This is a genomic window from Salinimicrobium xinjiangense DSM 19287, assembly GCF_000423585.1.
Classification (GTDB): Bacteria; Bacteroidota; Bacteroidia; order Flavobacteriales; family Flavobacteriaceae; genus Salinimicrobium; species Salinimicrobium xinjiangense.
On record NZ_AUIG01000002.1, the window covers coordinates 115,343 to 230,685 of the forward strand.

General features: G+C 41.7%; 110 protein-coding genes and 1 tRNA gene (2 of these 111 running past the window's edge). 46 read left to right on the top strand and 65 right to left on the bottom strand.

Annotated features, from left to right (window positions below; translation table 11 throughout):
- The 14 genes from hemF to G564_RS0102760 form a co-directional block, all read left to right on the top strand.
- On the top strand, positions 1 to 487 hold the 3' portion of the coding sequence (gene hemF, locus G564_RS0102690; RefSeq protein ID WP_029036300.1) for an oxygen-dependent coproporphyrinogen oxidase. Its footprint begins 416 nt before the window's first position; only the last 487 of its 903 coding nucleotides appear in the window; its start codon lies off the left edge, out of view; the stop codon is at positions 485 to 487.
- A 122-nt stretch (positions 488 to 609) separates the two neighbouring features.
- The gene (hemB, locus tag G564_RS0102695) at positions 610 to 1,575 is read left to right on the top strand and encodes a porphobilinogen synthase (RefSeq protein WP_029036301.1); all 966 of its coding nucleotides are present in this window, start codon (positions 610 to 612) and stop codon (positions 1,573 to 1,575) included.
- Between the two features lie 26 nt (positions 1,576 to 1,601).
- On the top strand, positions 1,602 to 1,952 hold the full coding sequence (locus G564_RS0102700; protein ID WP_029036302.1) for a hypothetical protein: 351 nt from the start codon (positions 1,602 to 1,604) through the stop codon (positions 1,950 to 1,952).
- Positions 1,953 to 2,017: 65 nt separating this feature from the next.
- A complete protein-coding gene (locus tag G564_RS0102705; protein ID WP_029036303.1) occupies positions 2,018 to 2,494 on the top strand; it encodes a hypothetical protein in 477 nt (158 codons plus the stop codon).
- Positions 2,495 to 2,822: 328 nt separating this feature from the next.
- Positions 2,823 to 3,530 carry an SDR family oxidoreductase gene (locus tag G564_RS0102715; protein WP_029036304.1) on the top strand — a complete coding sequence of 236 codons (708 nt, stop codon included), beginning with the start codon at positions 2,823 to 2,825 and terminating at the stop codon, positions 3,528 to 3,530.
- A gap of 19 nt (positions 3,531 to 3,549) precedes the next feature.
- Positions 3,550 to 4,668 carry an NAD-dependent epimerase/dehydratase family protein gene (locus G564_RS0102720; RefSeq protein ID WP_029036305.1) on the top strand — a complete coding sequence of 373 codons (1,119 nt, stop codon included), beginning with the start codon at positions 3,550 to 3,552 and terminating at the stop codon, positions 4,666 to 4,668.
- A gap of 10 nt (positions 4,669 to 4,678) precedes the next feature.
- Positions 4,679 to 6,709 (top strand): GDP-mannose 4,6-dehydratase, encoded by a 2,031-nt coding sequence (locus G564_RS18400; RefSeq protein WP_211224607.1) that lies wholly within the window; start codon positions 4,679 to 4,681, stop codon positions 6,707 to 6,709.
- Positions 6,706 to 7,716 carry an MDR/zinc-dependent alcohol dehydrogenase-like family protein gene (locus tag G564_RS0102730; RefSeq protein ID WP_211224608.1) on the top strand — a complete coding sequence of 337 codons (1,011 nt, stop codon included), beginning with the start codon at positions 6,706 to 6,708 and terminating at the stop codon, positions 7,714 to 7,716. The genes G564_RS18400 and G564_RS0102730 overlap by 4 nt, the downstream gene beginning before the upstream one ends.
- A 1-nt stretch (position 7,717) precedes the next feature.
- The gene (locus tag G564_RS0102735) at positions 7,718 to 8,731 is read left to right on the top strand and encodes a Gfo/Idh/MocA family protein (RefSeq protein ID WP_037373367.1); all 1,014 of its coding nucleotides are present in this window, start codon (positions 7,718 to 7,720) and stop codon (positions 8,729 to 8,731) included.
- Entirely contained in the window at positions 8,721 to 9,827 is a 1,107-nt protein-coding gene (locus tag G564_RS18405; RefSeq protein WP_051205269.1) for a glycosyltransferase family 4 protein, read from the top strand. The genes G564_RS0102735 and G564_RS18405 overlap by 11 nt, the downstream gene beginning before the upstream one ends.
- The gene (locus G564_RS0102745) at positions 9,824 to 10,960 is read left to right on the top strand and encodes a CgeB family protein (RefSeq protein WP_029036308.1); all 1,137 of its coding nucleotides are present in this window, start codon (positions 9,824 to 9,826) and stop codon (positions 10,958 to 10,960) included. Before G564_RS18405 ends, G564_RS0102745 begins: the two co-directional genes overlap by 4 nt.
- Entirely contained in the window at positions 10,957 to 12,060 is a 1,104-nt protein-coding gene (locus G564_RS18410; protein ID WP_037373369.1) for a CgeB family protein, read from the top strand. The genes G564_RS0102745 and G564_RS18410 overlap by 4 nt, the downstream gene beginning before the upstream one ends.
- 12 nt (positions 12,061 to 12,072) lie before the next feature.
- Positions 12,073 to 13,149 carry a CgeB family protein gene (locus G564_RS0102755; RefSeq protein WP_029036309.1) on the top strand — a complete coding sequence of 359 codons (1,077 nt, stop codon included), beginning with the start codon at positions 12,073 to 12,075 and terminating at the stop codon, positions 13,147 to 13,149.
- Positions 13,150 to 13,151: 2 nt separating this feature from the next.
- Positions 13,152 to 13,949 carry a TIGR04290 family methyltransferase gene (locus G564_RS0102760; RefSeq protein WP_029036310.1) on the top strand — a complete coding sequence of 266 codons (798 nt, stop codon included), beginning with the start codon at positions 13,152 to 13,154 and terminating at the stop codon, positions 13,947 to 13,949.
- 111 nt (positions 13,950 to 14,060) lie between these two features.
- Here G564_RS0102760 and G564_RS0102765 read toward each other — a convergent pair whose 3' ends face one another.
- Complete coding sequence (locus tag G564_RS0102765; RefSeq protein WP_029036311.1) at positions 14,061 to 16,226, bottom strand: S9 family peptidase; 2,166 nt, start codon at positions 16,224 to 16,226, stop codon at positions 14,061 to 14,063.
- Between the two features lie 170 nt (positions 16,227 to 16,396).
- On the opposite strand from G564_RS0102765, the gene G564_RS0102770 reads away from it, so the two are divergent.
- The 6 genes from G564_RS0102770 (at position 16,397) to G564_RS0102795 (ending at position 21,289) form a co-directional block, all read left to right on the top strand.
- Positions 16,397 to 17,377, top strand: a complete 981-nt coding sequence (locus G564_RS0102770) for a lipoate--protein ligase (protein ID WP_029036312.1) — start codon at positions 16,397 to 16,399, stop codon at positions 17,375 to 17,377.
- 25 nt (positions 17,378 to 17,402) lie between these two features.
- Positions 17,403 to 18,488 (top strand): CNNM domain-containing protein, encoded by a 1,086-nt coding sequence (locus tag G564_RS0102775; RefSeq protein ID WP_029036313.1) that lies wholly within the window; start codon positions 17,403 to 17,405, stop codon positions 18,486 to 18,488.
- Positions 18,478 to 18,954, top strand: coding sequence for a methylated-DNA--[protein]-cysteine S-methyltransferase (locus G564_RS0102780; protein ID WP_029036314.1), 477 nt, complete (start codon positions 18,478 to 18,480; stop codon positions 18,952 to 18,954). The genes G564_RS0102775 and G564_RS0102780 overlap by 11 nt, the downstream gene beginning before the upstream one ends.
- Complete coding sequence (locus tag G564_RS18415; protein WP_051205270.1) at positions 18,954 to 20,138, top strand: serine hydrolase domain-containing protein; 1,185 nt, start codon at positions 18,954 to 18,956, stop codon at positions 20,136 to 20,138. The genes G564_RS0102780 and G564_RS18415 overlap by 1 nt, the downstream gene beginning before the upstream one ends.
- Entirely contained in the window at positions 20,092 to 20,805 is a 714-nt protein-coding gene (locus G564_RS0102790) for a 3'-5' exonuclease (RefSeq protein ID WP_029036315.1), read from the top strand. Before G564_RS18415 ends, G564_RS0102790 begins: the two co-directional genes overlap by 47 nt.
- 121 nt (positions 20,806 to 20,926) lie before the next feature.
- On the top strand, positions 20,927 to 21,289 hold the full coding sequence (locus tag G564_RS0102795) for a DUF6616 family protein (protein ID WP_029036316.1): 363 nt from the start codon (positions 20,927 to 20,929) through the stop codon (positions 21,287 to 21,289).
- A gap of 128 nt (positions 21,290 to 21,417) precedes the next feature.
- Here G564_RS0102795 and G564_RS0102800 read toward each other — a convergent pair whose 3' ends face one another.
- From G564_RS0102800 to trhO, 6 genes are all read right to left on the bottom strand, one after another.
- A complete protein-coding gene (locus tag G564_RS0102800) occupies positions 21,418 to 22,071 on the bottom strand; it encodes a CoA transferase subunit B (protein WP_029036317.1) in 654 nt (217 codons plus the stop codon).
- Positions 22,072 to 22,115: 44 nt separating this feature from the next.
- A complete protein-coding gene (locus G564_RS0102805) occupies positions 22,116 to 22,823 on the bottom strand; it encodes a CoA transferase subunit A (protein ID WP_029036318.1) in 708 nt (235 codons plus the stop codon).
- A gap of 96 nt (positions 22,824 to 22,919) precedes the next feature.
- The gene (locus G564_RS0102810; protein ID WP_029036319.1) at positions 22,920 to 25,250 is read right to left on the bottom strand and encodes a penicillin-binding protein 1A; all 2,331 of its coding nucleotides are present in this window, start codon (positions 25,248 to 25,250) and stop codon (positions 22,920 to 22,922) included.
- A 3-nt stretch (positions 25,251 to 25,253) separates the two neighbouring features.
- A complete protein-coding gene (locus tag G564_RS0102815) occupies positions 25,254 to 25,748 on the bottom strand; it encodes a gliding motility lipoprotein GldH (protein WP_029036320.1) in 495 nt (164 codons plus the stop codon).
- Positions 25,741 to 26,898 carry a PSP1 domain-containing protein gene (locus G564_RS0102820; protein WP_029036321.1) on the bottom strand — a complete coding sequence of 386 codons (1,158 nt, stop codon included), beginning with the start codon at positions 26,896 to 26,898 and terminating at the stop codon, positions 25,741 to 25,743. Before G564_RS0102820 ends, G564_RS0102815 begins: the two co-directional genes overlap by 8 nt.
- 117 nt (positions 26,899 to 27,015) lie before the next feature.
- Positions 27,016 to 28,047, bottom strand: coding sequence for an oxygen-dependent tRNA uridine(34) hydroxylase TrhO (trhO, locus tag G564_RS0102825; RefSeq protein ID WP_029036322.1), 1,032 nt, complete (start codon positions 28,045 to 28,047; stop codon positions 27,016 to 27,018).
- Positions 28,048 to 28,414: 367 nt separating this feature from the next.
- Here trhO and recA point away from each other — a divergent pair, with 367 nt between their 5' ends.
- The 3 genes from recA (at position 28,415) to G564_RS0102845 (ending at position 31,678) form a co-directional block, all read left to right on the top strand.
- Positions 28,415 to 29,428 carry a recombinase RecA gene (gene recA / locus G564_RS0102830; protein ID WP_029036323.1) on the top strand — a complete coding sequence of 338 codons (1,014 nt, stop codon included), beginning with the start codon at positions 28,415 to 28,417 and terminating at the stop codon, positions 29,426 to 29,428.
- Positions 29,429 to 29,846: 418 nt separating this feature from the next.
- On the top strand, positions 29,847 to 30,389 hold the full coding sequence (locus tag G564_RS0102840) for an RNA polymerase sigma factor (protein WP_037373373.1): 543 nt from the start codon (positions 29,847 to 29,849) through the stop codon (positions 30,387 to 30,389).
- Complete coding sequence (locus tag G564_RS0102845) at positions 30,389 to 31,678, top strand: hypothetical protein (protein ID WP_029036326.1); 1,290 nt, start codon at positions 30,389 to 30,391, stop codon at positions 31,676 to 31,678. Before G564_RS0102840 ends, G564_RS0102845 begins: the two co-directional genes overlap by 1 nt.
- Here the strand turns inward: G564_RS0102845 and G564_RS0102850 are convergent.
- Positions 31,662 to 32,417, bottom strand: a complete 756-nt coding sequence (locus G564_RS0102850; protein WP_029036327.1) for a lysophospholipid acyltransferase family protein — start codon at positions 32,415 to 32,417, stop codon at positions 31,662 to 31,664. The genes G564_RS0102845 and G564_RS0102850 overlap by 17 nt on opposite strands.
- A gap of 75 nt (positions 32,418 to 32,492) precedes the next feature.
- On the opposite strand from G564_RS0102850, the gene trpS reads away from it, so the two are divergent.
- Positions 32,493 to 33,461, top strand: coding sequence for a tryptophan--tRNA ligase (gene trpS, locus G564_RS0102855; protein WP_029036328.1), 969 nt, complete (start codon positions 32,493 to 32,495; stop codon positions 33,459 to 33,461).
- Here trpS and dprA read toward each other — a convergent pair.
- The gene (gene dprA / locus G564_RS0102860) at positions 33,458 to 34,558 is read right to left on the bottom strand and encodes a DNA-processing protein DprA (protein WP_029036329.1); all 1,101 of its coding nucleotides are present in this window, start codon (positions 34,556 to 34,558) and stop codon (positions 33,458 to 33,460) included. The two genes, trpS and dprA, sit on opposite strands and share 4 nt — an antisense overlap.
- Before the next feature lie 95 nt (positions 34,559 to 34,653).
- On the opposite strand from dprA, the gene G564_RS0102865 reads away from it, so the two are divergent.
- On the top strand, positions 34,654 to 35,586 hold the full coding sequence (locus G564_RS0102865; protein WP_029036330.1) for an HU domain-containing protein: 933 nt from the start codon (positions 34,654 to 34,656) through the stop codon (positions 35,584 to 35,586).
- Positions 35,587 to 35,743: 157 nt separating this feature from the next.
- The gene (locus tag G564_RS0102870) at positions 35,744 to 36,259 is read left to right on the top strand and encodes an acyl-CoA thioesterase (RefSeq protein ID WP_029036331.1); all 516 of its coding nucleotides are present in this window, start codon (positions 35,744 to 35,746) and stop codon (positions 36,257 to 36,259) included.
- A gap of 163 nt (positions 36,260 to 36,422) precedes the next feature.
- Here the strand turns inward: G564_RS0102870 and G564_RS0102875 are convergent, their stop codons facing one another.
- From G564_RS0102875 to G564_RS0102970, 20 genes are all read right to left on the bottom strand, one after another.
- Positions 36,423 to 37,646, bottom strand: a complete 1,224-nt coding sequence (locus G564_RS0102875; RefSeq protein ID WP_037373376.1) for a murein hydrolase activator EnvC family protein — start codon at positions 37,644 to 37,646, stop codon at positions 36,423 to 36,425.
- Complete coding sequence (locus G564_RS0102880; RefSeq protein WP_029036333.1) at positions 37,643 to 38,425, bottom strand: DUF4292 domain-containing protein; 783 nt, start codon at positions 38,423 to 38,425, stop codon at positions 37,643 to 37,645. Before G564_RS0102880 ends, G564_RS0102875 begins: the two co-directional genes overlap by 4 nt.
- A gap of 9 nt (positions 38,426 to 38,434) precedes the next feature.
- Positions 38,435 to 39,799, bottom strand: a complete 1,365-nt coding sequence (locus G564_RS0102885) for a tetratricopeptide repeat protein (RefSeq protein WP_029036334.1) — start codon at positions 39,797 to 39,799, stop codon at positions 38,435 to 38,437.
- Between the two features lie 19 nt (positions 39,800 to 39,818).
- On the bottom strand, positions 39,819 to 40,829 hold the full coding sequence (locus tag G564_RS0102890; protein ID WP_029036335.1) for a sugar phosphate nucleotidyltransferase: 1,011 nt from the start codon (positions 40,827 to 40,829) through the stop codon (positions 39,819 to 39,821).
- Positions 40,830 to 40,990: 161 nt separating this feature from the next.
- Positions 40,991 to 41,422 carry a dUTP diphosphatase gene (dut, locus tag G564_RS0102895; RefSeq protein WP_029036336.1) on the bottom strand — a complete coding sequence of 144 codons (432 nt, stop codon included), beginning with the start codon at positions 41,420 to 41,422 and terminating at the stop codon, positions 40,991 to 40,993.
- A 31-nt stretch (positions 41,423 to 41,453) separates the two neighbouring features.
- Complete coding sequence (locus G564_RS0102900) at positions 41,454 to 42,908, bottom strand: oligosaccharide flippase family protein (RefSeq protein WP_029036337.1); 1,455 nt, start codon at positions 42,906 to 42,908, stop codon at positions 41,454 to 41,456.
- Between the two features lie 35 nt (positions 42,909 to 42,943).
- Positions 42,944 to 43,456 carry a hypothetical protein gene (locus G564_RS0102905; RefSeq protein ID WP_029036338.1) on the bottom strand — a complete coding sequence of 171 codons (513 nt, stop codon included), beginning with the start codon at positions 43,454 to 43,456 and terminating at the stop codon, positions 42,944 to 42,946.
- Between the two features lie 238 nt (positions 43,457 to 43,694).
- The gene (atpG, locus tag G564_RS0102910) at positions 43,695 to 44,555 is read right to left on the bottom strand and encodes an ATP synthase F1 subunit gamma (protein ID WP_029036339.1); all 861 of its coding nucleotides are present in this window, start codon (positions 44,553 to 44,555) and stop codon (positions 43,695 to 43,697) included.
- A 30-nt stretch (positions 44,556 to 44,585) separates the two neighbouring features.
- The gene (locus tag G564_RS0102915) at positions 44,586 to 44,924 is read right to left on the bottom strand and encodes a four helix bundle protein (protein ID WP_029036340.1); all 339 of its coding nucleotides are present in this window, start codon (positions 44,922 to 44,924) and stop codon (positions 44,586 to 44,588) included.
- Positions 44,925 to 44,956: 32 nt separating this feature from the next.
- Complete coding sequence (atpA, locus tag G564_RS0102920) at positions 44,957 to 46,537, bottom strand: F0F1 ATP synthase subunit alpha (RefSeq protein ID WP_029036341.1); 1,581 nt, start codon at positions 46,535 to 46,537, stop codon at positions 44,957 to 44,959.
- Positions 46,538 to 46,581: 44 nt separating this feature from the next.
- Positions 46,582 to 47,136, bottom strand: coding sequence for an ATP synthase F1 subunit delta (gene atpH / locus G564_RS0102925; RefSeq protein ID WP_029036342.1), 555 nt, complete (start codon positions 47,134 to 47,136; stop codon positions 46,582 to 46,584).
- Between the two features lie 4 nt (positions 47,137 to 47,140).
- A complete protein-coding gene (locus tag G564_RS0102930; RefSeq protein ID WP_029036343.1) occupies positions 47,141 to 47,641 on the bottom strand; it encodes a F0F1 ATP synthase subunit B in 501 nt (166 codons plus the stop codon).
- A gap of 89 nt (positions 47,642 to 47,730) precedes the next feature.
- The gene (gene atpE, locus G564_RS0102935; protein WP_029036344.1) at positions 47,731 to 47,928 is read right to left on the bottom strand and encodes an ATP synthase F0 subunit C; all 198 of its coding nucleotides are present in this window, start codon (positions 47,926 to 47,928) and stop codon (positions 47,731 to 47,733) included.
- A 47-nt stretch (positions 47,929 to 47,975) separates the two neighbouring features.
- Complete coding sequence (atpB, locus tag G564_RS0102940) at positions 47,976 to 49,088, bottom strand: F0F1 ATP synthase subunit A (protein WP_029036345.1); 1,113 nt, start codon at positions 49,086 to 49,088, stop codon at positions 47,976 to 47,978.
- A 106-nt stretch (positions 49,089 to 49,194) separates the two neighbouring features.
- Positions 49,195 to 49,599, bottom strand: a complete 405-nt coding sequence (locus tag G564_RS19770) for a hypothetical protein (RefSeq protein ID WP_051205271.1) — start codon at positions 49,597 to 49,599, stop codon at positions 49,195 to 49,197.
- A complete protein-coding gene (locus G564_RS0102950; RefSeq protein ID WP_029036346.1) occupies positions 49,596 to 49,829 on the bottom strand; it encodes an AtpZ/AtpI family protein in 234 nt (77 codons plus the stop codon). Before G564_RS0102950 ends, G564_RS19770 begins: the two co-directional genes overlap by 4 nt.
- Complete coding sequence (locus G564_RS0102955; protein ID WP_029036347.1) at positions 49,786 to 50,205, bottom strand: bactofilin family protein; 420 nt, start codon at positions 50,203 to 50,205, stop codon at positions 49,786 to 49,788. Before G564_RS0102955 ends, G564_RS0102950 begins: the two co-directional genes overlap by 44 nt.
- 3 nt (positions 50,206 to 50,208) lie before the next feature.
- Positions 50,209 to 52,734, bottom strand: a complete 2,526-nt coding sequence (gene porW / locus G564_RS0102960; protein ID WP_037373379.1) for a type IX secretion system periplasmic lipoprotein PorW/SprE — start codon at positions 52,732 to 52,734, stop codon at positions 50,209 to 50,211.
- Between the two features lie 142 nt (positions 52,735 to 52,876).
- On the bottom strand, positions 52,877 to 53,626 hold the full coding sequence (locus G564_RS0102965; protein ID WP_029036349.1) for an ABC transporter ATP-binding protein: 750 nt from the start codon (positions 53,624 to 53,626) through the stop codon (positions 52,877 to 52,879).
- A gap of 1 nt (position 53,627) precedes the next feature.
- Positions 53,628 to 55,112, bottom strand: coding sequence for a DUF5687 family protein (locus G564_RS0102970; protein WP_029036350.1), 1,485 nt, complete (start codon positions 55,110 to 55,112; stop codon positions 53,628 to 53,630).
- 93 nt (positions 55,113 to 55,205) lie between these two features.
- Here G564_RS0102970 and G564_RS0102975 point away from each other — a divergent pair, with 93 nt between their 5' ends.
- Positions 55,206 to 56,258 (top strand): ferredoxin--NADP reductase, encoded by a 1,053-nt coding sequence (locus tag G564_RS0102975; protein WP_029036351.1) that lies wholly within the window; start codon positions 55,206 to 55,208, stop codon positions 56,256 to 56,258.
- A 269-nt stretch (positions 56,259 to 56,527) separates the two neighbouring features.
- On the opposite strand, the gene G564_RS0102980 is transcribed toward G564_RS0102975, so the two are convergent.
- The 3 genes from G564_RS0102980 to G564_RS0102990 form a co-directional block, all read right to left on the bottom strand.
- Positions 56,528 to 57,565, bottom strand: coding sequence for a glycosyltransferase family 9 protein (locus tag G564_RS0102980; protein WP_029036352.1), 1,038 nt, complete (start codon positions 57,563 to 57,565; stop codon positions 56,528 to 56,530).
- 10 nt (positions 57,566 to 57,575) lie between these two features.
- A complete protein-coding gene (locus tag G564_RS0102985; protein WP_029036353.1) occupies positions 57,576 to 58,187 on the bottom strand; it encodes a DUF4254 domain-containing protein in 612 nt (203 codons plus the stop codon).
- A gap of 88 nt (positions 58,188 to 58,275) precedes the next feature.
- The gene (locus tag G564_RS0102990) at positions 58,276 to 59,199 is read right to left on the bottom strand and encodes a DUF6427 family protein (protein WP_029036354.1); all 924 of its coding nucleotides are present in this window, start codon (positions 59,197 to 59,199) and stop codon (positions 58,276 to 58,278) included.
- A 40-nt stretch (positions 59,200 to 59,239) separates the two neighbouring features.
- Here G564_RS0102990 and G564_RS0102995 point away from each other — a divergent pair, with 40 nt between their 5' ends.
- Positions 59,240 to 59,470 (top strand): DUF6341 family protein, encoded by a 231-nt coding sequence (locus G564_RS0102995; RefSeq protein ID WP_029036355.1) that lies wholly within the window; start codon positions 59,240 to 59,242, stop codon positions 59,468 to 59,470.
- Here the strand turns inward: G564_RS0102995 and purD are convergent.
- Entirely contained in the window at positions 59,467 to 60,738 is a 1,272-nt protein-coding gene (gene purD / locus G564_RS0103000) for a phosphoribosylamine--glycine ligase (protein ID WP_029036356.1), read from the bottom strand. The two genes, G564_RS0102995 and purD, sit on opposite strands and share 4 nt — an antisense overlap.
- An 88-nt stretch (positions 60,739 to 60,826) precedes the next feature.
- Here purD and G564_RS0103005 point away from each other — a divergent pair, with 88 nt between their 5' ends.
- Entirely contained in the window at positions 60,827 to 62,134 is a 1,308-nt protein-coding gene (locus G564_RS0103005) for a phenylacetate--CoA ligase family protein (RefSeq protein ID WP_029036357.1), read from the top strand.
- On the opposite strand, the gene G564_RS0103010 is transcribed toward G564_RS0103005, so the two are convergent.
- A complete protein-coding gene (locus G564_RS0103010) occupies positions 62,123 to 62,902 on the bottom strand; it encodes a glycosyltransferase family 2 protein (protein WP_029036358.1) in 780 nt (259 codons plus the stop codon). The two genes, G564_RS0103005 and G564_RS0103010, sit on opposite strands and share 12 nt — an antisense overlap.
- A 44-nt stretch (positions 62,903 to 62,946) precedes the next feature.
- Entirely contained in the window at positions 62,947 to 63,945 is a 999-nt protein-coding gene (locus tag G564_RS0103015; RefSeq protein WP_029036359.1) for a UDP-glucuronic acid decarboxylase family protein, read from the bottom strand.
- Positions 63,946 to 64,122: 177 nt separating this feature from the next.
- Here G564_RS0103015 and G564_RS0103020 point away from each other — a divergent pair, with 177 nt between their 5' ends.
- Positions 64,123 to 64,782 (top strand): SRPBCC family protein, encoded by a 660-nt coding sequence (locus G564_RS0103020; RefSeq protein WP_029036360.1) that lies wholly within the window; start codon positions 64,123 to 64,125, stop codon positions 64,780 to 64,782.
- Here G564_RS0103020 and rfbD read toward each other — a convergent pair.
- Genes rfbD through G564_RS0103055 form a run of 7 tightly spaced genes read right to left on the bottom strand, consistent with a single transcriptional unit; the run spans position 64,779 to position 72,151 of the window.
- Complete coding sequence (gene rfbD, locus G564_RS0103025; RefSeq protein WP_029036361.1) at positions 64,779 to 65,612, bottom strand: dTDP-4-dehydrorhamnose reductase; 834 nt, start codon at positions 65,610 to 65,612, stop codon at positions 64,779 to 64,781. The genes G564_RS0103020 and rfbD overlap by 4 nt on opposite strands.
- Positions 65,609 to 66,154: a dTDP-4-dehydrorhamnose 3,5-epimerase gene (rfbC, locus tag G564_RS0103030; RefSeq protein ID WP_029036362.1), complete on the bottom strand. Its 546-nt coding sequence runs from the start codon at positions 66,152 to 66,154 to the stop codon at positions 65,609 to 65,611. The genes rfbD and rfbC overlap by 4 nt, the downstream gene beginning before the upstream one ends.
- Before the next feature lie 4 nt (positions 66,155 to 66,158).
- On the bottom strand, positions 66,159 to 67,016 hold the full coding sequence (rfbA, locus tag G564_RS0103035; protein ID WP_029036363.1) for a glucose-1-phosphate thymidylyltransferase RfbA: 858 nt from the start codon (positions 67,014 to 67,016) through the stop codon (positions 66,159 to 66,161).
- On the bottom strand, positions 67,013 to 68,032 hold the full coding sequence (rfbB, locus tag G564_RS0103040; protein WP_029036364.1) for a dTDP-glucose 4,6-dehydratase: 1,020 nt from the start codon (positions 68,030 to 68,032) through the stop codon (positions 67,013 to 67,015). The genes rfbA and rfbB overlap by 4 nt, the downstream gene beginning before the upstream one ends.
- Positions 68,022 to 69,770 carry a DUF6909 family protein gene (locus G564_RS18430; RefSeq protein WP_051205273.1) on the bottom strand — a complete coding sequence of 583 codons (1,749 nt, stop codon included), beginning with the start codon at positions 69,768 to 69,770 and terminating at the stop codon, positions 68,022 to 68,024. Before G564_RS18430 ends, rfbB begins: the two co-directional genes overlap by 11 nt.
- Before the next feature lie 3 nt (positions 69,771 to 69,773).
- Positions 69,774 to 71,276: a GH3 auxin-responsive promoter family protein gene (locus G564_RS0103050; RefSeq protein ID WP_037373380.1), complete on the bottom strand. Its 1,503-nt coding sequence runs from the start codon at positions 71,274 to 71,276 to the stop codon at positions 69,774 to 69,776.
- A 5-nt stretch (positions 71,277 to 71,281) separates the two neighbouring features.
- Positions 71,282 to 72,151, bottom strand: a complete 870-nt coding sequence (locus G564_RS0103055; RefSeq protein WP_029036366.1) for a M23 family metallopeptidase — start codon at positions 72,149 to 72,151, stop codon at positions 71,282 to 71,284.
- 112 nt (positions 72,152 to 72,263) lie between these two features.
- Here G564_RS0103055 and tatA point away from each other — a divergent pair, with 112 nt between their 5' ends.
- Positions 72,264 to 72,461 (top strand): twin-arginine translocase TatA/TatE family subunit, encoded by a 198-nt coding sequence (gene tatA, locus G564_RS0103060; protein ID WP_037373381.1) that lies wholly within the window; start codon positions 72,264 to 72,266, stop codon positions 72,459 to 72,461.
- Between the two features lie 61 nt (positions 72,462 to 72,522).
- Here tatA and G564_RS0103065 read toward each other — a convergent pair whose 3' ends face one another.
- The 3 genes from G564_RS0103065 to G564_RS0103075 are packed head-to-tail and all read right to left on the bottom strand — an operon-like array spanning position 72,523 to position 76,329.
- Positions 72,523 to 73,497 carry a DUF4837 family protein gene (locus G564_RS0103065; protein ID WP_029036368.1) on the bottom strand — a complete coding sequence of 325 codons (975 nt, stop codon included), beginning with the start codon at positions 73,495 to 73,497 and terminating at the stop codon, positions 72,523 to 72,525.
- A gap of 21 nt (positions 73,498 to 73,518) precedes the next feature.
- Complete coding sequence (locus G564_RS0103070) at positions 73,519 to 75,090, bottom strand: lytic transglycosylase domain-containing protein (RefSeq protein WP_029036369.1); 1,572 nt, start codon at positions 75,088 to 75,090, stop codon at positions 73,519 to 73,521.
- Between the two features lie 57 nt (positions 75,091 to 75,147).
- Positions 75,148 to 76,329, bottom strand: coding sequence for a phosphoglycerate kinase (locus G564_RS0103075; protein ID WP_029036370.1), 1,182 nt, complete (start codon positions 76,327 to 76,329; stop codon positions 75,148 to 75,150).
- Positions 76,330 to 76,399: 70 nt separating this feature from the next.
- On the opposite strand from G564_RS0103075, the gene G564_RS0103080 reads away from it, so the two are divergent.
- Together G564_RS0103080 and G564_RS0103085 are read left to right on the top strand one after the other, a co-directional pair.
- Positions 76,400 to 77,548, top strand: a complete 1,149-nt coding sequence (locus G564_RS0103080; protein ID WP_029036371.1) for a DNA polymerase III subunit — start codon at positions 76,400 to 76,402, stop codon at positions 77,546 to 77,548.
- 3 nt (positions 77,549 to 77,551) lie between these two features.
- On the top strand, positions 77,552 to 77,953 hold the full coding sequence (locus tag G564_RS0103085; RefSeq protein ID WP_316928839.1) for a DoxX family protein: 402 nt from the start codon (positions 77,552 to 77,554) through the stop codon (positions 77,951 to 77,953).
- 47 nt (positions 77,954 to 78,000) lie between these two features.
- Here the strand turns inward: G564_RS0103085 and G564_RS0103090 are convergent, their stop codons facing one another.
- The 5 genes from G564_RS0103090 to G564_RS0103110 all read right to left on the bottom strand — a co-directional run bounded on the left by G564_RS0103090 (position 78,001) and on the right by G564_RS0103110 (position 85,225).
- Positions 78,001 to 78,531 carry an OmpH family outer membrane protein gene (locus tag G564_RS0103090; RefSeq protein WP_029036373.1) on the bottom strand — a complete coding sequence of 177 codons (531 nt, stop codon included), beginning with the start codon at positions 78,529 to 78,531 and terminating at the stop codon, positions 78,001 to 78,003.
- A gap of 227 nt (positions 78,532 to 78,758) precedes the next feature.
- Positions 78,759 to 79,616 (bottom strand): class I SAM-dependent methyltransferase, encoded by an 858-nt coding sequence (locus G564_RS0103095; protein ID WP_051205274.1) that lies wholly within the window; start codon positions 79,614 to 79,616, stop codon positions 78,759 to 78,761.
- Positions 79,617 to 79,657: 41 nt separating this feature from the next.
- Positions 79,658 to 81,529 carry a tRNA uridine-5-carboxymethylaminomethyl(34) synthesis enzyme MnmG gene (gene mnmG, locus G564_RS0103100; protein WP_029036375.1) on the bottom strand — a complete coding sequence of 624 codons (1,872 nt, stop codon included), beginning with the start codon at positions 81,527 to 81,529 and terminating at the stop codon, positions 79,658 to 79,660.
- Between the two features lie 11 nt (positions 81,530 to 81,540).
- Positions 81,541 to 81,960 (bottom strand): rRNA maturation RNase YbeY, encoded by a 420-nt coding sequence (gene ybeY / locus G564_RS0103105; RefSeq protein ID WP_029036376.1) that lies wholly within the window; start codon positions 81,958 to 81,960, stop codon positions 81,541 to 81,543.
- Complete coding sequence (locus tag G564_RS0103110) at positions 81,953 to 85,225, bottom strand: hypothetical protein (RefSeq protein WP_029036377.1); 3,273 nt, start codon at positions 85,223 to 85,225, stop codon at positions 81,953 to 81,955. The genes ybeY and G564_RS0103110 overlap by 8 nt, the downstream gene beginning before the upstream one ends.
- A 127-nt stretch (positions 85,226 to 85,352) precedes the next feature.
- Here G564_RS0103110 and gltX point away from each other — a divergent pair, with 127 nt between their 5' ends.
- The gene (gene gltX, locus G564_RS0103115; RefSeq protein ID WP_037373382.1) at positions 85,353 to 86,876 is read left to right on the top strand and encodes a glutamate--tRNA ligase; all 1,524 of its coding nucleotides are present in this window, start codon (positions 85,353 to 85,355) and stop codon (positions 86,874 to 86,876) included.
- A gap of 70 nt (positions 86,877 to 86,946) precedes the next feature.
- Here the strand turns inward: gltX and G564_RS19775 are convergent, their stop codons facing one another.
- Positions 86,947 to 87,627: a hypothetical protein gene (locus G564_RS19775; RefSeq protein WP_051205276.1), complete on the bottom strand. Its 681-nt coding sequence runs from the start codon at positions 87,625 to 87,627 to the stop codon at positions 86,947 to 86,949.
- A gap of 77 nt (positions 87,628 to 87,704) precedes the next feature.
- On the opposite strand from G564_RS19775, the gene G564_RS18440 reads away from it, so the two are divergent.
- Positions 87,705 to 88,724, top strand: coding sequence for an SPFH domain-containing protein (locus G564_RS18440; protein ID WP_037373383.1), 1,020 nt, complete (start codon positions 87,705 to 87,707; stop codon positions 88,722 to 88,724).
- Here G564_RS18440 and G564_RS0103130 read toward each other — a convergent pair whose 3' ends face one another.
- The 4 genes from G564_RS0103130 to G564_RS0103145 form a co-directional block, all read right to left on the bottom strand.
- Positions 88,725 to 88,952: a DUF6327 family protein gene (locus G564_RS0103130; RefSeq protein WP_029036379.1), complete on the bottom strand. Its 228-nt coding sequence runs from the start codon at positions 88,950 to 88,952 to the stop codon at positions 88,725 to 88,727. It lies immediately after the preceding gene.
- A complete protein-coding gene (locus tag G564_RS18445) occupies positions 88,939 to 89,385 on the bottom strand; it encodes a phage holin family protein (RefSeq protein ID WP_051205277.1) in 447 nt (148 codons plus the stop codon). The genes G564_RS0103130 and G564_RS18445 overlap by 14 nt, the downstream gene beginning before the upstream one ends.
- Before the next feature lie 5 nt (positions 89,386 to 89,390).
- A complete protein-coding gene (locus G564_RS18450) occupies positions 89,391 to 89,828 on the bottom strand; it encodes a YtxH domain-containing protein (protein ID WP_051205278.1) in 438 nt (145 codons plus the stop codon).
- Between the two features lie 125 nt (positions 89,829 to 89,953).
- The gene (locus G564_RS0103145) at positions 89,954 to 91,636 is read right to left on the bottom strand and encodes a glutamine--tRNA ligase/YqeY domain fusion protein (RefSeq protein ID WP_029036380.1); all 1,683 of its coding nucleotides are present in this window, start codon (positions 91,634 to 91,636) and stop codon (positions 89,954 to 89,956) included.
- Positions 91,637 to 91,736: 100 nt separating this feature from the next.
- On the opposite strand from G564_RS0103145, the gene folB reads away from it, so the two are divergent.
- Together folB and G564_RS0103155 are read left to right on the top strand one after the other, a co-directional pair.
- Positions 91,737 to 92,093, top strand: a complete 357-nt coding sequence (folB, locus tag G564_RS0103150) for a dihydroneopterin aldolase (RefSeq protein WP_029036381.1) — start codon at positions 91,737 to 91,739, stop codon at positions 92,091 to 92,093.
- Positions 92,094 to 92,175: 82 nt separating this feature from the next.
- Positions 92,176 to 92,249: transfer RNA gene (locus G564_RS0103155), tRNA-Cys, on the top strand.
- A gap of 270 nt (positions 92,250 to 92,519) precedes the next feature.
- Here the strand turns inward: G564_RS0103155 and G564_RS0103160 are convergent.
- From G564_RS0103160 to rnr, 3 genes are read right to left on the bottom strand one after another with little or no spacing between them, the layout of a single operon-like run.
- Entirely contained in the window at positions 92,520 to 93,227 is a 708-nt protein-coding gene (locus G564_RS0103160) for a LysE family translocator (RefSeq protein WP_029036382.1), read from the bottom strand.
- Between the two features lie 40 nt (positions 93,228 to 93,267).
- Complete coding sequence (locus G564_RS0103165) at positions 93,268 to 93,942, bottom strand: head GIN domain-containing protein (RefSeq protein WP_029036383.1); 675 nt, start codon at positions 93,940 to 93,942, stop codon at positions 93,268 to 93,270.
- On the bottom strand, positions 93,932 to 96,136 hold the full coding sequence (gene rnr / locus G564_RS0103170) for a ribonuclease R (protein WP_029036384.1): 2,205 nt from the start codon (positions 96,134 to 96,136) through the stop codon (positions 93,932 to 93,934). The genes G564_RS0103165 and rnr overlap by 11 nt, the downstream gene beginning before the upstream one ends.
- Positions 96,137 to 96,328: 192 nt before the next feature.
- On the opposite strand from rnr, the gene G564_RS20770 reads away from it, so the two are divergent.
- The 4 genes from G564_RS20770 (at position 96,329) to G564_RS0103195 (ending at position 98,147) form a co-directional block, all read left to right on the top strand.
- Complete coding sequence (locus G564_RS20770) at positions 96,329 to 96,463, top strand: hypothetical protein (protein WP_262504831.1); 135 nt, start codon at positions 96,329 to 96,331, stop codon at positions 96,461 to 96,463.
- A gap of 42 nt (positions 96,464 to 96,505) precedes the next feature.
- On the top strand, positions 96,506 to 96,751 hold the full coding sequence (locus G564_RS0103180) for a hypothetical protein (protein ID WP_029036385.1): 246 nt from the start codon (positions 96,506 to 96,508) through the stop codon (positions 96,749 to 96,751).
- 522 nt (positions 96,752 to 97,273) lie between these two features.
- The gene (rpiB, locus tag G564_RS0103190; protein ID WP_029036386.1) at positions 97,274 to 97,705 is read left to right on the top strand and encodes a ribose 5-phosphate isomerase B; all 432 of its coding nucleotides are present in this window, start codon (positions 97,274 to 97,276) and stop codon (positions 97,703 to 97,705) included.
- 1 nt (position 97,706) lies between these two features.
- The gene (locus G564_RS0103195) at positions 97,707 to 98,147 is read left to right on the top strand and encodes a GNAT family N-acetyltransferase (RefSeq protein ID WP_029036387.1); all 441 of its coding nucleotides are present in this window, start codon (positions 97,707 to 97,709) and stop codon (positions 98,145 to 98,147) included.
- Here the strand turns inward: G564_RS0103195 and G564_RS0103200 are convergent.
- From G564_RS0103200 to G564_RS18455, 6 genes are all read right to left on the bottom strand, one after another.
- A complete protein-coding gene (locus G564_RS0103200; RefSeq protein ID WP_029036388.1) occupies positions 98,144 to 99,778 on the bottom strand; it encodes a S41 family peptidase in 1,635 nt (544 codons plus the stop codon). The genes G564_RS0103195 and G564_RS0103200 overlap by 4 nt on opposite strands.
- The gene (locus G564_RS0103205) at positions 99,759 to 100,157 is read right to left on the bottom strand and encodes a ribonuclease P protein component (RefSeq protein WP_029036389.1); all 399 of its coding nucleotides are present in this window, start codon (positions 100,155 to 100,157) and stop codon (positions 99,759 to 99,761) included. Before G564_RS0103205 ends, G564_RS0103200 begins: the two co-directional genes overlap by 20 nt.
- Positions 100,158 to 100,315: 158 nt before the next feature.
- Positions 100,316 to 102,151, bottom strand: a complete 1,836-nt coding sequence (locus G564_RS0103210; protein ID WP_029036390.1) for a M1 family metallopeptidase — start codon at positions 102,149 to 102,151, stop codon at positions 100,316 to 100,318.
- Between the two features lie 5 nt (positions 102,152 to 102,156).
- The gene (locus tag G564_RS0103215; RefSeq protein ID WP_029036391.1) at positions 102,157 to 103,836 is read right to left on the bottom strand and encodes a S8 family peptidase; all 1,680 of its coding nucleotides are present in this window, start codon (positions 103,834 to 103,836) and stop codon (positions 102,157 to 102,159) included.
- 6 nt (positions 103,837 to 103,842) lie between these two features.
- On the bottom strand, positions 103,843 to 104,703 hold the full coding sequence (locus G564_RS0103220; protein WP_029036392.1) for an MBL fold metallo-hydrolase: 861 nt from the start codon (positions 104,701 to 104,703) through the stop codon (positions 103,843 to 103,845).
- Positions 104,704 to 104,736: 33 nt separating this feature from the next.
- Complete coding sequence (locus tag G564_RS18455) at positions 104,737 to 106,521, bottom strand: cation:proton antiporter (protein WP_169578107.1); 1,785 nt, start codon at positions 106,519 to 106,521, stop codon at positions 104,737 to 104,739.
- A 214-nt stretch (positions 106,522 to 106,735) separates the two neighbouring features.
- Here G564_RS18455 and G564_RS0103230 point away from each other — a divergent pair, with 214 nt between their 5' ends.
- Complete coding sequence (locus tag G564_RS0103230) at positions 106,736 to 108,763, top strand: cation:proton antiporter (RefSeq protein WP_029036393.1); 2,028 nt, start codon at positions 106,736 to 106,738, stop codon at positions 108,761 to 108,763.
- A 93-nt stretch (positions 108,764 to 108,856) separates the two neighbouring features.
- Positions 108,857 to 110,758, top strand: coding sequence for a cation:proton antiporter (locus G564_RS0103235; RefSeq protein WP_029036394.1), 1,902 nt, complete (start codon positions 108,857 to 108,859; stop codon positions 110,756 to 110,758).
- 88 nt (positions 110,759 to 110,846) lie between these two features.
- Here the strand turns inward: G564_RS0103235 and lepA are convergent, their stop codons facing one another.
- A complete protein-coding gene (lepA, locus tag G564_RS0103240; protein WP_029036395.1) occupies positions 110,847 to 112,643 on the bottom strand; it encodes a translation elongation factor 4 in 1,797 nt (598 codons plus the stop codon).
- A gap of 294 nt (positions 112,644 to 112,937) precedes the next feature.
- Between lepA and G564_RS18460 the strand changes: the two genes are divergently transcribed.
- The 3 genes in view from G564_RS18460 to G564_RS0103255 are tightly spaced (at most 8 nt apart) and all read left to right on the top strand, a layout consistent with a single transcriptional unit that may run on beyond the window.
- Positions 112,938 to 113,798: an ROK family protein gene (locus G564_RS18460; protein ID WP_037373384.1), complete on the top strand. Its 861-nt coding sequence runs from the start codon at positions 112,938 to 112,940 to the stop codon at positions 113,796 to 113,798.
- Between the two features lie 8 nt (positions 113,799 to 113,806).
- A complete protein-coding gene (locus G564_RS0103250; RefSeq protein WP_029036396.1) occupies positions 113,807 to 115,075 on the top strand; it encodes a sugar MFS transporter in 1,269 nt (422 codons plus the stop codon).
- Positions 115,072 to 115,343, top strand: the 5' end (the start) of a protein-coding gene (locus G564_RS0103255) for a creatininase family protein (RefSeq protein WP_029036397.1). 496 nt of this gene lie beyond the right edge of the window; only the first 272 of its 768 coding nucleotides appear in the window; it begins with the start codon at positions 115,072 to 115,074; its stop codon lies off the right edge, out of view. The genes G564_RS0103250 and G564_RS0103255 overlap by 4 nt, the downstream gene beginning before the upstream one ends.

Consider the following 115,343-nt stretch of genomic DNA (forward strand, 5'->3'; position numbering starts at 1 on the left):
ACATTTCCACAAGATCTGCAAACAAGCCTGTGACAGACATGATCCTGATTTTTACCCGGATTTCAAGAAAAAATGCGACGAATATTTTCACAACTCCCACCGCAATGAAGCCCGGGGAATCGGCGGATTGTTCTTTGATTATCTAAAGCCTTCCGAAGAAAGGGATGAAGAGCAGTGGTATGATTTCGTTACAGATGTAGGCGACAGCTTTTTGGAAGCCTATTTACCCATTGTAGAAAAAAGAAAAGATCTGCCATACAATGAGCAGCAACGCAGTTGGCAGGAAATAAGGCGCGGCCGTTATGTTGAATTTAATCTCGTGCACGACAAAGGCACCTTATTTGGATTAAAGACCAATGGGAGGATCGAAAGCATTCTCATAAGCCTCCCTCCACACGTGCAGTGGGTATACGACCACCACCCCGAACCCGGTAGTGAGGAGGAGAAGTTGGTGAGGGTTTTGGAACAGCCGAGAGAATGGGTGTAAATTAGTGATCAGTGGTCAGTGATCAGTGATCAGTGATCAGAGCATAGTGACATAACCTTGAACGGTGAATTTTAAATCTCGAACCAAAAAAATCTTGAATTTTGAACCTTGAATTTTGAATTATGTTAATACGAAACCGAAGACTTAGAACTACAGAAGCCATAAGAAGCCTGGTGAGGGAAACCAGCATTACTCCCAACGATTTCATTGTACCAATGTTTGTGGTGGAGGGGCAGAATGTAAAGGAGGAAATCACTTCCATGCCCAATTATTACAGGTACAGCCTGGATCTTTTAAAGACGGAGGTAAAAGAACTCTGGGACCTGGGGCTGAGATCTGTCTTACTCTTTGTCAAGGTTCCGGATAATCTAAAAGACAATAAAGGAACTGAAGCTGTCAACTCCGACGGACTCATGCAACGGGCGGTAAAGACAGTAAAAGATGCAGTGCCTGAAATGCTGGTGATGACCGATGTTGCCCTTGACCCCTACTCCTCTTACGGTCACGACGGGATCGTTGAAAACGGGCAGATTGTAAACGACGCTACTAAAGAAGTACTGGCAAGAATGTCGCTTTCTCATGTGCAGGCGGGAGCCGATTTTGTAGCGCCAAGTGATATGATGGACGGCAGGATTAAAGCGATTAGGGAGCTGTTGGAGCAGGAAAGATTTCATAATTCCGGCATCATGAGCTACAGCGCCAAATACGCTTCAGCTTTTTATGGGCCTTTTAGAGACGCTTTAGATTCGGCACCCGGATTTGGAGACAAGAAAACTTATCAGATGGATCCGGCGAACCGGGAGGAAGCGGTCAAAGAGACGCTGCAGGATATCGAAGAAGGGGCAGATATCGTGATGGTCAAACCGGGACTTTGCTATCTTGACATAGTTCGTGACATCAGGAATGTGGTGAATGTTCCGGTGGCGGTTTACCAGGTGAGCGGGGAATATTCCATGCTAAAAGCGGCAGCCGAAAAAGGCTGGTTGAATCATGATGCGGTAATGCTGGAACAGCTTACGGCCATTAAAAGAGCCGGTGCACATATGATCGCGAGTTATTTTGCGAAAGACGCTGTTAAACTGCTATAAGCGGTCCACTTTTTGATTACTTTTATTTGCAGCAGCAGCAGATGAAAAACTTCGGAAAATACCTGATCCTGATTCTTGCCTTTTTCAGTATTGGCAAGGCTTCCGCCTATAGTTTTTCTTCTTCTGAAGTAAAGGAAGAACTGCCTTTATCTTCTGAAGATCTTCGGGCTGCAAACATTTCTCTTTTTGCTTTCAGAGAAAATCCTTTCCAGGAGATCTCAGACTTTTCAAACAAGACATTTTTCCCGATCTCTTCGGTCGTACCTGTAAAATTTGTGTCAGTTGCCACTCCTTCTGAAGCGGCAAATCTCGTTTATACCCGGGATCTTAGGAAAAACATCTCTCAACAGCTATTTCCGAAGCATTTTTTCTTGTGAAGCTTTGAATCTGCAGGTTTCTGCACGTTTAGACAATTAAAATTCACAATTAAAAATCATTAGAAATGGATACAGCATCAACCCTTATGGGTTTGGGATTGCTCATATTATTTGTAGCTCCCGTAGGTTACCTGGTTTACACTCAATCTCTCCAGGAGAAAAAAAGAGCAAAGAAAATGGCATTTTTGGCACATCAGCAAGGCTATAGCCTGGATGAAACCAAAAATATCAATGGCCTTTCCCTGGGACTGGATAAAACAGCTAAAAAGTTCTTCCTATTACGCACCGGAAGTGGGGCAAAACTACAGGTCATCGACCTTGAAGAGGTTTCTAAAATCGATCTCACAAAAACTGATGAAGACGGAATTTCTACTTCCCTCATGGATGAAGTAAGGGAAATCGCCCTTCAGATGAGAAATGCAGATGGAACAGTAAAGAAAAAAATTGTTTTTTACGCCGAGGAAGAAGATCCGGTTACTCAGAAAACAGAACGATTGGATAATGCCATAAAGTGGCAAAAGATCCTTCAGAAGTATTCTTAGTCATAAACTTTTCTTAACGTTATTTTCAACAGACAGGAGCTAAAACTCCTGTTTTGTTTTTTAGGTGCTTCATCATCCCCTATAGCTGCTGAATTTATTAAGAATTATCTCACTCCCGGTCGGCTGCTGATCCTCTTGACAAAGCCAGTCCCCACCAGGGGTTTAAGAATGTTTTAGGCTTGCTTTAATACAATTTCACAGCCTCCTCATGTACCTTTGAAAATGAAGCGGCAGGTTGACTTTGCCGTTTTTTCCGCAGGTTTTTACCCCCCTACGATTATACCTGCCGAACAAATGTCTGGAAAGACCTTAAAAATTTTCAACTGTAATGAATAAAAGCACTTATTCCAAAATCGCAATTGTCACCGGCGGAAGCAGCGGAATAGGGAAAGCAATAGCCGAAAAATTAAACAGCCAAGGAATTAAAGTAATTGTTGCAGATAAAGCAGATGGCGAAAAATTAGCCGGGGACATTGAAATGAGAAAGTGTGATGTGACCAGCGGCGAGGAGATAGACGAACTTTATTCCTGGGTTACAAAGAATTTTGGACATCCGGAATATCTCATCCTCAATGCAGGACAGGGAATTCAGGAGAAACTTACAGAAGGGGATCCGGAAAAATGGAAAAAAGTGCTGGACATAAATATCATGGGTGCATTGAGATGCATCAGGGCCTTTACTCCGCACATGATTGAAAATAAAAGAGGAAACGTAGTTTTCATTTCATCTGTTTCAGCAAACCAGCCACACCCTTATGGCGGAATTTATGCCGCTTCAAAGACGGCGCTTGAAGTCATTGCTGAAACATTAAGACTGGAAACAATTCCGTACATCAATGTAACTGTCGTAAGTCCCGGAATAGTGGATACCGCATTTTATAAGCACCAGATCTCCGGTGACAATTCCGTAGAAAAAATGGGGATGGGCGCTATAACTTCCGAAGAGATTGCAGAAGATGTGTGGTATGCTTTAAACAAGAAAAAAGGAACAAGTATAAATAAAATCATAACAAGACCAACATTACAGGATTTCTAACCAACCAAAATGTAGATCGATGCAGAAAAAAGTCTTAATAACCGGAGGGGCCGGGTTTATAGGGTCCCATCTCGCAGATGAACTTTTAAATAAAGGATATAAAGTCCGTGCTCTTGATAACCTTTCAGAGCAGGTACATGGAGAAAATGCTACCCGTCCCGAATATCTTCATCAGGATGTTGAACTTCAAATAGGAGACGTAAGGGATAAGGCAGCAGTGGAAAAGGCTCTTGAAGGTGTTGACGCTGTGATACATCTTGCCGCCATGGTTGGTGTTGGACAAAGTATGTATCAAATCAAAGACTACACAGATGTAAATAACGTGGGTACTGCAGTGCTCATGGAAGCTTTAATGGATAAGCCTGTTGAAAAACTGGTAACCGCATCGAGTATGAGCATCTATGGAGAAGGTCTTTACCTGGATGAAAAGGGAGAAAAGAGAATGGATTGTGAAAGAAAACTTTCCGATCTCAAAAAGGGTCAATGGGAGATGTATGACAGCAATGGAAAAGAGCTGGAGCCTGTCCCTACACCTGAATCTAAAAATCCGAATCTTTCTTCGGTATATGCACTTTCTAAATATGATCAGGAAAGATTAAGTCTTATCACCGGAAAGGCTTATAATTTTCCGGCAACTGCATTGAGGTTCTTTAATGTTTACGGAACCCGTCAGGCACTCTCCAATCCCTACACCGGAGTGCTTGCCATATTTGCCTCAAGGCTGCTGAATAATAATCCGCCTATGATCTTCGAGGACGGAAAACAGAAACGGGATTTTATTCATGTCAAAGATGTGGCCCGTGCTATTCGCTTAGCCATGGAAAAACCTGAAGCCGATGGGGAAGTATTCAACGTGGGTAGCGGAAACAAATACACCATACTGGAGATAGCCGATAAACTTGCAGGAGTGATGGGCAAGGATAATTTAAAGGCAGAAGTCACCGGAAAATACCGTGTTGGAGATATAAGACATTGTTTTGCCGACACTACAAAAACAGAAAAGCTACTCGGATTTAAACCTGAAGTTAAATTCGAAGATGGCTTGTATGAACTGGCAGAATGGCTTAAGACACAGATTGCTACCGATAATGTGAGTAAAGCCAGCAGTGAACTTTCATCCAGAGGTCTAACCGTATAAAAGAACAGCTATGAACGAAATGAAAAAGATAAACGAATCGTCACCGGCTCTTGGAATTCTTGAATGGTTTAGGCCCGGCGAATACGAACAGGTTAAGCAGGCAATAGAGGATTTTAAAAGGCTTGGGATCAAACACCTTCGTACCGGGATCTCCTGGGCAGACTGGTACGTAGAAGGAACTCCCGAATGGTATGACTGGTTGTTTGCAGAACTGGATCCACATGTGGAAATACTACCCTGTTTCCTTTACACACCACCTTCTATCGGAGAAATGGCCAAAACCTCTGCCCCTCCAAAAGACCTGAAAGCATATGCCGATTTCATTGATGAAATGATCACCCGTTACGGACAATATTTCGACTGGATTGAGCTGTGGAATGAACCCAACAATAAAGTCGAGTACGATTTCACACTGGATTATTCCTGGAATAAATTTTCTACAATGATAGGAATGGCCGCACATTGGGCTCAAAAAAGGGGGAAAAAGACCCTGCTTGGGGGGATGAGTCCCATAGATCCCAACTGGCTGCAAATGATGGCTGAACAAAAAGTGCTGGATTACATAGACGCAGTAGGAATTCACGGTTTTCCTCATGTATTTGACCAACAATGGAAAGGTTGGGAAGTCAATATTAAGAGCGTACGGGAAATCCTGGAGAAAAATGGATATAAGCAGGAAATATGGATATCGGAAGTCGGTTTCTCCACCTGGCAAAATGATGAAGTTAAACAATACCAGGAATTTAAAAATGTACTCAATGCCAATGCTGCCCGTATCTACTGGTATTCCCTTAAAGATCTTGATCCAAAGAATTCCACCGTAGGAGGCTTTCACCTCGATGAGCGGGAATATCATTTCGGACTGAAGAAGACCGATGGCACGAAAAAATTGCTTTATAAGCTGCTGGAAAAAGACGGTGTTGAGAAGATCCACCAGCAGCATTATATCAATAAGCAGTATAAAATCGATGAGAAGGAAAAATACACGCTCATCACCGGCGGCGCCGGATTCATTGGTACTAACCTCGCATCCCGTTTTCTTTCGGAAGGAAAACGCGTGATGATCTACGACAGTCTTTTTCGCGACGGAGTGGAAGAGAATCTTCAGTGGCTGCAAAAAGAGTACGGTGATAAGCTGCTCATACAGATCTCTGATATCAACGAGACCAGAATCCTGCAGCAATGCGTGAACAATGCTTCGGAAGTTTTCCATTTGTGTGCCCAGGTTGCTGTTACTTCTTCGGTAACGAACCCGATTCATGATTTTAACGTGAACCTCAGCGGAACTTTTCATCTTTTGGAGGCTATCCGGAAGAGTAAACATCAGCCGCCTTTGATCTTCACCTCGACCAACAAAGTCTACGGAAATCTTCAGGATGTAAAAATGGAAGAGACTGAAACCAGGTATTATCCCGCAGATGCGAAGATGAAGAAATACGGGATTAATGAAAAGATCCCGCTGGACTTCCACAGTCCCTACGGCTGTTCTAAAGGAGCGGCAGACCAGTACATACTTGATTATTCAAGAACCTACGGACTAAAAACAGTTGTCTTTAGAATGAGCTGTATTTACGGTCCACATCAGTTTGGTACCGAAGATCAGGGTTGGGTTGCCCATTTCCTTATCAGTGCTCTGGAAGACAAGCCGGTAACCATCTACGGAAACGGAAAACAGGTAAGAGACATTCTCTTTGTAGAAGATCTTATAGACGCTTTTATGCTGGCGCACAAAAATATGGATAAGCTTGCCGGTGAAGTATTCAACATAGGTGGAGGAACAGAAAACACCGTGAGTCTGCTGGAAATTCTGAACATCATAAGAGAAAAGGCCGGAAAAGAAATGGACATTAGTTTCGAAGACTGGCGCACCGGGGATCAGTTCTATTATGTCTCCAATACCGACAAATTCAAGGAAGCCACGGGATGGAAGCCAAAATATAATATTGAAGAAGGAGTTGAAAACCTGCTGAGATGGCTTTGCGAAAACCGAAGCATTGAACTTCCCGAAAATCTAACTCCGAAAAAACAGATCGCCATATGAGATCAGCCGAAACGATGCAGGAGAAATCTCCTGTTTCAGAAGAAACTACTGTAAGAAGAGCAGCAGTACTAGAAGCCCCTCAAAAAGTTAGCATAAAAGAGTTCGAACTTCCTGAACCCGGAGAAGGTGAAGTGCGTATAAAATTGGAAGGCAGCGGAGTTTGTGCCTCAAATATTCCGGTGTGGGAAGGACGTGACTGGTTCGATTATCCCGTTACTCCGGGAGAACCGGGGCATGAAGGCTGGGGAACTATAGATGCCGTTGGCGCCGGAGTGAAAGATCTAAAAGAAGGAGATCGCGTTACGGCATTAACTTATAAGGCTTACGCCACTCACGATATTGCAAAAGAAGATACTGTAGTGAAATTACCAGAAAGTCTCTCCGGAAAAGCTTTTCCGGGAGAACCTTTGGGATGTGCGATGAACATTTTCAATCGCAGTGATATCCAAAAAGGCCAAAAAGTAGCCATAGTTGGCAGCGGATTTTTAGGATCCCTGCTGGTACAACTGGTAAAGTCAGCCGGGGCCGAGGTCATCGCTGTTTCCAGAAGACAATTTTCCCTCGACACTGCTAAAGAAGCAGGCGCAGATCACCTGGTTCAAATGGATGATCATTACAAGATCATTGAAGAAGTAAAAGAATTGACAGGCGGGAACTTCTGCGAAAGGGTGATAGAATGTACAGGAAAAGAATGGCCATTGAATTTGTCAATAGAACTAACAGGAACGAGAGGAAAATTGATCGTCGCAGGCTTCCATCAGGACGGCATGCGCAGCCTCAATGTACAGATGTTGAATTGGAGAGGAATTGACATGATAAGTGCCCATGAAAGGGATCCACAGCAGTACATAAAAGGTATAAAAACAGCTATAGATGCAGTGGAGCAGGGAAAAATGGACCCTTTCCCCCTATTTACCCATAAATTTAGCCTTGAAGAAATGGGGCAAGCCTATGAACATCTCACGGAACGACCCGACGGATTCATTAAAGCATTAATTATTAATTAAAATGATCGCAACTCAACCCACAAATAAAGAATTATCCCTGGGCTTCCTGGGCGTAGGCTGGATAGGTCGTAATCGCATGGAGGCCATCCTCGATCATACCAATGCTAAAGTCACGGCAATCGCAGAACCAAATTCCGAAAATTCTGATGCCGCTTTAAAGAGCGCCAAAAATGCCATTTTAAAGACCTCTGCGGAAGAACTTTTTTCTGAAGAAGATCTTGACGGAATTGTCATCGCAACCCCTAGTGCCATGCATGCCGAACAAAGTATGCAGGCCCTGAAAAGCGGAAAAGCAGTGTTCTGCCAGAAACCTTTAGGCCGCACTGCCGAAGAAGTGAAACAGGTTGTGGAAGCTTCCCGGGAAGCAGATAAATTACTCGCTGTCGACCTCTCCTATCGCTACACTAAGGCATTTAAAGCTGTCTACGATACCATCCAAAAAGGGGAAATTGGGGATGTGTTTGCCGTGGACCTTAAATTCCATAACGCCTACGGGCCCGATAAGGAATGGTTCTACGACATCAAACGCTCCGGCGGAGGTTGTGTAATGGATTTGGGAATCCACCTGGTTGATCTGGCGCTATGGAGCCTGGATTTCCCCGAAATTTCAGACGTACGGAGTCAGCTTTACCACAAAGGCCAGAAATTAACCTCTTTTGAGGAACACGTAGAGGATTTTGCGAGTGTTTCTATAACTTCAGAAAAGGAGCAGGTGATCAACTTAGAGTGTTCGTGGCATGTTTCCGCAGGAAAAGACGCTATCATAGAAGCTACTTTCTACGGTACAAAAGGAGGGGCATCTTTTAGGAATATCAACGGCTCTTTCTACGATTTCAATGCAGAAAAATATCAAGGTACCCAGACAGAAACCCTTGTCACTCCTCCGGATGAGTGGAGCGGACGCGCCGGCGTGGTTTGGGTGGAAAATATGATCAAAAACAACCGGTTCGACGAAAAATCGGCCACAGAATTCATAAAAACAGCAAAAGTAATTGACCGCATCTATGGAAGATAAGAAGATGAAAGTTTTGATGACTACCGATACGGTAGGCGGAGTTTGGGTATATTCCCTGGAGCTCTGCAGGGCGCTGGAGCAGTATGACGTACAGGTGCATTTAGTAGCAATGGGAGGCTGGCCTTCCCCTGCCCAACAGGTGGAAGCCGAAAAGATCCCGAATGTTACATTTTACAAGAGCGATTATAAGCTGGAGTGGATGAAAGATCCCTGGGAAGATGTGGAGCAATCCCGTAAATGGATAAACTGCATTTACACTACGGTGCAGCCAGATGTGGTGCACCTCAACAACTACGCGCATGTAGAGGAAGAATGGACCGCTCCGGTGGTCACTGTTTTTCATTCCTGCGTGCAAACCTGGTGGCAGGCCGTGAAAGGAAAAGCCGCCCCAGAGGAGTGGGATCAATATACAAGAATTGTGAAGGAATCGCTGCAGGCCTCAGATATTGTAGTGGGACCCACGCAGGCAATCCTTGACAAAGCTGCAAAAGCCCATCATTTCACTTCGGAAATAAAAGTGATCCACAACGGCAGAAGTATCAAAACTTCGGAAGCAAAGCCGAAAGAAGAATTTATCCTGTGTATGGGCAGGATGTGGGACGAAGCAAAGAACTTTCCTCTGCTGTCTAACATAGCTGAAAGGCTTCCATGGCCTGTTTACGTGGCAGGCGAATCTGTTAATCCGGACACCGGAAAGGAGTGCAGTCTCAAAAATGTGAAATTCCTGGGAAGATTATCTCCGGCAGAAGTACAGGACTGGATGCAGCGGGCGAGCATTTTCGTGAGCCCCACCCGTTATGAGCCTTTCGGACTCGCCATTTTAGAGGCCGCAGCAAACGGCTGTGCCCTGGTGCTGAGTGATCTGGAAACGCTTCAGGAATTATGGCAGGATGTTGCCCTATTCTTCAATCCCGAAGATGAAGCTGAAGCTGAAAAAACAGTGACCAGACTAATTGAAAATCCTGAATTCCTTAAGGAGCTTTCAGAAAAGGCCAGAGAAAGAGCCGGAAAATTTTCCGCAGAAAAAATGGGAGCCGCATATCACCGGCTGTACCATGAAATAATGGAAAAAGAACAAAAATTGATGAGTATATGAAAATAGTGATGTTTTACCATTCCCTTTATTCGGACTGGAACCACGGGAATGCGCATTTTTTACGGGGGATCGTCAAGGAACTTCAAAAACGGGGACATGACGTGGATGTCTATGAACCCGAAGGTGGCTGGAGCCTTCAGAATCTGCTGAAGGATCACGGGGCCGAGCGGCTGGATGAATTCCGGCAGTATTATCCTTCGCTGAATCCGCAGTTCTACAACCCCGAGAAAAAACTGAACTATCAAAGTATACTTGGAAAAGCCGACCTGGTGATCGTTCACGAATGGAACGACCCTAAACTCATGGCTGAAATAGGAAAGCAAAAAGAAAGGTTTGGCTATAAATTAATATTTCACGATACCCATCACCGGGCTGTTTCTGCCGAAGAAGAAATGGCAAAATTCGACCTTTCGAACTTTGATGGCGCCCTTGTATTTGGGGAGGTGATCAAAAAGATCTATCAGGAGAAAAACTGGGTGAAGAATGTGTGGACCTGGCATGAAGCGGCAGATGCCGAATTTTTCAGTCCGAACCGCGATGAAGAAAAGGAAGGTGACCTGGTGTGGATTGGCAACTGGGGTGACGGAGAAAGAAAAGAAGAACTGTTTGAATTTTTGATCAATCCCGTGAAGGAGCTAGGCATAAAGGCGAAGGTTTACGGCGTTCGTTATCCCGAAAAAGCACAAAAAGCACTTGCCGATGCCGGAATTGAATACGGCGGATGGTTACCAAACTATAAAGTGCCTGAAGTATTTGCGAAATATAAAGTTACAGTACATGTGCCGCGACGGCCTTATGTTCAAATGTTGCCGGGGATCCCTACTATCCGGCCCTTTGAAGCCTTATCCTGCGGCATCCCATTGATCTGTTCCCCCTGGAATGATGCAGAAAAATTGTTCTCTCCGGGAGAAGATTATCTCATCGCCAAAGATGGAAATGACATGGGGTATAAAATTGCCGAAGTGCTCAAGAGTGCACAACTTGCGCAAAGCCTTTCCAAAAATGGACGAAAGACCATTCTGGAAAAACATACCTGCGCACACAGAGTAGACGAACTGGAGAGCATTCTTAGGGAACTGGGGCTGGAAGAAGAAAAACTTTTCCCAATCCAACCTAAAACTATGGAAGCATGAAAAAGAACCTGAAAATCGCCTTTTTTGGATCCAGTATAGTTTCGGCTTACTGGAATGGTGCTGCCACCTACTACCGCGGAATTGTAAAGGCGCTCTATAAAATGGGGCACGAAGTAACCTTTTACGAACCTGATATTTACGAACGTCAAAAACACCGGGACATAGAAGATCCCGAATGGTGCACGGTTAAAGTGTATCCTGAAGATCAGGTGACATTGAGAGCACTTCTTAGAGAAGCTTCGGAAGCCGATGTGATCATCAAAGCCAGTGGTGTGGGTGCTTTCGACGAGTTCCTTGAAGATGCCGTGGTACAGCTGAAGAAAGATGACAACCTCATCATTTTCTGGGATGTTGACGCGCCGGCTACTCTTGACAGGATTGAAAATCATCCTTCAGATCCTTTTAATGCCCTTGTTCCAAAGTATGACTTCATACTCACCTATGGCGGCGGTCAACCCGTTATAGATGCCTACGAGCGTAACGGGGCAAAAAGATGTATCCCGATCTATAATGCCTTAGATACAGACACTCATTTTCCTGTTGAACCTCAGGAAAAATTTGAAGGCACTCTGGCCTTTTTGGGAAACCGCCTGCCCGATCGTGAAAAGCGGGTGGAAGAGTTCTTCATCAAGCCTGCAGAAAACCTTCCGGATGAGAAATTCATCCTTGGCGGCAGCGGCTGGGGAGATAAACCGATGCCGGAGAATATTGAATACGTAGGTCACGTCTACACCAAAGACCATAACGCCTTTAACTGCACGCCTAAGGCGGTTTTGAACATAAGTCGTGACAGTATGGCCAAATACGGCTTCTCCCCTGCTACAAGGGTCTTTGAAGCCGCCGGTGCGGGTGCCTGTTTGATCACCGACTACTGGAAAGGCATAGAAACCTTCTTCGAACCGGGTAAAGAGATCCTGGTAGCCAAAGACGGAAAGGAAGTTCAGGAAATTCTAACCGATCTGACTCCTGAAAAAGCTAAAGAAATAGGCGATGCTGCTTATAAAAAGGTACTTGCAGAACACACTTACAACCACAGGGCAGAGCTGCTGGAATCGGTCATTTCCGAAAAACTTGAAACTGAAGATAAACCCATTGAATAAAAACAGTAGCTCATGAAATTTGTGATCATAGGACTTTCGGTAACATCCTCCTGGGGGAACGGCCACGCAACCACCTACAGAGCACTTCTTAAAGAACTCAAGGCGCTTGGTCATGACATCCTGTTCCTGGAGAAAGATGTGCCCTGGTATTCTCCGCACCGTGATATACCTGCACCCGATTTCTGCACACTGGGTCTTTACAAGACCAATGAGGAACTCAAAGCAGATTATGCAAAACAGGTAGCCGAAGCAGATGTGGTAATTGTCGGCTCTTATGTGCAGCAAGGAGTGGAAGTAGGCAATTGGGCAATTGAAACTGCCACAGGCGTCACTGCCTTTTACGACATTGATACTCCGGTCACTTTGGCAAAACTGGAGCGGGAAGATTACGAATATCTTGACCCTGATATCATCTCAAAATATGACCTGTATCTATCATTTTCGGGAGGTCCCATTTTAAAGAATCTCGAGGAACATTATGGTTCTCCTATGGCCAGAGCTCTCTATTGCTCTGTTGATCCCGACCTCTATTTTCCTGAAGACCGGGAAAAGCAATGGAAGCTGGGATATCTGGGAACTTACAGCGATGACCGCCAACCTACGGTAGAAGAATTGCTGAATAAACCCGCAGCTCAATTCCCTTCCGAAAAATTTGTAGTTGCAGGTCCGCAGTATCCCGAAAACTACAACTGGTCAAAGAACGTGGAGCGTATCAATCACCTTCCTCCCGCAGAACACAGAAATTTTTATAACTCCCAGGAGTTCACATTAAATGTTACCCGACAGGACATGATCAAAGCCGGTTATTCTCCAAGTGTTCGGCTTTTTGAGGCCGCCGCCTGCGGCGTGCCGATCATTTCAGATTACTGGGATGGAATCCACAGCATTTTTGAACAGAGAACAGAGATCTTAATTGCCAGAAGCAGTAATGAAGTAGAAGAATATTTCAGAAATATCCCGGAAGAAGAAAGAAGGCAGATCGGGCAAAATGCACGGCAAAAAGTCCTGAAATCTCACACGGCGAAAGCAAGAGCAAAGGAATTAGTGAATTACGTAAAAGAAGTGCGTCAGCCTTCAGAAAAAATATAGATATGTCCACCAAATCAGAAATCAAACAACTCGCTCCCTGGTTTCACAATATCCATCTCCCCGACGGAAGCAGCACAGCACCCGATCATTTTTTGGGCGATTTCCCAAAATTCAAATGGGATAAAATAAAAAATTCAATTCCGGAGGATCTGGAAGGCTGGAAAGTCCTTGACATTGGCTGCAATGCCGGATTCTATTCTATAGAATTAGCGAAGCGAGGAGCAGAGGTACTTGCTATTGATCTTGATGAGCATTATCTGACGCAGGCCCAATGGACAGCTCAACAGTTTGGACTTGACGACAAGATAAGATTCCAGCAAATGCAGGTATATGACCTGGCACACATTGAGGAAGAATTCGATCTCGTTTGGTTCATGGGAGTATTTTATCACCTGCGATATCCTATGCTCGCAATGGACATAGTGTCTCAAAAAGTAAAAAAATTGATGGTCTTTCAAACTCTTTCTCTTCCGGGGCAGGATGAGATGAGCATCCCGGAAGATGTGGAATTCCACAAGCGCGAGATCATGCAGGAAACCGCCTGGCCAAAAATGGCATTTATCGAAAACAAACTGGCGGGAGATCCAACCAACTGGTGGGCACCAAACCACCAGGGAATTCTTTCTATGCTTCGCAGCTGCGGACTCAAAGTAACCGCAATGCCCGAAGATGAAACATACGTCGCCGAAAAAGATCCGGAGCTTTATACCAGCGTCAACACCTGGAATTATTCAGAATATCTCGCCGCAGTAGGAAAAGACTGGAAAGAAGAGGTTGACAAAAAAACCCGCAAAGGTTAGAGACGCGATTTATCGCGTGTCAGGCGCAATTCGATATAATAATAGAGGCGCGATTAATCGCGCCTCTATTATTAACAAAACCTACAAGGTTTTGAAAATCTCGCAGGTCGATTATTCTCTCACAGGTTCAATAGCAAAATTTTCAGGTGGTGTAGCCCTTAACAGGTGTTGAACAAAATAATCCCAGCGGCGACGCATCATATAATAGGAATCTTCTCCAAATCCATGGCGGGCGTTGGGAAAAATGATCAGGTCAAAATCTTTATTAGCTTTAATCAAGGCGTCAACTACTAAGTACGTGTTATAAGGCGGTACATTATCATCTAGTCCGCCGTGGGCGAGCAGGAGCTTTCCTTTCAGATTTTCTGCATACAACTGGTTAGCCTGCTTGTCGTAGTTATCCACTCCTTCCGGTCCCATGGTCATCAAACCTATATATCTTTCTCCCCAGTCATCTTCATAATTGCGGTTGTCATGATTTCCCGATTCTGCAATCCCGACTGAATAGAATTCTCCATGCCTGAACATAGCCGCAGCTGCTGCAAATCCGCCTCCTGAGTGTCCCCAGATCCCCACCTTTTCAGCGTCGATGTAAGGATATTTATCGGCCAGCTGGCGAATGCCTGCTTTTTGATCCTCTAATGTATTACCCGAAATATCTCCGTAACAAGCATCGTGAAATGCTTTTGAGCGGCCGGGATTACAGGAGCCGTCGATAAGAATTACAATGAATCCAAGCTCGGCTAAAGCCTGATGATCTCTTCGTGCCGCCGAGAAATTACGGCTCCCTACACTTCCTCCCTGTGGGCCGGGATAAACATAGTTCACCACCGGGTAATTCTTGTTCTCATCCAAACGTGTCGGCGTAAACATGAGACCTTTAAGATCCCATTGACCATCTGCCGATTTCACTGTAATTGATTCCGGCGCCTTCCAGCCGGTGGCTTTAAGTCTTGAAATATCTGCCTTCTCTAAAATGGCAATTTTTCTCCCATTATTATTTCGAAGAACGGCCACCGGCGGAGTGGTGGGAGTAGAATAACTGTCCACGAAATATTGATGATCTGGCGAAAAATAGATATTGTGGTTAGCATTTTCAGGAGTAAGAACCTTTAAATTCTTTCCACTGAAATCTGCTTTGTATAAATGTGAAAAATAGGGGTCTCTACTTCTTTCCATTCCGTTGGCTTGAAAGTATAAGACTCTGTTCTTTTCATCCACATGAACAAGTTCGGTGACCACAAAATCTCCTTGTGTTATCTGATGCTTCAGTTTACCTGAGTTCAGATCATACAAGTACAAATGGCCCCAGCCATCTCTCTCGGAATACCAAATGATCTCATTACTCTTTGGTAAATACCTCCAGTTGATACTTCCCTGCCCCGATTCATACTGAGTTTCAACAACTTCTTCAAATACTTCTCTCACTTCTCCTGTTTTTGCATCAGCAATTCGAAGCTTTGCCTCCTTATGATCTCTTGAAGTTGAAACAAAAGCGAGCTTTGTGGCATCTTCATTCCAGTAATTATCGTCAAATGCTCCGCTACAGGAAATGTCATCGCATAAAGTTCCGCGACGGGGATCGGCTTCTACCTGCAATTCGATGATTTTTGGCTCATCTACCTCTACGATCACCCGATGGATCTGGATCACTTTTTCATCTTCGGGCAGTGGATATTTCCATTTTTGCAATTTTGGGGCTCCTACTTTCGTTTCCACCAAATACATATCGCTTATATGCCTCTGATCCTGTTTGAAAGTAGCCAATTTTTTGGAATCGGGAGACCAGAGGACGATCGGCCGATCGCTCTTTCTCCAGCCTGCGTTATCTGTGGCGTAGCCAAAATTTTCCTCTCCATCTGTGGTGAGTTGTATTTCTTCCCCTGTTTCCAAATTCCGCAGCCAGAGGTTCCAGTCTTTGATGTACACCACCTTCTTTCTATCGGGAGAAAGTATTTCGTTGCGGGAGACATCCGGAGATTTTTTTTGCTGACTTTTCTTTGGAAGTATTTCAGCCAAAGAAGAGCCTGTCCTTTTCTGACCGGTTCCAGGGTATACTAAAACATATTCTGTCCCGCCGGGAGTATTTATCCGATACCAAAATTGCCCGTCTTCAAGCCATGTGGGGCGAATATTAGCCCTATCTACCAGGCCGTTGGTATTGAAACTTAAGAAATTAGTGGCGCGTTCATAATCTTCAGCAGTGATTTGCTCCTGAGCCTGTGCTGAAGAACAAATGAAGAGAAGTAGCAAAACGGGAAATGTTATTCTTTTCATGAAGTGGGGAATTAAGTTTACTTCAGTTAAAATAATAAAGTTGACAAGATACATCAAAGATCTGTTTCCTAAGAAAATCAAATAATTTTGCTCGAAAAGATCAATTATTAATGCTCTTTTGGGAACTTTCCGTGTCTGCTTTCTTATTTTTGAAAGAATAAACCGATATCATGCTGTGCATCAAACATCATTCGACAGACGCCTATTTCAATATTGCAACAGATGAGTATATCTTCAAACATTTAAAAGAAGATTGTTTTATGCTGTGGCGCAATGACAATGCGATCATTGTAGGAAAACACCAGAATACACTGGCTGAGATCAACCACGAATATGTGAAGGAACGTGGGATTAAAGTGGTGCGCAGGCTTTCGGGTGGCGGGGCGGTTTACCACGACCTGGGCAACCTTAATTTTTCCTTTACCCGCACCGGGGACAGCTACGAGATGATCGACTTTGAACGGTACACCAAACCCATTATTGAAGTTCTGAAACAGCTAGGTGTCAATGCGAAATTCGAGGGCCGGAATGATCTGACCATTGATGGAAAGAAATTTTCTGGTAATGCTGAGCATGTTTTTAAAAACAAAATACTGCATCACGGCACATTACTTTTCTCTTCAGAAATGAAGGATATTAGCGGCGCTTTAAAGATCAATCCGCTTAAGTATAAAGACCGGGGAGTGAAATCTGTTCCCAACAGGGTTACGAACATAAGTGATCATCTTCCGGAGAAAATCACCCTCGATGAATTCACAGATAAGATCATGGATTATATCACCTCTACTTTCCCCGATGCCCGCAAATATGAATTCACAGAGGAAGATCTTGCGGCCATTCAGAAGATCCGGGATGAAAAATACAGCACCTGGGAATGGAATTTCGGATATTCTCCAGATTATGATTTTACACAAGGGGCCCGCACTCCGGGGGGAACTGTCGAGATGAACATGAATGTTTCCAATGGCGTAATTCAGGAGGTAAAGATCACAGGAGACTTTTTCCATATTAGAGACATAGCGCCCATTGAAGAAGCACTGGAAAATACCAAACATGAAGAAAAAGAGATCAGAAAGATTTTAAGCCGGTTCAATTTAAATGAATATTTTAACAAGATCACAGAAGACGACCTGATAGCTATTATGTTCTAAAGCTTATACAACCTAAAAATTATAAATGGAATTACTCATTTTATACGCCGTACTGGCAATTTTTTTCTCCTTCATGTGCTCCATTCTGGAGGCGGCTTTTCTCAGTTTCACCCCATCCTTTTTGAAGATCAAACTAAGGGAAGGAAAAAGCTACGCCCACACTCTTACCAGATTTAAACAGGATGTGGACAAGCCCCTAATAGCAATTCTTACCATCAATACAATTGCTCACACTGTGGGCGCGATCCTTGTAGGTGTACAGGCAGAAAAAGTTTACGGAGACGGTGGAAATGCGGTGGGAATAGTATCGGCAATAATGACTCTGGCCATTTTAATTGTTTCTGAAATCATTCCAAAGACCATTGGCGCCACCTACTGGAAAAATCTGGGAAATTTCACTGCTAAATCCCTTAAAGCCTTTGTTATTCCGCTGAAGTATACCGGAATTCTTTACCTCATGATGCTCACCACTAAACTAATAGGAAAATCGGCTCACGTGAGCTCGATGAGCAGGGAAGAATTCATTGCTATAACCGATGTTGCTGAAGAAGAAGGAGTTTTTGAAGAACAGGAGACGACGGTGATCAAGAACATGCTGATCTTCAAAAGGGTAAAGGCGAAGGACGTAATGACACCATTTTCTGTCGCCGTGACCGAAGATGAAAATACCACCATTGAAAAATTCCACAGTGAACATCGCAATCTTAAGTTTTCCCGCATTCCGGTATATAACAAGCGGCAGAATAATATCACCGGATTTGTTTTAAAAGATGACATCCTCGAGGAAATGCTTGACGAGAAAGGTAAAGAACCATTGAGCGTTTTAAAAAGAGATATTCCCATTACCTCTGAAGATACTCCCATTCCAAAATTATTTGACCGGTTCATACAGGAAAGAACCCACCTCGCTATGGTTGTAGATGATTACGGGAATACCATTGGCCTGGTCACTATGGAAGACATTATTGAAACTCTAATGGGGCTGGAGATCATGGATGAAAGTGACAATGTAGAGGACATGCAGGTGCTGGCGCGTCAAAACTGGGAGAAAAGAGCAAAAAAATTAGGACTTTTAAAGCAGGATCAGGACGGAGAAAAAAATGAAGAGTAAAGCTTTCCTAAAAACACCTCTTGGATATGCCCTTTTAGAAGGGGATGCTGCCGGAATTTCCAGGTTTATTCTTACTGATGAAGATAATTTGCCGAACACTACTCCTGCCCCCGAATTTACAGAAGCCGTAAGTCAGCTAGAGGAATACTTTGTGGGACAGCGAAAGGAATTCGACCTGCAGCTGAATCCGCAGGGAACAGAATTTCAAAAGAGGGTATGGCAGGCGCTACAGGACATCCCATATGGGAAAACCACATCTTACATGGAGCTGTCAAAACAATTAGGTGATCCACTGGCTATTCGTGCCGTAGCCGCGGCAAACGGAAAAAATCCGCTTTGGATCCTTATCCCCTGCCATAGAGTAATTGGCAGCGACGGATCCTTAACCGGATATGCCGGCGGACTCTGGAGGAAAAAATGGTTGCTGGAGCACGAACAGCAGGAAAAACAACAAAGCCTGTTCTAATGAGAGGTCTCAAAAAAGCCATTTTAGGCATGCTTCTTTTTCTGGCTTTCGCGGTGATGCTGATCTATCTGTTCAATTTTGATTATATTTTTAAAGGAATCAGAACCACCTATTTGCAGGGTTACACCACGGCTCACATTGATGATCATGTGAATTTCGCCAACCGCAAAATTGAAGCAGGAAACCATCAAGCCTGGCCAAATCACTCGGAGTTTAACCAGTACGAACTAACACCGGCCCTGCAGGAAAAAAATGAAAAGGCCGGGACTATTGCTTTCCTCATCATCAAAAATGACAGTATCTGGTATGAGTCCTATGATGAAGATTACGGACCCGATTCGCATACAAATTCGTTTTCCATGGCCAAAAGCATTACTGCAGCACTACTGGGAAAAGCCATTTTTGACGGGTATGTAAAAAGTCTGGATCAACCGGTGGCCGATTTCTTTCCGCAGTTTGATAAGCGACTTACCTTGAGGCATCTGGTTTCCATGTCTTCGGGATTGGACTGGAATGAAAATTATTATAATCCCTTCGGCATGACCGCCAGAGCTTATTTGGGTGAAAATATTCGCGACCTCGTGCTGGATCTTAAGGTTGTGGAAACACCGGGAGAGGAATTTGAGTATCTCAGCGGGAATACGCAATTACTGGGAATGGTGCTGGAAAAAGCTACAAGAATGAAACTTTCAGATTACCTGAGCCAAAGCTTCTGGAAACCTTTGGGAATGGAAAATGATGCGTTGTGGCAGCTGGATAGCGAGGAAAGCGGTATGGAGAAAGTCTATTGCTGCATCGCCTCCAATGCCCGCGATTTTGCCCGTTTTGGTAAACTTTACAACAACTATGGAAAATGGACCGGAAAACAGGTGCTGGATTCGGCTTATATAGCAGAATCCATTCGGCCGCAGTTCGAAGATTATCCGCATTACGGCCTCGGAATCTGGCTTCAGGAATTTATGGGGCAGGAAGTATTTTACTTCCGAGGAATTCTGGGGCAGTATGTAATTGTGCTTCCGCAGAAAGATGTAATTATAGTTCGGCTTGGAAAGGAAGGAGGCAAAGTTCCCGATGATAAGGAACACCCGAATGATTTTTATTTCTATCTTGAGGAGGTGTTAAAAATGCTTCCGCAGGATGATAAAAAAGATTGCCTTAAAGAATCTGCTGTTTCTCGATATTGAAACAGTTCCGGAAAATGCTGAATTCAGCGAACTATCAGAAGAGAAACAAAAGCTTTGGGAGGCTAAATCCCAATATCAGCGAAAGGAAGATTTCACCGCCGCAGAATTTTATGATCGCGCGGGAATCTGGGCAGAATTTGGTAAGATCGTCTGCATCTCTGTAGGCCATTTTGCTTATCAGGGTGAAAAAAGAAGCTTTAGAACCACCTCGTTCCATGGGGAGGAAAGTAAGCTGCTGCTGGAATTCAGGAATTTACTTGACACGCATTTTGGAAGACCTCAGCACCTGCTTTGCGCTCATAACGGGAAGGAATTTGATTTTCCATACATCGCCAGGCGCATGCTCATCCACAGCATTGAATTGCCTAATAAACTTAATCTTTTTGGTAAAAAGCCCTGGGAAGTACCTCATCTTGACACCCTGGAGCTTTGGAAATTTGGTGACTACAAACACTATACTTCTTTAAAACTTCTTTGTAACGTCCTGGGAATACCTTCTCCTAAAGAAGATATTGACGGCAGTGAAGTTCGCAATGTTTTCTATAATGAGGATGACCTGGATCGTATTGTCCGGTATTGTGAGAGAGATGTGGTTGCCATTGCACAGGTAATTCTCCGGCTTCGGCAGGAGCCTCTTTTGGAAGAAGATGAGATGCTTTCTGTTTAGTTTTCCTTAAGGAATTGTTATTTATCCTGCTGCTTTTCAAAGTTTTAGTATCTTTAAGAAAGAGTTTCAAAAATGTCATTTTTGAAGCCGCTTATTTATTGTTTAATCTAAACGACCAGGTATGTATTTGTATGTAGAACAGTGGAATGTAACTAAAGCTTGGATGGATCTTTCAAAAGAAGATCGGCGGGCTTATATGAACAAAGTTAATGATGCTATTACACAAATGAGTCGTGACGGACTTGAAAATGTGGGATGGGCAATGAACGATGAACACACTCCATACAGAAGTGATTACAGGTATATGGCGGTTTGGAAATTACCGAATCTTGAAGCGGTTGAAAGCCTGGAAAAAGGAATTGAAGAAGCAGGTTGGCATAAATATTTTTCACAGGTGAATTCCCGCGGAAAGATATTACCACTACATGAAGCCATCGACTTCCTGGTAAATCTTGAGAAGCATTCGACTTCTATTTTGGAATAATTTTACTGAACCGCTGAAAGGGGTAGGTTTTATCCACCCCTTTCGGCGGCTTAGGGCCCCGAAAGCGGGTTCCTGTGGAATCAACCGCTTTCAGGGTTAAGAACCGCTGAAAGGTTAACTCCTGGTTCTTATATCGCCATCTCTGGAATTTCTCCTTCTACGATTAGGGTTCCTTCTGTTGCTTCTTTGATCTCTTCCACGCTTACTCCCGGAGCTCTTTCCAGTAATTTGAAACCTTTATCGGTTACTTCCAGTACCGCAAGGTTGGTTACAATTTTTGTCACGCAACCTACTCCTGTTAAAGGTAGAGAACATTTTTTAAGCAGCTTTGATTCCCCTTCGCGGTTGGTGTGCATCATGGCTACAATAATATTTTCTGCGCTGGCTACAAGGTCCATGGCGCCTCCCATTCCCTTTACCATCTTTCCGGGAATTTTCCAGTTGGCGATGTCGCCGTTCTCGGCTACTTCCATAGCTCCCAAAATGGTCAGATCTACATGCTGCCCCCTTATCATTCCAAAGCTCATAGCCGAATCGAAATAACTGGCTCCCGGTAAAGCTGTGATGGTCTGTTTTCCGGCGTTTATAAGATCGGGGTCTTCCTCTCCTTCAAAAGGAAATGGTCCCATTCCGAGAATTCCGTTTTCACTCTGGAATTCAACTTCTATATCGTCGCGGACAAAATTTGCCACCAGAGTCGGTATCCCTATTCCTAGGTTGACATAGTAGCCATCCTTTACTTCCTGTGCGATTCGTTTTGCGATTCCGTTTTTATCTAACATTTTAATGATTTGAAGATTTAGCCCCCAAAAACCCAAAGGGGGCTTTACAGAGTTTCCTTTTGTCTTACTGTTCGTTGCTCTATTCTTTTCTCGTAGTTCTTCCCTTGAAAAATCCTTTGAACAAAGATGCCGGGAATGTGGATCTGGTTCGGGTCGAGTTCACCCGGTTCTACCAGTTCCTCCACTTCGGCTACCGTAATTGTTGCAGCACCACACATCACCGGATTAAAATTTCTTGCTGTGCCTTTAAAAATGAGATTTCCGGCTTTGTCTCCTTTCCAGGCTTTGACGAAAGCAAAATCGGCTTTGTAGGCTTCTTCAAGCACATACATCTTACCGTTGAACTCGCGGGTTTCTTTTCCCATTGCCACCTCAGTACCGTAACCTGCCGGGGTGTAAATGGCAGGGAAGCCCTGTTGAGCTGCCTGGCATTTAGCTGCAAGTGTACCCTGAGGAGTTAGTTCGACCTCAAGTTCACCACTTAGCATTTGCCGCTCAAATTCGGCATTCTCTCCTACGTAGGAGGAAACCATTTTATCGATCTGTTTCTTTTGTAGAAGTAAGCCTAGTCCGAAATCATCTACTCCGGCGTTATTTGAGATGCAGGTAAGATTTTTAAGATTGAGGCGCACAAGCTCAGAAATAGCATTTTCGGGAATTCCGCTTAATCCGAAGCCGCCGAGCATAAAGGTCATGCCATCATGAGCCCCTTCAAGTGCTTCAGAAACATTCCGTACAGTTTTATTGATCATTGTTGATGGTTTTATTCCGAAAAATACAAAAAAATAAAGGCCTTTTGCAATGCAAAAGGCCTTCTAATATTAATTTCGGAATTAAACCGGAAGATATTAAAAATCCAATTCGTCGGGCAGACTGTCCTCATCGTCTATTCCACTCCTGCCATAGGTGCTGCAATCGGTTTGAATAGTAACGACTTCAGGCTTTGGAAAAGCGCCTTTAGCAACATTCAACTGCGAATCTGCATACACTTTTTTCATGTATATCCCCCAAATAGGTAGTGCCATAGTAGCTCCCTGTCCATAGGTGATACCGGGAAAATGAACCGCACGGTCTTCGGCGCCTACCCATACTCCCGTGGTAAGATTAGGCACCATCCCAATAAACCAGCCGTCACTTTGGTTCTGAGTAGTTCCTGTTTTTCCGGCGATGGGAATTTCATTCCGATCAAAATCATAAGGGTATCCTGTTACGGCACGCTTATAATGATCGGCATTTACTGCCCAGTTTCCGCGCAAGCGTTGTCCGGATCCATACTGCGTTACCCCTTCAAGTAGATTTACCGTCACGTATGCAGCTTCTTTGCTAAGCACATCCCGGGTTTCGGGCACATGCTGATAAAGAATAGTTCCATTCTTGTCTTCTATCCTGGTCACAATTACCGGTTTCACATAAACCCCTTCATTGACAAAAGTACTATAGGCGGAAACCATTTCAAATACACTAAGATCTGCCGTACCCAAAGCAATTGAAGGTACTTCAGGTATGTTCCTAGTGTCTACTCCAAGTTTATCAATAAGATCTATTACGGGTTTAGGTCCTGTACGATCAATAAGGCGCGCAGTAACTGTATTGACAGATTCTGCCAGTCCTCTTTTAAGACTGATCATTCCTGAATATTCCCCGTCACTGTTCTTGGGAGTCCAGTCATTTTGGTTTCCGTGTTTACCCGCTTCAATTGTATGAAGGCTTCTGGGAAGCGTATCACATGGTGAAAGATGCAACTGGTCTATAGCTGTTGCATACACAAATGGTTTAAAAGTAGAACCTACCTGCCTCTTTGCCTGTTTAACATGGTCGTATTTGAAGTGTTTAAAATTTGTCCCTCCTACCCAGGCTTTTACTTCTCCCGTTTGAGGAGTCATAGACATCATTCCTGCCTGTAAAAAGGATTTATAATATACTATCGAGTCCCTTGGGGTCATTATGGTGTCCTTGTTCCCCTGCCAGGTAAAAACCTGCATCCGGGTCTTGGTATTAAAGGATTCTGCAATCTCCTCATTGGAAAGTCCCTTTTCCTTTAAAATTCTCCAGCGATCACTACGGCGCATAGCATCATTTATTAGCTTAGTGCGTTCTTCAAGAGAAATATCCCTGAAAGGAGCCGTTTTATTATTTCTATTTTGCCTGTCGAATTCCTTTTGAATATGAGACAAATGCATTTCTACCGCCTCCTCGGCGTACTTTTGCATACGGCTGTCGATACTGGTGTAGATCTTTAATCCGTCGCGGTAAATGTTGTATTTATCACCGTCTGGTTTAGGATTCTTTTCAATCCAGTCCTTCATGAATCCCTGAAGATAAACTCTGAAATATGTTGCAATTCCCTCATCATGGCCCTGTGGAGTGAAAGTGATTTCCATTGGTATTTGCTGAAGAGAATCTTTTTCTTCTTCAGTTATATAATCATTCTTAGCCATTTGCCCCAGAACAGTATTTCTTCTCTGCTCTACCAACTCCGGTCGCCGCACGGGATTATAATATGCTGAATTCACTAGCATTCCCACCAGCACAGCAGATTCTTCAGGTTTGAGATCTTTAGGTTCTTTATCGAAATAAATTTTTGCGGCAGATCGTATACCTACCGCCTGGTAAATGAAATCATACTTGTTAAAGTACATGGTTATGATCTCCTCCTTAGTGTACTGCCGTTCAAGTCTTGTGGCGATGATCCACTCTTTGAATTTTTGCATTACCCTTCCAACAAAACTCTGTGAAACATCCTGTGTGAAAAGTTGTTTTGCAAGCTGTTGAGAGATGGTACTTGCACCTCCTCTTTCTCCCAGGTACACAGCGGCACGTATGGTGCCCCGGGCGTCAATTCCCGAATGTTCGTAGAAACGTTCATCCTCGGTAGCTACAAGAGCGTCTACAAGATGTTGAGGCAGATCCTCATACTTTACCGGAGTACGGTTTTCATTGTAATATTTTCCTAGGGTCTCACCATCTGAAGAAAAGATCTCTGTCGCCAGGTTGGTTTCAGGATTTTCCAATTCTTCAAAGGTAGGCATGGTTCCAAAAACGCCCCAACTTGCCAATAAAAAAAGGAGAACAATTGCCGATATTCCTATTGCAAATATGGTCCAGAACCAGGACTTATAGCGGCTATATTCTTTTCTTTTAGCCGCTTCTTTATTTGCTTTTCCAGATGTTTTTGCCATCTACTATTCTTGTTGTTTAATGTCTTCTATTCTAAAACCTACTTCGGTGATACCATCAAGGTTTTCAATGCCTTTGATACTGTCCCGCTTTCTCATAGCCTGTTGAATGGTAACAGTATATTCCCCTGCTTCGGTAAATCTGATATTTTCCTTATACCAGAGCTTGCTTTCCTTTACATCACCAAAGCCCGTGCCAAGCCATTCTCCGGAAGGCGCAGCCATCTCATACTGAAGGGTATCGCTAATCACTTTGCCGTGAGGAAAGTTGAGTTCTGTGATCAAATAAAGGTTACTGAAGTTATAATCTGAATTGTTCCTTAAGTTGATAAACAAATTATAATTGTTAACCGTATCTGGTGCTTCAAAATTAAATTTCACCAGTGAATCCCTGTGCCATTCTCCGGGGACTGATTTATAATCATCAAAAACCCGGGTTTCGTCACATGATGCAAAAAATAAAAGTCCCAAAAAGAGGAATAAAACAGCTCCTTTAGTCATTCTTTTGAGGTCTTTTCTTTTTGCGTTTGTTCTTGCGTTTCTTCTTGCCTGTGGTTCCCTGTTTATCAAAACGGGTAAGACTATCCTGTCCAACCACATCCTGGTAATCTTTCTTTGTTTCCTGCTGTAATTCTACGGCATATTCTTCAAGACTGTTAACGGGCTCCTTCTTAGAGTTCGCTGTAATGATCTTGTTAGCCTGCTCCACCGTCAAGGTATGCCAGTTGCTCCAGTCGCCTTCATATGCGTACCACAATAATCCCTTGAAAATGTCGATTTTCTGGCAGACTGCTGTACCTTTTTTAGTATGTAATTTGACTTCTGACTTCGGAAAATCCTTCAGAGCGTCGAGGTAAGTGTCCAGTTCATAATTAAGACAGCATTTTAATTTTCCGCACTGTCCTGCAAGCTTCTGAGGATTCAGGGAAAGCTGCTGATATCTTGCTGCGGAAGTATTCACGCTTCTAAAGTCGGTCAACCAGGTTGAACAGCATAATTCCCTTCCGCAGGAACCAATTCCTCCAAGACGGGAGGCTTCCTGCCTGAAGCCAATTTGCCGCATTTCAATGCGCGTGTTGAATTCTCTGGCGAATTCTTTGATAAGCTGGCGAAAATCAACTCTTTCTTCTGCAGTATAGTAGAAAGTTGCTTTTGAAGCATCACCCTGAAATTCAATATCACTAATCTTCATTTGAAGATTTAGCCTTATTGCAATCTCCCTGGCACGTACTTTCATTTTTTCCTCACGGTCACGAGCTTCCTGCCAGATATCAATATCACGCTGGGTAGCTTTCCGGTAGATCTTGAGTACTTCAGCACTATCCTGGCGCACCTTTTTCTTTTTCATTTGAACGCGCACCAGTTCTCCCGCAAGAGAAATCACCCCAACATCATGGCCGGGAGCAGCTTCTGTGGCTACAACATCTCCTATACTAAGACTAAGATTTTCTGTGTTTTTGAAAAATTGTTTCCGCCCGTTCTTAAAACGAACCTCTACTATATTGAATGGCTCCATTCCCTGAGGAAGCTCCATATTTGATAACCAGTCGAAAACGGTGAGTTTGTTACAACCGTCGGTCCCACAGGTTCCGTTATTCTTACATCCTTTTGGCTGACCGTCCTTGCCGGTAGCACAACTACTACATCCCATATTTTATATATTGAAATTCTGGGAACAGAAAATCCTGCTCCCGAATTGTGTCTTAATTAAAAACTATTGAGGTAAATATACCATTATTTATGGAACGCACTCTTGAGAAACTAATTGTCAGTTTTTGTATTTAAGTACTTCAGATCTTCCTTTTTTAAAGATCTTATTGCTATTGCCTTTACCTTTTCGCAATGCTTTTTGCTCTTCGTATGGCAGCGCTGCAATGTCCTTACATTCGGCTGAACAACATGTATTCATTTTTTCTGAACATTCCTCACACTGAATAAACAACAGGTGACAGGCTTCATTTGCACAGTTCACATGAGTGTCGCAAGGTTTGCCGCACTGGTGGCAGTTCGAGACAATATCCTCACTTATGCGCTCTCCCCTTCTATGGTCAAAAACAAAATTTTTCCCCAGAAATTTATTTTCCAGTTTCAGGTTTTGCACCTGTCGGGCATACTCAATGATCCCTCCTTCCAGTTGATATACTCTCTTAAAGCCTTTGTGTTTGTAATAGGCGCTGGCTTTTTCACAGCGAATTCCCCCGGTGCAGTACATCACAAGATTCTTGTCCTCTTTGTGATCTTTTATGTCTTCTTCAATAATGTCAAGACTGTCTCTAAAGGTGTCTACATCTGGAGTCATCGCTCCCTGGAAATGGCCAATCTCGCTCTCGTAATGATTCCTCATGTCCACCAGGATCGTATTTGGATCATCAATAAGCTCATTAAAGGTCTTTGCATCAACATGTACACCTTTATTGGTCACATCAAAAGTCTCATCGTTAAGACCGTCGGCAAGAATTTTATCCCTAACCTTAATCTTTAGCTTCAGGAAAGATTTAATATCGTGTTCTATGGCGATGTTAAGGCGTACGTTCTCCAGAAAATAGATTCCGTCGAGGAATTCTTTGAACTTTCCGAAGTTTTTGGCAGGAACAGAGAGTTGAGCATTAATACCTTCGTGAGCTACATAGATCCTCCCCAGGACTTCCATTTGGTCCCAGGCAATAAAGAGATGATTTCGGAAAAGTTCCGGATTTCCAATTTTGGCATATTGATAGAAAGAGAGCGTTAACCGGTCTTCCCCGGCCTCCTCAAGTAATGCTTCCCTTTCTTTAGCGCTTAATTTATTGTACAGTTGCATGCTATACTAATCATTTAAGGTTAAAGAATTTTGCGCAAAGATAAGGGATTAAATGAAAAAATGCCCGGATGTGATATCGGGGCATTTTTTTTCGAACGGCTAATTCGTTATTAATACTTTTAATTCTTCAACTAAAAATAAGAATAACCTTAGCCGCCGTCCATTCGGCAGTTGCAGTTTAGGTTAACCACTGCAGAACTGCCGGAAATATTTAAAATAATAGTTCTTTTTAAAAACTTCATAAAAGTTTATAGTTGGTTTACCTAATAGATGCGCAAAAGCATGAAAGGTTGCGTATTAATTTTATGCACAATTAAAAACTTATAGTATTTTAGCAGCACTATCATATAAAAAGAAGCCGAATTAAATGAGCAACGAGAAAGAAAGAGAAGCAAAATTAAAAGCCCTGAAACTCACCCTTGACAAAATGGATAAAACCTACGGAAAGGGGACCGTAATGAAGATGAGTGACCAGAGTGTTCTGGATGTGGATGTGATCCCGAGTGGATCTTTAGGTCTTGATCTGGCACTTGGAGTTGGAGGATATCCACGGGGAAGAGTGATTGAAATATACGGGCCCGAATCTTCAGGAAAAACCACTTTAACACTTCACGCTATAGCCGAAGCTCAAAAAGCAGGAGGAATTGCTGCATTTATTGATGCAGAACATGCGTTTGACCGTTTTTACGCCGAAAAACTTGGTATTGATCTGGAAAACCTAATTATATCCCAGCCGGACAATGGAGAGCAGGCACTGGAAATAACAGACAACCTTATTCGTTCGGGAGCTATTGATATTATCGTAATCGATTCTGTTGCTGCTTTGACTCCAAAATCTGAGATTGAGGGTGAAATGGGGGATTCAAAAATGGGATTACACGCCCGGCTTATGTCTCAGGCACTGCGAAAGTTAACAGCTTCTATAAGCAAAACTCATTGTACCGTCATCTTCATTAATCAGTTGAGAGAGAAGATTGGGGTGATGTTCGGTAATCCTGAAACCACAACCGGTGGTAACGCGCTTAAGTTCTATGCTTCTATTAGACTGGACATTCGTCGTTCTACACAAATTAAGGACAGCAACAGTGAAGTGCAGGGGAATAAGACCAGAGTTAAAGTTGTAAAGAACAAGGTTGCTCCTCCTTTTAAGACTGCCGAATTTGATATCATGTATGGGGAAGGAGTTTCTAAAATAGGTGAGATCATTGATATAGGCGTGGATTACGAGATCATCAAGAAAAGTGGGTCGTGGTTTAGTTATGAAGACACAAAACTAGGACAGGGTCGTGATGCAGTGAAGATGCTGCTCAAGGATAATCCAGATCTTATGGAAGAGCTCGAAACAAAAATTGTGGCCGCAATGAAGGTCGCAAAAGCATAAAATTTTATTAAAATCCCGGAAATCTCCGGGATTTTTTCTTTTTGGGCGCAACCAATCACCACTTTCTGCATCTCTTAATTAAAGACCCCAACTACCAATGCAGTTATGGAAGAACGATGCCTGTTTTTTATATCCACAACCTACTGTGGCAGCAGCATTGGAAAAAGGGAAAATTTAAAGGCTAATTCCCCCGGAAGTTCGCGATCCTCTCATGGATCCCGAACTTCCTTTTTTTTTAAAGCCTTTACATTTCCCACTCAAAAAATGAATAATTTGCTGCAGCAGGAAATGCTTTTTGTTGCAGAACCAACTGAAATTCCTATATTTAGAATTCCGAAATGCCTTATCTGGCATGAGGATAGCAACAAAAAGGTGGTTTTCCTACCTCCATTTTTTAACAGCACTTAAATATTGGATATTGAGCATCAAACAACTCATACAAAAATGTAAAAAGCACGATATTAAAGCTCAGGAAGAGCTTTACAGGATGTTTGCGCACAAGTTATTTCCTGTATGTCTAAAATATTCTTCAACCTATCAACAGGCAGAAGACAACCTGCAGGACGCATTTTTAATGATTTTCAAAAGTATGCCTCAATATAAAAACAAAGGATCCTTTGAAGGCTGGATGAAAAGAATTGTCATTAATACAGCCCTTCAAAAGTACCGGAAACAAACTGTTTTTGAAATCATTAGAGAAGACCATTATAAAGAGCCGGAAATTGAGATTGACGAAGATGACGTATCTGTTGACTATCTACTGGGAATCATACAGCAACTGCCAGATCGCTACCGGCAGGTGTTCAATCTATATGTACTCGACGGGTTTTCTCACAGGGAAATTGCCGAGATCATGAATATTACTACCGGTACTTCCAAATCAAATCTTGCCAGGGCAAGAGTAATTTTAAAAGAAAAAATAGAGTCGGGTCTATATAAAAAAACTGCCAGGTCTGTATAATGAAAGAGAAGAAGTACATAGACAGGCTCTATCAGGAGAAGTTTCGGGAATTTGAAGCGGCTCCGAGAGATGCTGTATGGAAATCTATTGCAGAAAAGCTTCAGCAGGAAGAACAACGAAGACCGGTTATAGCTCCGCTATGGCCAAGACTTGCCGGAGTTGCTGCTATCCTGGCATTTCTGCTACTCATTGGAGAATGGATCCTGCCGGTGCAAAGAGGCACTTCTATAGTAAACCAGGATTCCGAAAGAACCACTACCCCACCTTCTGTTTCTCCTGCTAATACAAGATTGACGATAGTTCCGTCGGAAGTAGGGCAGAAATCAGAAATATCCATTAGTCTCAGTACAAATTCTATTTCGCAAATATCTGAAGAAGAAAGAACACCTGTTAAGATCGCTTCTCTCGAAACAGGTGTCAAAAATGTCATTTTTGATACCCCTTCTCCCATAGCAGGTACAAACCTTCAAAAGGAAGCAACCTCCACGACGCCTGAAGCCGGTAAGAAATCATTACTCGATGTAATAGCAGAAAACGAAGAAGTTGAAATTGCAGCCACTTCTCCCAAAACCAAATTTGAAGTTTCTACTCATGCAGCTCCCATTTACTATGGGAATTTGGGGAGAGGGAACTTTCTCGACCAAAGATTTAACAACAACAGCAGCGAAGGAGAGATCACTTATTCCTACGGAATTAATCTTGCTTATAATTTGAGTGATAAGATCAAGATACGTTCGGGTGTGAACAAGGTCAATATGAGTTATAACACCGGAGGCGTAGCATACCAGGCAGTAGCCGGGGTTTCCGGGGCTGCTCCCCTAAAGAATGTGTCTCTTGAATCTGGGACCACCGTTACAAATGGCGCCGGAGATAAAATGTCAGGAAGGCAACCTACAGGAGGAACCCTTCGGAATCCTGCCGGCTTCCTCACTCGCGGCAACCTGAACCAGAAAATGGGTTTTATAGAGGTGCCTCTGGAGCTGGAATACAACCTGTTTGCTCATAAGTTTGAGCTCAACCTTATTGGAGGTGCCAGTACGCTATTCCTCGATGAGAATCAGGTCTCACTGGAATCTACCGGTATCTCTGCCGAAGGAAGGGCAAACAATATCAACAGCGTAAGCTTTAGTACTAATATAGGTTTTGGACTTGATTATAATCTTTCCAATAAGTTTAAACTGAATCTGGAGCCAATGCTGAAATATCAGCTCAATACCTTCGATTCCTCAACCGAAAATGCGAAGCCGTATTACATTGGTGTTTATTCCGGTTTTAGCTATAAATTTTAGCTGAAGATTTCTCCTGAAGTTCCTGAAGAATTACTTCCCGTGTAGTTTCACGCAGTTCCTTTTTATTCTCCTGTGTCATCCCCGTTGTGGGAATGAACTCTTTGATCTTAACCCTCATCTTTCCGGGACTCCCTTTGGTGAAGATATATGGAAATCGTTTTTTGTTGTCATAAAATACGATAGGAACAATAGGGATCTGGTGATCAATGGCCAGACGAAAAGCTCCGTCTTTAAATGAGTCAAGAATCAGAGAAGTGTCCTCTGGCACGCCACCTTCAGGAAATATGCAGATGCTTGTACCATTGTTCAGTCTCCGCTGGGCACTTTCGAAAACTTCTTTCCGGCTGCGTTGATTTCCGCGGTCAACCAGTATACAGGTGCGTTTATAGAAGTATCCAAAAAGGGGAATTTTCACCAGTTCTTTTTTTCCGACGAAAACAAAGGGATTATTAACCACCGCCAGCATGAGCATGATGTCTGTCATAGAGCTGTGGTTAGCCACCAGCATATAACTTTCACCCTTTACCAGCTTCTGTTCTCTCCTAATCATTGGATAAAACCCCATGCCTGCCAGTATAAACATGGCCCACCAACGGGCAATCATGAAAAACTGCGGATAAAACTTTGTGCGGGAGGTAAACAATAATAAAAACGGGAAAAATACCAGAATGGGAATGGCCATTAAAATATAGAACCATATTCTCCACAAGACAACCAGGAAAGACCTAAGTATGCGCATATCGCCCAAAAGTAGTGAATTGAATTGAAGGTCTTCTGTAAAAAAGATACCTTTGTGCAAAAATACAGCAAGCTAATGTCCAGAATACTTACGGGAGTACAAAGCACCGGCACTCCGCATCTTGGGAATATTTTAGGAGCTATAATTCCGGCTATTGAAATGGCCAATGATCCTGAAAATGATTCCTTTTTATTTATAGCAAATTTACACACCCTAACCCAGATCAAGGATCCAAAAATACTAAGGGAAAACACCTTATCTACTGCAGCCACCTGGCTCGCCTTTGGTCTTGATATCAATAAAACCGTTTTTTACCGGCAAAGTGACATTCCACAAGTCACCGAATTGACCTGGTACCTCAACTGCTTTTTCCCGTACCAGAGACTTACTCTCGCACATTCTTTTAAGGACAAAGCCGACAGGTTAGAGGATGTGAACGCCGGACTTTTTGACTACCCGATCCTTATGGCTGCAGATATTCTGCTCTATGATGCAGAGATCGTACCGGTCGGGAAAGACCAGCTGCAGCATTTGGAAATGACACGTGATGTGGCATCCCGGTTCCATGCGAAGATGGGAGAAACCTTTGTTATGCCCGATGCTAAAGTATCTGAAGAAACCATGTATGTCCCCGGAACAGACGGAGAAAAAATGAGTAAGTCAAAGGGAAATATCGTCAACCTGTTTTTGCCGGACAAGCAGCTTCGGAAGCAGATCATGGCAATTCAAACAGACAGCACTCCTCTGGAAGATCCAAAAGACCCTGATACAGACAATGTTTTCAACATTTATAAACTAGTAGCGACTAAGGAGCAGACAGCAGAGATGCGCCAGAAATATGAAGCAGGAGGTTTTGGTTATGGCCATGCGAAACAGGCGCTTTATGAGCTGTTGATTACCAGGTTTGAAAAAGAAAGGGCACAGTACACTTTTTATATGGAAAACCCGGAAAAAGTTGAAGAAGCTCTTGCTTTTGGCGCAGAAAAAGCAAGAAAAGTGGCAAATAATGTACTTTCCAAAGTTCGTAAAAAATTAGGCTATTAAACAGCCTCAAAAAGTTTCCCAGGTAAAGGCCGCACAACACCCTTAAGCTCCATATTGAGTAAGAGGGTGGCGGCTTTGAATGTGGGTATACTGCAGTTGAGGGCAATAAGATCCAGTTGTTCCTTTCCTTTATCTTTTAGATAAGCGTACAACATTTCCTCTTCCTCTTCCAGTTCAATAAAAAGCTGTTTTTGAACCGGTTTCACTTCATTTGCAGGCTTCCAGTTCAGCATATAAATTAAATCGGCAGCAGAAGTGAGTACATGTGCCTGCTGGGATTTAATTAGCATATTACAGCCCCTGCTTTGAGAATCTGAAGGTCTTCCCGGCACTGCAAACACTTCCCGATTATAGGAATTAGCAATATCTGCAGTAACTAAAGATCCTCCTTTTTCGGCACTTTCTATTACTACCGTTGCTTCACTGAGACCTGCAATGATCCTGTTTCTTTTTAGAAAGTTATTGCGGTCAAAAACATCGGTGCTCCAGAAGTCGGTGAGGAAACCGCCGTTGTTTTCCACATCCTGCACATACTTTTGATGAACCCCGGGATAAATCTGGTTTAAACCGTGAGCGAGACAACCCACTGTTTGCAGACCATTTTTAATGGCGGCTCGCTGTGCTGTAATATCCACTCCGTAAGCGAATCCCGAAACCACGACAACATCCAACAATGCAAGATCCTCTACGAACTTTTCGCAAAAAGCAATTCCGTGCGTAGTGACATTTCGCGTACCTACTATGCTGAGGATCTTCTTGTTAACAAGATCCAGGTTTCCACGTTTGAAAAGCAGGATTGGCCCGTCCGGGCAATGCCTTAACTTTTCAGGATAATCAGCATCTAAATAGTAGAAGGTTTGAATATCATTTTGCCAAATAAATTCCAATTCCTGTTCGGCAGCTTTCAGGTTTTCAGAAGAAAATAGTTCATTGAGCTTATAGTTTCCAATCCCGTCAATCTTAAGAAGTGCAGATTTTTTTTCTTTAAAAACAGCCTCAGCAGAACCTGCATGACGTATTAGTTTTTTCGCCGAAGCATCCCCCAGATTAGGCACATGCTGAAGCGCCAAAACATACTGTAAATCAGATTCTTTCATCCTCAAAATAAAGCGGGAAAATTAGAATAAAAATTTGTTAATAAAATATGCTGATGCTGTTTTTTCCGAAAATAAAATATTTTACATTTGTTCATATGGCAGTAGCAACTTACATCCACGATCTTCTTTACAGGTATGAATGTGTCGTCCTTCCGGGATTTGGAGCTTTCATTACTCAACAACATTCAGCCCGCATTCATGAAACCACAAATGAATTTTATCCACCTAAAAAGTCGGTTTCTTTTAACCGGCAACTGGTGAAAAATGACGGTTTACTCGCGAATTATATCGCAGAGGTTGAAAAGGTAAGTTATGAGTCGGCAGTTGAAAAGATTGAGCAGTTTGTGCAGGATCTGGGGATTGTACTGGAGGAGAACAAGCTGATCAATTTTGAAAATATAGGTTCCTTCACCCTGACTGAAGACGATAAACTGCAATTTGAACCTGCCGCACAGACCAATTATTTAAAAGAAGCTTTCGGTTTAAGCCCATTCGCCTCTACTGTTATCAACAGGGAAGTATACAAAAAGCAAGCAGTGGAGCTTGAAGAAAAAGCTCCTGTTGCCTTTACTCCGGAGAGAAGATCCGGAGGTCGCTGGCTTAAATATGCTGCCGTTGGATTACTGGCCATCGGTTTAAGTGGTGCAGCGGGGATCAACATCTACAGCGTTCAGGTAAATGAACACAACCTGGCAGAACAGCAAAAAGCAGTGTCTAAGCTTGAAAGTCAGATCCAGCAGGCAACATTTGTAATTGACAATCCTCTTCCTGCAGTGACTCTTACAGTCTCAAAACAAACCGGAAATTACCACATTGTGGCCGGAGCCTTCAGAGAAGAAGAGAATGCTGCCAAGGCAGTTGAGGAATTAAAAGCAGAAGGATTTAAAGCCCGCCAGATTGGCGCTAACCGTTTTGGACTACATCAGGTGCTCTACAGCAGTCATGAATCGCGTAGAGACGCAATCAATGAGCTCTATCGTGTGAAAAGAATCAATCCAGGAGCCTGGTTGTTAGTTGAGGAACTGTAGGTTAAGAAATTCCAAGCACCAAATTCCAAATTCCAATCACTTTTCTGATCACTGATCACTGAACACTGATCACTAAACTGCCTACTGTCAACTTTTTTTAATAACCTCTTAAGCTTTTTTACAGCTAAGCAGCTTACCTTTGCCGAAAATTTAAAAGATGCAAGCCAGAACAGCCGAAGAATCCAAAACCGTAATGACAGATCTTGTTCTCCCAAGTGAGACCAATCCTTTAAATAACCTTTTTGGAGGGGAATTATTAGCGCGGATGGATCGTGCGGCCAGTATCGCAGCAAGGCGCCACAGCCGCAGGATCGTGGTTACGGCTTCGGTGAATCACGTGGCTTTTAATAAGGCGGTGCCATTGGGAAGTGTTGTAACTGTTGAAGCTAAGGTTTCAAGAGCTTTCAAATCTTCAATGGAGATCTATATAGATGTGTGGGTAGAAGACCGCGAAAGCGGGCAACGTTCTAAGGCCAATGAAGCTATTTATACTTTTGTGGCAGTAGACGAAACCGGAACTCCTGTGAGCATTCCGCCGCTGCAACCCGAGACTGAACTTGAGAAGCAGCGCTACGACGCGGCGCTTCGTCGTAAGCAATTAAGTCTTGTGCTTGCCGGAAAAATGAAACCGGCTGATGCTACAGAACTAAAGGCTTTGTTTGTGGATTCGTAGTTATTCTATAACTTAAGGTAAGGGAGATAGCTTTACAGGCGGCATGTTAATGCCGCTCCTACGGAGCCTGAAGTTCGAGTCTTCTTAAAATAAAAGTTCCGGGATTACTAAAAAGTCTTGGCTCTAAAATCCTGGCTCTAGAAGCAAAGCGATCTTTATTTTTTTACATCTGGTAGATCCACTGCTCTGGATTGAGCTTGGTGGAGTTTTGATAAAGGAGGAAGTGAAGGGTAGTTTTCCCTGTACTGCTGCTTGTAGCCACTTCTCCCAATTCCTGGCCAATACTTACCTGATCTCCTTTTCTCACATAGATCTTATCCAGGTTATTATAAATGGAAATGTAATCTCCATGTCTTACCATCACAGCCTTATTCGCTCCCTTAACAGCCTGGACCTCACTCACAACCCCACCAAATATGGCTTTGGCTTTACCGTTCGGTTCCGTATCTATTCTAACTCCATTACTGTTAATGGTTATTGACTTAACCACCGGGTGAGGCTGGTTTCCAAAACGCATGGAAACGGTTCCCGACCTAACCGGCCACGGCAATTTCCCCTTGTTGCTGGCAAAATTAGCCGCCAATGCTTTTGCCTCGGGAGTCAGTTTGAATATTTCCCGGGAAGTTGAACCTTCTTCTTTATTATTTGCTGCAATAGCTTCGGCAATTATCCTTTCAATTTCCTTGTCAATGGCATTGATCTCCTGTTGCTTCTGGCGGAGTTGAGAAGCAAACTGCCCCTCTTTTTTTCTTACTTCAGCAATTAAGCCTGCCTGGGCTTTTCTGTTCTTCTCCAGCTCGGCTCTTGTTTTCCTATTTTCAGCAATAAGTTGATCCTTGGCTTTTTTCTGCTCAGCAAGACTGTTATTCAGTTTTTGTAATTCTTCGGTGCGGATTTTAATTTCTTCTCCCTGCTGGTGCCTGTAATTGGCATATTGCTTCATGTACTGCAAGCGCTTGTAGGCTTGCAGAAAGTTTTCGGAAGATAAAAGGAACATTACTCTGCTCTGTTGGGATTTACTTTTATATGACCTGGCGATCATCTTGCTGTAGTCTTCTTTTAACTGCTCCAATTCCTTGCGCAGTTCTCCAATTTTATTCTGATTATTGTTTATTTCGCGCGTAAGAAGATTTGCCTGTTGATTGGTCACCCGAATCAGGTTCTCTGTTGACCTTATTTGTTGTTGCAGGTCTTCTACTTCGGTAAGTATAGATTTCTCCTTTTTGAGGTTTGAGGTGCGCAGAGAATTGATCCTGGAAATTTCCTGTTGTAATTCCAACCTGCGTTGCTCAAGCTCTTCTCTCTTATCTGCTTGAGAAAAAGCCTGCAGGGATATCAACATTATAACTGCAACAAGGCAGTACTTAAACAAAATTCGTGTGCTCATTCAATGATAATTTCTTCGTAGCCCGAAGGTATTGAAAAAGGAAATGAAACCGGAACATTAAATTCCACGTTTCTAAAAGTCATATCTATACGGGTATTTTCAGGCCCGTCATTGGCAACTATCTGTATTTGTCCGGGAAATAATTGTCCGCTGATCTTTTGATATTCGGGATAAGTAACGGTCACGCTTCTGTTATCCCGCGGCTGACCCAATTGTTGCGCCAGAGCTTTGAAATTCCCTGCATCCAGCAGAAACATCTTTTTCAAAAGAGCTTCTTGCTCTGGTTCCAGTTGATATCCGCGGGTGGATTCTGTCAATCTGTATCTTTCATCCCTGAGGTCATAAATGGTTTGTCCCAATAGAAGATTCTGCATCTTTTCATAGTCAAGGGGAGTTCCCAGGAGATCACTTAAGAGTCTGAAATCCCCATCAAAATAGGTACGGGTGATCTTTTCGTAGAATTGAACGGAATTCGGCGTGATCATGACCTTGGCCAGCGGTATTCCCAGTAATTGTCCGCTCATCCAGATAGTCTCATCCTTTTTCATCCGGAAAACCACGGTAACACTTTGGCTGCGATCTTCAGTTTGATAATTAAGATTAAGTCTTCCCTGTAAGGTATTGAAATCCACCTCATTTGCATAGTGACTGGCCACAACGGCTGCTACTGCGGCATCTTCGGGGGCAGTGGTTCCCATTTTAGCTTTTCGGGCGCTACCGCAAGAAGTTAAAAACACAATTGAAAGTATGATCAGGGGGAAAAAATGTTTGTAGGTCATTCAGCAATTTTATTGTTTATTATTTTCTGCTTTCTTCAGTGCTTCCGAAGCCTTTTGAGGTTCGCTTAATCCTTTATAGCTTTCTGCCAGTTGGCGGTAAAATTTTCGTTCCAGTTCAGGATCTTCGATCAAATAATCAAGTCCCATGAGCAAATTATCTTCAGCTTTTTTAAACTCCCCGGATGAATTCTGCGCTGTACCCAGCATTAAAAACAACCAGGATTGCGCCGGAAAAATTTCCAGTGCTCTTTCGCTTAGCACCTTGACCTGCTCATAATTCCCGGCTTCAGCTTCCAGGGTGATCACCTCCCGGAAAAGGCCAAAATCATTTTTCTCATTTTTAAGGGCCGTGTTGAAATAATCAAGTGCTACCTCCGGATTTCCCTTTTCCAAGAAAAAGGTACCAAGTTGTTTGTAGACCTTTTGATTATTCTCCTTTTCAGAGAACACCTTTACCAGTCTTATCAAATCTTCTTCCAAAGAAGGATTTTCTGTCACATAAATTAGAAAATCGTTCAACGCCTGATACTTTGTGACTTCATCGATCTGATCACTTCCTAAAAGCACATCCATGGAATTCACAGCTTCCGCAGAATCATCTTTAGTCATATAGAACTTGTAAAGAGCAAGATGTACCAGTTCTGAATCGGGATTTATTTCCAGTAATTGCTGCGCAGTTTCAAAAGCCTTATCAACCTGTCCGCTTTCGCTGTAGACAAAAATGAGGTTCAGGTAATCTTTCTCATCCTGCGGATTCTCACCAATATTCTCCTTCAAATCGCTTATTTGCGCCTCCACATTATTGGTGCGGGCATAGACCTGCCTGCGCAGACTTTCGCGATATGTACTGGAGCCTTTGGTTTTGTCCAGGGAATCCAGGAGACTAAGTGCTGCCTCAAATTGCTCGTTTTGTATATATAGATTTACGAGATCTTCAGAAAATGCTGTATTTATTTTTGCCAGCTCCTTTACTACCGGCAACGCCCGATCGAATTCTTTATTCTGATAATAGGTAGTGTATAACTCTTCCAGCATTGCGGCATTCCCGGGGGCTGCTTTTCTTCCTCGTTCAAGGTAAGCCGCCGCTTCGGCGTACTTTTGAAGCGCGTTGTAATTCTTTCCCAGTTCCAGGTAAACTACAGGTTCTTCGGAATTAAATGCGAGAGCCTGTACCAAAGCATCTATCGCCCGGTCGTAGTTCTCAATTGCCTTTTGCTTTAGTGCCTCAAAAAACTTCTCTTGAAAAGCATCTGTCACATTTCCCAGGCTGTCGCCCGCCATTTCCACCACAGGTTTCTCGGGCACCTGCGCGCTCGCCGGATTCCCGGCAAACAGTAGTGTCAAAAAAGGGACTATGTAAAGAGTTTTTTTCATTCGTCTTTTGCAACAAAGGTTATTCCAGTACAGAATAGTCTCCTATGCTAATTTCAGTAAATTTCCCGTTAAACCTGGCGAAGTTCCCTATCATGGCATTATTCAATTCTGCATTCCTTACTTCGGCAAAGGTTTGGATAAGGCTGTTCTTTACTGTTGAGTCACTTATTTTAGTTCCGTTTCCTACGGAAACATTGGGACCTATTTTAGCATTTTTCAGCACTACATTTTCCCCGATAAAACAGGGCTCAATAATCTCTGAATTTTCCATTTCCACATTTGAGGCCACCAGATCTTCTCCATCTTCCTGCAGGAAATTCAGCATTCTCGTGTTGGTTTCAACCGTCACCTGTTTGTTTCCGCAATCCATCCATTCATCGACCTTTCCGGGAACAAATCTGGCACCCTTAGACTTCATCGCCTGTATCCCGTCATTGATCTGGTACTCACCTCCGCGGATGATGTTCTTGTCAAGTACTTCCTGTAGTTCATTCTTAAGAACAGCTACATCTCTGAAATAGTAGATCCCAATTACTGCAAGATCTGAAACGAAGTCCTGAGGCTTTTCTACAAGATCAACTATTTCCCGCTTCTCATTTAACTGCACTACGCCATATGCTGAAGGGTTTTCCACCTGTTTTACCCATATTACGGCATCGGCTTCTTTATCTAACGTAAAATCGGCCTTAAAAAGTGTATCTGCATAAGCAATTACCGCAGGACCTTCAAGGGAATCCTTTGCACACATAATGGCATGACCGGTGCCAAGAGGTTTATCCTGGTAATATATGGTTCCTTTTGCACCCAGGGTTTTGGCGATTTCCTTTAGATCGGTTTCCACCTTTTCTCCAAAATCCTCACCAATAATAAAAGCGATCTCATCGATCTTTTCATCGAGCACTTTGGCAATGTCTTCTACCAGCCTGTGCACTATAGGTTTACCTGCTATTGGGATTAAAGGTTTTGGAACTGTTAATGTATGTGGGCGAAGCCGCGAACCGCGACCCGCCATGGGAACTATGATCTTCATTTTGTTAGTATTGAGTATTTAGTAGTGAGTATTGAGATGCTCACCTATTTGTTTTTAGTTTGTGGTTTGTTGTTTATTCTCTCCCCCGGCGCCTCTCCGAAGGAAAGGGAAGATTTTCGCTTGTGAAAAATACTGATCACTGCTCACCGAGCACTGAACACTTAAACACCAGTGCTTCCAAAGCCACCTGCACCACGCGTGGTTTCTTCAAGAGTATCCACTTCTTTCCAGGTGATGTGTTCATGGCGGGAGATCACCATCTGGGCGATCCGTTCCCCATCCTGAATGGTGAATTCTTCATTTGATAAGTTGACCAAAATGACTCCTACTTCACCCCTGTAATCGGCATCAACCGTGCCGGGAGAATTGAGGACCGTAATACCTTTCTTGGCAGCCAGTCCGCTTCGGGGTCTCACCTGTGCCTCGTAGCCTACCGGAAGTTCAATAAAAAGTCCGGTTTTAATAACGGCTCTTTCCAGAGGTTTCAAAGTGACGGGTTCGGAAATATTAGCCCGCAGGTCCATTCCGGCAGAAGCACCGGTCTCATAAGCCGGCAATTCATGCCGGGATTTGTTGATTATTTTTACGTTCATTTTCTTTAAATTTTCTTCAGAAGAAACAAAACTATGATTTCTTCAGAAGTAGTTTTAACTGATCCTTTTCAGCGTAATAAATAAGGGCAAAAAAGATAAGAATTAATATACTCCCGAGGTAATAATTATTTCTAAAAAGGTAGAAATAGACAGTGGAAAAACTAATGGAAATAAGCAGATAGCCTCCTATTCGCTTCAGGTCATACGGAATGGGATAGTATTTCCTTCCGAAGTAAAGGGACAGCAGCATCATACTTCCATAAGCCGCCATAGTTGCAATGGCCGATCCTACATAACTGTAATACGGAATAAGCCAGAAGTTGAGCACCAGGGTTACAATCGCTCCAAAAATAGAGATATAACCGGCAAATCTTGTGCGGTCATTCACCTTATACCAAACGGAAAGATTGTGATAGATCCCCAGGAAAAAATTGGCGATAAGGATCATTGGCACCACTATCATGGCGTCCCAATAGGAGGAATCACGAATAAGCAATAGCTTTAGAAGATCTGCAAAAATGGTTACCGTAACCAGGATAACCGCTCCAAAGACAACAAAATATCTGGTGATCAAGGCATAGGTCTTAGTCGCATCTTTTTCTTTTGCATGGCTAAAAAAGAAAGGTTCTATTCCCATTCTAAAAGCTGTTGCAAAGAGTGTCATAAACAGCGCCAGGCGATAACATGCGGCGTAGGCACCAACTTCAGATTTTGCTATGTCCTGGGGCAATAGCCATCCCAGCAGGATCTTGTCGAACACTTCATTAATTACAAATCCTATTCCCGCAATTAAAATAGGCGCACCGTAATTCAGCATTTTTTTCCAGAGGCTGCTGTTGAATGTGTATGGTAGCTTGAAATAGAATGGCAGCATAACGAGCAGCGTCAATGCACTTGCAATAAGATTCGCAATGAAGATGTACGCGATCTCAAAATTGGGAATATATATGGTCTCAAAAAAGGTGTTTTGAGATGCTATTTTTGGAAGGTATACTATGAAGAAAATATTCAGACCGAGATTGACGGCGACATTCCCGATTTTAATAATTGCAAAAGTCCCGGGGCGCTCTGTTGCCCGCAACCATGCAAACGGAATGGTAGAAAGCGCATCGAGTGCAAGAATCAATAGTACGTAAAGGATATAGTGGGAAGCAATGGCAGTGGCAGCCGAGATCTGCTCCATAAATATGAAGCCGAGCATTAAAAAAATAGCTGTCGAACCCATCAGGGAGATGGCCGAAGTAGCCGTAACCTCTTTAGAATATTTCTCCTGGTGGAAAAACCTGAAAAAAGAGGTTTCCATCCCGTAGGCAAGCAGTACATTAAAAACGGCCATCCAGGAGAAAACTATTGCTACCTCTCCAAATCCTTCGGTGGGAAGATATGCCGAATACAGGGGCAGCAACAGGAAGGACAACATCCTGGGCACCACAGTGGCAACTCCATAAATAAAGGTTTGTTTAAATAGCTTCTGAAAAAGCGCCAATAGTCTTTGGTTGAGATTATCTCACAAATGTACTATTAATGCTGAATGTTTTGAGGGTTTTTTACTTTGACATCCCCCGAATCTTTTTTCTGAATATCGGTGAGCCTGAAGTATTTTGACTTTCCGTTTTTGGTGTAATGCACTACTGCCTCTCCTTCTTTAAGCTCAAAAGGTATACGTTCCCTGATAGCCGGGGGTTTATTCCCGTACTCCATCCTAGGGTCTTCATGCATCACAAAATCCCTGTCATGTTCGGCAGAAGCGGTTTTGAACCTGGCGACATAAAGGTTTTCATTAGAAGGATCTTTTTCGAGCATTCCCTTTTTTCCGCGGAAGTAAACAGTATCCAGAACAATCTCTGAACCCTTTTCTACCGGAATAAATAAGTTAAAGCCGGAACCTGCCGCTTTCACTCCTCCGGTCCAGGTAGAATAATATGGCTGCTGAACAACTTTTGGAGGATTCTCCTGAAGCTGTTTTCCATTTGCGCAGTTGCTGAAACTAAAGATCACTAAAAGCGCCGAGAATGAGAGTAGAAAAGGTTTCATGGCCAAAATTATTTATTGTTCCCTTAATTTACTTCAATTTTGATACCAATTAATTTTTTAAGAATAAAGACCGCTTTGCTTCAAGAACCAAGAGCCAAGACCAGATTTATAAAAAATAATTTTTAGTAGATCGTAACGTCATCGATAAAAGTGTAATACTCCTGGCAAACTGTTATAAATAAAAAACTCCGCATCGGGTGATGCGGAGTTTCTAAAAGCTGAACTTCAGCCTTGTAATTTATTTATTTAATGCCTCAGCTCCACCCACGATCTCAAGGATCTCATTGGTAATGGATGCCTGACGGGCTTTATTGTATGATAATTTTAATGAGTCTCTAAGTTCTGTTGCATTATCTGTGGCCTTATGCATCGCAGTCATCCGTGCGCCGTGTTCAGAAGCGAAAGAGTCACGAAGGGCCTTGTAAACCTGCATTTTCAGAGATTTAGGAATTAGTTCCATTACAATCTCTTCCTTAGATGGTTCAAAAATGTAGTCCAAAGTGACATTCTCATCTCTTTCAACCGGAACAATGGGCAAAAATTGCTCTACCTGTACATTTTGTGTCGCGGCGTTCACAAACTGGTTGTAGACGAGGACGATCTTGTCGAACTGACCTTCTACAAAGAGCTGCATCAATTCCGTAGCAATAGCTTCAGCATTTTCAAAGCTAAGATCATCGTAAATGGCAGTTTCAGTCTTATAGATCTTGTGCGTCTTTTTAAGAATGTCATTTGCCTTTTTACCAATCGTATAGAACTCAACGTTCTTATCGCTGTAATCACGATCTGCCACGTATTTCGAGCCTTTAACTATATTCGAGTTAAAAGCACCTGCCAATCCGCGGTTGGAAGAAACTGCTACCATAAGCACCTTGTTCACCTCACGCTGCTCAGAATACTTGCTCGATTGATCACTGTCAAGAGTTGCACTAAGAGACTGAAGTAATTCAGAAAGCTTTTCTGAATACGGCCGCATAGCGGTAATAGCATCCTGCGCCTTGCTCAACTTTGCAGCCGATACCATTTTCATGGCACTGGTGATCTGCATGGTCGAGGAAACCGAGGTAATCCTGCTTCTTAATTCTTTTAAATTGGCCATTGTTTATAGTTATGAGTTTTGAGTTAGGAGTTAGGAGTTCTTAATAATAGACACCAATATTCTCATCAACTCTTCACACTTAGCAATTAAAACTTTACAATCATTTTCTGATGTTGCTTCGATAAGCTCCAACCAGTATTTGGTTTCATCGGCTTCTTTTAAAGCAATACCAAATTTATTCTTGAAATCTTTTGTGCTTACTCCCCTTTGTGCTTCTCTAACATTCGCTCCAATGCTCGTTCCACTTTTTAACAGCTGGGAAGCCAGCTCATATTCATTTTGTTTTTTCAAAGACCGGGTGAAGAAAACTATGTCACAAGCAAACTGAAAACTTTTAATCCTGATTGGGCTTTCTTCCAGTTTGCTCATAACTCATAACTCTTAACTCAGCACTTGAAAAACTATTTTTTATACTTAGCTGAAATCTCCTTAGCTACGTTTGTCAACGTATCTGTGATCTCGTCGTTGATCTTACCTGTCTTTAGTTGATCAAGTACATCTCTGTGCTTGGCATCAAGATACTCCAGGTAATCGTTTTCAAATTCTCTTACTTTCTCAACCGGAACATTTCTCAACAGGTTCTTGGAACCGGCATAGATGATCGCGATCTGCTTTTCAACAGGATAAGGATTGTTTTCTGCCTGTTTAAGGATCTCCACGTTACGCTTACCTTTTTCAATAATGTTAAGGGTCGCAGGATCAAGATCAGATCCGAATTTTGCGAAAGCTTCAAGTTCACGATATTGAGCCTGGTCAAGCTTCAGGGTACCGGCAACTTTCTTCATGGACTTGATCTGTGCAGCACCACCAACACGTGATACAGAAATACCTACGTTAATTGCAGGACGAACCCCCGAGTTAAATAAATCTGAAGTTAAGAAGATCTGCCCATCTGTAATCGAGATCACGTTTGTTGGAATATAAGCCGATACGTCACCTGCCTGAGTCTCAATAAGTGGAAGTGCAGTAAGCGATCCACCACCTTTTACCTTATCTTTTAAAACATCCGGAAGGTCATTCATACTCGCCGCAATATCATCATCGTTAATGATCTTTGCAGCACGCTCAAGAAGTCTAGAGTGAAGGAAGAAAACGTCTCCAGGATATGCCTCACGTCCCGGGGGACGTCTTAGAAGTAAGGAAACCTCACGGTAAGCAACGGCCTGTTTTGAAAGATCATCATAAACGATCAATGCAGGACGTCCTGTATCCCTGAAATATTCTCCGATCGCAGCACCTGCAAAGGGAGCATAAACCTGCATAGGAGCAGGGTCTGATGCGTTTGCAGCAACAATAGTAGTATAGGCAAGAGCTCCCTTATCTTCAAGAGTCTTGGCAATACCGGCCACTGTAGAGGCTTTTTGCCCAATAGCTACATATATACAATACACAGGTTCCCCTGCATCATAAAATTCTTTTTGATTAAGAATTGTGTCAATAACCACGGCAGTTTTACCTGTCTGGCGGTCACCGATCACAAGTTCTCTCTGTCCACGACCAATTGGCACCATAGCATCGATAGATTTGATCCCTGTTTGAAGAGGTTCGGTTACCGGCTGGCGATAAATAACACCCGGCGCCTTTCTTTCAAGTGGCATTTCGAAAGTCTCACCTTCTATAGGTCCTTTTCCGTCGATTGGAGCTCCTAATGTATCAACAACACGTCCAACAATCCCTTCTCCAACTTTTATAGAAGCAATTCTCTGAGTTCTTTTAACTGTAGCTCCTTCCTTCACCTGCTTATAAGGCCCTAAAAGTACCACCCCAACGTTATCTTCTAACAGGTTAAGAACGATCCCTTCCAGTCCACCTTCAAACTCCACCAACTCACCGTATTGTGCATTTGCCAGTCCGTATACGTTGGCGATACCATCCCCTACGTTAAGCACGGTTCCTACTTCGTCCAGAGAAGCCTTAGCCTCAAAACCGGAAAGCTGTTTTTTTAATATCGCTGATACTTCAGCCGGATTAATTTCTGCCATAATTATTTAGAATAAAATGCTGCGCCCGGGCGCAACTGTTTTAATTAAATTTTTGAAACGTATGTATTGTTTTGTAATTCTCTTTTCAGGTTTGTAAGCTGGGAGCGGACACTTCCATTATACTGAATATCCCCTACTCTCAAAATAAAACCGCCAATGATGCCTTCATCAATGATGTTCTCTATTTTGGCTTCATTCCCTGTTAGCTCCTTCACTTTCTGCTGAATTTTCGCCTCAAGTGCAGGCGTAAGAGGAATTGCTGTAGTCACTTTTGCAACCTGCACGCCGTTCATCTCATCATAAAGCCTCTTATAATTAGAGGCCACCAATGGAAGAATATCAAGTCTATTGTTCTCAATGAGAACCTCAAATACTCCTGAAGTAACGCCATTAACAGATCTAAAGATCTCTAAAAGGGCATTTTTCTTCATGTTGTTCTTGATCACAGGGCTCTTTAAAAAGGCTCTAAGGTCACTGCTCTCCTTAATCGTATTATCGATGAGGCTCATATCTTCATTAACCTCACGGGTAACGTTCTTATCCTTCGCCAGGCTCAAAAGGGCTTTGGCATATCTTGCGGCTGCTCTGCTTCCGTGCATAATATTAGTTTAAGGTAACGTCATCAAGCATGTCCTCAACCAGTCTTTCCTGTTTGGCATTGGTTGAAAGCTCTTCCCTTACCACTTTCTCGGCGATCTGAATAGATAATGTTGCTACCTGATTCTTAATATCAGCAAGAGCTGCATTTTTTTCAGTCTGAATAGTCGCTTTGGCCTGCTGGATCATTTTCTCTCCTTCTCTCTGGGCATCTTCCTTAGCTTCTGCAATCATTTTCTCTTTGATCTGCCTTGCTTCCTTGATCATACTGTCACGCTCCATACGAGCTTCCTGTAACAACTTTTCGTTATCTGCCTGAAGATTCTGCATTTCCTTACGGGCATTCTCTGCAGATTCAAGCGCATCCTGAATCCCCTGCTCTCTTGCATTAAGAGCATCTAAAATGGGTTTCCATGCAAGTTTTTTAAGCAAAATTACCAGAACCACCAAAATGATGATCTGCCAGAAAAACAATCCAAAAGAAAAATCGTTGACTAACTTTTCCATATTCTATCTAATTTCTTCTATTGTTTAATTTTTTAATAATTCAAGCTTTGCAGCCAACCGCTGCAAAGCTTGAAATTCTTTCTGATTACTTATACCGCGAAAAGAGCAGCAAAAGCAACACCTTCCAAAAGTGCAGCGATAATAATCATTGCAGTTTGGATTTTACCGGCAGCTTCTGGCTGACGTGCAATTCCTTCCATTGCAGCGCTACCAATCTTACCAAGACCAAAACCGGCTCCAATAATAATTAAACCAGCTCCAATCAAATCTAAATTTAAGGCTTCCATACTTATTTATTAAAAATTAAACTTACTCTTAAAAACGTTATATATTATTATAATACAGGAATGTCTTCGTTGTCGGCAGGATGGTGGTCATCGTGCTCCTCAACCGCCATCCCAATGTAAAGGGCACTAAGCAGTGTGAAGATATAAGCCTGAAGAAATGCTACAAGTAATTCTATAATTGAAATGAAAATTGTAAATCCAAAGAAAGCAGGACCTGCGATCCAGTTTTGGAAAACCACGATCAATCCTAATAAAGTCATAATGATCACGTGACCGGCAGTCATGTTCGCGAAAAGACGTATCATAAGCGCAAATGGCTTTGTGAACATTCCAAGCACTTCAATAGGAGCCAGAATGATCTTCATAGGCACGGGTACTCCCGGCATCCAGAAGATGTGTTTCCAGTAGTCTTTAGTCCCGCTAAACTGAACAATAAAGAAAGTGATGAGGGCCAGCGCCATAGTCACGGCTATATTTCCGGTTACGTTTACTCCCAGCGGTGTCATACCCAGAAGGTTGAGGATCCAGATAAAGAAGAAAACAGTTAAAAGGAATCCGGTATATTTTCTATAGTTCTTACCAATGTTTGGTTTTGCAATCTCATCCCGCACATATAAAACAAGAGGTTCCAATACTCTTCCTGAACCTTTAGGGATGTTCCGATTTTTATATTGTCTGGCCAACCCGCCAAACACAAGAAGCATTAAAATGCTTACTACAAGCATGTAAAGCACATTCTTGGTTATAGAGAAATCCAGAGGCCGTTCATTGGCAGGGAAACCATTTTCATTATATGTAATGGTTCCTTCGGCATCTGTTTTATAAATCTTACTGTGGTAATATCTGTAATGCTGCCCGTCAATTTCAACCAGGTCTTCTCCATGATGGAACCTTCCGGAAGAAAAAACTTTTAATCCGTCATCCCAGATGATCACCGGAAGCGGAAAGCCATAATGAGCTCCGGTTTCCCCGTCAGAAAAGAAATTTACATAATGGGAATCTGCAAGGTGATGATCAATATATTCCTTAATTTCTTCTTCGGTATTGACCTTTGCGTCGCCTCCTTCCTGAGGCTCTTTTGCAGTAAATGCCTGTGAATTAAAGCTCACAAACATTAAAAGACAAGCTAATAAAAAATTCGCAACGTTTTCCTTTTGCATTTTCAGGTGAATTACAGTCCTTTAATTTGGCTGCAAATGTACATAATTATATAAAAATAATTAGCCTAAGCCTTTGAATTGTTTTTTTAGTGAGAAACCGCTGTAATTAGCTGTCATTGCTGAAGTTAGTGCGGTTCAGAATCTTGATGATATAAAAAATTTCCACTATCATACACACTACATAAGGAGCAAAAAAATGCAGGAACACAGATTTTTCAAGAGAAAAATCTGAAGTTTTAATCAGGTAAATAAAGATAGCCAGTTTTACAAATCCACTAATGAGAAAAATGAAACCCAGCTGCTCCTTGAGATGTTCACTGGCTAAGATGATGGTGCTGGTAAAAAGTAATGTGATGCCAATATTGAATTTGTAGGCAAAGTTGATTAGATCCAGGGTTTCGCCGGGATTTAGATATATAAACACCCCATAGTGAATCCCATAACTGGCACCCGCTGCCAGAAACAGTAGGAAACTGAACTTTACAAGATCATTTAATAGTAGGGGATTCAATTATTATAGCGTTTAAGCTGTTTTAGAACCACATAGACCGAAGCGACAAGTCCAAATAGAACAAAGCCAATTGTGAACCAGTTCTTCTCCATAGGATAACGCTCATCGAGCTTTTTACCAATCCAGGCACACAGAAAAATAGTTGCGCCCATTTGGAATGCAATGCCCGAAAAGATAGCCCAGTTCTTAAGCTGACTTTTCTTGTTGTCGTTTTCCTTCTCCTTTTTCATTGTGGATCGTTTTCACTCCACCCCGCATTTCACAGGTTGCATTGAAGGTGGCGCCTGGTTCAACTGCCAGTTTGGAAACAGTGGCGTCTCCTTCTATTAAAGCAGTGCTTCTCAAACTTAAGGTGCCTGATATCTTTAAGGTCCCTGTAAATTTTCCTTCAATATCTGCGTTCTCACATTCGAGCTCGCCTTTGACAAATCCTTCTTTGCCAATGACTATTTTTCCCGGAGTTTTTACAGAGCCTTCGATACAACCATCTATCCGAAAGCCGCCTTTAGCCTCGATATTTCCTGTGATCTTTGTACCGGGAGCAATTTTGTTTTGTTCTTTGCTTATTTCTGCTGTAGACTTTGCCTTTTTTTCCTGATTAAACATTTGTTAGGGGGTGTTTAATGAATTTAAGTAGGTTTCTATGTTCTTGTGGATCTGGGCGATCCGGTAGTTTGGGGTCGAAATATAAAAATAATTTTTGGTAACAGGCTGTTTTTTATTCTTTACAAGATTTTCTGCGAAACCTTTAGCCCTTTGTGCCGATGTAAATCCATGCACTACAACAAAATCCTGATCCTCATTATAAACATCCACCGAAACCTCCTGTGACTCACCCTGTTCTGTGATTATTTCTGAAATTTGCTTTTTCAGTTCAGTGGCATCCTCACGTGCGGCTTTCTCAAACGGAAAAACCAGTTTGAAAGAGGTTACAATAGAATCTGCAGTAAATTCTGAAGCCGAAAGAGAAGGCAGGGCTTTGGTTAATAATTCCTGGGCTTTTTTACCCTCTGAAGCCTGAGGGTAATTTAAAGCTACATAATTTAAACTTTCCCGGTACTTTTCAAATCCGTATAATCTTCCCTCGGCCATAGCTTTGAGCAGTTCGAGCTTTGGCACGATCTCATCTCCTGTGAATTGATTGATCATTTCACTGCTTTCGGTTATTACCGCCTGGTATTCCTGATTTTCATACTTCCTGTAAAGTTCTTCGTAAAGGGCAGTAGGATTATTTTCATCCCGCATAAAACTCTCCGGATTTTCAAGAATTGCTGCGTACCGCGATTCCGGATATCTTACTAAAATGTCATTTTTGAGAGACAGTGCTTTAGCTGTCATTCCCAGCTCATCATAAATCTTATACAAATTGTACTTCGCCGGAATTAACAGGCGTTCCTCCGGATTGTTGTCTAAAAGAAATTCCAGGCGTTCGGCCGCTAATTCGTTCTCTCCAAATTTTTCACGATAAATAAGCCCTAACTGATAGGTAGCAAAATTAAGGTCGCTTTGCAGACTGTCAATCGCAGCCTTATCTTTTGGAAGAGTCGTTAAGTAAGTTTGAGGATCAAATCTTGGATCATTATCAAGGACCTCCGCGACTCCTATTTTATCCAGAGCTGCGCCCTGCCCTGCTGTTCTGCGGGTTCGCCAGTTATCTGCAAGTTCTCTGTCACCCCACCGCCGGAAGAATTCCTGTTTTCCATAAGCCACGGCCGTAGCGTTATAGAAGTAGAATGAAGAGCCGGGATTGGGAACACCGGGCATAGCAGGACGTTTATTTTCAAAGAAATTCTCGGCAGCTGCCTGTTGTGTGGGTTTTTCAGCCTCACTGCTTGCTTTTTCCCTCAGTTTATCTGTATAATCTGTAAAATATGCCAACTGCTTTTCTTCAGGAAGAGAGGCGAGATACAGGATACTATCTGCTTCCCTGGCCATATTTTCATAATAGATCACGTCTTCCAGGTTATCCCTCTTTCTTTTAATCAGCCTGTACTCCCGGGAATTGGTCGACAGTTTTGTAAGCGTACTATCGTAATAGGCTCCCGCAACTTCATAATTGGCTGCATCAAAATTAATGTTTCCAAGGGTTTCATAATCCAGGGACTGTAGATATGCATTATTGGAAGGTGTGCGCAGGGAACGGTTATAATAATCAACAGCGAGACGTATGGAATCCTGCCGGTAATGAAATTCGGCCAGCTGGAAATATATCTTGTCAAGATAAGGTCGGTTCTCACGATCTCCTGCAAGAGAATTCAACTGTTCCAGTACTTCAGCTTTTTTGTCTGAAGTAGCATCCATAAATTCGATTTGCCTGACCATGGCATTGACTAAATAGATTCGCGGTATCTTTCTATTAAGATCAATTACCTGGTCAAAGGCATAAGAAGCACTATCCGGTTTGCCTAACACATCATAAAGTTGGCCGGTAATATACCAGTAGCGTCCTTTTTTATTATTGACTTCAGTAAGTTCTGCAGCCTTTTTAATATGTGCAAGAGAACTGTCCTGGGCGCCAATGTTGAGATAAGCCTGTGCTAACATGGCCGAAGCCTCTGCCCTGTCGGCCTTGTCAAGCCGCTCTGCTTGCAGGATCTTTTTGAGATTTCTGATAGCTACCTCATCAAATTCCAGGCGCATATTTGTTTTTTCACGCCATATTCTTGCCTCATTGATAGTATTGCTCAGTGGATATTTATGCAGGATATAATTGAAAGCTTCAAGCGCCGGGACAAATCTTTGATCATAATATCTTGCTTTTCCCAGGAGAAGGTACGCCTCGTCGATCTGCGGATTCTTTTCACTTCCTTCTATTAACATGGAGTGCCTCTGGATAGCCTTCACGGCTTTTTCCTCGGCCACCAGAAAATTAGGATTGATGTTCTCCCCGGGAGCCATCACCTGTTCCCTAATTTCCATACGTTCTACCGGTAAGATGTCCCAGTAGTTATCAAGGTAACGATCATTAAGCGCCTCGATTCCCAGTTCAAGAGCCAGATTTCCGTTATACAGGGTATTATATTCGGCGGTCACAGCATGCCAGTTACGATTAAGAAAAGTATTCTTCTTTCTCGAACAGCCTGTTATAGCAATCAACAGGAATAAAATGGCAGTAGTTTTTATAAATACTTTCAAATCAGCTGATTCTTCTTATTAGCAATAACTTATATGCGTCGCAATTATTATTGCAGTAGGTAAAAATAGTTAAATTTTCCGGGCTGTGGAGAGGTGGGAAATGAATCTGTTTCTGAAGGTTCTTATTGCAATCAAATACGACTTATACCTGCTTCTGAGGTACATCCTCCTCAAGGGTATTCTCTTCTTTTCCTGCTGCCCCGGCAAAATACTGCTCGAGTTCTTTTAGAGTTGCTTCAGAAGTCCTGATATCGTTTACAATTCGCCCTTTGTCCAGTACCACTATTCGCTCACAGACTTCGGTCACGTGAATAAGATCATGACTGGAAATGAGAATAGTCATTTCAGAATTCTCTAAAAGCTCACGGATTAAGGCTTTTAGCCGAATTTGGGTGGTGGGATCGAGATTCGCAAAAGGTTCATCAAGAATAACAACTTCGGGCTCACCTATCAAAGCAGCAACGATTCCAACCTTCTTTTGATTTCCCTTGGAAAGATCACGCAAATACTTCTTCCTGCCAAGAATTTCTCCATTGAAGAATTCCTCAAAATTTTGAAGGAATTTGGTCACATCGCCACTATTCCGGTTGCGAAGCTCCCCTACAAATTTGAAATACTCCTCGGGTGTGAGATAACCAATCAGGAAGCTTTCATCAATAAAAGAAGCTGTAAAAGGTTTCCATTCCTCGCTCTGACTAACGGTAATTTCATTGTTAAATACATTCCCCGTGGTTGGTTGAATAAGATCCAGTAAAAGGCTGAAAAAAGTAGTTTTCCCTGCACCATTATTCCCCACTAATCCAAAACTCTGCCCCTTCGGGATTTCAAGATGCTCAATATTGAGAACCTGAGTCCCGCTGTAAACCTTTGAAAGATTGGTAACTGTTATCATCCTATTCTCCTGTTTGTTTAAAGCCATTGATCATGGCATATTTGTTTTTCCTATACGATTCCACAACCATATCCATAATTGCACTTCTCAGAATTATACCTAATAATCCCAAACCTGCCAATACGATCACTCCTACTTCAAAGGATACAAATTTATTCAGGATCCAGAATAGCAGAATAGGGATGATCATTAAAGGCAAACCTACCAGCCATTGTGCTGCGCCTGTACCCTGGTAATTCATAAATGGACTTTTCTCCAGGTCAATTCTTTTACGGTTAAAAGAGCCGGAAAACAGCAACACCGGAACATTAATCCCAATATTATATACAGCACAGGCGATATTAATGATCAGTATCTTCCACCCAAAGAATGCATAAGGAGTAGTAAGTATGGTCAACACTATTACACTAAAACTAAGTAAGGCTGCTTTTGAAGCCAGATACTGTTTTAATGGAATATTTTGCGCCATCATCATGGAATAATAGGAAGAATCCCAGGCCGGAATGAATTGCCCGTAATTGATCATGAAAATTCCTGTCATGAAAATACCAACAAAGACGAAGATGGCAGGCATATTCTGATATGTTTCCTCCGGATAAAAGATCATTCCATAGCCCATTATAAGGAGGGAGATAAAAATGAGCGTTTTTGGTCTTTTATTCCTCCAGATGAGTTTAAGGTCCAGCTGAAGGAAAGGTGCAATGTCTCCAAATTTCCGTAACCATTGAAAATCCTGTGACCTGGCTTCTTTAGTTTTTCCTTTTAAGGATTCATCCAGATAGAACCTGCTTTCGAGTACTTTTTGATTCCACTTGAAAAGAACAAAAACCAATAAAACCGGAAGCAGTGCCAAAAACGGCATTTCCAGTACAGCATTCATACCCCCGGCAAAGCTTTCAGTTATACTCCAAAAACCTAGTCTCTCCAGGCTGTAGAATAGAAGCACCACTAACAAGTATGGTAGCAGAGCCTTAAGATCATCAGCGAATTTCTTCTTCAGCAAAAAGTTGATATAATTCACATTTAGTACAAGCGCATATACTGCAACAGTCCATCCAAGCATGGAAATTATCGAAATCCCTGTTCTATGTTGGGTGAAAACGGCAAATGGAATTATTAAAAGAAGAGGCAAAAAGTTGAAAAAGGAGAAAAGCGATCTTAGAAGAACGTAATTTACCACTTTGCGCTTTGCAATTGGTAAGGAAAGTAAAGGCTTAATACTCATAACCGGCAAGGATTGCAGCATGAACCTCATCACCAGTTCCAGCGCCAGGTATATCAGGATCCACCTGTTAACAATGTTCAAAGGCTCCCCGCCGGGAAAAACTTCTTCCAGGATGGGGTAAAGACCTATTCCCAGAAAAAGAAAAACAATGGAAAAATAAATGGCAATAAAGGCCATAAAGATCTTTAACCCCAGACTTTTCCCAAAACTGGCAGAGCGGGTAAAAGCATTCCACTGCAGAGAAAGGAAATGTTTGAACATAATATTGCTTTATACTACAAGTGTGGAAATTTACAACTTTGTTACAGAATTAAATTTTGATACTTTGTATTTTTGCGCTCAAATACCTAAAAAATGAGCAAATTCTTTCCGCTAAGGATCAAAAATATTATTAGGGAAACAGAGGAGGCAGTAAGTCTCGAATTTGAAATACCACAGGAATTAAAATCCCAATTCAGCTTTAAAGCCGGCCAGTATGTTACTGTCAAGACAGAAATAGACGGCCAGGAAGTACGTCGTGCGTATTCTCTGTGCACCCCTCCTACAGATGAAACCTTTAAGGTGACGGTAAAGGAAGTAAAAGGTGGAACTTTTTCGGTCCTCGCCAATAATAAACTGAAGGTCGGTGATGTGCTCGAAGTGCATCCTCCCGAAGGAAAATTTATTTTCGAGCCCGTGCAGGATGGCCATCCTCATTCCTATGCCGCCTTTGCTGCCGGAAGCGGGATCACTCCGGTACTATCAATCCTGAAAACGGTTCTTCAACAGGAAAAACACAGCCGCTTCGTATTGATCTATGGAAACCGGACACCAGATGAAACCATCTTCTTCAAAGAACTACTCGAACTCCAAATGGAGCACCCGGACAGGTTGTTCATCGAATTTGTTTACAGCCGTACCAAAGAAGAGGATTCTCACTACGGAAGAATTGATGAAAGCACCGTAAATTATGTGCTTAAAAACCGTTTTAAAGACACTGCTTTTACCAAATTCTACCTTTGCGGACCAGAGGAGATGATCAATAAAGTTTCTGAAGTACTTCAAAAGAATGATATCAAAAAGGAGCAGGTACTTTTTGAACTTTTCAATACCGAAGTTGAGGGAGAAGTAAAATCTGATCTTAAAGGAGATACAAACCTTACGATCAAGGTTGATGATGAAGAAGTGGTATTGTCTATGCCAAAGAATAAAACTGTCCTGCAGGTAGCACTTGAACACGGGCTGGATGTTCCCTATTCCTGCCAGGGGGGTATCTGCAGCAGCTGCGTCGCCCGGATTGTAGAAGGAACGGCCGAAATGGAAAAAAATTCCATTCTTGTAGATAGCGAAATTGAAGAAGGTCTTGTTCTCACCTGTCAGGCACACCCAACCTCAGCAACTCTCAAGGTGGATTATGATGATGTCTAAGCCCCCAACCCCCAAAAGGGGGAGTATTGAGAAGTTAGTATTGAGTATTGAGATCTTGGATCTTATAAAAAGGACAGGCTCCAAAAATGCCATTTTTGAAGTCTCTTATTTTAAGGTTTCTTGTTGACCTCCCTGTTAACTATTAACTTATAACTATTAACCAAATTGGAATTTGGCCCTCCTTCGCTCCTCTGCCTCAAAAATCTTATTGATGATCATTAAAGTTACGGAGGGTATATGCTTGGAATTTGGTGCTTGGAATTTATTTCCTAACCCAATACTTCCTTTACTTTCTCTACCACTTTTTGTGGATCTATGCTTCTCATCACCTCTTCATATCCCTGCGGAATATCTTTTCCATAGATCGAAGTTGGAATAGCGGGATACTTCTGAAGATCGGGCAGCAGAAAGTTTGCATCCGGCTGCCTGAAAGGCGCGAAACCGGTATAAGGATGGGTCAAGCCCCAAAGGCTGATCACAGGAAGACCGTAGTTCGCGGCTAAATGTCCGTTACCACTGTCCATGGAAAGCATGGCATCAAGATTGGATATGAGGGCGAGTTCTTCTTCAAAATCCAGTTTCCCCGCCACAGAAATAACATTGGGGAAATCTTTTTCCCAGGCCGCAAGTTTGCCTGTCTCCTCCTTTCCTCCTCCAAACAAAAATATCTTCAGATTTTGCTCTTTTTGGAGCTCCTGTAGCACCTTTTTCATAAGATCTTCAGGATAGGCCTTGGAAGCATGTTGCGCAAAAGGTGCAATTCCCAGCCATTTTTCAGTTCCGCTTCCGGTAACTTGTCTCACTTTTTCCGGAAGCTTTTGCTTCGGAAGCAATTCTACTCTCTCAAGATTTATTGGATAGCCCAGCTTCTCAAACACTTCGGCATACCGTTGATGGGTCGGCTTTAGCTGAACAAATATTTTATTTTCTTTCCGGGTGAGTGCTTTTTTTTCTTTCCGGCCTTTATCCAGTTGCTTTACAGGAAGACCCTTCAGCTTAAAAAATACCCTCAGAACATTTGATCTCAGAACATTGTGAAGATCAGCTACCGCGTCAATTTTGAGGTCAAGCAATTCAGAAGAAAGTTTCTTTAATCCGCTAACTCCCTTGTGCCTTCCGTTTACTTCAGCTTCAAAAACGCTGACATTCCGCAGTTCTTTAAACATTGGTGCAAAGAAGCTACGGGTAAGCAGAGTAATTTTTACATCTGGATATTTTTCGGTAAAAGCTTTAAGGACCGGTACCATCATAGCCACATCTCCCATTGCCGAAAGACGGATGACTAAAATATGTTCCGGTCTCTTCATCCCAAAAAAGCTATTTTTTTGAACCTCTTAAAACAGGATTCAGCTCATCATCGTTATACATCTTCATTTGCCTGTACACCTTCATGTACTTATCTCCGTTTGCAATATCTTCCAGCAACTGGTTTATAGCGGTGGAAAGATCGACACGTTGTTCGAGCAGCACATCAAGTTTCGCCTGACATTTGATCATATGCTCCTGCCCGGCCTCTACACGGTTTGCTTCTTCGTTCATGTGATAGATCTTGAGAGCGAGAATAGAGAGACGGTCAATTGCCCAGGCGGGACTTTCGGAATTTATAGTCGCATCCGGCTTTGGTTCTACATCCTTGAACTTGTCGAGAAAATAACTGTCAATATATTCCACCATGTCTGTACGGTCCTGGTTGGAGGCATCAATTTGCCGCTTAAGCTTAAGCGCAGCAACGGGGTCAATTTTAGGATCACGTATAATGTCTTCATAATGCCATTGAACGGTATCTATCCAGCATTTCCTATATAACAGGTGCTCGATAAGTTGTTCCTTATCATCATATGGATTATGGAACTCCTGTCCCACAGTATTTATCTCGTGGTATTTTTCTATTACTTCCTGGAAGATGTGATTGGCTTTATCTGAAAACATATGCTTTACTTTTATGGGATAAAATGAAACCCCGATTACTTTTTGGCAAAGGTACCGGATTTTTAGCTTTTTAAAGAATTCCGCTTACCTAAAACAGGGACAAAAGCAGCACTGGCAGCAGGACAACGAGTACAAGAAGGGTTTCCTTAAACCATTTGTCTTCCATATTCTGAAAGTAATTGGTCACAATAATTGCCAGGGGAGCAAAGAAAAAAAGCAATTCACTTCCGTTCTTGTTTGGTGCCAAAACTCCGACTGTTATTGCTACTCCTGCACATAACAAGATAAGGAATAATGAAGCTTTGGCATTTGCACTTGCTTTTTGAATGATCAACATATAAAAAAAGGATGACCAGAGCGTGAGTGCAAAAAGAAAAGCAACAGGAATAAGCAGGGCAGACTGCCTGTAATTCTCAAAGTTAAAATTACTCTGCTGATACCAATCTGAGAAAGTATAAAAAGTATCTGTGATGAGCAGGTCGACACTTGTGACTATGGACAAAAGTGAGAGTAGGGAAACCAGGGGGACAAGCCAATTCTTGAACCTGTGACCCACATGCACCAGTACTCCAAAATAGACCACAAACAGGAAAAGTATACTCCAAAAATAGAACAGGGAAGCCACCCCTACCCAAAAAGTAGCATCAAATATTTTCTTTACTATATCTTTTTGGGATTTTAAAGAAAGAATACGACGTAAGGCAAGCAAAATAAACAGATTGGCAAGGATAACATCATTATTTTGAAGCGCTGCAGAAAACATGCAAAGAAAACCCGCAAACAAGATACTCTTATAAGCATTCCTGCCGGTAAGCTCATTCCTGCCCGAAATAAAATTCAAAATAAACACGCTTAAAATAAGCACAAGCAGTATTCCAACTTCCTGTAAGATACCCCAGAAAGAAGAGGATAGGAAGACATTAAAATTAGCAGCAATGTAAAATAAGACGATGAAAACGGCCACAATAATGAAGTTAATAGGCCGGGAATTGCTAAAAAAGCTTGTTAGCATTAGGGTTTTTTATATTTTTGCGAAGTTAAATATAATTACTATGAGGGATTTTTTCGAAGGGATACAGACGATTTTTGAAGATTATCTGTTCGCACCATTCAATGAACTGGCCAATATGGAACTCAACAACTGGTGGCTTGCGAACCTTGTTAACTGGATCTTTATCATCATTGCCTTTGCTGCTTTTATTTACTGGATGAAGCAATTAAAGAAAGTCAACGACCGTAACGAAGAAAAACGCGAAACCTCTGCTCACTCTTTCCTGAACTAGAGGTCAAAGCCGATATCTCTTCTATAATACATCTTATCAAAGTGAAGTTTTTCTGCATTTTGGTAAGATTTTTTTATGGCCTCTCTGAAATCCTTTCCGAAAGAGGTAATAGCCAATACTCTTCCGCCATTTGTGACAACAGTACCATTTTCTTCGGAAGTTCCCGCATGAAAAACGATAGAATCCTGCACCTCTTCCAAACCTGAAATTTCTTTGCCTTTTTCATAAGCTTCGGGATATCCGCCTGAAACCAGCATTAAAGTTGCAGCAGCCTCTGCAGTTACCTCCAGATTCACCTCATCGAGGTTTCCGTCAGAAACTTTCTGAAATACCTCAACCAGATCTGATTTAATTCTTGGCAGCACCACCTCTGTCTCGGGATCACCCATTCTTACATTGTATTCTATGACATAAGGCTCCTCTCCTACTTTGATAAGACCTATAAAAACAAAACCTTTATAATCTATCTCTTCGGCTTCAAGTCCCTGGATGGTAGGCTTTACAATTCTCTCCTCCACTTTTTTCATGAATGCCTCATCTGCAAAAGGAACCGGGGAAATTGCTCCCATTCCGCCGGTATTCAGCCCTGTGTCTCCCTCACCAATACGCTTGTAATCTTTGGCTGTAGGCAGGATCTTATAATTTTTTCCGTCGGTAAGCACAAAAACACTTAGTTCAATGCCGTCAAGAAATTCTTCAATTACTACAGTATTCCCGGCTTCCCCAAATTTATTCTGGGTGAGCATATTCTCCAGCTCTGCCTGCGCTTCTTCCAGGGAGTGGATGATAAGAACTCCTTTGCCGGCAGCCAGCCCGTCAGCTTTAAGCACATAAGGAGGTTGGAGAGTGGTAAGAAATTCTTTTCCGGCTTCCAGGCTTTCGGCTTTAAAGCTTTCATAAGCAGCTGTAGGAATCTTGTATAGCGCCATAAATTCCTTGGCTCTTTCCTTACTCCCTTCCAGCAATGCACCACGTCTTGAAGGTCCTATAATTGCCAGCTTCTTTAACTCCTCATCCTGCCGGAAGAAATCCACTATTCCCTGCACCAGTGGATCTTCAGGTCCCACAACTACCATTTCAATTCTCTCTCTGAGCACAAGCTCCTTAACTGCGTCGAAATTGGTGACACTAAGTGCAACATTTGTTGCTATTTTTGCTGTACCGGCATTACCCGGAGCAACAAATAATTTGTCGCATTGAGCGCTTTGAGAGATCTGATGTGCAAAGGTATGTTCGCGGCCGCCCGCGCCAAGGATAAGAATATTCATAGTTAGTGTTTTCTTTCTTGCCTCAAAAATAATTGTTTGTAAATTGAAGCACCAACTAATTGACATAAAAAACATATTTATTTGACTCTTGAACTGGTTTAGCCTCTCATTACAACTTAACCGTTTCCCCATTAAAAAGGCCAAAAATGTCCTGGAGGAGATAAAAGCTATTCCCGAAAAGGAATATGCAGCCTATGTAGAGAAAAAGAAGCAGGAAATAGTCGAATATCATTTAAAAAACACCCCATTCTACCGCGATTTTTTTGGAAGTGATCAATACACCGGCTGGGACTCGGTACCCGTAATGCAAAAATCTGATCTGCAAATACCTCTGGAACAGCGTTTCAGCAAAGGATATCACTCCAAGAACAGCTATGTCGGGAAAACTTCGGGGTCTAGCGGACATCCCTTTATTTTTGCCAAAGACCGTTTTTGTCATGCTCTTTCATGGGCCGAGTTTAATGATCGTTATCGCTGGTATGGTATTGACCTTGATCGTTCTGTGCAGGCAAGGTTTTACGGAATCCCTCTCGATCGCTTTGGGTATTTTAAGGAACGAATCAAAGACAGGTTTGGCTTTAGGTACAGATTTCCCATTTTTGACCTCAGCGAAAGCAAAATGGAAGAATTTCTTGAGGATTTTGAGAAGAAAGATTTTGATTATATTAATGGATATACGAGCTCTATCGTCCTCTTTGCAAAATTTCTGAAAAAGAAAGGGATAGTTCTTAAGGAAATTTGTCCTCACCTACGCCTTTGTATAGTGACCAGCGAAATGTTCTTTGAAGAAGATAAGTTGTTGCTGGAAGAAACCTTTGGGGTGCCGGTAGTCAATGAATATGGAGCAAGTGAACTGGGGCTTCTGGCTTTTCAAGATCCCAAAGGAGAATGGGTTCTTAACAGTGAGACCATGTTTGTGGAAGTTCTTGATGAGGCGGGGAAGACAGTATCCCCGGGACAGGAAGGAAGAATTGTAGTCACCTCGCTTTACAACCGCGCAAATCCATTCATAAGATATGACATAGGCGATACGGGTTCACTTACAGAAAACTGCAGTCCCAAAAAACCGGTTTTAAAGCGCCTTCTAGGAAGAACTAATGATGTCGCTGTGTTACCCAGTGGAAAAGTGGTGCCAGGACTTACCTTTTATTATGTAACGAAAAGCATAATTGAAAACGACGGACTAATTAAAGAATTCATTGTTCAGCAAACAGAACCCGGAGCTTTCAGGATAGTTTATGTTTCTGAAACAGAACTTAATCCTGACAAAAAACAGAAAATAAAAGATGCTATGGCTGTCTACCTGGAAAAGGGGTTGAAAGTAAAATTTGAGCACAAGAAATTCCTTAACCGAAGCAAACGAGGCAAACTGAAGCAATTCGAATCACTTATTTAAGCTAAGCTTCTGTCGTCGTTTCACTCCAAGTTGCTCCCATAAAAATAAGAGCATCCAAAAAAGGCTTTTTAGAGAGTTATAACCCAACACTTTTCTGTAGACCTGGTAATTATATTTAAGCATTTCCACTTTATTCCCCGAGATGGAATTCCGTCGCTCCCGGTAAATGGCCAGTGGCTCCTGAATCGCCCTTGCACCACCTGCTTTTTCAACTGCCAGCAACCATAAACCCCAGTCCTGTCTTTTTCTTATTAATGGACAATAGATCTTTCCAAGTTTGGAAGCATTATAAATTCCGGTGAGATTCCCTATATAATTCGCTTTTCTCAGCTTAGTAAAAGAAAGTGTTTCAAGAGCCCTTATCTGCTTATTCAAGCTCTTTCCCTCTTCATTCATTAGCTCATAACTACTGTAGCAAACATCCACCTGTTCCCCTTGCATCAATTGGAGCTGTTCCTCAAGCTTATTAGGCTTCCACAAGTCATCTGCATCCAGGAAACTGATGAACTCTCCTGTAGCGGCTTTGATCCCGATGTTTCTCGCGAAACCTGCTCCCTGATTAGCCGGAAGTCCGTGTAGCCTTATCCGTTTATCCTCTGCCATTATCGCCTCTACCACTTTCGAAGTACCATCAATTGAAGCATCATCAATTACCAGCAATTCCCAATGAGGATAGGTTTGCTGCTGTACAGAACTAATGCTTTCAGCAATAAAAGCTGCCGAATTATATGCCGGCATTATTACAGATACCAAAGGTTGTTGCTTCATAGAGGTATTATAAAAAATCCTTTAGAAGGATCAAAACCTTAAGACTAATAATCTGCTTTTCTTATATGTTGTGAGAAATCCTTGTGTTCACTTCTGTAAAGCTCTTCTTCACTAAGACTTTTAAAGTAATCATAGGTCTTCTTCATCCCTTCGCTCCTGGATACGTTTGGTTCCCAGCCTAACAACTCCCTGGCACGGGTAATATCCGGCTGCCGTTGCATGGGGTCATCTGCAGGCAAAGGTTTATAGACGATCTGTTGATCTGTTCCTGTAAGCTTTATGATCTCTTCTGCGAAATCCTTTATAGTGATCTCATGTGGATTACCAATATTAACAGGATAAGCATAATCACTTAATAATAACCTGTATATCCCTTCAACCTGATCATCGACATAACAGAAGGACCTGGTTTGAGATCCGTCTCCAAATACTGTAAGATCCTCACCTCTCAATGCCTGTCCAATAAAAGCCGGAATAACCCGTCCGTCATTAAGCCGCATCCGTGGTCCATAGGTATTAAAGATCCTTACAATTCGAGTTTCGAGACCATGAAAACGATGGTAAGCCATGGTTATGGATTCCTGAAAACGTTTTGCTTCATCATAAACTCCACGGGGGCCAATGGTATTTACGTTGCCGTAATAATCTTCGTTCTGAGGGTGCACTAAAGGATCTCCATAGACTTCAGAGGTGGAAGCGATAAGTATGCGTGCTTTTTTCACCATGGCAAGTCCCAGTAAATTATGGGTTCCCAAAGAACCGACTTTTAAAGTCTGAATAGGGATCTTGAGGTAATCGATAGGACTTGCGGGAGAAGCAAAATGCAGGATATAATCAAGATTTCCCGGTACGTGCACAAAGGTAGTAACATCATGATGATAGAATTCAAAATTTTCGAGCTTAAACAGATGTTCAATATTGCCTTTATCTCCTGTAATGAGGTTGTCCATTCCAATCACGTGATACCCCTCATTAATAAATTTATCGCAGAGATGTGAACCGAGAAAACCGGCAGCTCCTGTAATTAAAATTCTTTTCTTCATTGGTAGGTTTTGTACCCGAAAGTAATAAAATAAAGATTGCCAGCCGTTCCTCATGAAACGTGCTGCTGCTGTTTCCACTGCTTTTAAGAATATTTTAACCCAATTTAAGCAAAACAGAAACTATGCTTTGACTTCAATATGACTAAATTGAACTGGAATACAGAAAATCAGAACTCTATGAGAAATTTGTTACGTCACATATATGTCAACGTGAGTCCTGCAGAAAGAGGAGCATCTTTACTGGCCGGGGCTTATTTTCTTTATGACGCTTTGGCAAAGGAGAAGAAAAGTAGTCTGGAAGCTATACTTGCCGGTTACCTGCTATACCGGGGAGCATCAGGCAATTGTTTTCTTTACAATGCTATTGGAAAAACAAAACCCGACAACCGCAGCCGCAACGTAAATATTCAACTTAAGATGTTGGTAAATAAGCCAAGGGAAGAAGTCTATACTTTTTGGCGTAACCTGGAAAACCTGCCGTTGTTCATGGAGCATCTTGAAAGCGTGGAAAGTCTTAACGACAGCATTTCTGTTTGGGAAGCAAGTCTTCCGGGTCATGTAGGAACGATAAGATGGAAAAGCGAAATAGTAAAAGAGCGGCCCAATGAATTGCTCGGCTGGCAATCATTACCCGGATCTTCGCTGGAAAACGCAGGAAAGGTCGAATTTAAAGATGTACCAGGAGGAACAGAGCTACATGTGGTCATCTCTTATCATGCTCCCGGAGGAATTCCCGGAGAAAGTGCTGCACGGCTCCTCAACCCTATGTTTGAGGATATAGTAGAAGAGGATGTGAGAAATTTTAAATGGTTTATTGAAAGGGGATATAACCTCTAAAAAAGCTGCTTAAGGCTTTCCTTCCAGTGAAGGATAGGAATACCAAATGCAGACTCAGCTTTTTCTTGGCTCAGCACGCTGTAAGCTGGTCTTGTTGCCAGGGTTTGGAAGTCATTATTGATATTTAATTCAGTTTCTGAATTCATTAACCTGAGGATCTCTTTTGCAAAATCATACCAGCTTGCTTCTCCTATGTTGCTGTAGTGGTAAATACCGAATTTAATCTTTTTTGTGCTGATAATCTTCAGGATAAATGCAGCCAGATCATAAGCGTTCGTCGGGGTACCCGTTTGTGTGGTAGTAATGTTAAGAGGTTCTCCCGCTTCAGCTTTTGATTTAATGGTGTTGAAAAAGTTCTTTCCGATATCTGAATACAACCAGGAAGTCCTGAAGATGAGATAGCGTTCTGTAGCCTGCTGTATATATTCCTCTCCCAATAACTTTGAAGCCCCATAAACATTTATTGGGTCTGTAGTATCTTCCTCGGTGTAAGGTGTAATCTTTTCTCCGTTAAACACATAATCTGTTGAGATGTGGACCAGGACACAACCGGTATCTTCACAGTCTTTTGCCAGATTCCTAACGCTTTCGGCATTGGTAAGATAAGCCATTTCCTGCTCCTTCTCTGCCTGTTCCACGTTGGTATAGGCAGCACAATTGATACAGAAATCAAATTTTTCCCGCCGTAGATAGGCTCCTACTACTGCAAATTGTGACAGGTCCAGGTCTTCTGAAGTTGTGAATGTAATATCAAGATCAGGATAATTCCGGGCAACTTTTTTAAAGCATTTACCCAACTGTCCTCCGGCTCCTGTAATTAAGATCTTCATAGATTCAGTGCTTCAAAAGTGGGAAGATTGGCATCTTTTTCTGAAAGAATGAGTTCCTCTTCAGGAAACTCCCAATCTATATTCAGAACCGGATCTTTATAGTAAACTCCGGCATCAGATTCCTTGTGGAAATACTGATCACATTTATATGCAAAAACCGATCTTTCTGAAAGCGTGAGAAAGCCGTGAGCAAATCCCGCGGGCACAAAGAGCTGATGGTGATTTTCATCGCTTAGAACAGCTTTAAATGACTTTTTAAAGGTGGGGGAATCAGGTCTTAAGTCTACCACTACGTCCAGAACCTTTCCCATTACTGTTCTTACCAGCTTTGCCTGGGCAAATTTTCCCTTCTGAAAATGCAGTCCTCTTAGAACTCCTTTGGTTGAAGTTGATTGATTATCCTGAACAAAACTGATTTTAAGCCCCGTCACTTCTTCAAATCTCCGCTGACTGAAACTTTCAATAAAAGTACCACGGTGATCTTTGAAGACCGAAGGCTTTAGTAAAAAACAATCTTTTAAAGGAGTTGATTCTAGTTCCAGCATTTTATTTGAGTTGTAAAAGATATTCCCCATAACCGCTTTTAAGCAGGGGTTGAGCCAGCTCATGCAGCTCCTCTTTTGTTATATAGCCCATGTTAAAGGCAGTTTCTTCTATAGCACCTATTTTAAGTCCCTGACGCTCTTCGATCACCTGCACAAATTGTGAGGCTTTCATAAGGGAATCAAAGGTCCCTGTGTCCAGCCAGGCAGTCCCTTTGTCCAGGATACTAACCTGCAGTTTCCTTTTTTCGAGGTAAACATTATTCACATCGGTGATCTCCAGTTCCTGTCGTGCTGATGGTTTTACATGCTTCGCAATGTGGACCACCTCATTGTCGTAAAAATAAATTCCGGGAACAGCAAAATTTGATTTTGGTGCCATTGGCTTCTCCTCGATGGAAATTACTTTTCCAGAGTTGTCAAAATCAACAACTCCATATCTTTGAGGGTCATGTACGTGATAGGCGAAGATCATTCCCCCGTCGGGGTTATTATTCTTTTGGAGCAAAAGATCTAATCCGGAACCGTAAAAAATATTATCTCCAAGTATAAGTGCTACATTATCCTCACCTATAAAATCGGCTCCAATGATAAAAGCCTCGGCCAGTCCTCTTGGTTCAGCCTGTACTGCAAATTCGAAACGACAACCATAGCGGCTTCCATCACCCAGCAATTCCTTAAACAAAGGCAGGTCTTTAGGTGTGGAAATAATAAGGATCTCTCTTATCCCGGCCATCATAAGAGTGGAGAGGGGATAATAGATCATGGGTTTGTCATACACCGGCATCAACTGCTTGCTCACCGCCAGCGTTAATGGGTGCAGCCTGGTACCCGATCCTCCTGCCAGGATTATTCCTTTCATGCTTTATACTTTTTCAGGTACCATTGTACCGTCTTCTCTATACCCGATTCAAAATTCTCGTCGGCTTTCCAGCCCAGCTCATTTTCCAGCTTGGTAGCGTCAATAGCGTATCTCTGGTCATGCCCCGGACGGTCTTTCACAAAAGTGATAAGCTCGGTATAGCTCTTTCCATCTTTGCGAGGTTCTAATCTATCTAAAATTTGAGAAATTTTTTGAGCAATGTAAATGTTTTCCCGCTCATTGCGTCCGCCAATATTGTAAGTTTCTCCAAATCTTCCATTATTAAGCACCAACTTTATTCCTTTACAATGATCTGAAACAAATAGCCAATCCCGCACGTTTTTGCCATCCCCGTAAATAGGAATGGGTTGTTTTTTCAAGGCAGTGCGGATTATTGTAGGAATAAGCTTTTCGTCGTGCTGATTAGGACCATAGTTGTTAGAGCAGTTAGTGGTTAAGACAGGTAATCCATACGTATGAAAATAGCTTCGCACAAGGAAATCTGAAGCCGCTTTTGATGCAGAATAAGGACTGTTTGGCGCGTATGGAGTTTCTTCGGTGAATAAACCTTCAGCCCCCAAAGTACCATAGACCTCATCTGTGGAAACATGAAGGAATTTTGCATTACTGAATTCATCTTTCAGCTCAAAGGGCCCGTTCATCCACAGCGAGTAAGCATTCTGCAGTAAATTGAAGGTGCCGTTGACATTTGTTTCTACAAAAGCCTCAGGATTTTTAATGGAATTATCTACGTGAGATTCGGCTGCAAAGTTGATGACCTCTGTAAATTGATATTTTTCAAATAGCTCTCTTACCAAACCTTTATCTCTAATATCCCCCTTAACAAAAGTATAATTATCAAGGCCGTTCACATGTAGGTTCTCAAGATTTCCTGCATATGTTAGCAGGTCGAGATTAACAATGTGAGTATTTTGTTCCTCTATGTACAGGTTGATATAGTTTGACCCGATAAAACCCGCACCTCCTGTCACGAGTATAAACTTCTTATCCTTCATTTACAGTTGCTTTTGATTTTTTCTCTTTTCCCGTTTCCTCTTTTTTTGAAACTTCAAAAATTTGTTCCAGGATCTTTTCTGTTATTAAGTAAGTGGGTTTTACACCCGTAGTACCCAATCCACCCGATGCCAAAGTGCTTCCGGTTTCCAGCGGATTATCTGAAGCGTAGTATGCATAACGCACCTTCACGTCTTCACTGATATTCCCTCGTAACCTGGAAGCTGCCTGTATGGCTTTTTGGTAATGAGCACCTTCCATTTCAAGACCTACAACATTCCAGGTTGATTCATGGAAGAATTTCAATATATCCTTGTTTTGCAGGGAAGTTCCCAAAACCGTTACCATCGAACCGTCACTAACCTGAATACCCTGACCGTCAAGATCGGCTTTGGAAAGTTCATTTTTAAACGGGTAATTATCTGCCGTTCCTTCAAACAAATGGGCTGTTGGGATCATGATATCGCCTTTCCCTCCAACCAGGATTCCGGCTTTTCCCATAATGGAAATTGAAGCAACATTGAGATGAATATTACCCTGCTCACTTTGATAAGGCTTCAGCATTTCATCCATGGTCTCATATGCCTGTTCTCCAAATGCATAATCCATCACCATGATCACCGGTTTTTCCTCAACTTTAATCTTGTTGCTCAATTTGAACAATGGATTTACATCCTTCATTTTGGCAGAATCAAATATCTGGACGTCAATATTGGCTCCACTGGTATCTTCAATAAAGACCATTCCCTCGTTAAGAGCACTTTTCATTATTTTGGTTCGAAGATTTCCGTTAGCGTTATTGCTTAGATCCTCATAAACTCCAAACAGAGATTTTTTCTTAAGCTCCGGTTTAAGCGCTTCCGAAGCATAAAGAATATTCATTACGCTGTGCATGTTAGCACTAATTATGTGCAAAGGGCGGTTCATGAGATTGTTCTCCAAAAGTACCTTCTTGATTTTGTTCGCCCATATCTCACCGTGAATGTGATGACCCAGGCGCTCCCTTAATACAGGACTAAAAGTTACAATTCTCTTGTTGTTATTGACAACTTCATCTATTGCCAGTTTACCCAGATAATAAATTATGTGCAGAAACCGCTCCTGATTCTTTCCAATAGCGAAAAGAGGATAAATGGTGGTGACTTCCCTGAACGTGCGTCCCAATATGTTGGCAGTATGTGTAAGAGCTACTTCCCGCTCTGCCTGTGTAAGAGGCTCCTGCTGGAGTACGGCTCTTTCAAGCTTTTCCCAATCTCTTGAAACTTCCCCTTCCTCATCTATTAGAATCCGCCTCATAATCTTGTGAGATTCAATGAAAAGGAAAGTAAGGTGAGTTAAAATATCATAGATCTCAGAGCGGCCGCGGGTGATCTCAATATTCATTTGCTCCTCATCAATGCGGTAACAATTTCTTCTTCTTTTTGGAGGCACAATAGGTTTAAAATGAGAATTGCCATAACCCTCATCACTCGTAAGATTTATAAAGCGGCATTCTTCTATTCCCAATGGCAGCCTGTCCATAACGTAGAGAAGACCGTTGAGTTCCACTTTTTCTTCGGCGACAGATCCATATATCTCCGGGCGAAGTATCAAAAGAGCTTCCCGAAGCGTCTCTCCCGAAACTCCCATAGGTTTGTAAAATCCGCGATTAAAAAGGTGACGCATTGTAATGTACATGCGTTCTATTGCATTAGAGCTCTCTTGTGCACGAGTGCGTCCCTGTAACTTTAAATTACTCATATATTATTTCTCAATTATAATTTTTTCTAATGCTTCTGCGATCTTCCGGTCGTTTGATAGCCTTGGTAGTTTGTTTTGCCCTCCTAATTTTCCTATTGATTTCATATACTCCTGAAAACCGTTTGCGGGCACTTTTGTTATTTTTAATTGCTGAAGGATCTTACCCTCAATCAAATCCAGATAATAAGAATTTTGCTGCTGAAGGGATTTGTCTAAAGCTGAAGCAAAAGTACTTAAATCTTCAGGCTCTTCCTCGAATTCTATAAACCATTCATGGAAAGGCAGCTGTTCTCCCTGGGGTGTAATTTGAGGAGCCACCGTAAATTCTGAAATCTGAATGCCGGTTCCGGCGGTTGCCTCCTGCATTGCCTGCTCCACTTCCTTCGCGATAACATGTTCTCCAAAAGCCGAAATAAAGTGTTTGATCCTCCCGGAGACTATTACACGGTAAGGTTTAAGAGAAGTGAATTGAATAGTATCCCCAATATTATACGCCCAAAGGCCCGCAGAAGTAGAAATGATCATTACATAATTCACTCCCAATTCCACATCCCCAATGGTAAGGCGCTTAGGATTCTCACTGTAGAATTCCTCTGCCTTTATAAATTCATAGAAGATCCCCGAATCCAGCAAGAGCAACATTCCCTTTTCATTTTGCTTATCCTGAAAGGCAAAAAATCCTTCGGACGCAGGGAATAGTTCAATGCTGTCCACCCTTCTGCCAATCAGGCTTTCAAATTTTGCCCTGTAAGGTTCAAAATTTACTCCGCCGTAGATGAAGAGATTAAAATTAGGAAAGATCTCTCCCACTTTTTTCCCTGTCCTTACCTGTAATCTTTCAAAGTACATTTGGACCCAGGAGGGAATCCCGCTTATGACGGTCATATCTTCCTTCACTGTCTCATCAACAACGGCTTCTACCTTTGTCTCCCAGTCTTCAATAGTATTTGTATCCCAGGACGGCATCCTGTTACGCTGCAGGTAACCCGGCACGTAATGAGCTGCAATTCCCGACAGCCTGCCCAGCTTGATCCCGTTCTTCTCATCAAGCTCAGGACTGCCTTGTAAAAAGATCATTTTTCCGTCAACAAAATCTGCATTTCCCGTATCATTGATGTAGCACAAAATTGCGTTGCGGGCAGCATCAATATGTGTAGGCATGGATTCCTTTGTTAGCGGAATATACTTAGCACCACTTGTAGTACCTGAAGTTTTCGCAAAGTAGATAGGCTTTCCAGGCCACAAAACATCCTTTTCGCCCGCTACTACCTTTTCTACATAAGGTTTTAGTTCTTCATAATCCCGTACCGGCACGCGGGCCGCATATTCTCTATACCCTGAGATATTTTCGAAACCATGATCTCTTCCAAACTCAGTTTTTGCTGCTTTCTTTAGTAGATGCTCAAAAACTTTTTTCTGGGTTTCCACAGGTTTGGAAGCCCAGGAATTGATCTGGCGCTGAATATAGGCTGCGAAAATTTTGGCTGCAAATGACTTTACTGACATAATAATTATTCAAAATCAATGAAATCTGTGGGGTTAACCGGCTGCCCTTCACTCCACAATTCAAAATGCAGATGAGGCCCGGTAGAGTACTCTCCGGTCGAACCGGCTGTGGCAATAACTTCGCCTCTCAGAACCCTTTCTCCCTGCTCTTTTGTGAGGGAGGAATTGTGTTTGTAAATGGAAATAAGTCCATAACTGTGCTCTATAATAATAACATTGCCCGTCTCTGCCGTCCAGGCAGCAAAGATCACAGTGCCGTCTGCCACAGATTTTACCGGAGCATTATGGGAAGCTACTATGTCCACACCAAAATGTTTAGCCTTGATATTATAGCCTTCAGAAAAAGGACCTTTTAAAGGAGGAAAAAGTGCGTAATTCGCTCTGGAGGTAGCAGTTTCCAAAAAGTTATATTTATCCTCCTGTACCACCATTTCCCGTAGTAGGGTATCTTCCCGGGAAGGATTTAGATTAACTTCATCGGGATTTAGTCTATTGGCTTCCATGAGAGAATCTCTGTTAAATTGAGCAGGTTTGACATCTCCCGATAAAACTCTTTTTATAGAATTAAGATATTGATTGTTAAGCTCAACGACAGTCTGAAGGGAATCCGTTTGATAAGCCAGATTTAGTGCTCTCTGCTGAAGTTCTGTTGAAGAGTACCCGGGGATATATTCTCTTAATCCGGTAAATGCGATTAAAACAGTAGTGCCGGCAATTAAAAGTATTGCCGAAAGCGTAACCACCACAAACACGTTGAGCCTTGTAAGTCTAAAAGATAATTTTTCCTCAAAAGTGTCTTCATTTAAAATGACCAACCTGTATTTGTGAAGGAGTTTCTGAGCAAAATTTCTTTTATGTTCTGTGTTTTCTGTCATTTTTAAATCCTTGGGCAAAGATATGATAAAGATATTTTAAACTGCTTTTATCTCTTTGGAAACAGATCAATTAAAGTTTTATTATTAACTTTGCTGCATTAAATTGATTATTATGAGTGCAGTACTTTTACCATTACAGATTGGAGCACCACAAATCATCTTAATTGTGATCGTTGTGTTGTTGTTGTTCGGAGGAAGAAAGATCCCTGAACTTATGAGAGGATTGGGTAGCGGAATCAAAGAATTTAAGGACGCTTCCAAAGATGATGCTCCTTCGGCCAAGACAGAAGAAGATAAAAAGAGATTATAATATTTAATCTTTAAAATAGAATTTTTTAAAACCCAACTTGCGTTGGGTTTTTTTGTGCTCCTTATTTTATTTTTGCCGATTTAAGTATGGCTTCTAACTCGAGCATATTCTCACGCTTACGGGCCGACGGAGCAAAAGCAAAACCTTCAAGCACTACGATCCTTTCATTTTCTTCATCAATAACTGCATAATTAAGAAAGGGACCTGCCATAAAGGCTCCCTTAACTTCCCATGTTCCTTTTGTTTCATAGGCAAATTTCCCGTCAATCTGTGATTCGAACAGGTAAGGAGCATAGGCTGCTTCCGTGATCATGTAAGTACCCTCTGTTGGACCCGGGATATGGGTTTGACCTATAGAATCACGCATTTCAATGATGTTCCCAATAATATTTGTATCCTTTAAAATAGTGTTCATTGGTACCTCATATACAAGGATCTCCATACTGCCATGAGGTATGTCTTTCCTGATCCAATAAAAATCATCTGTTTCCTTTGCATATCGGTAAGCAGTCGGAAATTTTAGGCTCACTCCCAGATTCTTTTCAAGAGGTTCTGTGTCTTTAAGAGATTTTCTAATGCGACGCTGTTGCTCTTTAATTTCTGTCTCTTTAAATGAACTTATGATCTTCTGGGCATTCTGCTCCAGTAAATTAATAACTTCTTCACTGTTTTCTCCGGTAATTAGAACTCCTTTTTGCGGGCGGGCATATGCATTTTCAGCCATTTTAATTCCTGCTTCCTTACCTGTTTGTACCTGAAGAAAAAGCCTGTTCTTTCTTGCAAATCCCTGATATGCCTCGGGTGGCATCTGGCTTATAGAGAACAACGGCTCTTCCTGGGGGAGGCCGTCTACAGGGGCTGCAAGATGTTTCCTAACAGCTTCCCCTACTTCCCCATTCCATAAATCATTCGGCATTACAACGGTTAGATCGTTGATCTTTCCCGAAGAACTGGTAAGAATAACTGCATCCTTTTTGCCGTCTTCACAGCCGGTTAAAACGAAAAGTAAAGAGAATAAAGCTAGAATTTGTTTCATAATAGGTGGTTTTGTCGGAGGTTATCCGTCAGAGAGTTTAAGTTTCATACCAGGTTTTAACCGGTTACTTCTCATGTTGTTGAGGTTCTTAATTTGTTGTACTGTAACCCCGGGGAATTTTTTCGAAATACTCCACAGGGAATCTCCGTGTTTTACAGTGTATATTTTTGGAGAAGCAGTACCGGAAGCTGTAGAAGTATTGTTCTGCGGATAAATAATAAGACGCTGACCTATCCTAAGGTTATTACTTCTAAGACTGTTCCATTGTTTTATCTGGCTTACCCCTACTCCATATCTCTCCGCTATTTTCCCCAGATAATCTCCGCTTCTTACACGGTACCGTATGGGAGCTCCAGATTCCACGAGTTGTGGCAAGGTTTCCTCTTTCTTCTGCTCCAGGGCTTCTGCATAACCGTAAATAGCCTGTTCATTATTAACAAAGAGTCCGGTTTTATTCCGCGGAAGTCTCAGGCTATAACTTTTGCCCTCAATAAAAGGAATAACATCAAGTTTGTAGCTTGGATTCAGGAATTGCAACATCTCTTTTTCCACTCCCGTGACTTCCGTGATCTGTTCAAAAGTCAGCATCTTTTTAGTATGAATCGTGTCGGTTTCAAAGTACGTTGCTCTGGGGTTTGGAGGTTGGAATCCATGTTCTTCGGCGTATTCAAAGATATAGAGGGTGGCCAGGAAAGCCGGCACATATCCTGCTGTTTCACGTGGAAGATAAGGTCGAAGGTTCCAGTAACTGGTTGAACCTCCGCTACGCCTAATGGCCTTGGAAACATTCCCGGGTCCTGAATTATAGGAAGCCAGGACAAGATCCCAGTCTTCAAAAACCCTGTACAGGGTAGAGAGATACTGCGCTGCAGCCTCTGTCGCCAGTACAGGGTCCATTCTTTCGTCAACATAAGAACTCACATCCAAACCGTGCATCTTACCCGTGGCAAACATGAACTGCCATAAACCGGTAGCACCTACACGAGAACGTGCCCGTGGATTTAAGGCCGATTCCACTATCGCGAGATATTTGATCTCTAAAGGAATATTATAAATATCCAGCTTCTGCTCAAAAAGAGGAAAATAATAGGTGCTAAGCGCCATTAGACGCTCCATTCCCTTTTTGTTGCGTTTTAAATAGGATTTAATAACATTCTCGAGCAGCGGATTGTACTCCACATTAAAGGGAGTCTTAGCATTCAGCTTCTCAAGCCGCATCTTCAGAGTGTCTGTAGGCAGCTCATTAAAAACTACTTCATTATACTCCTGGTTTAAAAGAGAGTCTTTAAGACTGAGGTATAAACTGGATTCAAATAGTTCTTTTTGCCAAAGAGAATCGATCATTGCAGCACCGGGGTCATCCAAAAGTGCAAAAACAAGAGAATCTTTGATTATCTTATGAACAGGAACGTTATTGGCAAGGTCTACGTCATTACTGTTAAGCAACAGGAAAAAATCCTGTTCAGGAAGCCTTATGGTATCGCCGGTTTCTCCCTTCTCCTGTCCCTCTACATTCTTAGCTTCGGTTTTTACATCCTGGGCAACTGCAAACATGGACATGAGCAGCATCAAAAAGGGCAAATATTTTTTCATCATAAAGTCATTTCTCTGCGATCAGTAAGATTAAAACCTTCAATTATCATACCTTTTTTATTTCAAAGCTTCAATTCCGGGCAGGCTTTTACCCTCAAGCATTTCGAGCATAGCGCCTCCGCCCGTTGATACGTAGCTCACCTGGTCTTCAAGACCGAACTTTTTCACCGCGGCAACAGAGTCTCCTCCTCCTACCAGGGAAAAAGCTCCGTTTCTGGTTGCGGCCGCAATATGTTCTCCAATAGCAATAGTTCCTTTAGCAAATGGCTGCATTTCAAAAACTCCCATTGGACCGTTCCAAAGAATAGTTTTTGATTTCTCAAGTACATCCCCATATTTTTTTACAGTTTCGGGACCAATATCCAGACCCATCCAGTCATTTGGGATTTCATCTACAGGAACTATTTTAGTATTGGCATCTTCAGAAAATGAATCGGCCACGACAGAATCAACAGGAAGGTGGATCTTCACGCCTTTTTCTTCAGCCTTTTTTAAAATCTCCAGGGCCAGCTCCTGCTTGTCTTCTTCTACGAGAGAATTTCCGATATTTCCACCCTGGGCTTTTGTGAAAGTATAAGTCATACCACCTCCAATAATAAGATGATCAATCTTATCGAGAATATTTTCAATTACAGTGATCTTTGTAGATACTTTTGCGCCACCCAAAACCGCAGTGACAGGGGATTGTGAATCTCCAAGGACCTTCTCCAGGCTGTCAATCTCTTTAGCCAGTAATGCTCCAAGACATTTGTCATCAAAATATTTGGCCACGATTGTAGTGGATGCATGGGCGCGATGCGCAGTTCCAAAGGCATCATTTACATAAATATCCCCCAGCATTGAAAGTTTTTTAGCAAAGTCTTCATCCCCTTTTTCTTCTTCGGTACCGAATCTTAAATTCTCCAGAAGCAGCACTTCGCCGGGTTTTAAATTTTCTGCCGCTTTTTGTGCCATTTCTCCAACTGTGTCGTCAACAAATTTCACCTGAACTCCAAGAATTTCAGAAGCTTTAGGAACCAGATGTTGCAGGGATTTTTTTTGCTCAGCTCCTTTTGGTCTTCCAAGATGAGACATCAATATGACGCTCCCTCCATCCTGTAAAATTTTATCTACGGTAGGTTTTGCACCTTCGATACGACTGGTATCCCCCACCTCTTGCCGGTCATTTAATGGCACATTAAAATCGACTCTTACAAGTGCTTTTTTATCTTTAAAATTATAATCATTTATGGTTTTCATATGGAATAAATTATATTGAAATAAATTTTTCTCTAAGATATGAAAGTGTGGAGAAATTTTATCTTTGCTTATGCTATTTTCTGAAGTTTTAGGCCTTCCGCACATTAAGAATCACCTTACCACAACAGCCGATAATGGCAGGATACCACATGCACAGTTATTTGTAGGTTCTGCCGGAAGTGGAACCCTTCCCATGGCCATAGCATACGCCCAATATATCCTGTGTGGCAACAGTAATTCAGAAAATATTTCCGGAAATACTTCCTGTAACTTAAAAATGAATAAACTGGCTCACCCCGACCTTCATTTTGCTTATCCGGTGGCCAACAATGACAAGGTAAAGAAGAACGCTGTCTCTTCACATTTTACCGAAGAATGGCGGCAATTTGTAACTAATGAACCCTATGGAAGTTTATTTGACTGGTATCAAATGCTGGGAATAGAAAATAAACAAGGTAAAATTGGAGTAGATGAGGCTCAGGACATCGTGAAATCTCTTTCTCTTAAATCTTATGAAGGTGGCTATAAAGTTATGATCATATGGATGGCAGAAAAAATGAATGATTCCTGTGCGAACAAACTTCTTAAATTAATAGAAGAACCTCCGCAGAAGACACTATTCCTTTTTATAACAGAAGAAGAGGAAAATATTATTCAAACCATCAGGTCGCGTTGTCAAACTATTCATTTTCCCCCTTTAAATGAATCGGTCATAGCCGAAGGTCTTGAAAAAGGAGAAAATTGTGATCCTGCACAGGCGATGACCATTGCCCATAGAGCAAATGGCAATTTTACCAACGCACTTCATATTTTTAGACAAAACGCAGGAGATGAACAATTCGAGGAGTGGTTCATATCATGGGTGCGCACCGCATTCAAAGCAAAGGGAAATAAAGCAGCTCTGGCCGAATTGCTTACCTGGAGTGAAAAGATTGCCGGCACCGGGAGAGAATCGCAGAAAAAATTCCTCCTTTATTGCATGGATTTTTTCAGGCAGGCCCTTATGCATAATTACAAGGCAAACAGTCTCGTTTTCATGGAGCCGCAAACAAAAGGTTTTAAACTGGAAAAATTTGCTCCCTTTATAACAGGAAACAACATCATAGGAATCACCAGAGAACTCGAGGACGCAGTTTATCACATTGAAAGGAATGGTAATGCAAAAATTATTCTCACAGATCTTTCAATTAAGCTTACCAGATTAATTCACAAAAACTAATTCATGATGGATAATTTTATTTCGAATATCCCTGTTTACCTCATTTTGATCTTTACCGTTATTACTTTTTTACAGTCGGGTATCGATAAGATCGCGGACTGGAAGGGGAACTACGGCTGGCTCACAGGTCATTTTAAAGGAACATTCATGGGGGGAATGGTATCCCTGCTGTTGGGAATCATCCTAATACTGGAAGTAATTACAGGCCTACTTGCCCTGGCTGCAATTTTCACCCTCTGGTTTAGTGATGATCTTTCCCTGGCCTTATGGTCGTTAGGCCTGGCGGGACTAACTCTTTTAATGCTTTTATTCGGTCAAAGAGTAGCAAAAGATTATGCCGGTGCATTCACCATAGTCGGATATTTTATGGTCATTATCTTCGGAATATTTCTCCTTACCGCATAAAAAAAGGGTTCCAAAACGGAACCCTTTTTAATATTCTTATTTTTCATCTATTCTTCTGAAGCAGTTTCTTCCACTGTTGCACCTTCATTAAGCTCTGCCAGGATCTCCTGTGTAATATCCAGCCCTTCCTCTGCATACATGATATTAGCAGATTCATTGGAACCAAAGATATAAGTGTAATCGTTCTCTTCTCCGTAAACCTTAACAAAATCCTTCACCTTGTTAATTAGAGAGTCAATAACTACGTCACCTTCCTGTCTAAGTTGTCCACTTCTCATTTGCTGTTGTTGTTGAAGCATTTGCTGCTTTTGCATCAACTCCTCCTGGGCAGCCTGTCTCTCTGCTTCAGACATTGTTGCCATGTTTTCTCTAAATGCCATAACCTCCTGTTGAAAACCCTGTGCTGCAGAATCCAGTTGCCTCTTAAGGTCTTCTGATCTCTGTGTAAAATCAGCTTCTACTTTTTTCATCTCAGAATACTCCTGAACAAGGACAGTCGTATCAACATAAGCCATTTTGTTTTTCTCACAAGAAGTGAAAATTGCTCCAAGCGAAAGAACCAATATTAATTTTTTCATTTTCTAATTATAATTGTTTGGCGCAAAATTAAGAAAGGATTTGAATTGACTCCTCAAATTTCCGTTTTTCTGGCACCATAGGTTTTTCAAATACTTCAAGAATTCCTTATCAGGAACCTTTATCAAAAATCACCTCCAAAGAGGGGTCTTTTAAACTTTGCAGAATAAAAGTAAAGGTGCAACAGGTTTAAAGCTGTAAAAGCTCGTTAAATCGCCTTAAAATGCGTTTATCTGGATTTTCTAAAGAAATAGGCAAGGGAGGAATAGTTCCCGGTAGACCTGGCCTTTAGATTAGAGCTGACACCGGTTTTTATCGCTCTAAATATATTTGAAGAACCATTCTTGTAATTTTCCGAAAGCAGGCTTACATAAAAGGCATCAAAAAAAAGCCCTTTTTGAGAGGTGAGGGAAAAATGTTTTGTTTTAAAAATTTCCTTCATCGCATCTGCAGAAAAGTGATAAAGGTGACGGGGCACATCATAGGCTGCCCAAAATTTTTTATACACTTCTGCATCGTGACTTTTAAAATTAGGTACAGCGATCACAAGAAGACCATCAGGTTTTAAAAGACGGTCAAGTTCCTCAATCTGTTTTTCCAGATCGGGGACATGTTCCAAAACATGCCACATGCTAATTACATCAAAAGAGTTCTCGGGAAAGGCAGCCGAATCTTCATTAAGCTCTACTCCTTTTTCAGCAGCAAGTTTTCGGGCTCCGGGATTTGGTTCGGCTCCCAATATTTCCCATCCCCTGTTTTTTGCTTCGGCTAAAAAATCACCTGTCCCTGCTCCAATATCTAAAATTTTCCCTTTCTGCGGAACTTCTTTTTCTATCCACTTTATCTTTCTGCCCAACATTAAAGATTTTACCTGTTGATAAATCCTGTCTATAAATGTCCTTTTTGAATCTGTATGGGAAATGTATTTATCGCTTTTATAGTAAGCAGGTAATTTATCCTCTTCCGGCCACGGAAAAGTTATAAGCATATCCAGATCTTCTGCTTTTCGCAATTCAAATTTCTCTCCACTTACAGTGTGGTCCTTACAAATTAGAAAAGCTTCTTCTGAATATTTAATAGGAAACATAGAGGATTTTAGAATGATGTTCCACGTGGAACTATTGAAATTTATCTGCCCATATACACCAAAAGCACCGAGATATCATTCGGGCTTACGCCGCTTATCCTGGATGCCTGTGAAACAGAAGTTGGTTGTACTTTTTTTAATTTCTCCCTAGCCTCATAAGACATGGATTTGATTTTAGAATAGTCAAATTCTTTCGGGATTTTTATTCCTTCAAGTCTGTGAAGTTTATCGGCATTATTCTTTTCCTTTTCAATATAGCCGGAATACTTTACCTGAATTTCTGTTTGCTCCAGTACCTCTTCATCCAGTTCATTCTTCTGAATATATTCTTCCACTCCCGAAAATTTCCTAACATCTCTCATATCAATATTAGGTCGGGAAAAGACTTTAAATATCTTATCGCTCTGTTTCATTATAGCGGAATTATTTGCCTCCAAAACTTCATTGGCTTCCTCGGGAACCACACTGGTTTCTTTTAAAAATTCTACGAAAGCATGAGATTTGTTTTTCTTCTTCTCCATTTTTCGGAGTCTGTCTTCAGAAGCCAAACCAATTTCATACGACTTTTCAGTCAGTCTAAAATCGGCATTATCCTGTCTTAACAGAGTTCGATATTCCGCTCTTGAAGTAAACATCCTATACGGCTCTTCTGTTCCTTTTGTGATGAGATCATCAATTAAAACTCCAATATAAGCTTCACTTCTTTGCAGTACAAATTCTTCTTTTTCCTGAACTTTTAAAGCAGCATTTATTCCCGCCATTAATCCCTGCGAACCGGCTTCTTCATAACCGGTAGTGCCATTAATTTGTCCGGCGAAATACAAACCTTCAACAAGTTTTGTCTCCAGTGTATGCTTTAATTGTGTGGGTGGAAAATAATCGTATTCAATAGCATAACCCGGTCTAAAGAATTTCACATTTTCAAATCCGGCGACAGATCTTAAGGCGCGGAATTGAATATCTTCAGGTAGGGAAGTTGAGAATCCGTTGATGTACATTTCAACTGTATTCCAGCCTTCAGGTTCGATGAACAACTGGTGTCTATCCTTATCTGCAAAGCGATTGATCTTATCTTCAATAGAAGGACAATAACGCGGACCAATACTTTTGATCCTGCCATTAAACATTGGCGAGCGATCGAACCCTTCTTTAAGCAATTCGTGAACCTCCGGCGAAGTATAGGACATCCAGCAGGAGCGTTGTTGCTTCAGTGGCTTTGTTTCATCCAGGTAAGAAAATTTTGAGGGAATCTCATCACCGGGTTGTTCGATCATCTTGGAATAATCCAAGGAACGACCATCTACTCTTGGCGGAGTTCCTGTTTTCATTCTTCCGGCTTCAAAACCTAATTGAACCAGCTCCTCGGTTATTCCTGTAGCGGCTCTTTCTCCTGCCCTACCCCCACCGAATTGTTTATCTCCAATGTGGATAAGTCCATTCAAAAAAGTACCGTTGGTGAGGATAACACTCTTTCCTCTCACTTCAATTCCCAGAGAAGTTTTTACTCCTACCACCTTACCCCCTTCAATCAATAAGCCCGAAACCATTTCCTGGTAAAAATCCAGATTCGGAGTTGCTTCCAATCTTAAGCGCCAGTGCTCGGCAAACATCATTCTGTCACTCTGCACCCTGGGACTCCACATTGCAGGACCCTTAGATTTGTTGAGCATCTTGAACTGGATTGCACTGGTGTCACTAACCAATCCGCTGTACCCGCCAAGTGCATCAATCTCCCTAACAATTTGTCCTTTTGCAATTCCTCCCATCGCGGGATTACAACTCATTTGAGCAATGTTTTGCAGGTTCATGGTAACAAGCAAAGTGCTGCAACCCATATTAGCAGCGGCTGCTGCAGCTTCACTTCCTGCGTGACCGGCACCTACAACAATAACATCATATTGATCTTGAAACATACTTCTTCCTTCTATTGTTCCACGTGGAACATTTTCATTTTTTCGTCTTCTTTGGCTCTCATTAATTCAGCCTCTTCAGCCGCTTTATCTTTATATCCACATAGATGCAAAACCCCGTGAATAATTACTCTGCGAAGTTCCTCTTCAAAAGTCACTCCATAAGCACCGGCATTATCTTCGACCCTCTGGGTGCTTATGAAAATATCACCATTCAGGATATTACCTACAGAATTATCAAAGCTGATGATATCGGTATAGGTATCGTGATCTAAATATTTTTTGTTGATCTCAAGTAGATAGTCGTCATCACAAAAAATAAAGCTAATCTCACCGGTCTTCTTTTCCTCTGAAGTAATTACTTCTTTCACCCATTTCTCATAGCTCTGAATTCCCTCCAGCTCGAAGTCGTTCTCAGAATAAAAATTAATTATCTCGTCGTTCAAAATATTCTTTTACTTTAAGCTTGTAAATCGGCCGCAAAGGTAGGCTTTGTCTGTTTAAAATCTCAGTGGTGTTGAAATATTCTTTGATCCGTTCCTTTGGGTCATTAGTCTCGTTCTTAAAACCTTCCTTACCAACAGTTGATTCTCTCTCCGGTTTTTGTCCCTGTTGACGCGCAGCCTCTTCAAGTTCGAGAAGCCGGTGTTCCAGTCTCTGCATCCTTTGCAGGGTTTGAGGATCAAATCCCTTTTCCAGAAGTTGCTTTTCTATTTGCTCCATTTCGTTCTTTACTCCATTCCCTGCAGGATTCTGTCCCTCTTCTTTTAGCCGCTCTTCCAAAGCGCGTCTCAACCTTTGCTGTTCCTGAAAGATCCTGAACAATTCCCCACTTTCCTCTTCGCCAGAACCTCCCTCGCCAGAGCCTTTTCCCTCACCTTCCTTACCTTTACCTTTCTGCATGCCCTTCTGCATTTCTTCGTTCAGTTCTCCCTGTTTTTTAATGATATCCTGAAGTTGCTTACCCTTTCCATCACCCTGACCTTTACCCTGACCCGAGCCCGAAGCTCCACTCAACATGTCCTCCATATTACCTAAAATCTGGCTAAGTAAATAGGCCAGATCGTTAGCACCGGTGATTACGTATTGCTGACTACCAACTCCGGTTCTTATGTCACCCTGCCCAAGCCGGTCCAGGGATTGTTGCAAATTATATTCCACATCAAGAAGCTTACTGGTAATTTTTTCTCCGATCATCTGGTTGCGAAGTGCAAGAGCATACAAACTGTCATCCACATGCCGGAAGTTCTCCCTCAATTGGTCCTGCCTTCTTAGTTTCCCGGGGACACTCGTATTGTCATTCCCTAATTGGCGAAATTCCTCCATCAGGTCTTCCTGTCCAAAGGAGAAAGTGACAAGATTGTCGAGGATCTTCCTTAGCATATCGGCATCTTCCTTCATTTGTTCCATTCCTCCCTGCTGCATTTGTTGCTGCATTTTCTTAGCCATTTCCTTCAGCTTTTCCCCTGCCTTTTGCTGATGCTTTTTCGCTCCTTCCTTATTCTCCTGTTTAAACTCTTCCCCGGCTTTTTGTTGTTCCGATTCAATTTCCTGCTGCTCATCTTCATCAGAAGGAATATCCAGAGGTTTTTTTAGCTTCTCATTTTCTTTTTGAAGTTCATCAAGCTTTTCAAATGTATCCTTAGTTGCGCGGGAAAGGGAGTCCTGTGCTTTTTCTGCGTCCCGCTCCTCTGAGCCTGCCAATTTTTCCTGTTGTTCGCCAAGCTCCTCAAGTTCCCGGGAAAGCTGAGCAGATTTTTCCTGTACGTAATACTTCTTGGTAAGTTCCAGAAGTTGCTCGAGGCTCCTTTCCTGGTTTTTAGAATTCCTGGAGAGTTCTTCAAGTTTTTCCCTTAACCCCTCCTCCTGGATTTTTTCGGAATACTTCTCAAGTTCTTCCAGTAATTCCTCATTTTCCTGAAGTTCCTTTTCCCTGTTTGACAAGCGTTCTTCAAGATCCTTTTTTAAGTCTTCATTTTGTGGCGTAGATTCCTCCTGCAGATTTCTTTTTAGTTTCTCAGTGAAATTCTCCATCATCATATTCTGTTGCTTCTGCCGCTCCAGGAAATTTTCTAATTTCTTACGGTCATTGTAATTCAATTCCCGTTTTTCCTTTTCCAGCTGCGAAAGCTCCTGAAGTTCCTTTTCAGATAACCTCATCTTTTCCAGGGAACCGTCAATTCCCTGTATCGCCTCCTGCTTTTCCTGCAGTCTTTGCTGTCTCTCTTCTTTTACTGTCTTCCTGCTGTATGAAAATAATCTGCTTGTAACCCGCTTATATCCGTTAATTGCATCATTATCAACAACTTCAAAGAAAAACTGATATTCCTTACCACGTTCCAGGCTCAAGGTGTCTGGAAAGCTGCTCACAAATTCCCCTACGTTACCCTTTCCGATGGAAAAATTAATTATCCGCTGATCTTCAGATTGATCGGTTGTCTCTACAACCATACGAACTGACCTTATACCGTAATCATCCGAAACCTTTCCGAAGAAATACTGATTGTCGCCATCAAGAGAATCAATCCGGTGCTCTAGAACGAGTTCAGGAAATTCATCGGGGATCGTTCTAATGTGGTAATTGAGTTTTTCGAAATTCTGCACTTGCGTGTTCGAGGTACTAATCCCGTAATTCAAAGGCTTTCTTACCTGTCTTTGCAGGTCGAAAATATCCTGTTGTTTATTAAATTTCAAAAGTGTATCCGCCAGTTGCATTTCCACATTGGTCGTTGCAGAAGTTTCCAGTTCCCATTTGATTACTGTGCCTTCAGGAACGGTGGCGTTTCCGGTTCCTTCAATGATTTCCTCTCCCAGAGAAGTGTGAGGTGGATATCCAAAAATCATCTTCAAATTCCGCATTTTTGGAACCCTAATGACTTCCACATTGTAATCCCGGGAGCGGACTTTATTCGCGGAAAGAGAAAAATCATAAGAATTTTGCGCGGGTTCAAAGGTAAACTGAAAGCTTCCGGGGGAAACTTTTTTCATGAAATAGGTCTGTCCGTTATAATGAACAGAAGCATCCTGAGGCACAATTCTACCGCTCGTACTCACCTGTATGGTCAGAACTTCATTCTCCTGTACCAGGAGCCGGTCATTATGTAAATTAAAAGTAAACGGTGCGGGTGGCTCATATGCAGTGTTATAATTCACGACCCGTTCATAGCTTCCGGAAAAGACTTCTTCCCTGCCGGTTATAAAAATGAGCAGGATAATAACTACAGGTATGGCGGCATATTTGAGATATGGCAGGTTCTGCTTGTAATCTATAGCCGTATTAAACGGCACCGGCTGCAGTTCTTCAGACTTTTGATCAATGGAAGCAAGAAGAAGGTCTGTTCTCTTATCGCTTTTACTAAGCTGCAGTAAATTGAGAAGTTTATCATTCACTTCAGGAAAATGACGGCCAATAATCCTGGATGCCTCAGTATAACCTATCCCGCGGGATAACCTGAATAATTTTAGCAGAGGGTATACTATGAACCTTCCGAAGAGAAAAATTTCAACGCTCACAAAACTCCAGAACAATATGCTTCGCCCCAAAGGACTAAGCCATAAAAGGTGTTCCACAAATAGCGTTAAGATAAAGTACAATAGTCCAATGGCCGTAAAAAGGATAAGGCCCTTTAGCAGCTCATTGGTATAAAACTTTCTAATAAATGCTTCAAGCTTTCCTCTTAATCTTTCAAAATTTCCCATGTCCCCTCCCCTTTTTAGCATCTCCTAAAAATACAATTTATTTTGATAAAGCTTCCAACCTACACATTTTCAGCGGCATTTCGTGAACCTAAAGAAACCTTTATCTTTGCTTAATAAAACCAGCATTATGTCCACAGAAAAAGTAAGGGTGCGATTTGCACCAAGTCCTACGGGACCACTACATATAGGAGGAGTACGAACTGCCCTTTACAATTACCTGTTCGCCAAAAAACATGACGGAGATTTTATTCTTCGTGTTGAGGATACAGACCAGGCACGATACGTTGAAGGTGCAGAACAATATATCATTGATTCTCTAAACTGGTGCAATATTCCTTTTGACGAAGGCCCCGGAAAAAAAGGCGATGCAGGACCTTACCGCCAAAGCGAACGAAAAAATTTATACCGGGAGTATGCTGAAATGCTTCTTGCTTCCGGTAAAGCTTATTACGCTTTTGATACTACTGAAGAACTGGATGCACACCGGCAGGATCATGAAGCAAAAGGAAAAACATTCATCTACAACTGGCACAACAGGCAAAAATTGAAAAATTCTCTTTCTCTTTCTGAAGCCGAAGTCAGGCAAAAAATTGAGGCGGGTGAGCCTTATGTGATCCGTTTTAAAATTCCGGAAGATGAATCTCTGTCTTTAAAAGATGAGATTCGGGGAGAGATGACCATAGATTCAAAGATCCTGGATGACAAGGTGCTTTTTAAGAGCGATGGCATGCCCACTTACCACCTGGCGAACATTGTGGATGACCATTTGATGAAGATCACACATGTAATTCGTGGAGAGGAATGGCTTCCTTCCCTGGCGCTACATGTACTTCTTTACAGAGCATTCGATTGGGAAACTCCGAAGTTTGCTCACCTGCCGCTCATCCTGAAACCACAGGGTAAAGGAAAATTAAGTAAGCGCGACGGGGATAAACTTGGCTTTCCTGTTTTTCCATTGCAGTGGAAAGATCCAAACACCGGCGAAACATCATCTGGCTACCGGGAAGAAGGTTATTTTCCCGAAGCGGTGGTAAATATGCTGGCCCTGTTGGGATGGAATGCCGGAGGCGGAAGCGAAAAAGAGATCTACTCCCTCGAGGAGCTCACGGCGGCTTTTAGCCTGGACCATGTATCTAAAGGTGGGTCCAAATTTGATCCTGAAAAGACAAAGTGGTTTCAGCACCATTATATGCAGGGAGCTAAAAATGAGGTTTTAGCTTCAGATTTTCAAAAAATTCTAAAGGAGAAGAACCTCGATTTTTCAACGGAATATGTTGAAAAGGTAATTTCTCTTCTAAAGGAACGTGCAAGCTTTTTAAGCGACTTCTGGGAAATGGGGAGCTACTTCTTCACCGCACCCGAAAACTACGATGAAAAAGCGGCAAAAAAGGCCTGGAAAGAAGATACTTCAGCCATAATGGATGATGTCATTGCTAAATTAGAGGAAACGGAAGATTTTACAGCCGGAAATATTCAGGAGAAGGTGAAAACCTGGATCGCGGCCGAAGGAATTGGATTTGGAAAGGTGATGCAGCCTTTCAGGCTCTCCCTGGTAGGTGCCATGCAGGGTCCGGATGTTTTTGAGATTGCAGCTGCCATTGGAAAAGAGGAAACGATCTCCAGAATAAAAAAGGCTCAAAAAGCGCTTTAAAAAATTATCACTCAAAAAAGCCATTTTTGGAAGGTTCCAAAAATGGCTTTTTTTATAGTGAATAGGGATTCTACAAGAAAAGGGTAATACCACCGGCGATCATGCTCATGTGACCCTTAGGATTGGTAAATCCTGTATCCTTTTCCTGAAGTCCCTCATCTTCCAGACCTTTCAGCATGTTATTAAGACCATATTGGTACTGTAGCCAAAACTTGGCTGTCTCCAGTCCCCCACTCACTCCTATTGCAAGATTTACATTGAAGGCAGAGACCTTTTCTATATCCATTGCATTGATATTGTAATTACCCAGATACCACAGTTCCTTATCCTGTCTCGCATCCAGCTTTCCATTTATCTGGACCACAGGACCTGCTTCAATGCTTAGATAATGATCATAAAGTTTGTAGCTGCCAAAAAAATTCCCCTGCACTCCTATCATATTGTATTCAATGGCCCCTGCAGAAGAGGTTAATTCCACCTTTTCCCTTCCGTCGATATCCAGTTTAAAATCATAAAAATTAATACCGTAGATGAATTGAAAATCATTGTAAAAGGAAGCCCGGGTAGTAAAGCCTGCGGTCCAGCTCACTTTTGGCGTTACCTGAAGATCATTTGTGACTATATTAAAATAATTGACCCCGGCCTGTACTCCCAACCTGTTGTATTGCCCATCCCAAATACGTCTCTGGGCATCCGCATTAAACGTGAAAAATAAAATACCTGCTAAAAGAAAAAGCTTCTTTAAGTTCATGAATCACAATTTAAAAATAAGCGCTAAATGTAGGTGTTTATTTTTATATCTTTCGTTAAAATTAATCCACACAAATTATGATCTCCACCATTTTAACGGCATTTTTTATACTGTTTGCCTTGATTATTCTCTTTTCGGGAATATTCACAGTAAAACAGCAAACCGCTGCCATACTTGAACGCTTCGGAAAATTTCAACGTATAAGTAACAGCGGACTACACTTTAAGGTACCGGTTATAGATCAGATTGCAGGCCGTATCAATCTGAAGGTTCAGCAACTGGATGTCCTGGTCGAAACAAAGACAAAGGATGATGTTTTTGTAAAGCTCAAGATATCTGTACAGTTCCAGGTAATTTCTGTTCGGGTTTATGATGCCTTTTACAAACTTGAAAACTCCCATGACCAGATCACTTCCTATGTATTTGATGTAGTGCGTGCGGAAGTACCAAAAATGAAACTCGATGACGTATTTGAAAGAAAAGATGATATTGCTATTGCCGTTAAGCGGGAGTTGAACGAAGCAATGCAGGAATATGGTTATGACATCATTAAGACTCTTGTGACAGATATTGATCCCGATGTACAGGTAAAGGCCGCAATGAACAGGATCAACGCTTCTGAAAGAGAAAAAGTAGCAGCCGAATATGAAGCTGAAGCTGAAAGAATTAAGATCGTGGCCAAAGCCCGTGCCGAAGCAGAAAGTAAGCGCCTACAGGGACAGGGTATTGCAGACCAGCGCAGGGAAATCGCACGTGGTCTCGAAGAAAGTGTGGATGTGCTGAATAATGTAGGGATCAATTCCCAGGAAGCTTCCGCCCTTATCGTTGTAACTCAGCATTACGATACGCTGCAGTCTCTTGGGGAAGAAACTCAAAGTAATCTCATTCTTTTACCTAACTCTCCGCAAACAGGAAGTGATATGCTTAACAATATGATCGCTTCTTTTACGGCTTCAAACCAGATTGGAGAAGCCATGAAGAAGGAAAATGCGTTAAGGGATAAAAAAAGAAAGGAAAAAGAAGAGCGCAAAAAAAGACAACTTCCACCGCAACTTCCGCGTGAGGATGAAAATGGGGAGAATAATCCCCGGGAATAATTATTTGCCGAACTTATCCCCTATAAAACCCAGTACCGAAGTAGCACCTTTGTGAATATAGGGATTTCTTAAAACACTGTTTGCAGCATCTTTAAAGATTCGTTTAGGAGAGAGGCTTTCCTTGGTTTGATTGAAACTCAAAAGGACTTTCTCCTTATCGATCTCTTTTTGAAGCTTAAGAAGCTGAAGGTCACGTTCTATTTCCCTGAAGTTCTTATATTCTCTCATTGTCTTTTATGATAATTTCATCCGTTTCGAAATCCTTTTGAGCAGTGAATTCATGGTGTTCGTTTTCGACCGGCTTCTTTTCAGGCTTCTGAAAGAATTTTTTTGAGGCTCCCGGCAATATGGCCTTCATTAGCATTTTACTACCAAAGAAAACGAAGAGAAGTACCAATAAAAGATATATTCCGGCCACAATGAAGAAGCCACTGCTTGGGGAATCGATCCAGTTACTCAGAGCTACAGCAATGGCAATAGAAAGGAAAAGTATAAAAAAGAACATGAAAAGAGCTATTGCCACTCCTTTTATGGCGGCAATAGCTCCCTGCATACTTTTATTAAAGAGATCAAGTTTGTAATACTCAGCACTACTATGTGCCAAGGCTTTAATGTTCTCTTTTAATTCCTGAAAATTATTGGATATTCTTCCGAATGCCATAAGTTTTAGGCTACAGCATTATCTGATGCACTTCCGGTAGTTCCTTTCTTTCCTTTTTTAGAGGCGACGCTTTCGTCTATGTTACTCTTGTTACCTCCTGTTCCTGTCTCATTGCGATCTTTCTGAAATTTCGCATTTTGCCTTTTAAGCTCATCCAGTTTAGTTTCGAGGCTACTAAGAATCTCATCGGCTTTATAACTTGCTGAAGATAATGTTTCTTCCAGTCTCTGTTCAAAATCTGATTTGGCTTGCCTTGCTTTTTGACTAAGGTTTGAAGAGGTCTCTTTATAACGCCTGTTTAGATCATCCTGAGTTCTTCTAGCATTCTCACCCAGTTTCTTCCTGGTTTCCTCTCCACTTTCAGGGGCATATAACATTCCCAGGCCTGCACCTATTGCTGCCCCGGTTAGTAATGCTAAAAATGTACTTCCTGATTTTGCCATGATTTTTCGATTATTAAGATTAATACTACAACCAAATATACTTTAATGCGGACGGTACTGCTGTTAATAACCGGTTAATATCCAAAATCCTATGCTAAAATATTCTTAATTGGGCAACACCAGTTCTAATCCTGATTTTTCGAACCCCAGGAATCCCTCAGGGTTACCGTACGATTGAATACAAGCTGCTCTTTAGTACTCTCCTTATCCACGTTAAAATATCCCAACCTTTGGAACTGGAATTGATCCATAGGTTGTACATCTTTCAATCCCGGTTCAAGGTACGCGGTAATTACTCTTAGAGAATCGGGATTGAGAAATTCCAGAAAATCTTTCTCCTTATCTGCATCGGGGGATTCTACTGAAAATAACCGGTCATAAAGTCTCACTTCTGCCTCTATTGCGTGCTTGGCAGAGACCCAATGCAAAGTTCCTTTTACCTTGCGCATGGACTCTTCCGTACCACTACCGCTTCGGCTTTTTGGATCATAGGTACAGTGGATTTCAATAATCTCTCCCCTATCATCTTTTATTACCTTCTCCCCTTTAATAATATAAGCATTTTTAAGCCTCACCTCTTTCCCAAGTGTCAGTCTAAAAAACTTGCGATTAGCTTCTTCTTTAAAATCTTCTTTTTCTATATAAAGTTCCCTTGAGAATGGAATTTCTCTTGATCCCGCCTGGTCGTCCTCCGGATTATTTTCTGCCTCCAGCCATTCTTCTCCATCTTCAGGATAGTTCGTGATCACAAGTTTTACAGGATCTAATACAGCCATTACTCTAGGGGCTGTTCTGTTAAGATCTTCCCGAATACAGAATTCAAGCAAGGAAACATCTATGATATTTTCCCTCTTTGCGATCCCTATTGTCTCAGCAAACTTCCTGATGGATTCCGGAGTATAACCTCTTCTTCTAAGGCCCGAAATAGTAGGCATCCTGGGATCATCCCATGATTTTACTATTCCTTTCTCTACAAGATGTAGAAGCTTTCTTTTACTTACTATAGTATGGCTTAAATTACGGCGTGCAAACTCCCTTTGTTTAGGCCTGAAATCCTGTTCTGTGCTGATCTTTTCAAGGAACCAGTTGTATAATTCCCGGTGTGGTAAAAATTCCAGGGTACAGAAAGAATGAGAAACAGATTCAATGTAATCACTCTGCCCATGCGCCCAATCGTATAAAGGATAGATCATCCAGTCATTTCCTGTGCGATGATGCTTGCGGTGCAACGTACGGTACATCACAGGATCCCGCATCAACATATTTTTTGCAGACATATCGATCTTAGCCCTCAAAACGTGCTCCCCTTCTTTGGTCTCCCCGTCTTTCATCTTCCTGAAAAGCTCCAGGTTCTCCTCTACAGACCTGTCACGGTAAGGACTGTTCTTACCCGGTTCTGTTGGGGTTCCTTTCTGTTCGGCCATTACTGCGGAAGCCTGACTGTCAACATAGGCATCTCCTGACTTTATCAGCATCACTGCCCAGTCATACAGCTGTTGGAAATAATCTGAAGCATAACACTCCTTAGCCCATTTGAAGCCCAGCCATTCTACGTCCCGTTTGATAGCATCTACATATTCCTGTTCTTCTTTAATAGGGTTAGTGTCATCAAATCGCAGGTTCACCGGTGCATTGTATTTTTCTCCAAGCCCAAAGTTCAGGCAAATAGAAGACGCATGACCAATGTGCAGATAGCCGTTAGGTTCCGGTGGGAATCTAAACTGCAGGTCTTCTTTTTTATAGTCTTTCTTTAGATCATCTTCTATAATCTGCTCAATAAAATTGAGGGATCTTTTTTCTTCAGCCATAGTATAAAATTGAAGGCCCAAAATTACAGAAAATAAACATCATTTCCGCTCTGTGTATAATGTCTTCTGATTTGTCCTTATCTTCGCAAAAAATCAGATTTTGGGAAGTATAAAACTGAGAAATATTAAGGTCTTTGCCTATCACGGCTGCCTGGAGGAAGAAGGGCAGATTGGCAGTGATTACAGAGTTGATCTTACTGTAAAAGGAGACCTCTCACTTTCGGCAAAGACAGACGCTTTAAAAGATACTATTGATTACGTGCACCTGAACAAAATTGTAAAGGAGGAGATGGCCATCCGCTCAAAACTTTTGGAAACAGTTGCTGAAAGAATTTTGAACCGGGTTATGAATGAACTTCTGATTGTTCAAAAGGTAACGGTAGAAGTGTCAAAGATCAATCCTCCTATCGGAGGAAATGTCGCTATGGTGCGCGTTAAACGGAGTAAAAACAGGTAAAATTTTGTTAATTCTCCGGGACCTGCAAAAGCATAGCCTCAAAAAGAGAAATTTTATTACATTTGCCTTCCGTAAGAATAACGGCATCGTGGCCGAGTGGCTAGGCAGAGCTCTGCAAAAGCTTGTACAGCGGTTCGAATCCGCTCGATGCCTCCAAAAAATAGCTCCTTTTCCAGGGAGCTATTTTTTTATTCAAAATTTAAAATTCAGGATTCAAAATTCTTATTTCCTCCACATCCGGAATCCACCAATCACACGCAAGGGAATTAAAAAGACAGTCTTTCTTCTGCAGAAAAGACTTTCAAAAATGACATTTTTGAATGCCTGATAATTTAATTTTCTGAATGTTTAAAGATCTTTAGGTAAGGCATTTCACCATTTTACCGGTTACCATTAACAATTCACAAATAACAATTAACTAACACACTATTCAAAGTACTGGATATAAGCACCAGATTCCGGAGTAATATTGTCGATTTGATTCTGTATCTGATTAATTTCCTGTGGAATTAGACCTTGTGCAACCAGGAATATTCCGAAAATTATAAGGAGAATACTTATTGCCTTTTTTACATTGTATATACGCCCCGGGGTAAGCTTTTGATTCAGCTTTTTGGCCGCAAGGATCTTAAAAATGTCAATTATCAGGTAAGTTCCCAGCACCGAACCAAAGAAAATTACCATTCTGTCAGTTTCCATTTCCAATTGAGGTCCAAAAACGATAATAAGTCCCAGCCAGAAACCAAGTACTCCAATATTAATAAAATTGAGCAGGAATCCCTTGGCAGCAAGACCTAAGTAGTCTCTTTTGTTGAGCTTCTGAATTTCGGGAACCTCTTCATGTTGCAGCACCCTTTTGTTTTGTACAAACTGAATGATCCCGTAAGTAACCAGAATGCCTCCCCCAAAGATGAAAAGTGCAGGATCATCCTTTATGCTGTTAAGAAGTTTGGTAGTACTTAAATAAGCAATAAGGAGAAAAATGATATCGGCAAATATCACTCCTACATCAAAGGAAATTGCCGCCCTAAAGCCTTTAATAGCAGCTGTTTCGAGTAATACGAAAAATACGGGCCCTAATAAAAAAGCGAGAAAAAATCCTAAAGGTATAGCAGCCAGTATATCCTGAAACATTCAGATCTTTTAAAAACACAAAGATAGAATTTTACTTCACTTAGAAAATTCTACCTCCCAGGCTGGTTTTAGTATCTACTTCCTTTGGTCTTCCAAAAATTTCAACCGTACCGCCAAGACTAGCCGAAGCCTTTACATATTCAGTAGCATTCACCTCTCCTCTTCCGGCAGTTCCTGTACTTATTTCTGTATGTTGAGTACGAAGATCTTTTCCGTAGTAATGTCCACCTGTATTAATTTCAACAGTTTGTTCTTCAGTCTTGCCCTCAAGCTTTATTTTTCCCTTTGTAACTACTTTTGAGCTGATTTTAAGGCTGTTCACCCTCGCAATTATATTTGCACCCTCCTGTGCCCTAAATGTAAGCACTTCGCCTTCTAAAAGACCAGTTACTTCTACAACAGAGGCCTGGTTAGCATCAATAACTTCCAGAGATTTGCCGTAGATCCTTATACGGGTGTTGTCTTGTGACCACAGATTACTCAGTTTAAGACGAACTTCAAGTCGATTATCAACAATATTGAATTTTACTTCGTTTTTGCTGTGTCCGGTAATTTCTATCCTGTTTTCTTTAGATGGAACTACTTCAACTTCAAGCCCATTAAATACTTTTAGTTCAGTAAAATGTTCAAGGGATTCATTAACATCCTGTGCTCCCACAGAAAATGTAAGGAACAACAAAAAGAAAGGAACTATAAATATATTATCAGGCTTCATTTTCAACTTCTTCCTTTGATCCCACTAAATTAAAATCAAGATGTCTTTTTACCAGGTCAGCATTTTTCACAGTTACATAGACTTCATCACCTAATTGAAAAACCTTACCGGTTTTACGGCCTATGATAGCATATTGATCTGGATCAAAATCAAAATGATCCACTCTTATATCCCGCAGTCTTACCATACCTTCACATTTATTTGCAATTATCTCCACGTAAATACCCCATTCGGTTACGCCGGATATAACGCCTAAAAATTCCTCATCATTGTGATCCTGCATAAATTTAATCTGCATATATTTTATCGAATCTCTCTCCGCGTTGGTTGCCAGACCTTCCATATTACTGCTGTGCTGACATTTACCTTCATATTCTTCTTCGGAAGCCGATTTACCGTTTTCCAGATAATGCTGAAGCAGCCTGTGTACCATCACATCGGGATACCTCCTTATTGGGGAGGTAAAGTGGGAATAATGACTAAAGGCAAGCCCGTAATGTCCAATGTTCTCTGTACTGTAATAAGCTTTGCTCATCGTCCTGATGGTAAGCGTATCTATTAGATTTTGTTCCTTCTTACCCTGTACAGTTTCAAGAAGACTATTTAAAGATTTACTTATCTGCTTTTGATCTTTCAGGTTCAATTTGTGTCCAAACTTACTCACAAGAGATTGCAAAGCAGCGAGTTTTTCATCATCTGGTTCGTCGTGGCACCTGTAAACAAAAGTTTTCCTGGGCTTTTGTTTCCCTATAAATTCTGCTACTTTCTTGTTGGCCAGCAACATGAATTCTTCAATGAGTTTATTAGCCTCTTTTGAAGTTTTGAAAAATACGCCTACAGGATCATTTTTTTCATCCAGTTCAAATTTCACTTCAACCTTGTCAAAGGAAATAGCACCATCCCCCATTCTTTTCTTTCGCATAATTTCTGCCATCTGGTTCATTTTGATCACAGCAGAAACAATAGTATCATCTACGAGGTAAGATTCTCCGGTTAGGGAAATATCGGCGGGAATATTGCCTCCGGTGGTTTCAATTATGTACTGGGCTTCCTCATAGGCAAAACGTGCATCAGAATAGGTAACAGTCCTTCCAAACCACTGATTTTTAACCTCTCCTTTATCAGTCAATTCAAAAACGGCAGAAAAGGTAAATTTTTCTTCATTCGGTCTCAGTGAACATGCATTATTTGAAAGGATCTCAGGTAACATTGGAACTACTCTGTCAACAAGGTAAACCGAAGTAGCCCTGTTAAATGCCTCCTCATCCAATATAGTTCCCGGTTTTACGTAATGCGAAACATCGGCAATATGAATACCAATTTCATAATTACCATTATCGAGTTCCCGGAAACTTAAGGCATCATCAAAATCCTTAGCATCTTTGGGATCTATGGTGAAGGTAAGCACCTCCCGCATATCCCTGCGATTATTTATTTCTTCTTCCCCGATACTGGTATCAATACCCTGTGCAAAAGCTTCCACTTCTTCGGGAAATTCATGGGGGAGACCATACTGGGCGAGAATGGAATGTATTTCGGTTTGATGCTCTCCGGGAGTACCGAGTACCTGAACAATGCGACCAAATGGGGAATCGGCTTTTTCAGGCCATTCTTCCATTTCCACAACCACTTTATCCCCATTTTTAGCTTCCCCTATTTTGTTCTTCTGAACAAAAATATCGGTATACATCTTTCCATCGGGAATGGCAACAAATCCGAAGTTTTCCTGAAGTTGAAGTACACCCACGAAACGGGTTTTCTTTCTCTCAATGACCTTCGTAATTTCTCCCTCAGATTTCTTGTTACGACGTCGTTTGTAGATATAGATCTCTACTTTATCTCCATCAAGAGCTTTGTTGATATTTCCTGAAGGTATAAAGACATCTTCATTAAGTTCCTCAACAACTACATAACCGCTTCCTTTAGCCGTCATATCCAAAGTACCTGTATAATAATCCACTCCGGCATTTAAACGGAATTTACCCCTGTCAATTTCTTCGATTTTCTTTTTCGCAGCCAGTTGTGATAAGGTTCTAATGATCTTATTACGATTCGAGGGATCATCTACCCCCATTTTTGCCGCGATCTGTTTATAATTGAATTCTTTTCCCGGCTCTTTCCTCATTATTCCCAAAATATTTTGGGTCATGCTTTCCTGATTAGCCGTTTTACTTTTCTTATTGTTTCTACTCATTTCAAATATTATGCGATAAAATTAAGTCTTATTATTTACATCCACCTGAAATTAAGCCATTTTCCCTCAATTACCTCTTAGAGAAACCAAAAACTTAATACTATAGAAATGAAATATTAACATTATTCTGTTAATTATCTTAAAATTATATTAAATTTGTTCTGTAGTTCTAATAAGCAGAATTATCTGATTATGAGCAAATCGACTAAAATTACACTCATTTTTATTCTGATTTTTGTAGTGGGGGTTTTAAGTTTTGTAGCTTCCATTAATCACTCTCTTGACTATCCTGAACCTACCACCTTTCCTGAAGAACAAACAGAATAGCTTTACAAGAAAAAATGGTATCTTTAATAGCAACTCATCGCTATGAAAGATTTTGTTACCATTGCTGTTTTCACTTACCCCCATGAATATTCCGTACTTAAACTTTTACTGGAGCAGGAAGCTATACAGCATTTCTTCCAGAATGAAACTATGATAGGTGTCTTCTCGTTCTATTCAAATGCGTTGGGAGGGATTCATCTTAAGGTTCATCTCCTGGACCAGTCGAGAGCCCTGGAGATCATAAATGACTTCAATAACAATTCTTCTTCCCCACTTAAAATTGTTTAGTTGTTAACACATATTATATATACTTCTTTTTCTTTCTTTTTTAAAAAATTAAATGTTGATGTATTATAGTCTGTTGATATGTAGCATAACTTTTTGGAGATTTTTTTGGATGATAATAGTTAATTATTCCGGCAACATTTTATGAACAGGATATCATTCTTTTAAGCTCCTGATTTCTAAAAGAATTTTCATTTTTCTTAACAACTGTTCATAACGAAATGTGAATTTCTATTTGTGATAACTTAACATAATTTTAATGTTTAGAACTCAAAAATTGGTGCTTAAAACTTCTCCGAAACTAATAGGCTTAAAATTTTATTATCTCGTAAAATCTTTGGTATTGGGATTTCCCCGCACTTTTCCAAATTTCATTGTGATAATTTTACTTTCATTTATGAACAAATCATCAACTTTTATAAAAGCTTAATTTTAAAGCTATTGTAACATTTAATTAACAAATGAGTAAATAGTAGTTGATAAGGGGAATTTCTACCTTTGTAGGCGAAATAAAATCTCAAAATCATGAAAATATCTATAGGTAATGACCATGCCGGTACCGAATATAAGTTTGCTGTTCTAGATTTATTGAAGTCCAGAAATATAGAAGTGATAAATCACGGAACAGATAGTGATGACAGCGTGGATTATCCCGATTTTGTCCATCCTGTAGCCAGGGATGTAGAAGAAAAAAAATCTGATTTTGGAATTATTATTTGTGGAAGCGGTAATGGTGCAAATATGACTGCCAACAAACATCAGGCTGTCCGGTCTGCTCTTTGCTGGAATAAAGAAATTGCGAGCCTGGCAAGGGAACACAATGATGCTAACGTTTTAAGCATCCCTGCCCGCTATACATCAAAGGAACAGGCAATAGATATGGTGAAAACCTTCCTGGACACAGAATTCGCAGGTGGGCGTCACAATCGTAGAGTGGAAAAGATTGCCTGCAGTTAATATGGAGATCAAAGTCAAAAGATTTGAAGACCTGAAACTGCATGAGCTATATCAGGTATTACAGTTGCGCTCTGAAGTATTTGTAGTTGAACAGGATTGTGTTTACCAGGATATTGACGGTAAAGATCCTAAAGCACTTCATGTACTCGGTTTTGAAGGGGATCAATTAGTTGCCTATACCCGACTTTTTCCACCCGGTGTTTATTTTTCTGAAGCTGCCATAGGGCGGGTAGTAGTTAAAGAAGAAACCAGAAAAAAGAGCTATGGTCATGTGATTCTCAAGGCTTCAATTAAAGCAATAGAAGAGAGTTATCATACCGGGAAAATAAAGTTATCTGCCCAGACCTATCTTACCCGGTTCTATGAAAGCCATGGATTTGTAAAGGTTGGTGAAGGCTATCTGGAGGATGGTATTCCCCACATTGCTATGGTAAGGTCTTAACCCTTCAGAATTTTTTTATATTCATTCTGGTTATTGAGAACCTCCTTAGCCTTTATGATCTCGGGATTGTTTTTCGTGTAATATTCATACAAGCCTTCTTTGTAGAAATATCTCTTAATTATCTCCTCAGATAAAAGGCTTTTAATTTCCGCTTTTTTAGATACCAGTGCCTGCTGCTTCGAGGCATTTAAAGAGCCCTGAAGCCTTTTCAAATTTTCTGTAATTGTTTGTTGATAACCTTCTTTTTCTGCTGCATCCATTACATCCTCCAACTCTTTGTCGGTTTCGGTTTTAAATTCGAATCCGGTGGTTTCCAGGTATTTTAAAAATTCGGAATAATCCTGATCTGAAAATTTGAAGGCTTCAGGAGTTTTCAAGTCATGTGAATAATAATAGTTTGTAGCATAATCAAAAATGGCATTTTCCTGTAGAATGGCATTTGTGATATTACTAAATTCCGAAGTTTCCAGATTTATATCCGGGGCAATTCCGCCACCATCATAAACTTTTCTTCCGTTACGGGTTTTAAACTCGTTGTAATCTTTCGAGGTAATGCGACGGGCATTTCCTTCCTCATCTCTGCTACGATAATCGAGTGCCTGTATGCAACGGCCACTCGGGGTATAATAACGGGAAATTGTTACCTTAAGCTGTGTCCCATAAGTAAGGTCCTTAGGACGCTGTACAAGGCCTTTTCCGAAGCTACGGGCACCAATTACAACTGCACGGTCAAGATCCTGCAGAGAGCCTGCCACGATCTCGCTGGCAGATGCACTCCTGCCGTTGATTAATACCACCAGCGGAATTTCTGTATCTACAGGTTTTCTGGTAGTTGAAAAGGTCTGGTTGTATTTTTCAACAGCCGATTTTGTACTGGTAATTAATTCACCTTCGGGAACAAATATGTTGGTGACATTTATGGCTTCAGAAAGTAATCCTCCGGGATTTCCTCTTAGGTCAAGAATTATCTTTTGAGCACCTTCACTTTTTAGTTCCTTTAAAGCTTTCACAGTCTCTGCAGATGCATTTCTATTGAATTGGGATAGCACTATATACCCTGTTTTATCATCGAGCAACCTGAAAAAAGGAACAGCTTTAATTTCTACGGCACCACGGGTGAGTGTGGTAGTTTTTATCTCTCCGCGGCGCTTGTAGGTCAGGTCAATTGAAGAATTTGGAGCACCTTTTAAAAGCTCTCCGGCATCTTCACTAAAATCGGCTACATTGATGTTGCCAATTTTAATGATCTCATCCCCTGCCTTGAGTCCGGCCTTGTCTGCAGGATAATCTTTATAGGGCTCTAAAATGATAATCTTATCGGGTTTTATTCCTACTGTAGCTCCAATTCCAGTATACTCTCCTGCATTGTCTATACGGGCTGCCTGCACTTCCTGCTCATTCCAGTAATGCGTATAGGGATCAAGATCTTCAAGCATGGCATTGATAGCCGTATCCATTAATTCTGCCGGATTGGTCTCGTCAACATAATTCATGTTGAGTTCCTTAAAAAGGGTGGTGAATATTTCCAGCTGCTTAGCGATCTCAAAAAAATCTGATTTAAAGCCAACACTGGTAAAGAACAGCACAGGAATGGCTGCGAGAAGCGTAATTTTAGCGATTGATTTTTTCATGTTCCTTCATTTTTTCTTGCTGCACAAAATTTTTCAGCAGTTCTTCGGTAGCACTGAATATTTTAGAGTATTCGGGAACTTCCCTGCCGGTGTATACTAACATCAAAGCGTATGGAGTCGTTAGTTTACTGGAAACAAGATACTTACTTTTTCTATAAGCTTCCCGCATGAGCCTCTTTATTTTAATCCTTTCAACAGCTTTTTTAAAATTCCTTTTAGGGACAGAGACCGCTGTTTTATTCCGTGCTTCAGCATTTATCTCCAGCGGAATATAGATCAACCTTAAAGGATATTTCTTAAGAGAATATCCTTCTTTAAAAAGCCGGTCAATGATCACCTTACTTTTTAATTTTTCTTTTTTTCCGAAACTCTGATCCATAAAGTAAAATTATTGATAATTACCGGGTATTGGTAATTTAATATTATCGTTGTCAGGAAAAAGAATCAGGTTCGCTGGTTTTCCAGAATCTTTGTTCGATCACTTAAATTAAAAAAGCCCCTCCGGAAGAAGGGGCTTAAAAATGTCATTTTTGGAACCTATTCTTGTTGCTCTGTAGGATAAACATTATTCTCCCTGTTCACATCGGCCATCATCTGGCTTGGATCTACTTCAATAGATTGAATCTGCGATTTTGGTTTTTCAAGCCTAAAGGAATAGGTGGGATAAGCCCAGGCCCAATCCTCTTTTACCTGATTATCATTAAAACCGGATTTCTCCCAACGCATCATTTGCAGGGGAATATATACCTCCTCTGTTGTACCATCTTTATAAGTGACTTCCAGTTCAATTGGCATTGGCATCTCCCCGATTCTTTGAAGGATAACCCTGGCTTGATTGCCCTCCTCTTCAACAGCCTGGATGCCGTAGTCTATTCTGTTGGTAGTTTGGGTCCAATCAGTAAGGTACCAGTCAAGCTCTGCTCCCGAAACTTTTTCGGCTACCCTTATGAAATCGTTAGGCGTAGGATGTTTGAATTTCCATTCATCATAATACCTTTTTATGGTTTTCTTCAGGTTTTCTTCTCCTATAATGTATCCAAGCTGAGACAGAAATACAGCACCTTTAGAATAAGCTGAAGCCCCGTAGGCGGCGTTATAGCTATACCTGTCCGCATGGGTGGTCTGCGGTTGCTCCACACCCGAATTAGCCAGTCTTAAATAGCTTCTGTAGGATCCTGTGAAAGGATTTTCCTTACCTTCATTCATCACCTCATTCATCGCCAGGTCTGAAATATAACTGGTAAACCCTTCATCCATCCATTCATGCTTACTTTCATTGGTTGCCAATAAATGCTGAAACCATGCATGAGCCAATTCATGGGCGGTTACTCCCACCAGACTACCAAAATTCCTTTCTCCGGTAATAAGAGTCAGCATGGCATATTCCATTCCGCCGTCACCTCCCTGAATCACGCTATACTGCGGCCATGGATAAGGCCCTATATTTTCATTAAAATATAATAGCAATTCCTCAGTTTTTGGCTGAAGGTTTTTCCAGTTTTCCTTTATCTCCGGATTATTCTTGTAAAGGAAGTGTAGCACGGTACCATCCGCTGCAGTACGTTTGTCATGAATATATTCAGGATCTGCAGCCCATGCAAAATCAATAACATCTTCGGCTACAAAATGCCAGGTGAGCTTATCACCTTTTTTGCGGTTCACCTTCACTCCTTCATCTTCATATCCGTAACCAATTTCACTGGCATTCTGGAGTAAACCTGAGGCTCCTAAAATGTAATTTTTATCAATATTTATTTTAACATCATAATCTCCCCATACGCCATGCCATTCCCGTCCAATATAAGGATCGGCATGCCAGCCTTCGAAATCGTATTCTGCCATTTTGGGATACCACTGTACCATGGAAAGTGCTACTCCTTCACGGCTGTTCCTTCCGGCGCGGCGAATTTGCTCCGGTACCTGACCCGCAAATTTCATCGAGAAGTTAACTGTCTCTCCCGGCAATACAGGTTCATCCAGGTCTACTTCCAGCACAGTTCCCACTTCCTCAAACTGGAGAGATTTTCCATTCATTGTTAGCGAATTTACCCTAAGATAGCCCTGTTGGGCAGGGGTAAGTTTAGATATCCTGTCTCCTACTCTTGGATCTGGATCGGCAATAGTACGGGAACGAATGTCCATCTCACTTCCCGGTTGAAAAGCATTATAGAAAAGATGAAAAAACACTCTCTTCAGGGTATCGGGTGAATTATTGATATATTCCAGTTCCTGCTCACCGGTATACTGGAAATTATTCACGTTCATATCGACAGACATTTTGTAATTAGCTTCCTGTTGCCAGTATGAGGTGTTGTTTTGGGCGCTAACGCCGAGGCATGTAAGAAATGCCAATGCTATTATTCCTTTTTTCATATTTTTTATCTTGAAATTTTATCTGCCATTATTAAAGCGTTATACAAGTTTGCCATTTTTCCGGAAACAGATAGCTCTCTGAATTTTTTAGTGTTTGATGGGTCCCCGCCAATAATAACTGTAGCATTACTGGATAGTCCGCTTTCCATTATCACTCTTTTTACCTGATCATCGCTGAGTTTGGGAAAATAGGAACGTATCATTGCTGCAATTCCCGAAACAGCAGGTGCTGCCATCGAGGTGCCCTGCAGATATTCGTATTCATTATTTGGAGTGGTTGACCAGATCTTTGTACCTGGTGCAAAAACATCAACATTGGTTTTTCCGTAGTTAGAGAATCCTGCAATAAGACCCGATCCATAGCGGTAATTAAGCGCTCCCACGGTTAGAAAATTATCTGCAATTTCTGTAGAGTTTACCGGATCCTGGTCATTAGGATACACTGCTTTCTGATCCAAATTGAGTCCTTCGTTTCCGGCAGCATTTACGATCAGTACATCATTATCATCGGCATATCGAATGGCATCCCGCACCCATTCTGGATGAGTAGAGAAATATTTTCCGAAGCTGGTGTTTATAATACTTGCTCCGTTATCTACCGCATAGCGAATAGCAAGGGCAATGTCCTTATCATATTCATCTCCATCGGGGACTGCTCTCAACACCATGATCTCCACGTTATTTGCAACTCCGTTGATCCCAATATTATTATTTCTTTCGGCCGCAATAATACCTGCGACATGAGTTCCGTGTTTAAGATCCTCCTTGTCCGCGGTGGGTCCCATAACGTTGTTATTTCCATAATTGGTATCTGTAATATCATCCACATCATCACCTACTACTGCCCTGCCGTCTAAATCGAGGTTAAAATGAGAGGATAGTCTGCCGTCAAAATATTCTATGGCTTCTTCTAACTGGGTGATAGCTTCGGGAATGGTTCCTTCCACGTTGCTCATTACCTGGGTTAGAAAGCCTTTATATTGTTGCATTTCTTCTGAAGTTGCTGGCATTTTTTGAAGTTCTGCCAGGCTGTAATCTTCTTTACCCAATTGTGAAGAAACGGCTTCATGTGAAACTTTTAACTGTTGTACAATTCCCTCGTATTGATTTTTCATCCCGAGGGTTTCATTGTACTCTTTGTCGTATTCGGCTTTCGCTTTTTGATACAGCTCGAACTCCTCACGATCTTCAGGTTTTACGGCGCCTGCCGGAACTCCGTTAAACTTCGGTCTGAGTTTTTTAAGCATCCTTGTGAATTCCAGGTTTTCTTTCACTGCGTCACCCAGGAAATTCCAACCGTGAATATCGTCTACATATCCATTTTTGTCATCGTCTTTTCCATTATTTGGAATTTCTTTTGTATTGGTCCAGATTACTCCGTCAAGGTCTTCGTGTGCGATATCCACACCGCTGTCAATAACAGCTACAATAACCTTTTTACCTTTATTATTCTTGATGATCTCATTATAAGCTTTCTGTACACTCATTCCTGGAATGGTGTCGGTAACAAGGTCGGCTCCTCCCCAGCCCTGTAGTTGTACTTCGGTGAGATCTCTTACCTTAAGGGGGATCTCATCAATATTTTCAATGGGCGTAGAGACTATAGCAGGGGCTGAACTGCCGCAACCTGTCATAGCAGCGGCCAAACCGGCCACCAGCAGAGGTCTGTAAATAGGGATTTTCATATTTTTCTAATTAAAAAGTTCATCAAATTCAAACACTTCATTTAATCGTACTCCTTTCTCTGTTTCCTTTACACTTATCACCTTATTATGGGCATCATGTTCTAAAAACAAATAGAAATTTTCTTTTGCAGCTTTTTCGAGGAAAATCTTTTTCTCGTCTAAGGTAAGTAATGGGCGGGTATCATACCCCATAACAAACGGCAAAGGTAGATGTCCCGCAGTAGGCAAAAGATCGGCTGCAAAAACAAGAGTTTTTTCCTTGTATTTTATGTGTGGGATCATCTGTTTATCTGTATGACCATCCACAAAAAGAATTCCAAAATCAAGCTCGGAGGTTTCCTGCCAGACAGCACCGGTTCTTTCAATGAATTTCAATTGTCCGCTTTCCTGCATAGGGAGGATGTTCTCCTTAAGAAAAGATGCTTTTTCCCGGGCATTTGGATTTGTTGCCCATTCCCAGTGATCTTTGTTGCTCCAGAAGCTTGCATTTTTAAATGCCGGTTCATAACCTGTTCTGTCCTTGTTCCACTGAATGCTGCCACCGCAATGGTCAAAGTGCAGGTGTGTCATAAAAACATCGGTAATATCATCTCTGGTAAAACCATGTTTCTTCAGGGAGTTATCAATATTATCATCTCCCCAGAGATAATAATATCCAAAGAATTTATCACTTTGTTTATTTCCCATTCCTGTATCAATAAGAATAAGCCGGTCCCCGTCTTCTATTAACAGGCAGGTTGCGGCCATGTCTATCATGTTATTCGAATCTGCGGGATTTGTCTTATTCCAGATGGATTTTGGAACTACACCAAACATGGCGCCTCCATCCAGTTTAAAATTCCCGGATTCAATTGGATATAATTTCATAAAGTTTTAATGCTTAAAGAGGTTCCAGAATTTTTACTGTAAATATATTATTTTTTCTCCGGGGCTTATGTTGTCATGGTAATGGAATGGCCTTTTATGACCTTCAGGATTTACAATAAGTAAAGGGAGAATGTCTTTCTCGAGTTCCTTCTGGTCTTTTACCCATTTGCGGGTGGAAAGCTCTTCTTCTATGGTCACTACTTTTTCCTCGACCTGTCCCTGACTAATTTTATATGTCCAGGGATCAAGTTTGGTTTTGGTGGCAAACATAGATGAAGCATCGATCCGGTCCAGCATGTCCACGCCGGCACCCGATTCTTTTGGATCCATCAAAATGATCTTGTTAGGAACATAAAAAGAATCATTTGCCAATTGTGCAGCCAAAAGGTTTATTTCGCTATTGGCGGTAAGAGCTATAAAAGTTCCTTTATCAATGGCTTTTGCTTTTTCCATGGTTTCTTCTTTTAGAATATTACCCAATATTCCTTCCAGTCCTTCTTTTTTAACAAGATCAATCATATCACGGTTGGAATCCACAATCGTAACTTCATTTTCTTCTTTAAGATGTTTGGCAAGGTATATCCCCAGGGGATTGGCTCCAAGGATGAGAAAACCTTTACGGGATTCCTGATGTATAAGTTCTCCCCTGTTTCTAAGCCAGTTGGTTGTCCAGGTGAGAAATAAAGGTACTGTAAGAGTGGTAAAGATGGCCATAAATACCAGAATTGAAAAGATTTCAGGAGAAATGATGCCCATTTCCAACCCAATACCGGCAATAATTATTTCTACAGCACCTCTTCCATTCATCCCGGTTCCTACTGTGATCCCTTCCCTCCATCCATAACCACTGGGGAGGTAAAAAAGAGCAGTCCCTCCAATCTTACCCACCATTGCCACCACAGTAACTGCGATCAACATCAGGAGATCTGTCTGAAAAATTTCAAGGGTAACGTTGAATCCGGCAGAAACAAAGAATATTGGTGCAAGGAAGCCAATAGAAACATCATGGAATATGTCGTTGATCTCTTTTGATATTTGTCTGTTAAATACTCCATCCCTGATAAATAATCCCGCCATAAAAGCTCCAAGTATGCTGTGTAAGCCTGCCAGTTCTGCCAGTTCTGCAAATCCAAAAACAATTATGAGGATGAGTGTAAAGTGAAGAGTCCTGTCCTTTATTTTACCACGGCTGAGAAGTTTTCCCAGTAAAGGAAGCAGATATATTCCCGCAAGGGCTGTAAGGATAAAGAAGAGAATGGCTTTTCCTGCCACCCAGATAATTCCCAGGGTATCGATATTTCCTGCATCGACGAAGCTCATCATACCCGCAAAAATGATAAGAGCCAGAGTATCAGAAATCAGAGCTCCTGCCATAAGTACATATGCGATTCGGGTATTGAGTAACTTGAGATCAACCAGGATCCGGCTTTTGGTAGCCAGAGAGGTAACCCCCACAGCTATAGCCACGAAAATGGCTGCCATTTGGGTCCCGCCAAAATAAATGATCGTATAATATCCCAGAGCAAAAGGAACAATAAATCCACCTATCGCAGCAAGCAGACCGGGCCAGGAGGCTTTTCCAAGATCCCTGAAATTGATCTCCATTCCAATGTATACCATTAGAAGTATGATCCCAACCTCGGCCAGTACACTTATCATTTCGGAAGTCTCCAGCAATCCCAACAGTGCAGGGCCAAGAATGATCCCTATTACAAGTTCTCCCAGTATAGCGGGATATCCCATTCTTTTTGCGGCAGCACCTCCAACCCATGCTCCTACCAGAATGATAAGTAAATTGAGAATGTTGAATTCTTCCATAGAAAGTGTTTTTATTAGAAATTGACCTTTTAAAATTACCGGGCTCATATTTGGCAATTCGTAAGGGCGGAGAAATTAGAAAATTTTTATAATATCATGTTCTTATTGAAGCGAACATTTTCACAAAAATCCCTTAAAAATAGCATTTTTTGAAGGATTTCTGTTTTTCACTGAGAATATCTGTTATTTTTATTTTTTTAACAACAAAGTACCAATGGAAGAATTTCTGGAAATAGTTAAGCATGAATTTGAACTGCCACTAACCAACCCGGTGCTGGTATTTTCCCTTATATTATTGATTATTTTGATTTCCCCAATTGTATTGAGGAGATTGAATATTCCGGGAATTATTATTCTCATTGTGTCGGGAATCCTAATTGGACCCTTTGGGATAGGTATCCTGGAACAGAATTCTGCCATTGATCTTTTCTCTACAATCGGTTTATTATACATCATGTTTATTGCGGGTCTTGAGCTCGATATGAATCAGTTTAAAGCTAACCGGAACAAGAGTTTTCTGTTTGGATTCTTTACCTTTATCATTCCCCTGGGAATAGGATTCCCTGTATGCTATTATCTTCTTAACTACGATTTCAACGCGAGCTTTTTAACAGCGAGTATGTTCGCAACACATACCTTGCTTACTTATCCTATTGTGAGTAAACTCAAAGTTTCAAAAAACGAGGCTGTAGCAATCACTGTAGGGGGAACCATTCTCACAGATACTGCTGTGCTTATTGTACTTGCCGTGATAATGGGGAATCATGAAGGTACTCTTGATGCTGCCTTTTGGCAAAGACTGGTGATTTCTTTAACTATATTTTCAGCCATATTGTTCCTTCTGGTTCCAAGAATTGCAAAGTGGTTTTTTACCAAAATGGAAAATGAAAAGCACTCTCATTATATTTTCGTTCTTACCGTAGTTTTTATTGCTGCTTTTCTGGCAGAGTTGGCTGGAGTAGAGCCTATCATTGGGGCTTTCCTTGCAGGACTTGCCCTAAACAGGTTGATCCCACATTCTTCAGCTTTAATGAACCGGATTGAATTTATAGGAAATGCGCTGTTCATTCCTTTCTTCCTCATCAGTGTAGGAATGCTTGTGGATGTAAGTGTAATTTTCAGCGGACCCACAGCGCTAATAGTAGCCGCGACATTAAGTGTGGTAGCTGTATTAGGAAAATGGCTGGCCTCATTCTTCACACAACTTACTTTTAAATATTCAGCCGCTCAGCGAAAAGTGATCTTTGGATTAAGCAGTGGTCACGCTGCGGCTACTCTTGCCGTGATCATCGTAGGATTCAATGCGGGGATCATTGATGAAAATATTCTTAATGGAACCATTATCCTTATTCTGGTAACATCCATTGTAGCTACCCTTGCGACCCAAAGAGCAGCAACAAAATTAAAGGCCGAAATTGAAAAGAACCTTTCTTCTGAGGTTAAGAACAGCGATTCTTTTAAAAATGAAACGATCCTTCTGCCAATAGCAAATATTCTCAATTTTGATAAGCTCCTGGAGTTTGCCATTTTAGTAAAGGATAAAAACTCACCCAATCCAATATCTATTCTCTCTGTAGTACCTAATAATGCTGAAGCTGAAATCAATGTAGCACGGGCCACTAATAAACTGGAGGAGTTTGTGACACAGGCATCTGCTGCTGAAGCTGAAGTCACTATTCATGCAACTATTGATCATAATGTTGCACAGGGAATTGCAAGAAAAGCCAGGGAAATCATTGCCGATCTGGTCATTTTTGGATGGCCTTCAGAAAAAGGACTCATGGATAAATTGATTGGGAAAAAGATGGAGCGGATTATAGCGGCCAATGATAAAACCTCATTTATTACCCATTTTGGACAACCTTTGGCTACACATAAAAGAATTTTTGTAGTTGCTCCCGCCTTAGCCGAAGAGGAAGCCGGATTTATACTTTGGCTTAAAAAGATTGATTTACTTTCTAAAGAGCTCAGTGTTCCCGTCGTTATTAACTGTAATGAAACCACAGAACAGGCCATTAAAAAAGAGTTGAAAACTTTAAAAACTGATACTCCTGTTTCCTTTAAAAGCTTTACTGACTGGCAGGATTTCCTTATCCTTGGCAGGGATATGCGGGAGGAAGATATCATAGTTCTGGTCTCTGCCAGAAAAGGATCTAAATCTTTTCAAAATGTGTTGCCCTCAATTCCTGCCAAGCTTGAAAAATACTTTTTCGATAAAAGCAGGATCATCATTTACCCTTAAACAGGCATATAGCTTTCCCTTCAATAAGTTTTTAGTAATTTAAGCCCCTACAGCAGGAGTAGCTGCTGTCAATAATAGCTTAAATAATAAAATATGCTTGAATTAGCCGGGTTGGTAATCTTAGGGATCCTTGCCCAGTGGGTGGCATGGAAAACAAAGACTCCTGCGATCCTTCCCCTTATTTTAATCGGTTTACTGGTGGGTCCAATTTCCACCCTCCTCACCAGTGACGGCTCTAAATGGCTTGAACCTATCTGGAACGGAGAAGCAGGGATTTTCCCCGGGGAAAGCCTCTTCTATTTTGTTTCCCTTGCAATTGCAATTATACTTTTTGAAGGCGGTTTGACCCTTCGCAAAAGCGAAGTAGGAAATATAGGTCCTGTAATTGTAAAATTGATTAGTGTGGGAGTAGTGGTAACCTTTTTTGGAGCCGGTCTCGCTGCTCATTTCATATATGGGTTTTCATGGCAAATTTCTTTTTTGTTCTCTTCACTTATAATAGTTACAGGGCCTACAGTGATTTCTCCTATTCTGCGAAATATTCCCCTCAAAAAACATGTGTCCTCAATCCTCAAATGGGAGGGCATTTTAATTGATCCAATAGGAGCATTAATTGCCGTTTTGATGTACGAATTCATTATGGTAGAAGGTGGTCAGGATTTTACCCGTACGGCACTAACAGAATTTGGTAAGATCCTCCTATTTGGTTTCACCTTCGGATTTACCTTTGCTCATATCCTGGCACAGTTAATTAAGCGGAATTTTATCCCTCATTACCTGTTGAATGTCTTTATACTTGCTACAGTATTAGGGGTATTTGTTCTTGCCGATATATTTGCGCATGAAAGCGGACTTTTGGCTGTAGTGGTTATGGGAATGGTTATGGGTAATCAAAACCTTCCCAATATCAAGGAGCTGTTATATTTCAAGGAATCCCTGAGTGTATTGTTGATCTCCATTCTCTTCATTCTGTTAGCAGCAAATATCGAGTACAGTGAATTGATGTTAATCTATAACTGGAAAGCCTTGTTATTGTTCGGAGTGGTAATGCTGGTTGTGCGACCTCTGGGAGTGATTTTGAGCTCAATTAATTCAGGTTTGAAGTGGAATGAAAAACTGTTCATAAGCTGGGTGGGCCCAAGAGGTATAGTGGCAGCAGGAATTGCCTCTCTCTTCGGATTAAAGCTGGTGCGCGAAGGAGTTCCCGGTGCTGAATTCATCACGCCGCTGGTGTTCATGATCGTGCTGTTCTCAGTATTACTTAACGCCACCACCGCCCGTATCTTTGCCCGACTCGTAGGAGTGTTCATAAAAAATGCTGAAGGTATTCTCATTATTGGCGCCTCTTCCAGCTCCCGGCTCATTGGGAAATACCTTCACGAAAACGGAAGACATGTTGTGCTAGTGGATAATAACTCAGATAATGTTCACAAGGCAAAGGATTTGGGTCTGGAAGCTATTGAAGGAAGTGTATATCAGGATGATCTCATGAACAATATTGAGCTAAATGACATAGGCTATCTCATGGCCATGACCGGAAACAGCGATATTAACAAGACTGCGATTACGAAGTTCCAAAGCCAGTTTGGAGAGAAGGGAGCTTTTAGGCTTATCTCTTCAGATGAGATGAATGATCCTGAAATAAATCCTGCCGAAGGTCTGTTCTCCCATACAGACGACTATATAAAACTTACTGAAGTTGCCCGTAAGTTTGCCGAAATTCACGAGACCAGGCTTAACAGCAGGGAACATTATCAGGGCTTACTGGAGATATCCAAAACAGATCCCGAGATCATTCCCCTGTTCGTAAAATCCCCCGATGGAAATTTAAGGATCATTCCTTCTCACAGTGCAGAAGTGCAGATCTCTGATGGCTCCAAACTGGTGTATCTTGGAAAGAAGATCACCAAAGAAATTAATAAAGGGGAAACTCAGGAAAATTACGATGAGGCAGTGGAGGCTCTTGAACCGGAAAAGGAAGACCAGAAGCACTAGAGAAGCTATAAACTAAAACACCTCTCAAAAATATCATTTTTGAGAGGTGTTTTAGTTATAAAAGCCGTGACTCTTGCTTCCTAAAAGATTAGTCGTTCAGTTTTAATACCGCCATAAATGCTTCCTGCGGAATCTCTACGTTTCCTACCTGGCGCATTCTCTTTTTACCTTTTTTCTGCTTTTCAAGCAGCTTTCTCTTACGGGAAATATCTCCTCCGTAACATTTTGCGGTAACATCTTTACGAAGTGCTTTTACCGTCTCCCTGGCGATGATCTTCGCTCCAATTGCAGCCTGGATAGGAATATCGAATTGCTGTCTGGGGATCAATTCCTTCAGCTTTTCACACATCTTCTTTCCAATGTCATAGGCGTTATCGACGTGTAAGAGGGCAGAAAGTGCATCTACCACGTTACCGTTCAGCAGCACGTCTACTTTTACAAGTTTAGAAGCACGCATTCCAATAGGGGAGTAGTCAAAGGATGCATAACCTTTAGAAACTGTTTTCAGACGGTCGTAGAAATCAAAAACGATCTCTGCAAGCGGCATGTCAAATGAAAGTTCAACACGGTCTGTAGTTAAGTAAGTCTGATTAGTGATCTGTCCGCGTTTTTCGATACAGAGAGACATCACCGGACCTACAAAGTCAGATTTTGTAATGATAGAAGCTTTGATATATGGCTCTTCAACCCTATCAAGGCTCGAAGGCTCGGGTAGGTCTGAAGGATTATTTACCAGGATCACCTGGTCTTTGTTTTTATGGGTATAGGCGTGGTAGGAAACGTTAGGTACCGTTGTAATCACGGTCATATCGAATTCTCTTTCCAAACGCTCCTGAATGATCTCCAGGTGCAACATTCCCAGAAATCCGCAGCGGAAACCAAATCCAAGAGCGGCAGAACTTTCCGGAATGAAGACCAGCGAAGCATCATTAAGCTGCAGCTTTTCCATGGAAGAACGCAGATCTTCGTAATCTTCGGTATCTACAGGATAAATTCCGGCGAAAACCATGGGTTTTACATCCTCAAAACCGGGTACAGCTTCGGTAGTTGGATTTTTGGCATCGGTAATAGTATCACCCACCTTTACTTCCTTGGCTTCTTTTATTCCGGTGATGAGGTAACCCACATCTCCGGTTTTGATCTCCTGCCTTGGAAATTGTTTCAGCCTTAAAGTGCCAACTTCATCGGCAAAATAATTCTTATCTGTAGCTACGAATTTGATGTTCTGACCTTTTTTAATGGAACCATTGATCACGCGGAAATAAGTCTCCACTCCGCGGAAAGGGTTGTATACAGAATCAAAGATCAGTGCTCTTAAAGGAGCATCCACTTTCCCGCTTGGCGGCGGAATTCTTTCAATTATAGCCGCAAGGATCTCATCTATCCCAAGTCCTGTCTTGGCGCTTGCCGGAATAACATCTGAAGCATCACAGCCTAAAAGGTCCACAATATCATCTGTAACTTCTTCGGGATTTGCGCTTGGCAAATCCACCTTGTTTAATACCGGAATGATCTCAAGGTCATTTTCCAGCGCAAGGTAAAGATTGGAAATCGTCTGTGCCTGTATACTTTGAGCGGCATCAACCACCAGTAAAGCGCCTTCACAGGCAGCAATGGAACGCGAGACCTCATAAGAGAAATCCACGTGTCCCGGAGTGTCGATAAGGTTCAGAATATATTGCTCTCCCTTGTAGGTATAATCCATTTGAATCGCATGGCTCTTGATGGTAATACCTCTTTCCCGCTCCAAATCCATACTGTCCAGCAGCTGTTCCTGCTTCTCACGATCTGTGACAGATCCTGTGGCGTCAAGCAGCCTGTCGGCCAGAGTGCTTTTTCCGTGGTCAATATGGGCAATGATGCAAAAATTCCGAATGTTCTTCATGTGTCAGTTTCAAGGGTATTTTGCCCGGCAAAATACTTTCTGTTTAAAAGATACAAATATAGTTTTTTAAAAAGCTCAAAAGAAAATTTTAATCAGATGCCTCAGTTTGAAAACCCGATGCATTACTGCCGTTTCCATGTTTATAACTTCTATAAAAAAATTATAGAAGTATTTGCATAAAATAAAAAAATAAAACTACTTTGTATATCTTCCGATCATATTTGAGAAAAATGGAGTGCAGAACAGGAATGGACGGGGAGAAACACCACAGCTAATAGCTGTAAATCCTCATATATGAACAAAAAAGTAGTAGGTGTAGACATAGGGGCGACCAAGACTCGAATTGGAATCGTTCTGGATGCACAAGTGATCAGGGAGACCGAATTCCCCACCTCTTCCGAGGCTTCAAAGCAACAGATACTGGATGAATTAACTGCCGGAATAGAAGAACTGGCAGGAACAGATTTTATTGGGATTGGGATTGGAGTCCCCGGGCTCATTGATGAGGAGAATGGAATTCTCTTTGACCTGCTCAACATTCCAGCTTTAAAAGAAGTCCGCCTAAAAGAACATTTAGAGCAACATTTTGGTAAACCTGTTCGCACAACCAATGACGCAAACGTTTTTGCTGTTGGGGAAAAAATGTTTGGAGAGGGGAAAAACTTCAGAAACCTGGTAGGAATTACTCTGGGAACAGGTTTTGGATGTGGTATTATTGTACATGACAGACTTTATTCGGGAGCTTTTTCCAGTGCGGGAGAATTCGGCAATTTGCAATACCTTGACAAGACCATTGAAGATTATTGCAGCGGTAAATTTTTCCAGCAACGCGGGATGAAAGGCAGCGATGTATTCGAACAGGCAAAGCAGGGAAATGAAGCAGCTTTAGAACTTTTTAAGGAATATGGAGTTCATTTGGGAAATGCCATTAAACTTATAGTGAACATTCTCTCGCCCCAGGCCATTCTTTTAGGAGGGTCCATAAGTGAGGCTTTCGAGTTTTTCGAAGAATCAATGCAAGATACTATGGACAGCTTTCCTTTTAAAAAAGTGAGAGAGCAGCTCATTATCGAATCTTCCAATACACCCAATATTGCCTTGCTGGGAGCCGCAGCCCTTATTTTGGCTGATCAACCTGAGCTGGCAAATTTTTAAACTACAAAATGGCTAAATCAACTATGAATACAAATACTTCAACTGGCAAAGATTCCGGCAATACCACCCGTTCCATCATCATCATTGGGGCGCTTTTCTTTATATTTGGATTTGTCACCTGGTTGAATGCCCTCCTCATTCCTTACCTTAAGATCGCATGCCAGCTCACGACCTTCCAATCATATTTCGTGACCTTTGCTTTTTATATAGCCTATGTGGTCATGGCGCCTATTTCTACCAGAACACTTAATCATTTCGGATTTAAAAAAGGAATGTCTGTCGCTTTGGGAGTAATGGCGGTAGGAGCCTTGCTTTTCATTCCTGCGGCGATGTCCCGCACATACCTCATTTTTCTTGCAGGATTGTTTGTGATGGGAGGTGGACTGGCGATCCTGCAAACTGCGGTGAATCCTTATGTAACTATAGTAGGACCGGCAGAAAGTGCCGCGAAACGGATTAGCATCATGGGCATTTGCAATAAACTTGCAGGTGCAGCCGCTCCTATTTTAATTGGTTTATTTCTGCAACTCGACAAAGCTGAAGAACTTGCAGGAACAACCAATGAGGCGGCGCTGGATGAGGTGGCATTAAGAGTAATTCCTCCATACATCGGCATCATTATAGTGCTCCTTGCTTTGGCTTTATGGGTATATAAATCCGGTCTGCCGGAGGTAGAGGCTGAAGATGAAGAGGATGCAGGTGCTTTTGGGAAAGAAACAAAAAAGATCACAGATTACCCACACGCGATCCTGGGTGTGGTTACTCTCTTTATATACGTTGGAGTGGAGGTAATTTCTGTAGATACCATTATTGATTACGGAATTTTTCAGGGATTCGATTTTGAGACAGCGAAAGGCTTTACTACCGGTACAATGGCAGCAATGATTGTTGGTTATTTGATAGGTATTGTGGCTATACCGAAATATATAAAACAGGAAAATGCCTTGAAAGTATGTGCTATCCTGGGAGTGGTATTTACGGTTGGAGCGATTTTTACTTCAGGGTTTGTGTCCGTAGCTTTTATCGCCCTTTTAGGATTGGCGAACTCGCTGATGTGGCCAGCAATTTGGCCCTTAGCATTGGCAGATGTAGGGAAGCTGACGAAGGCTGTCTCTTCCTTGCTGGTCATGGGTATTGCAGGGGGAGCTATTATTCCGCTGGCCTATGGAGGTTTGGCAGAAGTTATCGATAAACAGGCCGCTTACTGGGTTGCCGTTCCACTCTATTTATTTATTTTTTATTACGCCTTTGCGGGGCATAAAATCAGGAAGGCATGAGACCTTACATTCTTGCTGAAACGAACTGGAAATCAATAAAAGAACACCAAACAGAAGTGGCCGTGCTCACCTGGGGAGCAACAGAAGCGCATAATTTTCATTTACCTTACGCTACAGATAATTTTCAAATAGAGGCTATTGCTGCAGAAGCAGCCAAAAAAGCATGGGATACCGGTGCCAGGTTACTGGTACTTCCTAATGTTCCCTTTGGTGTCAATACAGGTCAGGCAGAAGTTGATCTTTGTATGAATCTCTATCCTTCTACACA

What these genes read in the sequence shown, in the direction of transcription:
- hemB (WP_029036301.1), top strand. Translation starts at nt 610, where the DNA reads ATGTTAATACGAAACCGAAGACTTAGAACTACAGAAGCCATAAGAAGC.
- G564_RS0102705 (WP_029036303.1), top strand. Translation starts at nt 2,018, where the DNA reads ATGGATACAGCATCAACCCTTATGGGTTTGGGATTGCTCATATTATTT.
- G564_RS0102715 (WP_029036304.1), top strand. Translation starts at nt 2,823, where the DNA reads ATGAATAAAAGCACTTATTCCAAAATCGCAATTGTCACCGGCGGAAGC.
- G564_RS0102720 (WP_029036305.1), top strand. Translation starts at nt 3,550, where the DNA reads ATGCAGAAAAAAGTCTTAATAACCGGAGGGGCCGGGTTTATAGGGTCC.
- G564_RS18400 (WP_211224607.1), top strand. Translation starts at nt 4,679, where the DNA reads ATGAACGAAATGAAAAAGATAAACGAATCGTCACCGGCTCTTGGAATT.
- G564_RS0102730 (WP_211224608.1), top strand. Translation starts at nt 6,706, where the DNA reads ATGAGATCAGCCGAAACGATGCAGGAGAAATCTCCTGTTTCAGAAGAA.
- G564_RS0102735 (WP_037373367.1), top strand. Translation starts at nt 7,718, where the DNA reads ATGATCGCAACTCAACCCACAAATAAAGAATTATCCCTGGGCTTCCTG.
- G564_RS18405 (WP_051205269.1), top strand. Translation starts at nt 8,721, where the DNA reads ATGGAAGATAAGAAGATGAAAGTTTTGATGACTACCGATACGGTAGGC.
- G564_RS0102745 (WP_029036308.1), top strand. Translation starts at nt 9,824, where the DNA reads ATGAAAATAGTGATGTTTTACCATTCCCTTTATTCGGACTGGAACCAC.
- G564_RS18410 (WP_037373369.1), top strand. Translation starts at nt 10,957, where the DNA reads ATGAAAAAGAACCTGAAAATCGCCTTTTTTGGATCCAGTATAGTTTCG.
- G564_RS0102755 (WP_029036309.1), top strand. Translation starts at nt 12,073, where the DNA reads ATGAAATTTGTGATCATAGGACTTTCGGTAACATCCTCCTGGGGGAAC.
- G564_RS0102760 (WP_029036310.1), top strand. Translation starts at nt 13,152, where the DNA reads ATGTCCACCAAATCAGAAATCAAACAACTCGCTCCCTGGTTTCACAAT.
- G564_RS0102765 (WP_029036311.1), bottom strand. Translation starts at nt 16,226, where the DNA reads ATGAAAAGAATAACATTTCCCGTTTTGCTACTTCTCTTCATTTGTTCT.
- G564_RS0102770 (WP_029036312.1), top strand. Translation starts at nt 16,397, where the DNA reads ATGCTGTGCATCAAACATCATTCGACAGACGCCTATTTCAATATTGCA.
- G564_RS0102775 (WP_029036313.1), top strand. Translation starts at nt 17,403, where the DNA reads ATGGAATTACTCATTTTATACGCCGTACTGGCAATTTTTTTCTCCTTC.
- G564_RS0102780 (WP_029036314.1), top strand. Translation starts at nt 18,478, where the DNA reads ATGAAGAGTAAAGCTTTCCTAAAAACACCTCTTGGATATGCCCTTTTA.
- G564_RS18415 (WP_051205270.1), top strand. Translation starts at nt 18,954, where the DNA reads ATGAGAGGTCTCAAAAAAGCCATTTTAGGCATGCTTCTTTTTCTGGCT.
- G564_RS0102790 (WP_029036315.1), top strand. Translation starts at nt 20,092, where the DNA reads ATGATAAAAAAGATTGCCTTAAAGAATCTGCTGTTTCTCGATATTGAA.
- G564_RS0102795 (WP_029036316.1), top strand. Translation starts at nt 20,927, where the DNA reads ATGTATTTGTATGTAGAACAGTGGAATGTAACTAAAGCTTGGATGGAT.
- G564_RS0102800 (WP_029036317.1), bottom strand. Translation starts at nt 22,071, where the DNA reads ATGTTAGATAAAAACGGAATCGCAAAACGAATCGCACAGGAAGTAAAG.
- G564_RS0102805 (WP_029036318.1), bottom strand. Translation starts at nt 22,823, where the DNA reads ATGATCAATAAAACTGTACGGAATGTTTCTGAAGCACTTGAAGGGGCT.
- G564_RS0102810 (WP_029036319.1), bottom strand. Translation starts at nt 25,250, where the DNA reads ATGGCAAAAACATCTGGAAAAGCAAATAAAGAAGCGGCTAAAAGAAAA.
- G564_RS0102815 (WP_029036320.1), bottom strand. Translation starts at nt 25,748, where the DNA reads ATGACTAAAGGAGCTGTTTTATTCCTCTTTTTGGGACTTTTATTTTTT.
- G564_RS0102820 (WP_029036321.1), bottom strand. Translation starts at nt 26,898, where the DNA reads ATGGGATGTAGTAGTTGTGCTACCGGCAAGGACGGTCAGCCAAAAGGA.
- trhO (WP_029036322.1), bottom strand. Translation starts at nt 28,047, where the DNA reads ATGCAACTGTACAATAAATTAAGCGCTAAAGAAAGGGAAGCATTACTT.
- recA (WP_029036323.1), top strand. Translation starts at nt 28,415, where the DNA reads ATGAGCAACGAGAAAGAAAGAGAAGCAAAATTAAAAGCCCTGAAACTC.
- G564_RS0102845 (WP_029036326.1), top strand. Translation starts at nt 30,389, where the DNA reads ATGAAAGAGAAGAAGTACATAGACAGGCTCTATCAGGAGAAGTTTCGG.
- G564_RS0102850 (WP_029036327.1), bottom strand. Translation starts at nt 32,417, where the DNA reads ATGCGCATACTTAGGTCTTTCCTGGTTGTCTTGTGGAGAATATGGTTC.
- trpS (WP_029036328.1), top strand. Translation starts at nt 32,493, where the DNA reads ATGTCCAGAATACTTACGGGAGTACAAAGCACCGGCACTCCGCATCTT.
- dprA (WP_029036329.1), bottom strand. Translation starts at nt 34,558, where the DNA reads ATGAAAGAATCTGATTTACAGTATGTTTTGGCGCTTCAGCATGTGCCT.
- G564_RS0102865 (WP_029036330.1), top strand. Translation starts at nt 34,654, where the DNA reads ATGGCAGTAGCAACTTACATCCACGATCTTCTTTACAGGTATGAATGT.
- G564_RS0102870 (WP_029036331.1), top strand. Translation starts at nt 35,744, where the DNA reads ATGCAAGCCAGAACAGCCGAAGAATCCAAAACCGTAATGACAGATCTT.
- G564_RS0102875 (WP_037373376.1), bottom strand. Translation starts at nt 37,646, where the DNA reads ATGAGCACACGAATTTTGTTTAAGTACTGCCTTGTTGCAGTTATAATG.
- G564_RS0102880 (WP_029036333.1), bottom strand. Translation starts at nt 38,425, where the DNA reads ATGACCTACAAACATTTTTTCCCCCTGATCATACTTTCAATTGTGTTT.
- G564_RS0102885 (WP_029036334.1), bottom strand. Translation starts at nt 39,799, where the DNA reads ATGAAAAAAACTCTTTACATAGTCCCTTTTTTGACACTACTGTTTGCC.
- G564_RS0102890 (WP_029036335.1), bottom strand. Translation starts at nt 40,829, where the DNA reads ATGAAGATCATAGTTCCCATGGCGGGTCGCGGTTCGCGGCTTCGCCCA.
- dut (WP_029036336.1), bottom strand. Translation starts at nt 41,422, where the DNA reads ATGAACGTAAAAATAATCAACAAATCCCGGCATGAATTGCCGGCTTAT.
- G564_RS0102905 (WP_029036338.1), bottom strand. Translation starts at nt 43,456, where the DNA reads ATGAAACCTTTTCTACTCTCATTCTCGGCGCTTTTAGTGATCTTTAGT.
- atpG (WP_029036339.1), bottom strand. Translation starts at nt 44,555, where the DNA reads ATGGCCAATTTAAAAGAATTAAGAAGCAGGATTACCTCGGTTTCCTCG.
- G564_RS0102915 (WP_029036340.1), bottom strand. Translation starts at nt 44,924, where the DNA reads ATGAGCAAACTGGAAGAAAGCCCAATCAGGATTAAAAGTTTTCAGTTT.
- atpA (WP_029036341.1), bottom strand. Translation starts at nt 46,537, where the DNA reads ATGGCAGAAATTAATCCGGCTGAAGTATCAGCGATATTAAAAAAACAG.
- atpH (WP_029036342.1), bottom strand. Translation starts at nt 47,136, where the DNA reads ATGCACGGAAGCAGAGCAGCCGCAAGATATGCCAAAGCCCTTTTGAGC.
- G564_RS0102930 (WP_029036343.1), bottom strand. Translation starts at nt 47,641, where the DNA reads ATGGAAAAGTTAGTCAACGATTTTTCTTTTGGATTGTTTTTCTGGCAG.
- atpE (WP_029036344.1), bottom strand. Translation starts at nt 47,928, where the DNA reads ATGGAAGCCTTAAATTTAGATTTGATTGGAGCTGGTTTAATTATTATT.
- atpB (WP_029036345.1), bottom strand. Translation starts at nt 49,088, where the DNA reads ATGCAAAAGGAAAACGTTGCGAATTTTTTATTAGCTTGTCTTTTAATG.
- G564_RS0102950 (WP_029036346.1), bottom strand. Translation starts at nt 49,829, where the DNA reads ATGAAAAAGGAGAAGGAAAACGACAACAAGAAAAGTCAGCTTAAGAAC.
- G564_RS0102955 (WP_029036347.1), bottom strand. Translation starts at nt 50,205, where the DNA reads ATGTTTAATCAGGAAAAAAAGGCAAAGTCTACAGCAGAAATAAGCAAA.
- G564_RS0102965 (WP_029036349.1), bottom strand. Translation starts at nt 53,626, where the DNA reads ATGATAACAGTTACCAATCTTTCAAAGGTTTACAGCGGGACTCAGGTT.
- G564_RS0102970 (WP_029036350.1), bottom strand. Translation starts at nt 55,112, where the DNA reads ATGTTCAAACATTTCCTTTCTCTGCAGTGGAATGCTTTTACCCGCTCT.
- G564_RS0102975 (WP_029036351.1), top strand. Translation starts at nt 55,206, where the DNA reads ATGAGCAAATTCTTTCCGCTAAGGATCAAAAATATTATTAGGGAAACA.
- G564_RS0102980 (WP_029036352.1), bottom strand. Translation starts at nt 57,565, where the DNA reads ATGAAGAGACCGGAACATATTTTAGTCATCCGTCTTTCGGCAATGGGA.
- G564_RS0102985 (WP_029036353.1), bottom strand. Translation starts at nt 58,187, where the DNA reads ATGTTTTCAGATAAAGCCAATCACATCTTCCAGGAAGTAATAGAAAAA.
- G564_RS0102990 (WP_029036354.1), bottom strand. Translation starts at nt 59,199, where the DNA reads ATGCTAACAAGCTTTTTTAGCAATTCCCGGCCTATTAACTTCATTATT.
- G564_RS0102995 (WP_029036355.1), top strand. Translation starts at nt 59,240, where the DNA reads ATGAGGGATTTTTTCGAAGGGATACAGACGATTTTTGAAGATTATCTG.
- purD (WP_029036356.1), bottom strand. Translation starts at nt 60,738, where the DNA reads ATGAATATTCTTATCCTTGGCGCGGGCGGCCGCGAACATACCTTTGCA.
- G564_RS0103010 (WP_029036358.1), bottom strand. Translation starts at nt 62,902, where the DNA reads ATGAAGCAACAACCTTTGGTATCTGTAATAATGCCGGCATATAATTCG.
- G564_RS0103015 (WP_029036359.1), bottom strand. Translation starts at nt 63,945, where the DNA reads ATGAAGAAAAGAATTTTAATTACAGGAGCTGCCGGTTTTCTCGGTTCA.
- G564_RS0103020 (WP_029036360.1), top strand. Translation starts at nt 64,123, where the DNA reads ATGAGAAATTTGTTACGTCACATATATGTCAACGTGAGTCCTGCAGAA.
- rfbD (WP_029036361.1), bottom strand. Translation starts at nt 65,612, where the DNA reads ATGAAGATCTTAATTACAGGAGCCGGAGGACAGTTGGGTAAATGCTTT.
- rfbA (WP_029036363.1), bottom strand. Translation starts at nt 67,016, where the DNA reads ATGAAAGGAATAATCCTGGCAGGAGGATCGGGTACCAGGCTGCACCCA.
- rfbB (WP_029036364.1), bottom strand. Translation starts at nt 68,032, where the DNA reads ATGAAGGATAAGAAGTTTATACTCGTGACAGGAGGTGCGGGTTTTATC.
- G564_RS18430 (WP_051205273.1), bottom strand. Translation starts at nt 69,770, where the DNA reads ATGAGTAATTTAAAGTTACAGGGACGCACTCGTGCACAAGAGAGCTCT.
- G564_RS0103050 (WP_037373380.1), bottom strand. Translation starts at nt 71,276, where the DNA reads ATGTCAGTAAAGTCATTTGCAGCCAAAATTTTCGCAGCCTATATTCAG.
- G564_RS0103055 (WP_029036366.1), bottom strand. Translation starts at nt 72,151, where the DNA reads ATGACAGAAAACACAGAACATAAAAGAAATTTTGCTCAGAAACTCCTT.
- tatA (WP_037373381.1), top strand. Translation starts at nt 72,264, where the DNA reads ATGAGTGCAGTACTTTTACCATTACAGATTGGAGCACCACAAATCATC.
- G564_RS0103065 (WP_029036368.1), bottom strand. Translation starts at nt 73,497, where the DNA reads ATGAAACAAATTCTAGCTTTATTCTCTTTACTTTTCGTTTTAACCGGC.
- G564_RS0103070 (WP_029036369.1), bottom strand. Translation starts at nt 75,090, where the DNA reads ATGAAAAAATATTTGCCCTTTTTGATGCTGCTCATGTCCATGTTTGCA.
- G564_RS0103075 (WP_029036370.1), bottom strand. Translation starts at nt 76,329, where the DNA reads ATGAAAACCATAAATGATTATAATTTTAAAGATAAAAAAGCACTTGTA.
- G564_RS0103080 (WP_029036371.1), top strand. Translation starts at nt 76,400, where the DNA reads ATGCTATTTTCTGAAGTTTTAGGCCTTCCGCACATTAAGAATCACCTT.
- G564_RS0103085 (WP_316928839.1), top strand. Translation starts at nt 77,552, where the DNA reads ATGATGGATAATTTTATTTCGAATATCCCTGTTTACCTCATTTTGATC.
- G564_RS0103090 (WP_029036373.1), bottom strand. Translation starts at nt 78,531, where the DNA reads ATGAAAAAATTAATATTGGTTCTTTCGCTTGGAGCAATTTTCACTTCT.
- G564_RS0103095 (WP_051205274.1), bottom strand. Translation starts at nt 79,616, where the DNA reads ATGTTTCCTATTAAATATTCAGAAGAAGCTTTTCTAATTTGTAAGGAC.
- mnmG (WP_029036375.1), bottom strand. Translation starts at nt 81,529, where the DNA reads ATGTTTCAAGATCAATATGATGTTATTGTTGTAGGTGCCGGTCACGCA.
- G564_RS0103110 (WP_029036377.1), bottom strand. Translation starts at nt 85,225, where the DNA reads ATGGGAAATTTTGAAAGATTAAGAGGAAAGCTTGAAGCATTTATTAGA.
- gltX (WP_037373382.1), top strand. Translation starts at nt 85,353, where the DNA reads ATGTCCACAGAAAAAGTAAGGGTGCGATTTGCACCAAGTCCTACGGGA.
- G564_RS19775 (WP_051205276.1), bottom strand. Translation starts at nt 87,627, where the DNA reads ATGAACTTAAAGAAGCTTTTTCTTTTAGCAGGTATTTTATTTTTCACG.
- G564_RS18440 (WP_037373383.1), top strand. Translation starts at nt 87,705, where the DNA reads ATGATCTCCACCATTTTAACGGCATTTTTTATACTGTTTGCCTTGATT.
- G564_RS0103130 (WP_029036379.1), bottom strand. Translation starts at nt 88,952, where the DNA reads ATGAGAGAATATAAGAACTTCAGGGAAATAGAACGTGACCTTCAGCTT.
- G564_RS18445 (WP_051205277.1), bottom strand. Translation starts at nt 89,385, where the DNA reads ATGGCATTCGGAAGAATATCCAATAATTTTCAGGAATTAAAAGAGAAC.
- G564_RS18450 (WP_051205278.1), bottom strand. Translation starts at nt 89,828, where the DNA reads ATGGCAAAATCAGGAAGTACATTTTTAGCATTACTAACCGGGGCAGCA.
- G564_RS0103145 (WP_029036380.1), bottom strand. Translation starts at nt 91,636, where the DNA reads ATGGCTGAAGAAAAAAGATCCCTCAATTTTATTGAGCAGATTATAGAA.
- G564_RS0103160 (WP_029036382.1), bottom strand. Translation starts at nt 93,227, where the DNA reads ATGTTTCAGGATATACTGGCTGCTATACCTTTAGGATTTTTTCTCGCT.
- G564_RS0103165 (WP_029036383.1), bottom strand. Translation starts at nt 93,942, where the DNA reads ATGAAGCCTGATAATATATTTATAGTTCCTTTCTTTTTGTTGTTCCTT.
- rnr (WP_029036384.1), bottom strand. Translation starts at nt 96,136, where the DNA reads ATGAGTAGAAACAATAAGAAAAGTAAAACGGCTAATCAGGAAAGCATG.
- G564_RS20770 (WP_262504831.1), top strand. Translation starts at nt 96,329, where the DNA reads ATGAGCAAATCGACTAAAATTACACTCATTTTTATTCTGATTTTTGTA.
- G564_RS0103180 (WP_029036385.1), top strand. Translation starts at nt 96,506, where the DNA reads ATGAAAGATTTTGTTACCATTGCTGTTTTCACTTACCCCCATGAATAT.
- rpiB (WP_029036386.1), top strand. Translation starts at nt 97,274, where the DNA reads ATGAAAATATCTATAGGTAATGACCATGCCGGTACCGAATATAAGTTT.
- G564_RS0103195 (WP_029036387.1), top strand. Translation starts at nt 97,707, where the DNA reads ATGGAGATCAAAGTCAAAAGATTTGAAGACCTGAAACTGCATGAGCTA.
- G564_RS0103200 (WP_029036388.1), bottom strand. Translation starts at nt 99,778, where the DNA reads ATGAAAAAATCAATCGCTAAAATTACGCTTCTCGCAGCCATTCCTGTG.
- G564_RS0103205 (WP_029036389.1), bottom strand. Translation starts at nt 100,157, where the DNA reads ATGGATCAGAGTTTCGGAAAAAAAGAAAAATTAAAAAGTAAGGTGATC.
- G564_RS0103210 (WP_029036390.1), bottom strand. Translation starts at nt 102,151, where the DNA reads ATGAAAAAAGGAATAATAGCATTGGCATTTCTTACATGCCTCGGCGTT.
- G564_RS0103215 (WP_029036391.1), bottom strand. Translation starts at nt 103,836, where the DNA reads ATGAAAATCCCTATTTACAGACCTCTGCTGGTGGCCGGTTTGGCCGCT.
- G564_RS0103220 (WP_029036392.1), bottom strand. Translation starts at nt 104,703, where the DNA reads ATGAAATTATATCCAATTGAATCCGGGAATTTTAAACTGGATGGAGGC.
- G564_RS18455 (WP_169578107.1), bottom strand. Translation starts at nt 106,521, where the DNA reads ATGGAAGAATTCAACATTCTCAATTTACTTATCATTCTGGTAGGAGCA.
- G564_RS0103230 (WP_029036393.1), top strand. Translation starts at nt 106,736, where the DNA reads ATGGAAGAATTTCTGGAAATAGTTAAGCATGAATTTGAACTGCCACTA.
- G564_RS0103235 (WP_029036394.1), top strand. Translation starts at nt 108,857, where the DNA reads ATGCTTGAATTAGCCGGGTTGGTAATCTTAGGGATCCTTGCCCAGTGG.
- lepA (WP_029036395.1), bottom strand. Translation starts at nt 112,643, where the DNA reads ATGAAGAACATTCGGAATTTTTGCATCATTGCCCATATTGACCACGGA.
- G564_RS18460 (WP_037373384.1), top strand. Translation starts at nt 112,938, where the DNA reads ATGAACAAAAAAGTAGTAGGTGTAGACATAGGGGCGACCAAGACTCGA.
- G564_RS0103250 (WP_029036396.1), top strand. Translation starts at nt 113,807, where the DNA reads ATGGCTAAATCAACTATGAATACAAATACTTCAACTGGCAAAGATTCC.